This is a genomic window from Proteiniclasticum aestuarii (assembly GCF_017368455.1).
GTDB classification, from domain to species: domain Bacteria; phylum Bacillota; class Clostridia; order Clostridiales; family Clostridiaceae; genus Proteiniclasticum; species Proteiniclasticum aestuarii.
Genome location: NZ_JAFNJU010000002.1, coordinates 57,672 through 173,014 on the forward strand (window position 1 = coordinate 57,672; position 115,343 = coordinate 173,014).

The 115,343-nt window shown below is 47.7% G+C and carries 92 protein-coding genes and 2 tRNA genes (2 of these 94 cut by a window edge); 19 read left to right on the forward strand and 75 right to left on the reverse strand.

Annotated elements, in window-relative coordinates; all coding sequences use genetic code 11:
* The 18 genes from J3A84_RS03125 to J3A84_RS03210 form a co-directional block, all read right to left on the reverse strand.
* Positions 1-436, reverse strand: the beginning of a protein-coding gene (locus J3A84_RS03125) for a 4Fe-4S dicluster domain-containing protein (protein ID WP_207598557.1). Its footprint begins 905 nt before the window's first position; 436 of the gene's 1,341 nt are visible here — the first part of the coding sequence; its start codon is at positions 434-436; the stop codon falls past the left edge of the window.
* A gap of 27 nt (positions 437-463) precedes the next feature.
* Positions 464-1,879, reverse strand: a complete 1,416-nt coding sequence (locus tag J3A84_RS03130; RefSeq protein WP_207598558.1) for an aldehyde dehydrogenase family protein — start codon at positions 1,877-1,879, stop codon at positions 464-466.
* The gene (locus tag J3A84_RS03135; RefSeq protein WP_207598559.1) at positions 1,876-2,856 is read right to left on the reverse strand and encodes a cob(I)yrinic acid a,c-diamide adenosyltransferase; all 981 of its coding nucleotides are present in this window, start codon (positions 2,854-2,856) and stop codon (positions 1,876-1,878) included. Before J3A84_RS03135 ends, J3A84_RS03130 begins: the two co-directional genes overlap by 4 nt.
* Before the next feature lie 11 nt (positions 2,857-2,867).
* Positions 2,868-3,131, reverse strand: a complete 264-nt coding sequence (locus tag J3A84_RS03140; RefSeq protein WP_207598560.1) for a EutN/CcmL family microcompartment protein — start codon at positions 3,129-3,131, stop codon at positions 2,868-2,870.
* A 60-nt stretch (positions 3,132-3,191) separates the two neighbouring features.
* Complete coding sequence (locus J3A84_RS03145) at positions 3,192-3,941, reverse strand: hypothetical protein (RefSeq protein WP_207598561.1); 750 nt, start codon at positions 3,939-3,941, stop codon at positions 3,192-3,194.
* Positions 3,938-4,768: an ethanolamine utilization protein EutJ gene (gene eutJ, locus J3A84_RS03150; RefSeq protein WP_207598562.1), complete on the reverse strand. Its 831-nt coding sequence runs from the start codon at positions 4,766-4,768 to the stop codon at positions 3,938-3,940. Before eutJ ends, J3A84_RS03145 begins: the two co-directional genes overlap by 4 nt.
* Positions 4,769-4,778: 10 nt before the next feature.
* The gene (gene pduL / locus J3A84_RS03155) at positions 4,779-5,408 is read right to left on the reverse strand and encodes a phosphate propanoyltransferase (RefSeq protein ID WP_207598563.1); all 630 of its coding nucleotides are present in this window, start codon (positions 5,406-5,408) and stop codon (positions 4,779-4,781) included.
* A 4-nt stretch (positions 5,409-5,412) separates the two neighbouring features.
* Entirely contained in the window at positions 5,413-5,688 is a 276-nt protein-coding gene (gene pduA / locus J3A84_RS03160; RefSeq protein WP_207598564.1) for a propanediol utilization microcompartment protein PduA, read from the reverse strand.
* Positions 5,689-5,694: 6 nt separating this feature from the next.
* Positions 5,695-6,387 (reverse strand): BMC domain-containing protein, encoded by a 693-nt coding sequence (locus tag J3A84_RS03165; RefSeq protein ID WP_207598565.1) that lies wholly within the window; start codon positions 6,385-6,387, stop codon positions 5,695-5,697.
* Between the two features lies 1 nt (position 6,388).
* Positions 6,389-6,745: a glycerol dehydratase reactivase beta/small subunit family protein gene (locus tag J3A84_RS03170; RefSeq protein WP_207598566.1), complete on the reverse strand. Its 357-nt coding sequence runs from the start codon at positions 6,743-6,745 to the stop codon at positions 6,389-6,391.
* 12 nt (positions 6,746-6,757) lie between these two features.
* On the reverse strand, positions 6,758-8,560 hold the full coding sequence (locus J3A84_RS03175; RefSeq protein WP_207598567.1) for a diol dehydratase reactivase subunit alpha: 1,803 nt from the start codon (positions 8,558-8,560) through the stop codon (positions 6,758-6,760).
* 14 nt (positions 8,561-8,574) lie between these two features.
* Positions 8,575-9,081 (reverse strand): diol dehydratase small subunit, encoded by a 507-nt coding sequence (locus tag J3A84_RS03180; RefSeq protein ID WP_207598568.1) that lies wholly within the window; start codon positions 9,079-9,081, stop codon positions 8,575-8,577.
* Positions 9,082-9,093: 12 nt separating this feature from the next.
* Positions 9,094-9,732, reverse strand: a complete 639-nt coding sequence (locus J3A84_RS03185; RefSeq protein ID WP_207598569.1) for a propanediol/glycerol family dehydratase medium subunit — start codon at positions 9,730-9,732, stop codon at positions 9,094-9,096.
* A 12-nt stretch (positions 9,733-9,744) separates the two neighbouring features.
* A complete protein-coding gene (locus J3A84_RS03190) occupies positions 9,745-11,409 on the reverse strand; it encodes a propanediol/glycerol family dehydratase large subunit (protein WP_207598570.1) in 1,665 nt (554 codons plus the stop codon).
* Positions 11,410-11,425: 16 nt separating this feature from the next.
* Positions 11,426-12,211: a propanediol utilization microcompartment protein PduB gene (pduB, locus tag J3A84_RS03195; RefSeq protein ID WP_207598571.1), complete on the reverse strand. Its 786-nt coding sequence runs from the start codon at positions 12,209-12,211 to the stop codon at positions 11,426-11,428.
* A 17-nt stretch (positions 12,212-12,228) separates the two neighbouring features.
* A complete protein-coding gene (gene pduA / locus J3A84_RS03200) occupies positions 12,229-12,513 on the reverse strand; it encodes a propanediol utilization microcompartment protein PduA (RefSeq protein ID WP_207598572.1) in 285 nt (94 codons plus the stop codon).
* 273 nt (positions 12,514-12,786) lie between these two features.
* Positions 12,787-13,884, reverse strand: a complete 1,098-nt coding sequence (locus J3A84_RS15440) for a response regulator (RefSeq protein ID WP_207598573.1) — start codon at positions 13,882-13,884, stop codon at positions 12,787-12,789.
* Between the two features lie 3 nt (positions 13,885-13,887).
* Complete coding sequence (locus J3A84_RS03210) at positions 13,888-15,123, reverse strand: sensor histidine kinase (protein WP_207598574.1); 1,236 nt, start codon at positions 15,121-15,123, stop codon at positions 13,888-13,890.
* Between the two features lie 259 nt (positions 15,124-15,382).
* Here J3A84_RS03210 and J3A84_RS03215 point away from each other — a divergent pair, with 259 nt between their 5' ends.
* Positions 15,383-16,516 (forward strand): 1-propanol dehydrogenase PduQ, encoded by a 1,134-nt coding sequence (locus J3A84_RS03215; protein WP_207598575.1) that lies wholly within the window; start codon positions 15,383-15,385, stop codon positions 16,514-16,516.
* Between the two features lie 158 nt (positions 16,517-16,674).
* Positions 16,675-17,085, forward strand: coding sequence for a GNAT family N-acetyltransferase (locus J3A84_RS03220; protein ID WP_207598576.1), 411 nt, complete (start codon positions 16,675-16,677; stop codon positions 17,083-17,085).
* A gap of 120 nt (positions 17,086-17,205) precedes the next feature.
* On the opposite strand, the gene J3A84_RS03225 is transcribed toward J3A84_RS03220, so the two are convergent.
* From J3A84_RS03225 to J3A84_RS15260, 10 genes are all read right to left on the reverse strand, one after another.
* Complete coding sequence (locus tag J3A84_RS03225; protein ID WP_207598577.1) at positions 17,206-18,093, reverse strand: diacylglycerol/lipid kinase family protein; 888 nt, start codon at positions 18,091-18,093, stop codon at positions 17,206-17,208.
* 290 nt (positions 18,094-18,383) lie between these two features.
* The gene (locus J3A84_RS03230) at positions 18,384-23,066 is read right to left on the reverse strand and encodes an LPXTG cell wall anchor domain-containing protein (RefSeq protein WP_207598578.1); all 4,683 of its coding nucleotides are present in this window, start codon (positions 23,064-23,066) and stop codon (positions 18,384-18,386) included.
* 472 nt (positions 23,067-23,538) lie between these two features.
* Positions 23,539-29,940, reverse strand: a complete 6,402-nt coding sequence (locus J3A84_RS03235; protein WP_207598579.1) for a CehA/McbA family metallohydrolase — start codon at positions 29,938-29,940, stop codon at positions 23,539-23,541.
* A gap of 425 nt (positions 29,941-30,365) precedes the next feature.
* On the reverse strand, positions 30,366-31,559 hold the full coding sequence (nagA, locus tag J3A84_RS03240) for an N-acetylglucosamine-6-phosphate deacetylase (RefSeq protein ID WP_207598580.1): 1,194 nt from the start codon (positions 31,557-31,559) through the stop codon (positions 30,366-30,368).
* Positions 31,540-32,337, reverse strand: coding sequence for a MurR/RpiR family transcriptional regulator (locus J3A84_RS03245; protein ID WP_207598581.1), 798 nt, complete (start codon positions 32,335-32,337; stop codon positions 31,540-31,542). The genes nagA and J3A84_RS03245 overlap by 20 nt, the downstream gene beginning before the upstream one ends.
* Positions 32,338-32,435: 98 nt before the next feature.
* Positions 32,436-33,770 carry a family 4 glycosyl hydrolase gene (locus J3A84_RS03250; protein WP_207598582.1) on the reverse strand — a complete coding sequence of 445 codons (1,335 nt, stop codon included), beginning with the start codon at positions 33,768-33,770 and terminating at the stop codon, positions 32,436-32,438.
* A 10-nt stretch (positions 33,771-33,780) separates the two neighbouring features.
* Positions 33,781-35,349 (reverse strand): PTS transporter subunit EIIC, encoded by a 1,569-nt coding sequence (locus J3A84_RS03255; RefSeq protein ID WP_207598583.1) that lies wholly within the window; start codon positions 35,347-35,349, stop codon positions 33,781-33,783.
* Positions 35,350-35,622: 273 nt separating this feature from the next.
* On the reverse strand, positions 35,623-38,592 hold the full coding sequence (locus tag J3A84_RS03260; protein WP_207598584.1) for a DNA topoisomerase (ATP-hydrolyzing): 2,970 nt from the start codon (positions 38,590-38,592) through the stop codon (positions 35,623-35,625).
* 11 nt (positions 38,593-38,603) lie between these two features.
* A complete protein-coding gene (locus tag J3A84_RS03265; protein ID WP_207598585.1) occupies positions 38,604-40,544 on the reverse strand; it encodes a DNA gyrase/topoisomerase IV subunit B in 1,941 nt (646 codons plus the stop codon).
* A 26-nt stretch (positions 40,545-40,570) separates the two neighbouring features.
* The gene (locus J3A84_RS15260) at positions 40,571-41,419 is read right to left on the reverse strand and encodes a methyltransferase domain-containing protein (protein ID WP_207598586.1); all 849 of its coding nucleotides are present in this window, start codon (positions 41,417-41,419) and stop codon (positions 40,571-40,573) included.
* Between the two features lie 495 nt (positions 41,420-41,914).
* On the opposite strand from J3A84_RS15260, the gene J3A84_RS03275 reads away from it, so the two are divergent.
* Positions 41,915-45,751 carry a S8 family serine peptidase gene (locus tag J3A84_RS03275; protein ID WP_207598587.1) on the forward strand — a complete coding sequence of 1,279 codons (3,837 nt, stop codon included), beginning with the start codon at positions 41,915-41,917 and terminating at the stop codon, positions 45,749-45,751.
* Between the two features lie 202 nt (positions 45,752-45,953).
* Here J3A84_RS03275 and J3A84_RS03280 read toward each other — a convergent pair whose 3' ends face one another.
* From J3A84_RS03280 to J3A84_RS03295, 4 genes are all read right to left on the reverse strand, one after another.
* Positions 45,954-46,613 (reverse strand): transaldolase family protein, encoded by a 660-nt coding sequence (locus J3A84_RS03280; protein ID WP_207598588.1) that lies wholly within the window; start codon positions 46,611-46,613, stop codon positions 45,954-45,956.
* A gap of 68 nt (positions 46,614-46,681) precedes the next feature.
* Positions 46,682-47,260: a TetR/AcrR family transcriptional regulator gene (locus J3A84_RS03285; RefSeq protein WP_207598589.1), complete on the reverse strand. Its 579-nt coding sequence runs from the start codon at positions 47,258-47,260 to the stop codon at positions 46,682-46,684.
* A gap of 10 nt (positions 47,261-47,270) precedes the next feature.
* Positions 47,271-50,765 (reverse strand): FtsX-like permease family protein, encoded by a 3,495-nt coding sequence (locus J3A84_RS03290; protein ID WP_207598590.1) that lies wholly within the window; start codon positions 50,763-50,765, stop codon positions 47,271-47,273.
* Positions 50,765-51,466: an ABC transporter ATP-binding protein gene (locus tag J3A84_RS03295; protein ID WP_207598591.1), complete on the reverse strand. Its 702-nt coding sequence runs from the start codon at positions 51,464-51,466 to the stop codon at positions 50,765-50,767. Before J3A84_RS03295 ends, J3A84_RS03290 begins: the two co-directional genes overlap by 1 nt.
* Positions 51,467-51,766: 300 nt before the next feature.
* Here J3A84_RS03295 and J3A84_RS03300 point away from each other — a divergent pair, with 300 nt between their 5' ends.
* Entirely contained in the window at positions 51,767-52,687 is a 921-nt protein-coding gene (locus J3A84_RS03300; RefSeq protein ID WP_207598592.1) for a Gfo/Idh/MocA family protein, read from the forward strand.
* Between the two features lie 61 nt (positions 52,688-52,748).
* Here the strand turns inward: J3A84_RS03300 and J3A84_RS03305 are convergent, their stop codons facing one another.
* From J3A84_RS03305 to J3A84_RS03320, 4 genes are all read right to left on the reverse strand, one after another.
* A complete protein-coding gene (locus J3A84_RS03305; protein WP_207598593.1) occupies positions 52,749-53,627 on the reverse strand; it encodes an amidohydrolase family protein in 879 nt (292 codons plus the stop codon).
* Positions 53,628-53,642: 15 nt separating this feature from the next.
* A complete protein-coding gene (locus J3A84_RS03310; protein WP_207598594.1) occupies positions 53,643-54,941 on the reverse strand; it encodes a TRAP transporter large permease in 1,299 nt (432 codons plus the stop codon).
* Complete coding sequence (locus J3A84_RS03315; protein ID WP_207598595.1) at positions 54,941-55,429, reverse strand: TRAP transporter small permease; 489 nt, start codon at positions 55,427-55,429, stop codon at positions 54,941-54,943. The genes J3A84_RS03310 and J3A84_RS03315 overlap by 1 nt, the downstream gene beginning before the upstream one ends.
* A 65-nt stretch (positions 55,430-55,494) precedes the next feature.
* Complete coding sequence (locus J3A84_RS03320) at positions 55,495-56,568, reverse strand: TRAP transporter substrate-binding protein (RefSeq protein ID WP_207598596.1); 1,074 nt, start codon at positions 56,566-56,568, stop codon at positions 55,495-55,497.
* 188 nt (positions 56,569-56,756) lie between these two features.
* Between J3A84_RS03320 and J3A84_RS03325 the strand changes: the two genes are divergently transcribed.
* The gene (locus tag J3A84_RS03325; protein ID WP_207598597.1) at positions 56,757-57,620 is read left to right on the forward strand and encodes an AraC family transcriptional regulator; all 864 of its coding nucleotides are present in this window, start codon (positions 56,757-56,759) and stop codon (positions 57,618-57,620) included.
* A 168-nt stretch (positions 57,621-57,788) separates the two neighbouring features.
* Here the strand turns inward: J3A84_RS03325 and J3A84_RS03330 are convergent, their stop codons facing one another.
* The 12 genes from J3A84_RS03330 to J3A84_RS03385 all read right to left on the reverse strand — a co-directional run bounded on the left by J3A84_RS03330 (position 57,789) and on the right by J3A84_RS03385 (position 70,089).
* Positions 57,789-58,658, reverse strand: a complete 870-nt coding sequence (locus J3A84_RS03330) for a hypothetical protein (RefSeq protein ID WP_207598598.1) — start codon at positions 58,656-58,658, stop codon at positions 57,789-57,791.
* 182 nt (positions 58,659-58,840) lie between these two features.
* Positions 58,841-60,223, reverse strand: a complete 1,383-nt coding sequence (locus tag J3A84_RS03335) for a tryptophanase (RefSeq protein WP_207598599.1) — start codon at positions 60,221-60,223, stop codon at positions 58,841-58,843.
* A 71-nt stretch (positions 60,224-60,294) separates the two neighbouring features.
* Positions 60,295-60,672, reverse strand: coding sequence for a RidA family protein (locus tag J3A84_RS03340; RefSeq protein WP_207598600.1), 378 nt, complete (start codon positions 60,670-60,672; stop codon positions 60,295-60,297).
* Positions 60,673-60,804: 132 nt separating this feature from the next.
* Entirely contained in the window at positions 60,805-61,332 is a 528-nt protein-coding gene (locus J3A84_RS03345; protein WP_207598601.1) for a GNAT family N-acetyltransferase, read from the reverse strand.
* Positions 61,333-61,521: 189 nt separating this feature from the next.
* On the reverse strand, positions 61,522-62,466 hold the full coding sequence (locus J3A84_RS03350) for a PASTA domain-containing protein (protein WP_207598602.1): 945 nt from the start codon (positions 62,464-62,466) through the stop codon (positions 61,522-61,524).
* Between the two features lie 112 nt (positions 62,467-62,578).
* A complete protein-coding gene (locus tag J3A84_RS03355; RefSeq protein ID WP_207598603.1) occupies positions 62,579-63,223 on the reverse strand; it encodes a PASTA domain-containing protein in 645 nt (214 codons plus the stop codon).
* Between the two features lie 191 nt (positions 63,224-63,414).
* Positions 63,415-64,173, reverse strand: a complete 759-nt coding sequence (locus tag J3A84_RS03360) for a serine hydrolase (RefSeq protein WP_207598604.1) — start codon at positions 64,171-64,173, stop codon at positions 63,415-63,417.
* 64 nt (positions 64,174-64,237) lie between these two features.
* The gene (locus tag J3A84_RS03365) at positions 64,238-65,083 is read right to left on the reverse strand and encodes an undecaprenyl-diphosphate phosphatase (protein ID WP_207598800.1); all 846 of its coding nucleotides are present in this window, start codon (positions 65,081-65,083) and stop codon (positions 64,238-64,240) included.
* Positions 65,084-65,315: 232 nt separating this feature from the next.
* A complete protein-coding gene (gene pckA / locus J3A84_RS03370) occupies positions 65,316-66,869 on the reverse strand; it encodes a phosphoenolpyruvate carboxykinase (ATP) (protein ID WP_207598605.1) in 1,554 nt (517 codons plus the stop codon).
* Positions 66,870-67,377: 508 nt separating this feature from the next.
* A complete protein-coding gene (locus J3A84_RS03375) occupies positions 67,378-68,019 on the reverse strand; it encodes a deoxynucleoside kinase (protein WP_242693957.1) in 642 nt (213 codons plus the stop codon).
* A 308-nt stretch (positions 68,020-68,327) separates the two neighbouring features.
* A complete protein-coding gene (locus J3A84_RS03380; RefSeq protein WP_207598606.1) occupies positions 68,328-69,488 on the reverse strand; it encodes an iron-containing alcohol dehydrogenase in 1,161 nt (386 codons plus the stop codon).
* Entirely contained in the window at positions 69,475-70,089 is a 615-nt protein-coding gene (locus tag J3A84_RS03385; protein ID WP_425350718.1) for an NUDIX hydrolase, read from the reverse strand. Before J3A84_RS03385 ends, J3A84_RS03380 begins: the two co-directional genes overlap by 14 nt.
* Positions 70,090-70,269: 180 nt before the next feature.
* Here J3A84_RS03385 and J3A84_RS03390 point away from each other — a divergent pair, with 180 nt between their 5' ends.
* Together J3A84_RS03390 and J3A84_RS03395 are read left to right on the forward strand one after the other, a co-directional pair.
* Positions 70,270-71,583, forward strand: a complete 1,314-nt coding sequence (locus J3A84_RS03390; RefSeq protein ID WP_207598607.1) for a D-alanyl-D-alanine carboxypeptidase family protein — start codon at positions 70,270-70,272, stop codon at positions 71,581-71,583.
* 163 nt (positions 71,584-71,746) lie between these two features.
* Positions 71,747-73,567 carry a glycoside hydrolase family 10-like protein gene (locus J3A84_RS03395; RefSeq protein ID WP_207598608.1) on the forward strand — a complete coding sequence of 607 codons (1,821 nt, stop codon included), beginning with the start codon at positions 71,747-71,749 and terminating at the stop codon, positions 73,565-73,567.
* A gap of 157 nt (positions 73,568-73,724) precedes the next feature.
* Here the strand turns inward: J3A84_RS03395 and ppaX are convergent, their stop codons facing one another.
* The 3 genes from ppaX to J3A84_RS03410 all read right to left on the reverse strand — a co-directional run bounded on the left by ppaX (position 73,725) and on the right by J3A84_RS03410 (position 75,649).
* Positions 73,725-74,396, reverse strand: coding sequence for a pyrophosphatase PpaX (gene ppaX / locus J3A84_RS03400; RefSeq protein WP_207598609.1), 672 nt, complete (start codon positions 74,394-74,396; stop codon positions 73,725-73,727).
* Between the two features lie 97 nt (positions 74,397-74,493).
* Positions 74,494-74,871, reverse strand: a complete 378-nt coding sequence (locus tag J3A84_RS03405; RefSeq protein WP_207598610.1) for a DUF488 domain-containing protein — start codon at positions 74,869-74,871, stop codon at positions 74,494-74,496.
* Between the two features lie 19 nt (positions 74,872-74,890).
* Positions 74,891-75,649, reverse strand: coding sequence for a GTP pyrophosphokinase family protein (locus tag J3A84_RS03410; RefSeq protein ID WP_207598611.1), 759 nt, complete (start codon positions 75,647-75,649; stop codon positions 74,891-74,893).
* A 233-nt stretch (positions 75,650-75,882) separates the two neighbouring features.
* On the opposite strand from J3A84_RS03410, the gene J3A84_RS03415 reads away from it, so the two are divergent.
* On the forward strand, positions 75,883-76,839 hold the full coding sequence (locus J3A84_RS03415; RefSeq protein WP_207598612.1) for a tetratricopeptide repeat protein: 957 nt from the start codon (positions 75,883-75,885) through the stop codon (positions 76,837-76,839).
* Positions 76,840-76,930: 91 nt separating this feature from the next.
* Here J3A84_RS03415 and J3A84_RS03420 read toward each other — a convergent pair whose 3' ends face one another.
* From J3A84_RS03420 to J3A84_RS03445, 6 genes are all read right to left on the reverse strand, one after another.
* The gene (locus tag J3A84_RS03420; RefSeq protein ID WP_207598613.1) at positions 76,931-77,809 is read right to left on the reverse strand and encodes an MBL fold metallo-hydrolase; all 879 of its coding nucleotides are present in this window, start codon (positions 77,807-77,809) and stop codon (positions 76,931-76,933) included.
* A 93-nt stretch (positions 77,810-77,902) separates the two neighbouring features.
* Complete coding sequence (locus J3A84_RS03425) at positions 77,903-78,706, reverse strand: ABC transporter substrate-binding protein (RefSeq protein WP_207598614.1); 804 nt, start codon at positions 78,704-78,706, stop codon at positions 77,903-77,905.
* A gap of 82 nt (positions 78,707-78,788) precedes the next feature.
* A complete protein-coding gene (locus J3A84_RS03430; protein WP_207598615.1) occupies positions 78,789-79,544 on the reverse strand; it encodes an amino acid ABC transporter ATP-binding protein in 756 nt (251 codons plus the stop codon).
* 15 nt (positions 79,545-79,559) lie between these two features.
* Positions 79,560-80,219 carry an ABC transporter permease subunit gene (locus J3A84_RS03435; protein ID WP_207598616.1) on the reverse strand — a complete coding sequence of 220 codons (660 nt, stop codon included), beginning with the start codon at positions 80,217-80,219 and terminating at the stop codon, positions 79,560-79,562.
* Between the two features lie 25 nt (positions 80,220-80,244).
* Positions 80,245-81,063: an ABC transporter substrate-binding protein gene (locus tag J3A84_RS03440; protein ID WP_207598617.1), complete on the reverse strand. Its 819-nt coding sequence runs from the start codon at positions 81,061-81,063 to the stop codon at positions 80,245-80,247.
* A gap of 718 nt (positions 81,064-81,781) precedes the next feature.
* The gene (locus tag J3A84_RS03445; RefSeq protein ID WP_483434093.1) at positions 81,782-82,021 is read right to left on the reverse strand and encodes a glutaredoxin domain-containing protein; all 240 of its coding nucleotides are present in this window, start codon (positions 82,019-82,021) and stop codon (positions 81,782-81,784) included.
* A 217-nt stretch (positions 82,022-82,238) separates the two neighbouring features.
* Here J3A84_RS03445 and J3A84_RS03450 point away from each other — a divergent pair, with 217 nt between their 5' ends.
* On the forward strand, positions 82,239-83,216 hold the full coding sequence (locus J3A84_RS03450; RefSeq protein ID WP_207598619.1) for a biotin--[acetyl-CoA-carboxylase] ligase: 978 nt from the start codon (positions 82,239-82,241) through the stop codon (positions 83,214-83,216).
* The gene (locus J3A84_RS03455; protein ID WP_207598620.1) at positions 83,213-83,782 is read left to right on the forward strand and encodes a biotin transporter BioY; all 570 of its coding nucleotides are present in this window, start codon (positions 83,213-83,215) and stop codon (positions 83,780-83,782) included. The genes J3A84_RS03450 and J3A84_RS03455 overlap by 4 nt, the downstream gene beginning before the upstream one ends.
* A 227-nt stretch (positions 83,783-84,009) precedes the next feature.
* On the opposite strand, the gene J3A84_RS03460 is transcribed toward J3A84_RS03455, so the two are convergent.
* From J3A84_RS03460 to J3A84_RS03480, 5 genes are all read right to left on the reverse strand, one after another.
* Positions 84,010-84,297, reverse strand: a complete 288-nt coding sequence (locus J3A84_RS03460; RefSeq protein ID WP_207598621.1) for an ATP cone domain-containing protein — start codon at positions 84,295-84,297, stop codon at positions 84,010-84,012.
* Between the two features lie 181 nt (positions 84,298-84,478).
* Entirely contained in the window at positions 84,479-87,115 is a 2,637-nt protein-coding gene (locus J3A84_RS03465; protein WP_207598622.1) for a Cna B-type domain-containing protein, read from the reverse strand.
* A 664-nt stretch (positions 87,116-87,779) separates the two neighbouring features.
* Positions 87,780-90,167, reverse strand: coding sequence for a VIT and vWA domain-containing protein (locus tag J3A84_RS03470; protein ID WP_207598623.1), 2,388 nt, complete (start codon positions 90,165-90,167; stop codon positions 87,780-87,782).
* Between the two features lie 199 nt (positions 90,168-90,366).
* On the reverse strand, positions 90,367-91,890 hold the full coding sequence (locus J3A84_RS03475) for a sensor domain-containing diguanylate cyclase (protein ID WP_207598624.1): 1,524 nt from the start codon (positions 91,888-91,890) through the stop codon (positions 90,367-90,369).
* 417 nt (positions 91,891-92,307) lie between these two features.
* Positions 92,308-93,123, reverse strand: a complete 816-nt coding sequence (locus J3A84_RS03480) for a rhomboid family intramembrane serine protease (RefSeq protein ID WP_207598625.1) — start codon at positions 93,121-93,123, stop codon at positions 92,308-92,310.
* 215 nt (positions 93,124-93,338) lie between these two features.
* On the opposite strand from J3A84_RS03480, the gene J3A84_RS03485 reads away from it, so the two are divergent.
* Positions 93,339-93,545: a DUF6954 family protein gene (locus J3A84_RS03485; protein ID WP_207598626.1), complete on the forward strand. Its 207-nt coding sequence runs from the start codon at positions 93,339-93,341 to the stop codon at positions 93,543-93,545.
* Between the two features lie 253 nt (positions 93,546-93,798).
* Positions 93,799-94,308 (forward strand): hypothetical protein, encoded by a 510-nt coding sequence (locus J3A84_RS03490; RefSeq protein ID WP_207598627.1) that lies wholly within the window; start codon positions 93,799-93,801, stop codon positions 94,306-94,308.
* A gap of 70 nt (positions 94,309-94,378) precedes the next feature.
* On the opposite strand, the gene J3A84_RS03495 is transcribed toward J3A84_RS03490, so the two are convergent.
* The 6 genes from J3A84_RS03495 to J3A84_RS03520 form a co-directional block, all read right to left on the reverse strand.
* Positions 94,379-95,746 (reverse strand): sensor histidine kinase, encoded by a 1,368-nt coding sequence (locus J3A84_RS03495; protein ID WP_207598628.1) that lies wholly within the window; start codon positions 95,744-95,746, stop codon positions 94,379-94,381.
* A 9-nt stretch (positions 95,747-95,755) separates the two neighbouring features.
* Complete coding sequence (locus J3A84_RS03500; RefSeq protein WP_207598629.1) at positions 95,756-96,427, reverse strand: response regulator transcription factor; 672 nt, start codon at positions 96,425-96,427, stop codon at positions 95,756-95,758.
* Between the two features lie 50 nt (positions 96,428-96,477).
* A complete protein-coding gene (gene msrB / locus J3A84_RS03505) occupies positions 96,478-96,900 on the reverse strand; it encodes a peptide-methionine (R)-S-oxide reductase MsrB (protein WP_242693977.1) in 423 nt (140 codons plus the stop codon).
* Positions 96,901-96,904: 4 nt separating this feature from the next.
* On the reverse strand, positions 96,905-97,270 hold the full coding sequence (locus J3A84_RS03510) for a hypothetical protein (protein WP_207598630.1): 366 nt from the start codon (positions 97,268-97,270) through the stop codon (positions 96,905-96,907).
* Between the two features lie 70 nt (positions 97,271-97,340).
* Positions 97,341-97,985 carry a DNA alkylation repair protein gene (locus J3A84_RS03515; protein WP_207598631.1) on the reverse strand — a complete coding sequence of 215 codons (645 nt, stop codon included), beginning with the start codon at positions 97,983-97,985 and terminating at the stop codon, positions 97,341-97,343.
* Positions 97,986-98,000: 15 nt separating this feature from the next.
* Positions 98,001-98,723, reverse strand: coding sequence for a CPBP family intramembrane glutamic endopeptidase (locus tag J3A84_RS03520; protein WP_207598632.1), 723 nt, complete (start codon positions 98,721-98,723; stop codon positions 98,001-98,003).
* A gap of 266 nt (positions 98,724-98,989) precedes the next feature.
* Between J3A84_RS03520 and J3A84_RS03525 the strand changes: the two genes are divergently transcribed.
* Positions 98,990-99,613 (forward strand): DNA-3-methyladenine glycosylase family protein, encoded by a 624-nt coding sequence (locus J3A84_RS03525; protein WP_207598633.1) that lies wholly within the window; start codon positions 98,990-98,992, stop codon positions 99,611-99,613.
* 119 nt (positions 99,614-99,732) lie between these two features.
* Here the strand turns inward: J3A84_RS03525 and J3A84_RS03530 are convergent, their stop codons facing one another.
* The 5 genes from J3A84_RS03530 to J3A84_RS03550 form a co-directional block, all read right to left on the reverse strand.
* The gene (locus J3A84_RS03530; RefSeq protein WP_207598634.1) at positions 99,733-100,560 is read right to left on the reverse strand and encodes an MBL fold metallo-hydrolase; all 828 of its coding nucleotides are present in this window, start codon (positions 100,558-100,560) and stop codon (positions 99,733-99,735) included.
* 279 nt (positions 100,561-100,839) lie between these two features.
* On the reverse strand, positions 100,840-102,645 hold the full coding sequence (locus J3A84_RS03535) for an ABC transporter ATP-binding protein (RefSeq protein ID WP_207598635.1): 1,806 nt from the start codon (positions 102,643-102,645) through the stop codon (positions 100,840-100,842).
* Positions 102,646-102,679: 34 nt separating this feature from the next.
* Positions 102,680-104,422, reverse strand: a complete 1,743-nt coding sequence (locus tag J3A84_RS03540; protein WP_207598636.1) for an ABC transporter ATP-binding protein — start codon at positions 104,420-104,422, stop codon at positions 102,680-102,682.
* A 551-nt stretch (positions 104,423-104,973) separates the two neighbouring features.
* On the reverse strand, positions 104,974-105,672 hold the full coding sequence (locus J3A84_RS03545; RefSeq protein ID WP_207598637.1) for a DUF2161 family putative PD-(D/E)XK-type phosphodiesterase: 699 nt from the start codon (positions 105,670-105,672) through the stop codon (positions 104,974-104,976).
* Positions 105,673-105,831: 159 nt separating this feature from the next.
* Entirely contained in the window at positions 105,832-106,401 is a 570-nt protein-coding gene (locus J3A84_RS03550) for a DUF937 domain-containing protein (RefSeq protein WP_207598638.1), read from the reverse strand.
* 199 nt (positions 106,402-106,600) lie between these two features.
* Between J3A84_RS03550 and J3A84_RS03555 the strand changes: the two genes are divergently transcribed.
* Positions 106,601-107,170, forward strand: a complete 570-nt coding sequence (locus J3A84_RS03555) for a TetR/AcrR family transcriptional regulator (protein WP_207598639.1) — start codon at positions 106,601-106,603, stop codon at positions 107,168-107,170.
* Positions 107,171-107,298: 128 nt separating this feature from the next.
* Positions 107,299-108,213: a cation diffusion facilitator family transporter gene (locus tag J3A84_RS03560; RefSeq protein ID WP_207598640.1), complete on the forward strand. Its 915-nt coding sequence runs from the start codon at positions 107,299-107,301 to the stop codon at positions 108,211-108,213.
* Between the two features lie 142 nt (positions 108,214-108,355).
* Here the strand turns inward: J3A84_RS03560 and J3A84_RS03565 are convergent.
* Together J3A84_RS03565 and J3A84_RS03570 are read right to left on the reverse strand one after the other, a co-directional pair.
* Positions 108,356-108,440: transfer RNA gene (locus J3A84_RS03565), tRNA-Leu, on the reverse strand.
* Positions 108,441-108,463: 23 nt separating this feature from the next.
* A tRNA-Leu gene (locus J3A84_RS03570) sits at positions 108,464-108,549 on the reverse strand.
* A gap of 411 nt (positions 108,550-108,960) precedes the next feature.
* Here J3A84_RS03570 and pulA point away from each other — a divergent pair.
* From pulA to J3A84_RS03590, 4 genes are all read left to right on the forward strand, one after another.
* Positions 108,961-111,009 (forward strand): type I pullulanase, encoded by a 2,049-nt coding sequence (gene pulA / locus J3A84_RS03575; protein ID WP_207598641.1) that lies wholly within the window; start codon positions 108,961-108,963, stop codon positions 111,007-111,009.
* Positions 111,010-111,367: 358 nt separating this feature from the next.
* Positions 111,368-112,978, forward strand: coding sequence for a Na+/H+ antiporter NhaC family protein (locus J3A84_RS03580; RefSeq protein ID WP_207598642.1), 1,611 nt, complete (start codon positions 111,368-111,370; stop codon positions 112,976-112,978).
* Positions 112,979-113,007: 29 nt separating this feature from the next.
* The gene (argH, locus tag J3A84_RS03585) at positions 113,008-114,408 is read left to right on the forward strand and encodes an argininosuccinate lyase (RefSeq protein ID WP_207598643.1); all 1,401 of its coding nucleotides are present in this window, start codon (positions 113,008-113,010) and stop codon (positions 114,406-114,408) included.
* Between the two features lie 195 nt (positions 114,409-114,603).
* On the forward strand, positions 114,604-115,343 hold the 5' portion of the coding sequence (locus tag J3A84_RS03590; RefSeq protein WP_207598644.1) for an ABC transporter ATP-binding protein. It continues 169 nt past the right edge of the window; only the first 740 of its 909 coding nucleotides appear in the window; it begins with the start codon at positions 114,604-114,606; its stop codon lies beyond the right edge, outside the window.

Here is a 115,343-nt window from a genome sequence, read left to right on the forward strand (position 1 = left end):
TTTCCACATTGACCACCACGCATCCCACATTCAGTGGAATGCCTCCCTCGGGAACGATTCTGCCTGTCACATCATGGACGATGTAGTGCTCATCTCCCGCAGGATAGATGTTCTTCAAAAGATGGATTCTGAGATTGTCGTATTTTCCTATGCGTTCACTTAGTCTTCTGATGGCCTCCTTGTACTTTTCCTTCAGTGCAAGAACCCCTTCCTTTGCGCCCACCTCTTTCACCGCCAGGGAAAGAGCTTCCAGAATCTTGTCCGTTTCCTTTGCCAGAAGAATCTGGTCCACCCGTAATAGGGGCTCACATTCCGCTCCATTGACCAGCACATACTCCGCTTTGGCATTGAGCTTCACATGGGTGGGGAATCCGGCGCCACCGGCACCGACGATTCCCGCTTCCTCTATCTTTTTCAGAAATTCACTCAACCTCATCCACCTCCATACAAAATTGATCTTCCATTATCTGATGACAAATCCGCCGACCAGCGCACATCTTCTCTTTCTTGTGAAAGTGGAAGCGGATGTGAGCCCCTCACCGGTAGGTCCTGCGATGGTGAAGGTGGTATAGCCTTCTCCACCTACACCGATGCCCGCAAAGGATGGACCGTTCTTCACAAAGATGGTGGTCTGAATGCGATGGCCCATTTCCGTCAGCACATCAATGTCCTTGCTGTGACAGATGGCCGTATGACGGAATCCATGCTCCACCTTCACCGCCAGATCAATGCCTTCCTTGACGTCCTTCACCCTCACCATAGGCAGCACCGGCATCATGAGTTCTTCGATGACGAAGGGATGATCCTTCTCCACTTCCATGATGATGAGTCTGATGTGCTCCTCCGCTTCGATGCCGATGGCCTTCAGTATTTCCCTGGCATCTTTTCCGATGAACTTTCTGTTGGGCTTCCATTTTTCAGGAACCAGAAGGGCAACCAGTTTGTCCATGGTCTCTCTGTCCTTGATCTCATAGGCCCCATGACTCTTCATGTTGAATACGAGATAGTCAAAGACGCTGTCCACCACGATGGCTTCCTTCTCTGCGATGCAGGGAAGATTGTTGTCAAAGCTGGCTCCATCCACGATGTCCTTGGCCGCTTTTTCAATGTTGGCCGTGGCATCCACCAGCACCGGCGGATTACCCGCCCCCGCTCCGATGGCCTTCTTTCCGGAAGAGAGCACCGCTTTCACAAGCGCGGGGCCTCCCGTAGCGCAGAGCATGTTGATTTTCTTATGCTTCATGACCACTTCGGATTTGGCAAGACTTGGATTGTCGATGGTGACCACCAGGTTCTTGGGTCCATTTGCCATGCTGATGGCTTCATTGATGAGCTCCACACATCGGTTGGTGGCCTTATAGGCACCAGGATGGGGAGAAAACACCACTGCGTTTCCAGCCGCCACCATGCCGATGGTGTTGCAGATCACCGTTTCCGTGGGATTGGTGGACGGCGTGATGGCTCCGATGATCCCGAATGGAGACAGCTCCAGAAGGGTCAGTCCGTCATCTCCTGTGAAGACGCCTGCACGAAGATCCTCCGTGGATGGCGTCTTCTCGATGGCCAGCGTGTTCTTGATGATCTTATCCTTCACATTGCCCATGCCGGTTTCCTCAACCACCATCTCGGAAAGCTCCCGAACATACTTCAGGAGATGCTTCTTGATGGAATCGGTGATCCTCTTCCTGTCGGAAAGGCTCATCTCGAAAAGCTCCTTCTGGGCCACATAGGCCTTTTCTATGGCCTCCTCCGGATCCTCATAGATGCCTCTATTCTTCAGCTCCAGTGCCTCTTCATGAAATGCTGAGGCAGCCACGGGTTTCAGTTTCTCCATGACTTCCAGTACGATTTTATTGATGTCTACGTTTTCCATGCTCATGCTTCACCTCTATCTTCTACTATTTCGATTCCGGCAAGGCATATGGCCTTGTCTTCCTCTGTGCTTCCGCCGCTTATGCCCAGTCCACCGGCAATCCGCCCGTTCATGACGATGGGCATACCTCCTGGAAAGGTCACCACCTGCCCTCTGTTGGTGATCTCAATGCCGTAGAGATCTTTCCCGGGCACGCTGAGCTTTCCAAGCTCTTCCGTGGCTGTATGAAAGAAAGCCGCCGTGTAGGCCTTGTTCTTCGAAATATCGATGCTTCCTTTTATGGCGCCGTCCATTCTCATCATGGACTTCAGGTTTCCACCATCATCCACAATGGTGACCACCACAGGTTGACCGATCTCATAGGCTTTTGTGACACAGGCTTTCATGATGGCATGGGCCACCTGCTCCGTGAGCCCGCCTTCCTTTTGCCCCTCTTTGGCGTGAGGGTGCACTGCTTTTTCCTCGCCCAGCACTTCATCCTCATACCTGCTCATGGCGTAGAGCGTATCACTCAATCGGTTGATGTATCTCAGAATATCTTCACTGACGTCTTCTTCTTCCATAAGAGAGATGATCTCTCTTTCCGCAAATCTCACCTGGGTTCTTGCTACATGAAGGAAGGCGGACCCTTTGGTCTTTCCTGGAATCACGAAATAGTTCTTGTCATCCAGAGACTTTGTGATCTCGTCGATGACCTTTTCCAGAAACTCGATATCTTTCTTTCCCACTCTGATGTTCAGTTTTTCTATACCCTTCTGATCGGAGGCCAGTTCGCCACCCACCACAAAGAGCGTATCCTGCACCACGCGCAGCACATCCATGAGCGACTTTTCCCTCATGAAATTCACCGCAGCGCCGATGGCTGCATTGGACTGGTCCACCGCACCATAGGCATGGACTCTCCTGGAGGATTTCTTCACTCTGGAACCGCCAAAGAGCCCCGTTTCACCCTTGTCTCCGGTTTTCGTATAAATCTTACTCATATGTTTTACCTCTAATACATTTCAAGAGAATCGATGATGGCCACAATGGCTGCATCCACAGGTCTGTTCTCACCGATTGCGACTCTTGCGGAACCCCCGCTTGCCACAATGACCCTGTCTCTGAATCCAGCGCCCACGGTATCCACTGCGATGACGGGATTTCCATAGGGCTCAAAACCGGGACTCATGGGCTGAACGATGAGAAGCTTTGAGCCGATGAGCCGCTCATCCTTTGTTGTTGCCACAACGTTTCCTTTGACTTCCGCTAAATACATATCTTCACCCTGCTCTCTTTCATTCATTTCAGTCTTTTATTTCAATTTCATTCATTTCATTCATTTTCTTCTGATTCTGATTCCATTTCTTCGTGCATAATCCGATGCCTCCATGGTGAGCTTCGCCTCCGGGGAGATCCACATGGCCTCACTCGCCTTCAGTGTATTCACATCCGATAGCGTGATGAATCTGTGTGTACAGACCTTCTCTTCTCCCTGCTCCCTGAGTCCACCCGGATTCTTTCCTTTTTCCGTTTTCTGTTTTTCTTCCGCTGAAGTCTTTGACGCACCTTCCGGATGCCAATCCTCTGTGAACAGATGAAGCTTCATCTTACTCAGTTCTTCCTTCATGGAATTTGTTCTCTCTTTCAGGTATGGATTCTTCACCCCTGTCATTTCACTTGAGATTGCGTAGACAGGTTTGTTCTCCTTCACCGTTTCGAAGACGATTTTTCCGATGGTGTCCATGAATCTCAGATCCAGATACGCTCTGCATTCCTCAAAGTGAAGATCAGAGATCAGCACCCCGTGAAACCCTCTCAGAAATTCATCATAGCGCACTTCTTTGAAGATGGCGGCTCGGATGAATGCTCTGTTTCTGAAGGCCGGATCCTCCAGCACCTTCACATCCTTTAAAAGAAAGGAACAGACCACGATGGTATAGTCCGCCGCTTCAAGCAGCTGCACCAGATCCTTCACTCTGCTGAAATCCGAATCATCCCTCAACAGGAGAAGGACTCTTTTTTCAGCCATATAGCGTTTCAGACGCCTTACTACTTCCTCTACGATTTCATCCAGTCTTTCCATCATGGCCTTCTCTCCAGCGCACAGAGCGCGATGCCCATGGGCGTCACCAGCATGGGATTGTATGGCTTTACGGTGGGGGTCCCCAGGCTCGATTCAAAGTGCCTTTCAAATCCCTTGAGGGCGGAACCGCCACCCACGAGATAGACCTTCTCCACGTCCTGTCCGGTGATGAAATTCTTCACGATGTGCGCCATCTTGTCGATGACGGGAAGAACCACTCTGAAAATATCCTCTTCCTTCTCCTTCGTGCGCTTCATCTCCTCAGCAGCTTCATAGCTCACACCATAGCTTCCCGCAATGACGAGATTCATATGATGACCTCCGGTGGCCTCATCATAGGTGGATGTGACTTCCCCCTTCTTCAGGATGGAAATGCCGGTGGTGCCACCACCGATGTCCACCACCGCCCCTTCCGTGACCTTCAGCACCTCTGCCGCAGCCGTGGGTTCATCCACGATGGCGGTGACGGTGAACCCCGCCCCCTCCAGCACATTCTTCACGATCTTTTCGGATCCTTCCGTGACGCCTGGAGGTATGGCGCCTGAAGCCTTGTCAAGAGATACCCCGAGGATTTCCTCCACCTGCTTCTTCAGTCTTCTGACGATTTCACAGGCTCCGACAAAATCCACCACGATGCCGTCACGAACCACGCCGCAGCGCTCGAAGGCACCGCTCACAAGACTGCCCTTCTCATCCACCACGCAGAGGACGATGGAGGCTGTACCCAGGTCCACCCCTGTAAAGAGCTCCCCTTCATAGGGCTTTTTCTCTTTTTTCAGGATGATTTCCTCAAATTCCCTGATTTTTTCATTGACTTTGCCCATGTCCATACTACACTCCTCATGTTCGGATAATCTTAAGAAGGTCTCCTGACCGGATGCTTCCTGCATTGGCCTCATCCACGTCAATATGCATTTCCAGAGCATATTTCGGTGAGACTCTCAGCATCACATCCTGAAAGATGAGCCCTCTTTTTCCTTCCTTCTCCACGGAAACGATGTCTCCGTTTCTGAATCCGTATTTTTCTGCCATGTCCTTAGGCATATGGATATGCCTGTAGGCGGCGATGACGCCTTCCGTAAGGGTCACTTCTCCCTTGGGACCCACAAGGGTCACCCCTTCTGAGCCTTTGATGCTTCCGGATTCTCTTATGGGAACAGAAAGTCCCAGCCCATAGCTGTCAGAGAGCGACAGCTCCACCTGAGTGTTTCCTCTCACCGGTCCCAGAATTCTCACTTTCCCGAAGGATCCTTTTTTCGTCTTCACTTCCAGGGTCTCATTGGCTGCATATTCCCCCGGCTGTTTCAGATCTTTCATTTTCGTCAGCGCATAGCCTTTACCATAGAGAATATCCAGATCCTCTCTACTGACGTGGATGTGTCTGTTGGACACACCCACGGGTACATAGAGAGAACCGCTGAATTTCTGGATGGCATCCTCTATGAGCTTCTTCAGTTCCTCTCTTTCCATGATCTTAAACTAGCTTGGGCAGAAACACTTCCACGTCCTGATGCGGTCTTGGGATCACATGAGTGGAGACGACTTCGCCCACATTTCTTGCTGCTGCGACGCCCGCATCAACCGCCGCCTTCACCGCACCCACATCACCTCTGACCATGACGGTCACAAGACCGGAACCGATCTTCTCATATCCGATGAGTTCCACATTGGCTGACTTTGTCATGGCATCCGCTGCTTCAATGGCCCCTACAAGTCCTTTGGTTTCAATTAATCCTAATGCATTGTTCATTACCTTTTACTCCTTTTCCTTGTAGTGTATACATTTCACTCTGGGTTCACCCTTGACTCTCAGACACTTCGGATCCCCGCAGAGATTGCATGTCACTGTATTCTTTCTTTTCTTTTTTTCCGGTTTCTGTACCAGGGTATCTGTCACCCTTTCCTCCTGAGGTTCCTCTAGAGGGAGAATTTCCTCAGGTTCAGACAGAAGCTTTAAAGACTTCTCCTCTTTGGTTTCCTCTTCCATCTCCGCCTTCTGATCTTCAGAAGACTCCAGTCCGGAAGCCTCCTCAAAGGAAGAAGCTTCTTTCACTCCTAGAGGGTGCTCTTCTTCTCCGGCAGGTTCTTCCTTCGAAGAAAGTGCCTCTTTCGGTTCTTCCGCTTTTTTCTTCTCTCCCTGGTCCTTCTTCTGATCCTCTTTTCTTCTGAGATCATCCAGCCCTTCAATCATCATTTCCAGACCATCCGAAGGTCTGGCGATGACCGTGTGGGAAAAGACTTTGCCCGAAAGCTCTCTATTGCCCAGAATGGAACTGACCGCCGCATGCACCGAACTGACTTCGCCGTTGAACTTCAGTGTATGCATCCCCTGCCCCTTTGCAGGTTCCAGTCCCTCCATCTCTACATTCGCTGCCTTCAAGGCCGTATCCACAGCAACCACTGCAGAAGCCAGCCCCTTTATTTCAACAAATCCATATGCTTTTTTCATCCTATGCTCCTCCCATATTGAAAGGAATCCCTTTCACCAGTCTTGCCGCATTGATGCCCATGTTTCTCGCTTTCTCCTTCTCTTTGAGAAGATTCATGCGGAAAAGCAGGTGATCTTCAGGCAGCTTATCATAATAGATGCCGCCTGTGAGATGCTCATCCACTCCGATACCCACATCAAGCTGAGAATCCATGCTGGCGATTCTTGCCAGGTCCTCCAGTCTCTTTTCATCACTGGTCCGGATCAGGTAAGGAATCCCTTCCTCTTCCATGCCATAGGTGATTTCCATGATTTCCGGGCGGCTGCTCACATCCTCATTGATGCAGAGAACCACGCAGATGTTTCTGGTCTCATCCATTTTCATTTCCTCCTACAGCACAAGGCCGGTTGCCACGGCATTTCTTGGTCCCATACATCCTCGTATGTTCCCTCTGCCTGCCACGACACCATACTGGGACAGCGCATCGGTGACCATCTGGGGTATTTCAAAATCCAGAGCCGAACCGCCCACCAGAACCACATGTTCAATGCCTCTGATGTCTCCGGTGAGGCTTACCTGGGATAGCGCTCTCAGTGCATTGGTGACAAATACCTTTTCCTTGGCTTTTCGCCTTACGAATTTCACTTTCTCCATTGAAAGGTCCGCATGCAGGGGAACCATACCCTCGTCCTTGAGAATGATGATTCTTGCGAAAAGCTTCGGATCCAGCGGTTTGTCGAAAAACTCCACAGAGCCGTCTTCATGGCGGATGTGAAAGAGAGATTCGGCCTTGGCCAGAGAATACTTCTTGATGTCTTCCGCCAGTTCCAGACTATCCAGGCCCAGCTCCGTCTTGATGAGCAGCGTCACCATGTTCCCTGCCCCTGCCAGATGCACCAGGTCCACCTTTCCGTTTCTCGTCATGAGGGAAGAGTCCGTAGACCCGGCCCCCATGTCCAGGATGGCCACGGGAATGTCCGTTCCCGGTGTGGTCAGCGCTCCTTTAATGGCCATTTCGGCCTCCACGCCGCCCACTTCCACAGGTACACCCAGTTTTTCCTGCATCTCTCTGGCAATGACTTCCATCTGAAGCCTGTCAGCCTTCACCATGGCAGCCACCCCTACGGCGCTTTCCATGGAGAATTCTCCGGCAAGGCCTCCCGTCACTTTCTGGGGCGAAATGGTGTCCACTGCCAGCAGGTCCTGGATCTTGATGTCCCCATGATGCTGCCCGGTGAGCTCCGCCATCACGTGGCGGATCTTCTCCAGCATGCCGCCGGCATTGGTTCCCGGCTCCCCGACGATATCTTTCACAGGATGGCATTTCCCCATGGCATCCATGAGCACTTTGGCTCCATCATCCACATTGACCTTCAGTCTGTTCTTTTCACCAAGGATCTGGATTTCTCCGGCAGGAATGCTCCTCAGTTTCACATCCCCTTTCGGGGTTTTGATGACCACCGCAGAGCGGTTGCCAATGAGCGCTCTTGCAATGGGAACCACAAACCTGGTTTCCTCACTGCTCAGTGAGAAGAGTGTGGCAATCCCGTAAGGATTGGACAGCACTTCCACCACAGCACCCACATGGGCTACTTCGATGGCTGTGAGCATCCCCACAGGGATTTTCTCAAACAGCGTCACCTCATCCACGATGGGAATGTTCTCCTTCAGTCGATTCACGATGAGGACTCCGTCATCATTGGCCGCAATGGCCCCCTTTATGGATATGCCCTCTGAAAGAGCCCGGTTGATTCTCTCGGAAGATTCCCCGAATCCCATGTCTCTGGGAATGAGCACGATGACATCCGTCCCTTTTTCCACCTCGTGGAGATCCTCGATTCTTGTGCCGATACCGACGCCGATGCCTATGCCTCCGGGTGTCCTGGGATTATGCCCGATCATGGTGGATTCCGTGATGATGGTCTCAGTGATGGTTTCCATGGCCACATCCCCGATCACCGGCGCCGCTTCATTGATTCTGATCAGCGTCAGGTCTTTGAAATCAAGGCCTGCCTTTTCCATGGCCTTATTGAGAGAATTGAAGATTCCAGGTATGTTGTCGCTGGTTCCTTTGATTCCCGTGGTGGAGACGATGGCATCCGAGATGAAGTCGACCCTCCCGTCGTCAAGGACTCTCCCGATGGCCGTTTCGGTGGTGGCATTACCAATATCTATACCTGCTACGATTTTCATGTGAAGCCTCCAGTCTACTCTTTCAGCCTGCCTCTCTTCTCATAAAGAGCTGCCGCTTCGCGAACCAGTTTCCCGTTGATGACGGCGGAATACTTCTTTTCCAGCTCTTCCGCGATTTCAAGAAGTTCAGCTTTGGTGGAGCGGTAAGGCCTCAGAGCATTGTATATTTCAAGTATTCTTTCATCCGGCACTGCAATGAGTTCGGATGCGCGTCTCAGATTCTTCGCGAATGCATCTCTTCCTACGGATTCCGCAACCTGCGCCTGCATTTCCAGGGTTTCAGGTGCAATCTTCACATCGTTGGCCGTGACACTTCCGTTCACGACGCCACCGATGGTGATATCTTCCAGGGTCTTTCCTGTAGGGGCTTTGATGACGTCCGCCATCTTTTCACTGAGGGGATAGTCCGCTTCAGTGACTCTTCTTCCGCCGCTTGTCTTTTTGGGTTCTGTATAGCTTGTGTCTTTCATTCCAGACATGACCTCTTTGATCATCTGCTCCAGTACACTGTTATCAATCATTTTATTCCCTCCTTAGAATGTGATTTCAAGTTCATCAGACAGCTTCTTCGGTACCACATATTCCGTTTCCTTGATATGCAGCAGTGCCGCGATCGCCTGATACTTGGGTCTGGCCATCTGATCATTCATGGTAGGTACAGGATTGGGGGATTCTCCCTTGGCGTACTTGGCGGCATTTCTTCCAATGGCTCTGTATACCTTCAGATCCAGAAGTGGTGCCTGCGGGAACAGTTCCAGATTGGAAAGAGGTGCCAGGTCCTTGGAATGAATGACGGTTGTACCCTTGCTCTGAATACCGATGCCTATGCCGGAACCGGAAAGATTGGCTGCATGATGGGCGATGAACGCCACATCGGAAGTGTGATACACCTTGATCACTCTTGGCGTGAGACCTTCTTCCTCAATGCCGGCCATGACTTCTCGTATGACATCTTCATGCGGAACTTTGATGATGGTCTTGGTCTGATGGACTCCGAATGCCGGTCCCACACCGATGACCACTTCATCTTTTCTTCTGCCCTTCTCTGTGGTGCCCTTCACTTTCATGTCCAGAGGACCTTCCACCGGAAATTTCCTAGGCTTGTCCGCATTCTGGAGATTCTGCAGTACTTCTTCTATGATGCTTTTTAGTACTTTTTCGTTGATATCCATGTATTCATCCTCCTATTCAAAGTCTTCGGCAGAGAGGGCACTTTCTATGTTCATGACTTCCTGCCATCTTTCATCACTCATGGCATAGCCTGTGCATGGTCCCATGTAGTCATTCTTGTCGTTGACCGCACTTCTCACCTTGAAGTTGTTGTCCACGATGGCTGAGGTATGAAGATGGTCGCCGGAGATTCTCAGTTTCATCATGCCCAGCAGGGTGTCCGCCACATCGTCATACCCGGCTTTCTTAAGCGCCTTGATGATCTCCACTCCTGTGGTCTTTGTCTTCATCAGGTCTTCGCAGGCCTTGATGTCCTCCACCATGTTTCTGTCCGGCATATCCTTGGATCCATGGGCATAGGTGGCCGCTTCCACTTCTTCATCGGTGATCAGCGGGAAGTTCATTTCCTTGAAGAGCGCCTGCAGCACCTTGGCTGCCTTGTTTCTCGTCTTGACGACTTCTTCTTCCCTCACTGGTCTTAATCCGCCGTCCACCTTCAGGTCTCTCTGAAGGACGTTATAGTCATCAAAATCTTCCGCATCGAAGTTTGAACCCGCAAACATGTTGTCGTAGTTTGGCGTTGCGGAGTATCCGGAGAAGATGAAATCTGTTCCGGGAATCATCTGCATCAGCGTTCTGGCTGTTCTTCTGATATCGGAATGGGAGAAGGTCTGGTCATTACCGGAAGCCACTTCCAGATCCATCATGCAGGTCAGGACGTTTTCGGCAAGCACTGCACGGATGCCCGAAGGTACCGCTCCAGGAACACCGATGCAGGAGATGGATCCGTTCTGCAGGCCCTGTACACCTGCTCCTTTGGTGATGAACACACATCTGGCTTCCAGATACAGCATGGATTTCTTTTCGGCATTCCCCATGAGCACTTCAGAACCCGTACCGGAGGTGAATCTCATCTTGAGTCCTCTGGATGCATAGGCTGAAGCCAGGAATGCTTTGGACCAGGGTGTATCATCTCCGTCGATGAATACCTGCTCGGTGCCATATACAGATACGGTTTCAGCGTATGCTGTGAATCCCTTCATGCCCAGCTGAAGCTCCGTTGCTTCCTCCACGGCACATTGGGTGAGTATACCTGGTCTGCCTACGTTGGCCCCTACAAGCAGTGCGATGGCGTTGAAGGGCGCATATCTTGCCACAGCCACCGTGGTCTCCTGCTCATCGAAGCCACGAAGGGCTGCTTCTGCAGCTTCCGCTGCGATGAGGACCGGATTGTCCTTCACGTTGGTGACGTGACACTGATTGGAAGGTGTCTTTCTTGCTCTCATTTTCGTAAGCGCCATCATGAGCTCCAGGACGTTCATCTTGTTGAGAACTTCCACGGCCTTTGCGGGTGTCAGAGATTTTGTGATGGCGATCAGTTCTTTTCTTGGAACATTGATGTCCACCAGCATATGCGCGATTTCTCTGGAGTCCATGTTCATGACCTTTTCCGCATTGGTCAGATCAATGGAATTGTCCGCCACGAAGGTGTCGATGAGATCAAAATCTTCTCTCTTCTTGCCATCCAGTTCCACAACCGTTCCATTCTCGATCTTGATGCTGGGTTTTGGATCCAGTGGAGAGTTCATGGCGATGAGACCTACTTCAGGCCACTCCTTCAGGAATCCATCCTGGTTGACTGGTCGTGCTCTGAGAACTTCAAATCGTTTGGATTTCATATTCTTTTCCCCCTGTCTAAATGTATGGTGTGGTGCTGGATGGAGCCGGCTCCTGTCCAAGTGCTTCAAGAAGTCTGATGCCCAGATCTCTTGCAGCCACCACAGCCTGTCTCACTGCCCCTGAATCTCCGCTTATGAAGAGGATGGCCTCGTTGGTGTAGGACGTGGTGGATGGGGAAGCATAGGTGACGATGTCCACATTCGCAGATTTCACCGCCGCATCTGCGATCACAACACCGATGGCTGCTGGAGCGCCCACAATGAGACCAAAGGCTTTTCCTACTGGTGCACCCCAGGCTTTGTTGCAGGCGTAGCTGGCTCTAGCGGTGTACTGAAGCTCGATGTGTCCGGCATTGTTTCCGTAGACATCTCCGAAGGTTCTGTCCAGTTCTTTCAGAGACACTTCCACAGCGCGTCTTGCATCGGATACATCCTCCGCTCCGAAGAGAATCAGGCATCCATGACCTGCTCCACCCTTCGTATCTCTTGGCAGTTCGATGGAAATGATTTCCGTATTGGTGGCTTTCACCGCTTCATCCGCTGCCATGATGTGAGGGCCTGCTCCGGTTCTGGCACCGATGATTCCGATGGACTTGTACTTCGGATCGATCTTCATGAATCCGTGCAGATTGTGATCCACGTTTGCAATGACAAGTCCTATGGTATCCCCGATGGCTGTTCCCACAAATTCAGTGATGCCTGGATTGTAGCTGCTCTTTGGCGCTTCCTTCTTCACTTCCTTGGTATCACCCATTTTCTTCATGACCTCTTCCATTACTTTTTCCATTAAGTTATCATCCATTTTCTGATCCTCCTTGTTTATTCTTCAGCAGTTTTAGGCAGAATTTTTTCAACATCGGTATGGGGTCTTGGAATCACATGAACAGATACGACCTCGCCCACTTTGCCTGCTGCTGCTGAGCCTGCATCCGTGGCAGCCTTCACTGCACCCACATCGCCTCTGACCATCACCGTCACAAGACCTGAACCGATTTTCGTGTAGCCGACCAGTTCCACATTGGCTGATTTCACCATGGAATCCGCAGCTTCGATGGCACCAACCAGACCTTTCGTTTCGATCATTCCCAGTGCTTCTTTTTGCATGATTTCTCCTCCTTCAGGATAAAATTGATTTTTGGATACGTTTACTTGCCACCTCCATCATAAGAAAATACGGTCTTCTACCCCTAACAATTATCTTTGAAATTGGGGTAATTTTTTATGAGACTCTCAGCGCGATGAGACTTTTTTGTGATGATATGATAAAAAACTCAGAGAGCAGCTGATTGACCCCATAAAAAGAAGAGAAGCGCCAGGATGGTTTCATCCACCTGCTTGCTTCTCTTTCCTACCTGTTTTTTGACATCTTCGCTGCCGTTATATGATCCATTTTCCATTGGCGGCATAATTGCCTTTTCTGAAAAGATTCTTTTCTTCCGATTTCTTCTCCTCCGCTTCTCTGCGGTACTGGCTGGGTGTCATCCCGGCTCTCTTCTTGAATACTTTGCTGAAATAGTTGGCTTCATTAAAGCCCAGTTCGAAGGCCAGCACATTTAATGGAAGGTCCGTGTCCACGATGAGCTCTTTTGCTCGTTCCACTTTCTTATCCGTCACATAGTCGATGAAGTTTTCGCCCACTTCACTCTTGAACAGCTTGGAGAAATAATGGGTGGAGATGTTCATGTAACTGGCCGCACTCTCCAGGGTGAGATCATCGGTCAGATGCTTTTCAATGAAGTGAAGAGCATAGGTCATTTCTTCTTTGTAAGCCACCCTCTTCTCACTGATGATCACATCAAAGACTTCTTCGAAGATGATCTCCAGAATCTGGAAATACTGCTCTCTGGTCTTGCTGGTCATAAGCTTCTCCTGGACCTGCATCTTAAGATTCTTCTCCACATCGATGCCGAAGTACTCGGCCACCGTGAGAATGCTTTCCAGAAGAACTTTTGTGACTTCCTTTTCCTCATCATAGCTGTCAAAGTGCATCTTTTTCACCCTTCTCAGATACTTCTTTGCGCGGATGTAGTCACCGCTTCTGCAGAAAGTCATGAATGCGGTTTTCATATCCTCCCTGCCGCTTTTTCCAGGGTCCTTGTTCTGACGGATTTTCCCGACGGTACTTTCCAGGGCTTCAAAGATATGTTCCGGTCTGGACGGCTTCAGAAGATAATCATCCAGACTGTACTTGATTGCATGCTGTGCAAACTCGAAATCATTGTAGGCACTAACAATGATGATCCCGATCATTGGATTGTACTCCTTGATGAGCCTGGATGCCTCCAGTCCTGTCATCTTGGGCATCTTGATATCCATAATCACGATATCCACATCGTGTTCCTTCACAAACTTCACGGCTTCCAGCCCGTTTTCCGCTTCTCCCACCACCTGAAACTCACCGCCCCGGCTTCCTATGATCATCCTCAGAACATCTCTTTCCAGATATTCGTCATCCACAAGTAGTATCTTAATCACTTTTTACACCTGCCTTGGTATCTTAATGCTGATCTTTGTTCCCTGATTGACTTCGGATTCGATCTTCAGTCTGTACCCGCTGCCGAACTGGTGAATGAGTCTCTTGTCGGAATTCAGAAGCCCGATGCCGTTGGAACTTGTATTCTCACCGGAGTCGTACTTGCCACTTAGAATCTCCTCAATCTTTTTCTCCTCCATACCCACGCCATTGTCTTCAATGATCAGCAGGATGTCCTTCCCCATGTCCTCGGAATAGATCCTGATGATGCCATTGTCCACCGAATAGATGCCATGGTCTATGGCATTGTTCACTATGGGCTGCAGAATCATGAAAGGCATCTTGAGCTTGAGCAGCGAAGGATCTACATCAATGGAGAAATCCAGTTTATGTCCCATTCTGATCTGCTGGATTCTCAGATATTTTTTGACATAATCCAGCTCCTGCTCAATGGTCACCAGATTCTCTATTTCATGTCTGATGGTATAGCGGAGCATATCGGAAAGAAAATAGATCACTTCCGTGGTTTTATCCGCTTTCTCGATGATGGAAAGATTGCTGATGGTATTGAGCGCATTGAAAAGAAAGTGCGGGTTCACCTGAGATTTCAGCACTTTCAGCTCTGCATCGCTCAAGCTTTTTTCCAGAGACATTCGTACTTTCATTTCATTGATCAGCTTCTGGTTTTTCTCATTGAGTTCATTCTGTATGTATTCGGCAAACCCGTTCTTCACCACATAGTTGCCCATGATGGACAGAAGATTCGCTGAGTTCATCATATGCTCATCTGTGGTGACGAGAATGTCACTGAGCAGGTTCTTCGCCTCCTCAGTGGCCAGAAAGTCTTCCGCTTCCTTGCTGATGACACTGTCATTTCCTGGATAGCTCTCACTGCCTTCTTCCATATGGACCTGACCAGCCAGAATGGACCCCAGAAACTGACCTTCGAAAATGATTGGAACCGCCATATCATAGAGTCCTGCGTGACATCTGTAGATGGCCGGTTTTCCGCTTCTCGCCGCTTTGATTCCACCGAAGGCATCCGACTGGTAGCAGTGTTCCTTGCATGCGCCTATTTCGCGGAATCTTGTACAGAAGTTCGTGAAGTTGCTGTATTTTGTAATCGGCTCTCCCTTGAAGTCAACAGTCACCGCTGCAAGTTTTGTTACAGCTGAAAAATTGTCCTGTATTTTCTGCAGTGTTTCGACATCTATGATATCCTTCAGACTGATTCCTTTCATTTTCTCCCCTCCAAAATATCATCCTTTGCGATGAATACATTTTCATTGTACAATATTTTCGCATCTTTTCTAGAATAGCATTAAAACTTTACCATTTATTATCGTATGATGACAAAATATTGCCATGTTCCAAAATGGCTATTGGAAAGAAGTTATCACCATTCTATAATGTTTTGGGATTCCATTTCTTTTTCCTGCAGGAATCCTATAATGAGAGTACACGAAATGTGTCACAGCAAAGTAAAGAAGGAAGTGGAGCATGAAAGAGTACAGTGTAAAACCGGTCATCGTCTATGGGGAGAACGCTCTGGACAGACTGGATGAATTTAAATACCGAAAAGCCTGCATCGTCACCGATGCCATGATCATAAAACTGGGTCTGCTGAATCTATTGACGGATAAACTGGAACGGAATCAGATTGCCTACGAGGTGTTTGATGAAGTGGTTCCGGATACCACCTCCAAGGTGGTGGAAAGAGGTCTCATGCACATCATCCGATCCAAGCCGGATGTGGTCTTTGCCATTGGCGGGGGGTCCAGCATCGACACAGCGAAAGCTGTCATATTCTATTTCCAGAAACTGAAGGAGACCTTTATGAGTGACGATGTGATCGTTAAACCCATTCTAATAGCCATCCCCACAACAGCGGGGACAGGCTCTGAGGTGACTGAGTATGCCGTTGTCACCGATTCTGATTCCGGCGCAAAAATACCCATCACCAGTAAAGTCATGCTACCTGATATTGCGATTCTTGATCCGCGTATCACGAAAACCGCACCGGACTTCATCACAGCAGATACAGGAATCGATACCCTGACCCATGCCATCGAAGCCTATGTATCAAAAGGGGCCAATGAGTTTTCCGACTCCTATGCCCTGCAGGCCGTCCATCTGATCTTCGATCATCTTATTCCTGCATATCAGGATGGAAATGATCTGATGCACAGAGAAAAGCTACAGATTGCCTCATCCATGGCAGGCATCGCTTTCAACAACGCCTCCCTTGGTATCAATCACAGCATCGCTCATGCCATCGGGGCTAAATTTCATCTTTCTCACGGGAAATGCAACGGGATCCTTCTTCCCTACGTCATCGAATATAATGCAAGAGATGTTGACGCCATGAAGCGTTATGCGGAAATCGCCAGGCACATGGGATTCAACTTTCCCGGCGATCAGATGTCAGCCTTTGCGCTCATCGAAAGCATCGTACTGCTCAAAAAATCATTGAAGATTCCTGAGAATCTCATCGAAGCAGGCATCGATCGAAATGATGTGATCAATGCCCTGGATGAACTCACTTCCATGGCCATGAAGGACATCTGCACCAGCGGTAATCCCGTTGTACCCACAGAGCAGGACCTGAGAGGTATTATCCTGAAAATGATCTGATTGTAGAGTTTCACCCGGTGATTTCATAGAGCAATGCAGTTCTTATCTTCATCAAAGGAGAACATGGCTTCGTGCACTTTCTTTCACTTCTCTCTTTATGATAGAATGAACGAAAGAATTAGTTGAAAGCACCTGTCATGCCAAGGAGGATATGCATTATGGAGATCACCATTTCACGGGAGAAAAAAATCGATTCCGAAAAACTCATGAAGCTCTATCAGAATGTGGGCTGGTCCGCCTATACTGAAGATCTTGATCTTCTGAAGGAAGCCATCATGAGTTCACTGGACGTGATCACCGCCTGGGAAGATGGAGAACTCGTGGGCCTTATCAGGACCATCGGTGACGGACTCACCATTCTCTATATACAGGATATTCTGGTCCAGAAGGACTACCAGAAGAGAGGCATCGGCTCCCGTCTTCTTCAGGAGATTCTTGAAAAACACGCATCTGTAAGGCAGAAAGTTCTGCTCACCGAAGAGGCAGAAGATGTTCGGGCCTTCTATGAGAAGAACGGCTTCTCCTCCTGCGATCAAGGCACTCTTGTAGCCTTCGCGAAATTTCAGTAAACACAAATATACCTGGCAGGTAAGATGGTTTATTCTATCTTTCTTGCCAGGTGTTTTTTATGCTATTTATTTTTCATGTGCAATCCGAACTGCTGCGCTTTCTGCTTTTCACTGTTTTTCTTAAGGCACCAGAACCTGTAGATGGGCCTTCAGAACCTCCACCGTAAAGGGCAGATGGGGACCTTCTTCTCCGTCCACATCACTGACGTAGTCCTCTCCATGGAGTGCTTCCAGTGTCACTTTCTCTGTAGTGATGTAGGTCATGTTCTCCGACTCCGTGATCTGTCTTGAAAGAATCTCCGGCAGTATTTTTGCTGTCTCCGCCAGATCCATTTCATGGACCAGAAGGATATGGATCTTTCCATCCTGAAGCTTTGCCTCCGGAAAGACCTCCTTAATGCCACCCAGCTGTCCTGTAAGGCTCATGACCACTGCCGTGAGCTCCCCTTCAAACTCCCTTTCTTCCGATAGGACTTTCACGGCAATCTTCTCATTCTCCAGAAGCTTCTTGGCACCAGCCCAGATGTAGGCCAGTGGACCCAGTTTCGATTTTTCTTCTGCCGTGACTTCATGGATGCTTTCAGGAATCTTTCCTACCGCAAGTCCATTGGTAAAATAGGTGTCTGACGCCTTGGCCAGGTCTATGGTCACCAGATGCTCCTCTGAAAGGATTTCTATGGCTTCTTCCGGATCCAGCGGAATGCCCAGCACCCTGGCCAGATCATTCACGGTGCCAAGTGGAATGATGGCAAACTTCGGCCTCTTCTCATGAGAGGCGATGCCATTCACTGCCTCATTGACCGTACCATCTCCGCCCACCGCCACGATGAGATTCGCACCATCTCTGGTGCCCTCATCCGCAAAGCGTTTGGCATCTCCTGCTCCTTCCGTCTTTCTTATTTCCACTTCCTCATATCGTTTCTCCAGAATCTTTATAATAGGGTCTGCATAGTCCTCCGCTTTCCCTCTTCCTGAGGAAGGATTGATAATGACCTGTGCCTTCTTCATCTGCTTCCACTTCTCCTTTCATTCCTATCCATTTCCCATGCTAAGCAATATTTAAGGTAGTATACTCTTCATCTATGAAAGAATGATGAACGTATGGAAAACACCTTATTAAACTGGCTGGAATCCTATGAAGGGAAAATTTGTGACGTTTCAACAGAGCCGTGCATCTTCTTTGACTGTGCTGATGCATAGTATTCAACGTATCGTACTGTAAGATATGAGTCGTTGAACAGAAAAAGAGAGAAAAATCGATGATGAGTCGAAATCTCTCTCTAAGATCTTAATAGGCTTTATTGCTTAGCAATTTTATTGGCTGATTTCTTCTTCAGCATAAATACTCCCAGTAGGATAAAGGCCGCTCCTCCATAAAGGAACATGGACTGATCCGCTGCTCCTGCTTTTGGCAGGGATGAATCATCCGTGGAGGTCTTGTCGCTTTCATCTATATCGTTCTCGTCAGATTCATCTTCTTCAGATTCTTCCAGATTCGTCTCTTCATCAATTATCTCCTCCTGATCATTCTCAGGTATATCTGTTATATCTTCATCTGGCGTCTCCGGTGTCACTGGTGACTCTTCTTCTGGTGTTTCTGGCGTTACTGGCGTATCTTCTTCAGAATCTTCTGCAGCCGTAGTGATGATGCCATACATGGAAAAATGATCAGTCTGGAAGTAGAGATATCTTATACCGTTTTCTGTAATATCCTCTGCCTCGAGTTCTTCCATTTCACCATTTTCATTGACATAAATCACTTTTAAGTTCTGGCTTCCCATATAGGTGAGAGGCACAGCCATTCTCAGTGTGAGCAGTCCTTTAATGTCTTCGTTGGATATACTGTCACTGGATGAACTATTGTCGGTTCGTTCCACAACCTTGAAAAGTGACATGTCGTAAAGAGCAACTACACTCGTTCCAGCTTCCGCCTTTGATACGATTCTTTCAGCATCTTCTTTACTCATGGCTTCGGCCTTCAGTTCAATTTTCACTGATTTCACTTCTTCATCAAGAACTTCCGGCAGATGAAGTGCATTTAGATTGCTCACTGACATGTCCATTCCAGTTTCCTGTGACTCCTCCACGTCAGTATTTTCCACAACCTTGTCAACTTTAAGTACATTCTGAAGCAACTCATAATACTGTTCTTTCTTCTCCTGATTTTCAGGAGTATCTTCAAGCTGATCCATCGTCTCCTTCATATTGAGAAGAGTATCCTTCATCTGTATGATTTCAGCTTTATTCTCTGTCTGAACGACTGTCTCAGCAATATCATTGATCGCTTCTTCAATCTCCTTCTGCTGATCCTCTTTATAAAGCTCTATATCAAATCTTGAAAGATCTGTATAGATGATCCTATCATACTTATTGAGATACTCATCATTATGCCAGTAGGAAATAATGCATCTATTGTTCTGATAATCAATCAGCTCGATCTTATGGATATATAGATTATGCCTTGCAAACACATCAAAATTCTCTACGACTTTGTATGTATCTTCACCGATTTTCTTTGCCTTGAAGGTACTGTAATCATCACGACCACCACCTTCGTTTTCATAATAGACTATGACATCTTTTATGCCTGATTCACTATCCTTTGCTTTGATTGTGATTTCAAGAGGGGTGAAATTATTGATATGATTCGTTCTGATCTCTGCAGAAATGAATTCTGGGGCTGTAAGATCGGGAACGGTTTTTTCTGTAGTGAAGGAATTCGCTGAGAAATCCATCACATTCATACCTGTTGTCAGATTCAGGTTCTTGTTATAGGTTGTTCCCCTGTTTGTTCCCTTGTCTTCCAGGTTAACTTTTGTGAGGACCCACTGACCTGATACCTCTGTATCGCTTATGGTTGTCTTCCCTGTCATTGTAGTTTCCGAAGTTTTAATAAGCTCCACTTGTATTTTCTTATTGAATTCCTTGTTATAGAATTCCAGAGAACCACTATGAAGACCTAGTTTATTATCTTCTGCTACAACAGTTATAGTGATCACTTCACCAGGTACAGCGATATTCTTATCAAGCTTCACACTCTTTAAGACCGGTTCTTCATAGTCTTCAACGGTTCCCTTGATTTCATAATTTCCTCCTGAAAGATCCGCATAGTTCTTCCCTTCGGATGGATTTCCATGGATCATTTCGTAACGCGTCTCACCATGGAAGTAATCTATACTCACAAGAACATATTTACCTTCGGCTTCATTGGGCATAACTTCCATCTTCGCTGAAAATGATCCATCATTTTTCACATCAGCTGAAACATACCTCCAGTTTCCACTCTGATCTTCATATCGAAGGTCTAGCCTTCCTGTTCCGACATCTGTCAAGCCTAACATACCAGAGATGTTCACCGTATCATATGGTCCATAGGTTTCCTTATCCGTCTTGATGCTGAAATTTTCAAGATAAGCTGTCTTCATTTCAAAGGTATACTTTGAGAAATCGAGGGGACTGTTCTCCGAATTGTAGACAGCTTTATTGCCAGCCTTATCATATAGTGTAATGGACTGCAGTTCATAGATGCCTTCATCCATATACCAGGAATACATGGAGGCACTGATCTTATCACCATACGCGGAAATGCCACCATCAATGATGATGTCGGTTCCCTTACGCTTGTATTCAATATATCCACGATCGAATCCGGAACCATCTTCCAGAATTTCAAATCCAAGTTCAGGATTTTCCATGAAATAGAACACATTCTTATCCAGAGTAATATCCACCAGTTTTGGTGCAGTCTGGTCACCTGTTGCACCAGTTATACTGAATGATGAATTTTTGATGGCTTCTGCCAGTTTATTATCATCCTCTCTAGAGGAACCAACATAGTGAGCCATTCCTTCCAGTGAGATGTATTCAATCGTTACACTACCATTGTTCATATGGGTTTCAATAGGAATTTTGAGCTCAAAGACACCACTGCGAACTTCTTCAAGTGTATGATGACTCAGTTCGGAGTCATTTCCTATCACCATGGATAAGATAACAGAAAAGAAATCCACGTCAGTTTCATCTATTTCCGCTGTTATTGTCACAACGTCTCCTGGTTTTGCTTCTTTCTTATCTACCGTTATAGAAATTTCAGGAATATATCCCTCTCCCACAGTTCCATTAATAGTAAAAATCACCTCATTGTAATCAGATGAGAGCGGAACATCATTCTGATGATTTACCAGCGCTTTAAGGTCTGTCAGTGCATATGTTCCAGATGCAATTCTATTGTCTATCTTGGATATATAAACATACCTCATAAGTGTTTCATCATATCTGAAGTACACTGGATAGGTTGTCTCTTCATCTGACTGGTTCACAAGTAACCCTTCTATGTATTCAGGATAAAATCCTTCCACATCGAAATCCATTTCCAATATCAACGTATCAAAAAGGCTGTATTCCTTCTTAGATGGCGTAACACTTACCTGCGGGAATTTCTCATAGGCAGGATCATACACCGTAACCAGCCCACCTGAAAGATCCTCCATGTATTGTTCATGTTGATATCTATTGCTGTCATAGATGGACCTGACAGTTTTACCTTTCACCTGAAGGTTCATATAAGTCAGGTGATAATCACCCATCTTATCGAAAGAGGTTGAATCAAGTGCGCCTCTGTATACTCCTTCTGATTCACGAGTGAGTTCAACGGCGAAATTTTCGTAGTAGCTTTTATAAGAGTAATGCAATAGGATTGAATCTGGTGAATAGTTTTCATCCTCATGTAATACTATGATTTCTCCAGATTCACCGACCTTGATTTTCGATGGTTCAACTATACTGATTTTCGGGTCATATCCTGAGAAAGTTTCTGATATTTCTACAACGTACATGGACAGGTCAGAAACAGAATGCCACTCATTCTGAACATAACGGTGATCCCTATAATGGATATGATTACCAGCTTTATCGTTGATGGATACACTCATCATGTGGTATGTGCCTTCTTTTATTGAGCTATCCACATTCATAGTCGCTTTGAAATTATCAAATTCGCTGAAATACACTTCGAAAGTATCATAATCCTCATTTACAAAAGTAGCACTACCACTTTCTAATCCTGATACTTCGTCATGAGCAATCAGCTCCATTACTAATGGGGCATAGGCGGTTCCTTTACTATTGATCATATTGATATGATCAAACACTGGTGCTTCATTGTCAGCTACTGTGCCTTCCACAACAAAATCCAGATGTGAAAAATCCTGCATATACATATGAAGAATATCATCATATTCTGAGTTATGTATTGTAATCCATTCATCAATCGCAAGATTCACATAGACCAGTTGATATGTTCCTGGTGCCGTATAGTCGCTTATGGAGTATCTGATTCCCATTTCAGAATTCAGATCACCTCCTACATTAATCTCATTCCCATTTTCGTTAATGAAATAGAACTGAACATTATGCGCAGGAAGATTCGTTGTACTTAATGCGATTTCCAGCTGCTCACCTGCAGTGAGTATTGTATCAGGCATACTAGCATCTATCTGTAAATCATCATATAGCCTTGATATTTCGAAATCCATAGCAGAGAAATCATGAGTAAGATCCACCCCTGAAGTGCCCTCTTCGTATATATGATAAATATCATTATCATATGTTTCTACTTCCAATTTCTTCATCCGATAGGTACCTGAAAGTGATTCAGAAACATTATAGTCCTGTAAAGAAATACTGTAGCTAAATCCTTCATCCGGATTCTGATTAAGAGAATAAGAAATTTCCCCTTCATTCTTGCCTGTAATCTCGTAGTAGGCTGTTACTGACTGAACACTAACATCCCCTACAACTAGTACATCCAGATTTATCTGCTGATCCACTCTTAATGCAGTAGCTGCCTGAACTGTTATCGGATTCACTTCAACTGAATTTTCTTCCTCTAGCGGTATACCATAAGCCAGATTCTGAAAGAATATGGCAGATATAAACACAAAGAGGATTAGGCTGGTTAGACTTCTCTTGACATTTCTCATTTAAACACCCCTAATAATTAATTTTAAGTGATATCATATTGATTTGAGATAATATAATATAGTATCACTTATTTTAAAGTAAAAACATGAGATAATATTATAGATTTTATCTATGTGAAAGGTTAATTTCTATTTCGTTCTTTTTACCTTTTTTTTATGATAAGTTTAATCTCTGTTTCGACATCTATTTCACCCATAAATGTAAACTGCAATGAATTTACATTTTGCATTATCAAACTGATAATATAAATACATCTTATTTAGCCTGCTACATATATTTTTTTGCGTATTTCTCTATCATAATTCTTGAGTTTGGCACCACCATTTGTTAGCAACCGCGATCGTATTTCGAACAAGCTAAGAGAATCAATGAAGCTCTCCTACAGTATGCCTGAATAAAGAAGTACATGCTGAATAAAAGCCTGATTCTTTCGAATCAGGCTCCTATTTGTCTGTGTCTGACTATGAAGTTTTACTGAATATACTTCTGCTTTCTCTTGGAAAGGAGAACGACTCCACCTGCCAGCATCAAGATTCCCATGACCATCGGCATGGTGGTCTCCGTTTCGCCCGTTGCAGGATATTTCCCTGTTTTACTTGCCAGTACGAATACGGAGAAATCCTTTGTCTGAGTCTCCACAATCTTACCGGAAAGCTTGTAGCTCAGCTTTTCAAGTTTCTTGTCTGATTTTTCATGGAACAGAAGCAGTCCCTTGGTGGAAAGCTTATCTAAGGGCAGATGAAGCGTTACAGCAACCTTCGGCTGCACTTTGACTCCATCTACTGTGAAGTGGATCTCATAGGCACTGGTGGTGTAACCAGACAGTTCATAGTCCACAGGTTTCACAACGAGAACAGGTTTTTCGTCAAAAGCTCCTACTGGAACCGTGACCATGACCCCCGTCTTATTGTCTTTCAGCACATATGCTGTCTCGCCAGTGCCTGGTTCTTCTACAGGCTCCAGAGCTTCTATGGCTGCAAGCAGCGCTTCAGAAGCATCGTCCACTTCTTCCTGGGTGGCAAATTCATCTTCCAGAATCGCCTTTGCGGCTGCAATAGCTTCCTGTAGTGCTTCTGCACTTTCTTCTGTCATATCTTCCAGTGAGATCAGTTCAGCAGTTTCCAGAATTTCTTCCAGTTCAGCCTTATCTGTTGCCTTGGCTGCCAGCGTAACCTCACTTCTGTCTCTGACACGGATTCTTGTTCCGTGTGGATCTATAGATGAAAGTCCTATGGCATTGACGAAGTCGCCTTCTTCTATGTCAGGCATGACAACATCCGTACCAATGTAACCATCTATAAACACCCTGACTGGAACGCCGCTCTCATCTTCCACGTGGATGGCTTCAATAATGCCCTCCACCATTTCAATCTCTCTTACAATACCTTCCACCTGAACCAGAAGTCCGAGGTTGTAGGATACTTCAGAGGTCTGCATCATCTTAGGCTGAACCTTTACTACTGGTTCATCCATGACCTTCATGCTGCTGATGTTCAGCTGGTGTTCTCCCTGATAGGAAGAAGTGATACCCGTGATTTCCAGCATGGTTCCCGCTTCGTAGTTTCCATCGATGGGGAAGATATTGATACCGCCAGTCTCGTCCTGGATGTAAGCACTGTCAAAGAAAGCCGTGCTCTTATCAAAACCGCTGACGTTACTTGTAAGTCTGCCCCTTATGGTGAACTGCAGGCCTTCTTCTGCTTTCTGCACTTCAGCAATCGGTGTGATTACAGGTTCTGGTTTGATTTCATCGATGACATTGTTCAGAATCATGAAGTTCGCATTTCTTACGGATTCTTCAATGAGCATTTCCACTGTCACTTCGAAATTGGAGAAGAATGTCACACCGGCTGTCACAAGGAAGCCTCCACCAGGAAGCATTTCTTCTGCAACCAAGGTCACATCGCCTTTTTCCACGACTACAAGGTCTTTCTCATAGTTCGGTACATAGGCTGAACCTGTGAAGTTCTCTGTATAGTTTGCACCCCATGTGGTCTCATATCCTGAGACGATCGGTGTTGCGCCATTTAGGATAACCGGTGCGGAATTGTATGCGTTGAAAGTCTTCGTCGTCTGTGTGAGGATTCCCTTACCGAACATGCTGTCTTCATTGAAGTTCGCATCTTCCGTGAACTGGATACGATAGGCTTCATTGGACTTTCTTTCGTTATCCACTACAATACCATCTGCAATTCTGGCTTTCGCTCCGATGGCTTCCAGAATACTGTTGGAGATTACGGCTGCATTAAATTCGCCACCTGGATTTCCTCTGTCTGATTTGGAAGTCAGGATGATGTTACCACCATTTTCAGCATAGTTTCTGATGGCTACTATTTCAGCATCTGTATAGCTCTTGGGGATCTGTCCGAATCCCTTGTAGGGAACGGTGAGCATGAGCAGTTCGATGCCTTCCAGAGATTCCTCTGTGATGACATCATTGACACGTTTCACTCTTGCACCCTTCTGTCCGGCCACAGCCGTGAAGTACGTATCATTGTCTGCATAGTCTCCGGAGATATAGAAGTTGTCATGGGCAGCATCTACCAGAATATCCACAACGCTGTCGTTGTTATAGACATTCAGCGTGATGGACTTGGTGAATGCCATGGAAACACCATTGAGGTTTCCTTCCACATGGACTGTGATGGTCTGTTTGCCCACTTTTTCCGGTACATAATCAAATGTGAGATCCGCTTCTGTCCCCTTCAGGATGACAGGAAGATTCTCTGTAACGGATGCGAGAAGTTCTCCATCAAGAAGATAGTCCACATTTGTGACGGTGAAATCTACTGTTTCCCCGTTGTACATATGGGTCGTGATCTTTGTGGTTTCACCCATGACATCCATGGAAGTGTCTTTTGTCATGTCGTTGATGCCCACCTGAGTGACTTCTCCTGTCCATACAGGTGCAGTGACAGCGATGTCACCATCGGCCTGCTCTGCCATGATGTAGTAGTAGGAATAGTCATTGGGCAGAGAGACTTCAAGTTTTCCTGAGTTGGAATTGATCTGCTCTGAATGAGCCACAATACCACCATTAACGATGACGCTTACTTTTCCGATGACGTCTGTGGCATCCGGATCATTGAAATCCACCAGAATATCCAGTTTGTCGGGGGAATCCGTAAGGATCGTACCCATTGGCTGATTGTTCGCTGTATAGAAGACTTCAAAGTTGTTGTCTTCTGTGGAGTAAACAGTCATGTCACTGATGGCTCCATAAATGGAGGATTTATCCAGACGGTCTGCCACCACAACGGTTCTGGCTGTGTTGGCGTCTCCCCATTTACCTTTGTGGTTGTCCTGCCCGTTACTAGGAGCAAGATGCCATCCCTTATCCAGTGCCTGGGTATAATACTGATAACTTGGCCAGTATCCGGAACCGCCTACAGCCCCTTCTCCATTTCCGACTTCAATGAGATTGATCTTTTCGTCTATGAGTTTGTCATAGCGTCCGAAGTCTTCAAAGGTACCGAATGTGGACCCTGGATGATTGAACTGGGAGAAGGTCCCCTCCTGCTCCTTCAGTAGATCGTAATAAGCCTGAAGCCCGGATCCGCCTTTGGCATTAAGAACAGGATTGTTTCTGGATACGAATCCGTCGGAGTTGAAGGTGTTGATGTGTCCATAGGATCCGCTCCAGGTCATCTCGAATCCGTAGATTGCCAGGAAATCCTCCGTGGTGTATTTGTCAAAATAGGTCTTGTATTCTGCCCATTTGCTCATGGCCGCATTTACACTGGAAGCAAGTCCTGAATTTTCATTCTCGAAAGTGCCCAGATTTCCCGTGGAGTCAAAATAGTTGCTGTGGTCCGTCAGGGCCAGGAAGTCAATCTGCTCTGCATTACTTGCATAAGTCAGCGCCTGGTCCGGTGTACCGGAACCATCCGAGTAATTGGTATGAGCGTGAAGCTGCCCGAAATAGAAATTGTACAGCGGTTCTCCGATATAGAAGCTCCACGCGTATTCATCGGACGTCACTTCGTCTGCTCTTGTAATGAGAACACTGGCATCGACTTTTCCATCTTCCATGGCTTCAGTCATGATATAGGTCGCCTTATTACCATCGACGATCATTTCCACCGGCGCATCCTCATTCAGTGTCAGCATCACCACGGGATCTGTTCCCGCATTTTCAAATTCCACTGTGATGACCGGTTTCTTCTCTTCTCCAGTGGCCGCATTGGCCGATGGAGTAACAGAGAGAATCTGTGGTTTGTCTTCCACTGCGATCTCAGCTGTTTCGATAGTCTTGTTCTCATTGACGTCTACAGCCGTGAAGGTCACCTTCACTATAGCTGTATCGGTCAGTTCTGTTCCAGGAATCACGGCCTGGTATTTTCCTGTCGTATCGTTCTTCACCATTGAAACTGGTTCTGATGATGTTCCATTGATTTCATAGACCATTTCCACGGTTTTTACGCCTACGTTGTCGATTACATCGATGGCTACGCTGTAGTCCTTCAGCGCTTTGGCTGGAAGGAACGTAGGCAGGGAGATCACAGGTCCATCTGTATCGTTGGATACCACATAGTCTGTGCTTGCGCCTACACGCAGCTGTCTGGTGGTATTGTATTTGGATGCGGCTGCATAGACATGAACCGTATCACCTTCCACCACACCCACAGGGAATGCTGCTCCACGGAAAATACCGATGGTTCCAGTGGTATCTGAAATCATTGTGGAACCACTTTCACTATATGCACCTAGAACCGCATCTCTGACGACAACGAATTCAGACAGATACTGATCGCCACCGTCCAGAATATCCTTAGCTGTCAGTTCCTGTGCCTTGAAAGGCTCTTCTGCGCCCAATACAATGATATTTTCAGCTGCAACGGAACCCAGCTGCCTGACACCACCGTATTCACTGGTCTTACCAGTGACCTTCACGACTTCGCCGATGACATACTTATCGATGTTCGGATAGTCATAAATCTGAAGGCCTACAATTTCTCCATCGATGACATCCTGAAGGATGACACTGTTTCCACCATAGATATAGGCTACCTGTCCCACAGTTGTGACAACATCGCCTGCTGTGGCTGCATAGACTTCCTTCAGTGATAAAAGTCCAGTAAGCATCTCATCTGTGACAGGATCCGGCACTTCTTCATGAAGAACCACATGATCTGCATCTGCGACGCGTAGCTGATAGGTTGTCCAATATTGTGACATGATAGCAGTAACGTCTACTGTATCTCCTTCTGACACTTCGGTCAGAGTAGGCATTCTGTATACATTGATGGTAAGTCCATCTTTGGAAAGAGGTGTGTTGTCTCCAGATACAGGATCCAGCGTTACCCCTTTAACGAGTAATCTTATGGATTCTAGTTCTTCCGCTCTAGTAGGACTCGTCAACTCTTCCATTGTAACTACTACTGGTGCAGGCATGGACTTGACTGCACCCTTCTCATACGTGGTGACTGTAATCTGCTCCACGTTATTGAAGCTTTTACGTGTACCCTCTACAGTAAGTTCCATCCCCAGAACAATCTCCGCATCTGATGCCGGAAGGAAGTTGTTGATAGCTCCAGTCGCGTCCTGAATGGTCACGTTTCTGCCATCGATGAAAGTAACGATTCCTCTGGTTGTGACTATTTCATCCTTAACTTTTGCTCTTGCTTCCGCTATGGTGATTCTGTCCACATCACCCGAAAGCGTCACATCCGAGGCTTCTGCAACCCGAAGCTGATAGCTGTAGTACTGACTTAAGACAGCGACCACATCCACAACTTCACCAGCAGAAATACCGGTAAGCGCAGGAATCTTGTATATATTGAATGTCATGGCATCTTTTGAGATGACCGAATTTCCTCCAGTATTGATGGAGTCCAGTGTCACTTCCTCAATAAGTACTCTCTGGGATTCCATGGACTCAGCTTTTGCTGCATCATTGAGATCCGCCATGGTAACCAGCTTCGGTGCAGGAAGCGTCTTGATTTCACCCTTGATGACGTCTTCTGCAGAAGCTACACTGATCTGTTCCAGATTATTGTGAGCCCCTCTTTCACCCGTGACAGTAAGTTCCATACCGATGCTGATTTCAGCATCTGCTTCAGGTAAAAAACTGTTGATGGCAGCAGTCGCATCCTGTATGACTACATTTCTTCCATCTATGAAGGTTACAACACCTTTTGTTTTCACTTCACCTGTGGCAGCTCTTGCTGCTTCAATGGTGACAAGTGCTGGTTCAGGATCTGGATCCGTTGTTTCTCCATCTCCTGGTTCAGTGGTTCCATCAAGATAACTTAGATCCGGTGTATGGACTTCAAAATCCGCACTATTGTCCCCAGTATATGGATTATCTATGTCCTTTCTTATTAGTGATGTAGCACTGGAGATAACTGGTGCTGAGCCAGTACCAAGATAAGCTGATGCATCTGGCCCAACTCCCACGTAATCAATAATGTTACTATGAGTGGTCGAGGTTGAGTCAGGAATGATCGTCATATCATTAGTAAGAGCTACTCTGAATGAAGAACTAGACATAGTAATATAATGATACACATCTGATGGTGGGATAGCAGGTTGAGTTGTATCATTTCCCTCAGCTGCTTCAATCAGATAATACCCCCCGGCCACAATCGATCCGTTCAGCTCATATGCTGAAAAAGCACCACCTTTCGATGCATACTGGATGGCCCATCCAGTAAGATCTACATCCTGATCCGAAATGTTCTTCAGAACAATGAAATCGGATTTATAGACACCTCCACTGTTCCCTCCACCACCATAAGCCTCATAGATGACTACGGGTCCTGTACCTACAGGGTCTGGTGCCGCCATGATCTTCTGACCTGGAATCAGTGTCAGAACGAACAGCCACGCCAGAAGCCAGACTGCAATTTTTCTGGTTAGAAGTTTCTTCATTTTTCGCCTCCTGAAAATAATTAGATCCGTTCTCAGAAAATCAGTGCATCATTTTTTGGGTGAAAAAAACTTCAACCGGATGAATCAAGTTGAAGTCCTCAGGTATTCTCTGTAAACGTTATCCATTTCTATCTTACTAAATAGATTTCACAATATCAATCAATTTTGATAATTAATAAACAGAATATTCAATATTATATTTTGATTGCCAAAACATATGAGCCTCAATGTTTAATCAGATTAACAGAATCATCCCACTACTAAATAACCTCACCAGCTATCCATTTTGATGATATCACCTACCTTGTTCATTTTCTTGAAAAAGCGAATAATAATTAAGCTTATCCCAATAATAATTTCAGTTGTGAAAAGTGTATTTTCTCATAAAAAAAGATGAGCCATGCTCATCTTTTTCAAATGGAATCTTACTTTATTCGATGTTGTACACCCTGAACATATATATCCTGAATCTTGAAGTCATCCTCCACAATCAGAAGATCCCCGTACTTCCCTTCTTCTAATGAACCGACCTTGTCGTAGATGCCAATATACTTGGCTGGATTCACAGATGCCATGGTGATGATTTCTTCAAACGTGAAGCCATGTTCACGTTGAATATTTCTGACAGACTCCACATAACTGAGCTCCAGTCCGTCCACTTCCTCAAAATTCTTCCTGTTGATTCTCTTTTCCGTGCCCCCATCGGATTTCACTATGACGTGATCTCCATCTGGTATATACGTCTCTTTTCTGATGTAGTGATGGAACGGTCTTTCCACATGGGCAAGACCCGTACAGTCCGTGCAGAGCATGATCTTCTCTTTTCCTTTGACTTTATAGGCGATGCTGAAGGCTTCATGACTTACCGTCATGCCGGTCTGCTTGGCAAACTCGCAGTACAGATCGTCAAAGTAGAGCGCTGCACCCACAACGCCAGGTCTGCGATGATGGAACCCCCGCATACCGCTGTACATATGGGTCACGCCACCTAGTCCAAACCCCTTCAGCCTGGCAATATCCTTAAGGTCCGCAGCACTGTGACCGACGGATACCTGAATGCCCTGCTCATGGAGATGCTTTATGACCTCTTCCGCTCCTGGCAGTTCCGGTGCCAGGGTCATGAGATAGACATTACCTTCCCCTGCTGCATGAAGTAGCTCCTTCGTCACCATGACATCAGGGTCCATACAGTATTCCTCTCTCTGCATGCCCTTGAACTCCTTATTGATGAAGGGACCCTCCAGATGCACGCCGAGAATCCTTGACCCTCGTGATGGTGTCCAGTTCTTGATGGCAGACTGCGCTTCCACAAGGCTTTCTATGATGACCTCCACCGCATCGGTGCCTGTGGTGCCCAGAAAGGTGGTGACCCCTGCCTGAATCATGCTTTCAGCCATTCGGTTCAAAGAATCTTCCGTCTTTTCATACCAGAAGGATCCGGTGCTGAACCCATGAACATGAAGATCAATGAATCCGGGAATCACATGAAGATCTCCGTACTCTTTCACCTCCCCTTCCGGTTTCACCTCTGAAATGGACAGGATTCTGCCGTCCTTCATGGTCAGATATCCTGAGACTGTTCCTTCCGGTGTATGGATCTTATTTGAATGAAGTATCATTTTCCTCTCTCCTCTTCTCAACAACGTGCTGTGTATACGAAAGAATGATCTGAATGAGAAGATGGATGCCGACTCTTGAAATCAGGTCGTTGTATTCCGTCTCTGAGGTCTTTGCATAGCAGTACATGCTGATGTCCGCATTCTGCTGCACCTTGGAGTCGGAAAACGACGTAAGGGAAATGACTTTAGACCCTCTGATGTGGGCCGCCCTGGAAATATCCAGAATTCTCTTCGTGTTTCCAGAGAGGGAAATCACAAGAACGGCTTCGTCCGTCTCGATGTTGTGGGACAGATTGTCGATGAGATTGAAATCATCCACAAAGATGCACCGGATCTTCAGCATGGCCAGTCTCGAACTGAGATAGCTGCCAAAGGGCTTTGATGCACCTCTTGATACCACATAGACTGTTTTGGATGTGGTCAGTATCTCCGCGATTTCTTTGACCGTTTCCTCCTGCTGGATGCTTAGCGTCTTGGACACCTCTTCCTCCAGCGCATCCAAGACATTTCTGAAGACAAATTTCTCGCTTTTCCCTGCGGCTTCTTCCAGTTCACCCACATGGTTCTTCAGATAGTACTTCAGTTCCGTGTACCCGTCAAACCCGAGTTTCTTCGCCAGATTGATCACGGTGGTTTTCGATATATACAGTTTTTCAGCCAGTTCTCTAGTGGTCATCCTGATGACCTCTTCTGGGTAGTTCGTCAGATACTCCACCACTTTCTTCTCCAGGCTGCTTAATTCATTATAGGTACTTGTCAGTCTTTCCAGTTTCATCATTGCGGCACCTCCTTTCTCATTATATCAAATCGGTTATGAGGAAACCCCCTTAAATCGGGGGTTTCCTCCATTTATTTCCTTCATTTCTGAAGTGTTTTCTATTTCTTCTCAAGGCTCCAGTACTCTTCACTGTGCGCCATGAGATCATCCAGAACCAGCTTCGCCTTCACAGGGTTCACGATGGATCTGTTCAGCGTCAGTGCCTGAAGCGCTTTGGTATAATCCTTTTCCAGGTATGCTTCCACCGTCAGCTTTTCATAGGCATACTGTCCCTCAATGAGCCCTTTGTAGAATGTCTTGATCTCTCCGTAAGGGATCATCTTGGCGCCGTCTCTGCCCAGTGTGGCTGCAAGCTCCACCATGGCATCCTGGGGCAGATTGGGTATGTATCCTCTGTTTCTTCCGATGACCACAAAGGTTCTGTTTTCATCATTATGGATGGACTGTACCACTTCCACCATGAGATTCCCGAACACTTCGCCCTGCATCAGCGGAATATTCTCCAGGTTCCCTTGTCTTTCCGCCTGCTCCAGAATATCCAGCACCTTTCTTTCGCGGCCTACCTTGGCTTCATCCACTCGGGTGAAGTTCGGATCAGATTCCTCCACCAGCTCTTCAGCGAAGAAGTAGTACTGCAGATAGGTATTGGGCACATACTCCGGGAAGAACTGCATGAGCTTATTGACGTTCTTGTAGGTCTTCAGCCAGGATGGTGCTCTCTGCTCCGCATTAAAGGGCTTGAACTCATTGCCTGTGAGATAGTCCTTCAGCTGAGGCAGAAGATCTTCCCCGGTCTTCGTGTTCTTAAGTTCCGTGAACCATCCGAAATGATTGAGGCCGAAATACCGGGGCTCAATGTCATACATGTCCACATCCAGAATCTTCGCGAAGGACTTGATCATGGAATAGGGCTGATCACAGATGTTCATGATGCGCTGATCCTCCGGAAACACCTTGTCCAGTGCCACAGCCACAATGGCTGCAGGATTGGTGTAGTTTAATATCCAGGTATCCTTGGAATAGGATCTTATCTTCTCCACCATTTCAATCATGGCACCGATGCTCCTCATGCCATAGGAGAAGCCTCCTGGTCCACAGGTCTCCTGACCGACCAGACCATACTTCAGCGGAATCTTCTCATCGATACTTCTCATGGTGTCGACGCCGACGCGCATATTGCACAGCACATAATCCGTATGCCCATAGGCTGTATCCTCATCGGTGGTGAACACCACCTCCGTTTCAGCATAATACTTCTTTAACGTCATATCGATATAGGCTCGCACACGATGAAGTCTTTTTTCATCAATATCAAACAGAATGATCTTCTCTACAGGGAAGGTCTCCTTATAGTAGATCAGACTGCCAATGAGGGCAGGAATCCGAAGACTTCCCGCACCTGCTATGGTTATTACCGCATTTTTCTTGTTCATATCAAACTCCTTAGCTAATCATCTTTAGTTCTTCCGTTACCGCATTTCTCACAAATTCAACATTCGGTCCGAATACAATATGGATGTGGTTCTTCATGGGGAAGAAGATGCCTGATGTACCCGAATCCTTGAGTCTGTCCTTATCCACCAGATTCATATCCTTCAGGTCCACTCTCAGTCTTGTGACACAGTTCTCCACATTCACAATGTTGGAAGGACCACCGATGGCTTCAATGACGATCTTCGCCACTTCATCGTATCTCTTTTCCTTGATGAGGTTGTTGTATTCATATTCATCACTCTCACGCCCTGGTGTAGCGATGTTATACTTCTCGATGGCATATTTGAAGATAAAGTAGGTGGCGATAGCCAGTGGAATACCTACAATGAGCAGGTTATACCATCTGGTGTTCTCATACATGAGTCCGAAGATGGCAAAGTCAAAGATGGTTCCTCTGATGTATCCGACGCCTGTTCCCAGAAGATACAGCGCGACAGCACCTGCACCAGCCAGTAGAACATATACCAGGAAGAGCAGTGGTGCAATGAACAGGAAGGAGAACTCCATAGGTTCTGTGATGTTACCAAGGAAAGGTGTGATCACCATGGTGATAATGATACCCTTCACGAATGGTCTGTTCTTTGCATAGGCGCTCTTGTACATGGCCAGCCCGATGGCAGGAATCATGAATAGGGTCACAAGCATCTGGTTCTGAGCCATGAACTTTGTCAGTTCCGGAAGCATTTCCCAGGCTTCGCTGTTGGGTCCCTGATTAAAGAGGACTTCATTCAGAGTAGGAAGAATTCCGGTGAAGGTTTCCCCATCGATGGTATAGGTACCACCGGCAGGTGTGAAACGGATCAGTGCACTCCATACATGATGAAGGCCCAGTGGAATGAGTGCACGTACCATGACCACATTGATGAACGGTCCGATGGCACCCTGAAGAATGACCTGGGATAAGGCAATGAGCCCTTTGGTCAGATAACTCCAGAAAAACGGAATGATCAGTCCTGCGACCGTCGCCCAGACTATGGATACCATTGGAACAAACTTCTTTCCTGAGAAGAAGGCAAATGCGACGGGAAGCTCTTTGTTGTAGTATTTATCCGCTGCAATGGAACCGATGAGTCCACTGATGATACCACCCAGCACATCCAGTCTCAGACTCTGGATTCCCAGAACCATTCCCTGTCCCACCTGTGACATGGTCTCGGCATCCGCCAGGGTGCCTGTGGCTTTCAGGTACACATTGATGGTGATGTTCAGAATCAGATAAGCGATCATGGATGAGAATACCGCGATTCCCTTTTCCTTCCTCGACATTCCATAGGCAACGCCCATGGCAAACAGTACGGGAATGTTGGAGAAGATGACATCGGCGACGGATCTCAGACTGACCAGAATCATCTGGAGTGTTTCGTTGGCCAGGAATGGTACTCTCTCTACCATGTATCCCTGAACAAGTGCTCCTGTAATACCTAAAATCATACCCATAGGAGCCATAATTGCGATTGGCAGCAGCAGGGATCGTCCAAATCTCTGGATGCCCTCACTGAAACGTTCTTTTCTTGTCATTGCTACACCTCTTTTTCATTATTTTGTCTTCATCATAATAATTTAAATTCTGGGATTGTAACAGGGTTTTCCAAGGTATATGACTACGTTTTCACGTTTTGAGTTTGGTCACACAGGCTGACCAAAGTGTGAAGCCCTCGTGATTCAATAGTTTAAGCGGATACTATCAGAATCCTACCACTTATAAAGAATGATAACGCAATATGCTTTTCATCTCTTGTCCAGAACATGAAAGAAGGTGAGCTTTCGCTCACCTCCCATACACTTATTCTCTTAACTCACTTCCACCTTATTGACATGGTCCCCCAGTACAAGCATCATGATGCTCTTTCCTCGGGTGGCCCGGTTCTGAAGCTTGATGTCCTCGATTTTCATGGTCTCATCGTCATTGGCCTTGGAACCTACAAGAAGCTCCTTCTCCTCTGTGATGACCTTGGCGAAGAAGACCCGGTCTTCATCCTTCAGATTCATACCCACAACACCGGAGGCGTTTCTGGAAAGAAGGGAAATGCTTGAGGTTTCAAACCGGATGGCCATACCCTTCTCGGATACAAGGAGAATGTCCTCATCCAGCTCACCGCTGAAGGCTTCCGCATAGACCAGTCTGTCCGTGGCCTTCTTGAACTTGATGACGTGTGAGGTGGTCCCCTCTCCTCTGAAGTCCTCCACCGAGGTTCTCTTGACGATGCCCTCTTCCGTGACGAAGTATACTTCCTGATTGTCCGCTGCATCCTCTTCCAGGGTGAATACGCCCACGACCCTCTCGCTCTTGTCGATGTCGTCGTAGAGATCCGAAAGAATGACACTGCCTTCCAGGTTCTCGAACATGTACATGGGCAGCTTGTAGTAAGCACCAAGACTTGTGACGATCACAAGGCTCAGGTAGGATTCCCCGCTGACCTTATAGAGGTTCTTGGCTCTGCTGGCTCTCTGCACCACCTTGATTTCTCCTCGGTCGGAAATGGTGAGATTAAACGCCTTGGCCTCATAATCCATCTCATAGTGGACTCTGTAGACCTCATCCTTGTCCGGCAGGCTCAGGAAGCTGTCCGGAATGGACATTCTTTCCTTCACTTCCACATCGGCTTCCGGCACGGTGAAGTCCAGTCCGTTCTTGGTGAGGATTCTCACGAAGAGCGGCACCTGGGGCAGCTCCACCATGTGCAGCTGATCCTTGTTTTCATAGATGTAGTCCTTGTACACTCTTGGAAGCAGTTCTCCCAGGGTGTTCTCATAGAGCACTCGGCTCTTCTCCAGGATCACCGACACAAGCTTCTCATCCTTTCTCAGCTTCAGGGCGATGATCTTGGAGTAATTGGTCTTGAAGCTCTCAAGATCCGTTCTCTTCAGAGACCCTCTGGAGGTGATGAACTTGAAGCTTCCCTCCTCCTGTCCGTCCATGGTGAAAGCCCCGATGATGGACTCTTCGTTGAAGTCGATGCCCTTGATGTAGTTGTCCATGCGGACGCCCTTATCCTTCCACTTGTGCTCCGGCACATCCATGGTCTTCAGCTGATAGAGCATGCCTGAATCCGAGAAGATGTAGAGCACATCCTTGGTGTTGCTCTCCAGAAGCACAGCCAGCTCATCCCCTTCTCTGAAGTCGATGGAGGACTCGTCTGTTGTGACCCTCTGGTAGTTCTTCAGTGGCATGCGCTTGATGAAGCCTTCTCTGGAAATGGTCACCACCACATCTTCCTGAACAATGATGTCCATGGCGTCGATGACAGCTTCCTCCTCATCCTTGATGATCTCGGTTCTTCTTTCGTCCCCGAAGTCCTCGGATACTTCCAGAAGCTCCTTCTTCACCAGGTTGTCCAGGGCTTTCTGGCTGTTTATGACCTTTTCCAGGGACTTGATGAGCTTGGAAAGCTCATTGTGCTCCTTGACATAGGCCTTCAGCTCCAGTCCTGTCAGTCTGTAGAGCATGAGCTCAAGTATTGCCGTGGCCTGTTCTTCACTGAAGCCGTATTCCTTCACCAGGTTCTCCCTGGCATTGGTCTTGGAACTGGACTCCCGGATGGTCCTTATGACCTGATCCATGATGTCGATGGCCTTCATGAAGCCTTCCACGATGTGGAACCGCTTCAGGGCCAGATCCAGTTCCTTTTTCGTTCTTCGAAGAACCACTTCTCTCTGGTGCTCCACATAGTAGCGGATGATATCCTTCAGACCCATGGTGGAGGGTTTGCCCTTATAGAGCGCCACCATATTGAAGTTGATGTTGATCTGAAGATCGCATCTCTTGTAGAGATAAAGAAGAATCTTCTCCGCCGTCTCCAGATCGATCTGCTTCTTGAACTCGATGACCGCGCGGACACCGTTTCTGTCGGACTCGTCCCGGATGTCCATGATGCCGTCCAGCGCCTTCTGATGCTTCTTGTCCGCCGTCATGGCGGAGATCTGCTGCAGAAGCTTGGCCTTATTCTTTCTGTAAGGGAACTCCGTCACCACGATGGCGAATCGGCCCGTGGTGAGCTTCTCCACCTTGGCATTGGCGCGAAGGACCACTTTTCCTTCTCCCTTTTCATAGGCTTCCTTTAAAGAGTCTCCTCCGATGAGGACCCCTCCTGTGGGAAAGTCCGGTCCTTTGATGTGCTGCATGAGTCCGGACACATCCATATCCGGATCATCGATGTAGGCGCAGACCGCACTGATGCTTTCTCTCATGTTGTGCGGCGGAATGTTCGTCGCAAGACCCACGGCAATACCGAAGGCCCCGTTGACCAGTAGGTTCGGATAGCGGGACGGCAGCACCTTGGGCTCCAGCTCCGTATCCGAATAGTTGTAGACGAACTCCACCGTGTCCTTGTCGATGTCACGAAGCATCTCTTCCGCCCCGCGGGAAAGTCTGGCCTCCGTGTATCGCATGGCCGCCGCACTGTCTCCGTCGATGGACCCCCAGTTCCCGTGGCCGTCGATCAGCGGCATTCTGGTGCTGAAGTCCTGGGCCAGAATCACCATGGCATCGTAGACCGATGAATCTCCATGGGGATGGTACTTACCCAGAATGTCTCCGACGATTCGCGCGGATTTATAGTAGGGCTTATCATGAAAAGCCTTCAGCTGATAAGCACCATATAGAATTCTTCTATGAACGGGTTTCAGACCGTCTCTGACATCCGGAAGGGCTCTGTCCTTGGCCACTTCCACCGCATAGGGCAGGAAATTGTCCGGCATGGCCTCTTCCAGAGGGACATTCAGGATGTTGTTGTCTGTTGGAATCTGATTTTTACTCGCCAAAATGTCACCTCCTAAAATTCTGCGTGTTTATAGATGTATTTCTTACGCGGTTCCACCACGTCGCCCATGAGAAGCGATACCATACGCTCCGCTCTGGCCGCGTCATCAATGGTGACCCTCAGTAGCGTCCTCGTCTCAGGGTTTAAAGTCGTTTCCCACAGCTGGTCCGGATTCATCTCGCCCAGACCTTTGAACCGCTGGATGTTGAATCCGGAGCCGATCTCCTTCTTGGCCGCATCCAGCTCCTCATCGGAGTAGGCATATCTCTGCACAGTGCCCTTCTTACCGGTCTTGTAGACCTTGTAGAGGGGCGGCTGGGCAAGATAGAGCATGCCGTTTGTGATGAGGGGCCTCATGTACCTGTAGATGTAGGTGAGCCAGAGGGTCCGGATGTGGTAGCCATCCACGTCCGCATCGGACATGATGATGATCTTTCCGTACTTCACATCCTCCAGCTTGAAGCTGGTGAGGGTTCCAGTACCGATGGCGGTGTTGAAGAGCCTCAGCTCTTCCGAGCCCAGGACATTCTCCAGCTTCTGCTTCTCCGTGTTCATGATCTTTCCCTTGGAGGGCATGATGGCCTGGAATCTTCGATCCCTTGCTTGCTTGGCGGACCCTCCCGCCGAGTCTCCCTCCACCACGATGAATTCCAGAACGTCCTTATCTCTGGAGGTGGCCACGGCGACCTTTCCTGCCAGAGGAGAGGTTCCCTTCCCCACCTTTTTACGCTCCGCATCACTGATCTTCTTGATCTTCTCTCTTCGCTTCGCCGCTTCCAGGGCGTTGTTGATGAGATTGGTGGCGATGTCCTTGTGGTCTTCGATCCACTCATAGAACTTGGTGTAGCTCAGGTCATTCATCAGCGTATAGGCTTCGGAGTTTCCAAGCTTGTTCTTGGTCTGTCCTTCGAAGATGGGATTGGTGAGCCGGATCTTCACGATGGCCGTCATGCCCTCCCGAAGATCGTCTCCTTCAAAGTTCTTGTCCTTGGCCAGATTGAGCTTCTTTGCCCACTCCTTGAAGGCTCTCGTCATGCCGGTCTTGAAGCCCGTCTCATGGGTGCCTGCTTCACTGGTGGGAATGTTGTTGACATAGCTTGCAATGTTCTCCAGAGAGGAGTCCGTGAACTGGACGCAGACCTCCCCTTCCAGGGAAATGTTCCCGATGCTGCGCTCTCCTTCGAAAAGGATGGGCTCCTGATGGATGACGGTCTTACTCTCATTGAGGTATTCGATGAAGTCCAGAAGACCCCTTTCACTGTGATAGGTCTTCTCCACTTCCTCTTCGCCTCTTCTGTCTCGAAGGATCAGGGTGATGCCCTTGTTCTGGAAGGAAAGCTCCATCATTCTCATATCGATGATCTCGAAACGGTAGTCGATGGTGCTGAACACTTCCGGATCCAGCATGAAGGTCACCTTGGTGCCCTGCCGGTTGGTCTTTCCCAGGATCTCCAGCTTCGTCACCGGCGTTCCGGGCATGATTCTTCCGTATTTCTCGTCGTAGGCATGTTCAAAGCGCTGCCTGTAGATTCTGCCGTCCTTGTGCACTTCCACCTCCAGCCACTTGCTCAAGGCATTGACCACGGAAGCCCCCACGCCATGAAGTCCCCCTGAGGTCTTGTAGTTTTCATGATTGAATTTACCGCCGGTATGGAGCTCCGTATAGACCATCTCCACACCGGAGATCTTCTTCGTGGGGTGAATCCCCACGGGAATGCCTCGTCCGTTGTCAATGATGGTGACGCTCTTGTCCTTGTTCAGGATCACATACGCCGTGTCTCCGTATCCGTTGGTGATCTCATCTATGGCATTGTCCAGAATCTCCCACACGCAGTGGTGCACGCCCTTGGGTCCTGTACTCCCGATGTACATGCCGGGACGAACCCGCACGGGTTCCAGTTTCTCCAGGGATGTGAGATCCGTGACACTGTAATTCCCTCTTTTTTCTTCCATGCTTCCCTCCAAGTATCTGTTTTTTCCTAAAATCCGAAGGTGAACAGCTCCACATCGATGGTGATCTTTGTGAGCTTCGCTCCGGGGTCTGTGATCTCCCTGTCCCATAACATGGGGGTCATGAGCAGGAGATCATCCGCATAGGCTTCCACATTTTCTATAGCCCTTATTTTTCTTTCACTTCGTACCTTCGCATGCTCTCTGAGATGCGCTACGATCTCGTGATTCTTGTATTCCGGCATTCCGTAGAGCCTGCGAAGCTCCTTGAGATAGCCGGAATCCGGAATGACCTTCACGCAGAACCCGTCTTCCTTCAGGACTCTTCTGAAGTCCTTGTAGTTCACCGGAGACAGGATGTTCACGATGACATCGAAGGTGTGCTCCTGGAACGGCAGACGGGCAAGATCAGCCACGAAGTAGAGCACTTCGTTGTCTTTTCTTCCGGCGATGCTGATGCCGTCCTTGCTGAGATCCACCCCGATGAGCTCCGTATCGATTCCTTTATCGGTGAAATATCTTCCGATCATCTCGATATGGCTGCCGTCGCCGCATCCGGCGTCCAGGATCCGGAGGGTTTCTCCTTCTTTTCCGCTGGCAAGATAATGCGCATAAATTTCTTCGCAGACACCTTTTATGATCTCATTGAAGAACCCATAGGCGATGACTCTTTCTCTCGCCTCCAGCATATTCATGTTGTAGTTCTCTTCTCCATAGCCCAGCACAAAGTTGACGGTTCCCTTTTTCGAGATGTCGTAGCTATGACCGGATTCGCACTTCAGGCTCTTTCCTTCCACTGTGAAAGTGCTGCCGCATTTGGGGCAGTGAAGGACATCTAACTTTTTCATCTGGATGATTTTCTTATCGATTTTCTTCACGCTTGCTCTCTCCTATCTTCAGGTGGAAATGCTTCTTCCCCTTGTTTCCTGAGCAGATTCTTCTTATTCATTCTTTAAGGTTCAGATCCTCCATCTCTTCTGAGTGCCTGAATTGACGGCATCACAAAGGATACGGAATCTGACTCCAACATTAAAATTATAGCAGAAAAACGACCATACTAGAAATGATATCTCATAACCGGGATTTTATTGGCAGAATCAACGAACTTCCAGAAAATCTGAATCTGAAATATTTTGTTTTGGTTGTCAAAGAAGATTTTCAGTTTCCTCTCAATTTTTTATTAAACCATTTAACAAAACAGCGCATAATTCTCAAACCGTTACCATATTTGTAAACTTATTGTCACATTTGTTGTTGCAGCTTAGCTCCAGTGCTATAATTATCCCAGATGTATTTTCAATATTGGATGTTTTCACAATTTCGTGATAATTCGGAATTGAAATGCAAATATTGTTTATAGGAGGGCCAATCACTTGAAGAGACTATCATCAAGAATCGCAACGCTACTACTGTTTCTGTTCCTGTTCACATCCAGCGGTTTCATGGCGAAAGCTGATGTCGTGAAGAAATTGGATCTGCCGCAGCGCAATACTGTCAGCCTGAAGGATGACAACCTACGAAGCGTGTCCCTCTCCGGCGCCGCCTCCACCTACAAAGATGATGACCTGGTCAGAGTCATCGTGGAAGTCACCGGAAATCCGGTGATCGCCTATGCCACAGAACGCGGCATCAAGGTCAGCGAAATCGACAAAGCCAAGAAGCAGAGTCTGATCAAAGAGAATCAGGCCAGGCAGAAGGCGGTCAAGGCGCTGATCAAAGCAGCCGGAATCAGCATGAAGGAACTGAATTCCTTCACGAATGTTCTCAACGGATTCAGTATTGAAACACAGTACAGGAACATCAAGGATATTGAGAATCTCAGCGGTGTCACCCATGTATCCATTGCCAACACCTTCTCAAGACCCGATCCAGACATGGAAAACAGCAAAGACATCGTCAATGCTGTAGAGACCTGGGCTCTTGGTTACAATGGAGAAGGTATGGTGGTTGCCATCATCGATACAGGCATCGACCCATCCCATAAGGATATGATCCTTACAGATGAAAGCACAGCAGCCATCACAGAAGAGGATCTTAGTGGTCTTCCTGGTACCTACAGAACAGCAAAAGTCCCTTATGGCTACAACTATATGGACAACAACCAGGAAATCCTGGATCTGGGACCTGAAGCTTCCGAACACGGCATGCATGTAGCCGGAACCGTCGGTGCCAACGGTGATCCAGATAATGGTGGTATCCGAGGCGTGGCTCCAGAAGCGCAGCTTCTGGCCATGAAGGTCTTTGGTAACAATCCTGCCATGGCATCCACCTTCGGTGATGTCATCGTGAAAGCCATCGATGATTCCGTGGAACTTGGCGCAGACGTCATCAATATGAGTCTGGGCTCCACCGCAGCCTATGTGCAGGAAGATGATCTGGAGCAGGTTGCAGTAAGAAACGCCATGGAAAATGGTGTGATTTCTGCCATTTCAGCAGGAAACTCCGCTTATTTCGGAAACGGATGGGACCTGCCATATGATAGCAATCCGGATATCGGCGTTGTCGGAGCACCTGGTATTGCCAATGAATCCATTCAGGTGGCTTCCATCGAGAATACTGTTATTTCTGCATTGGCTCTGGAATTCATCTACGATGGAGATACAGTCTTTGCTCCCTATACATCTTCTGGTCCCAAGGATCCCAAAGATGTATTCTCTGGTGAAATGGAATATCTTTATGCCGGACTTGGTGCTCCGGATGAATTTGTGGGTCAAGATTTTTCCGGAAAGATTGCCCTCATCATGCGTGGATCTTATAACTTCACTGATAAAATCACCAACGCTTACAATGCAGGTGCTGCAGGAGTTATCGTCTATAACCATGAAACAGGAGGAGAAGAACTGATCAACATGGCCTATCCTTCTGGATTGAATTTACCAGCTGTTTTTATCGGAAACAGCTATGGGGAAATGATGAGAGAGCTCATTGCATCAGGTGGAAACATGGTCTCCTTTAATGGAAATACATCGAGTTCGCCCAATCCGAAGGCTGGAAATATGTCCGACTTCTCATCCTGGGGAACTACACCAGACCTCGATTTCAAACCTGAAATTACTGCTCCTGGTGGAAACATATGGTCTACAGCACAGAATAATGAATATCAGACCATGAGCGGTACGTCCATGGCAGCACCTCATGTTGCAGGTGGCTCCGCACTTGTGCTTCAGAGAGTTGATGAAGAATTTGGTCTTTTGGACGGAGAAAGAGTTCAGATGGCCAAGAATCTGCTTTTAAGCACAGCAGTCCCTCATGATATCACAATAAATCTTAATATGGCTCCTCCAGATGAAGAACCGGTTATAAGGTCATATACAACATATACCTCACCTAGAAGACAAGGTGCTGGTGTGATGGATCTTAAGGCTGCTACCACAACCCCCGCTGTGGCTTATGATAATACTTCAGGTATAAGCAAAGTATCCTTATTGGAAATGGATAATATCAATACATTCACCTTGGAATTGAAGAATTTCAGCGATGAAGAACTTACCTATATTCCTGATGGAACCGTTCAGACCGACCTCAGCGATTCGTTTTATAATTATACTGAATCGCAGGGAGTTTTCAAACCTGGAACCATCGGTGATGATGGTATGGGTGACTATCCCATTACTTTTGACAAAGACTCCTATACTGTTCCAGCAAACGGAACTGTAGACGTAGAGGTGACTGTGAATCTCACCGGTGCAGTGGAATGGCTTAATAACAAACCACTACTAGCTGTTTTCGAAAACGGAACCTTCATCGAAGGATTTGTCACTTTTGAAGAATCTACAGATACCCATCCAGCTCTCAGTATCCCATACATGGGCTTCTATGGAGAATGGGATACACCACCAGTTGTAGATGGCAGCATCTACGATGATACTACATTCTATGGATACACATCCCTTGCAACATACGATAGTGCAACTGATGGCCTGAATTTCCTTGGTATGGATCTGGTAGGAAACGCTTCTAATGATTACATCGCCTTCTCTCCAAATAAGGACGGAAACCAGGATAACGCCATCCCAGTACTATCCTTCCTGAGAAACGCAAAGGACTTTGAAGCAAACATCCTGGATGCCGATGAAAATGTTGTTCGTAAACTGTACATGGAAAACTTCCTGAGGAAGAATTACTTTGACGGTGGTCTGAACAGTCCATACAGCGTGAACCTCTCCTGGTTATGGGATGGCAGCGTAAACGGCAAGACCGTGCCAGATGGAGAATACTTCTACGAAGTGAAGACAAGAATCGATTATGATGGCGCCGAGTGGCAGAGCGTAAAGTTCCCTGTAAAGGTTGATACCGTACGACCATCATTCGATGGTGGAGCATATAACGAAGATACTAAACAGCTGACGATCAATGCCAGTGATGACTTCAGTGGAATCTACTATATCGGTATCTTCACGAAAAACAGGGATCCATACATCACATCTGATGGTGTCTTTGATCTTCTTGAAAACCCTGTCGCATCAGATTCCTACCTCGTCATCACGGACTTTGCAGGCAACCAGATCGTCATGAGCCTGAAGAATGTTCTGAAGGATCTCAACAAAGGAAACAGTCAGGGTAAACCAACCCAGAATGAACCCACTCAGAATCAGCCTGCCTCTCCAGTGAAGGAACCTAAAAAGATTCTTGATGGAGATACAACGGCTCCTGTAGTAATGGTTACCTACCCTGAATTCTTCGAAATATACAATTCAGGAAATATCACCATGCAGGGTCTCGTCACTGATGAATCCGCACTGGATTATCTCAAGATCAATGGTGAATCCGTTGAGTTCTACTGGGATAATCATCAGGGAGGATGGCTCTTCACTCACACACTCACATTAGAGGATGGTTACCATTCCATTGACGTGGATGCAGGAGATAAGGCTGGAAATTCCCTAGCCTTTGCCCATAAAATATTTGTGGACAGTGAGAAGCCGGTAATTGACGTGAGCGCTCTTCCAGAAACAACCGATCAGGAAACCATCACACTGAAAGCGCTTATTACAGACAATCTTCCAAGTCTCGAAATAAGACTGAATTCAGATATGATCACGAAGATTGCGCCAGACTGGTCCTACTTTGATACTCTGGAACCAGCTTCCTATGACTTGAATGAAGAAATGCCACTTGAACCTGGTATCAACACATTCACCATAGAAGCACTGGATGATGCTGGAAACAAGACAGTAGAGACCGTCACAATCGAAAGAGTAACTCCATAATAATCTAAAGCCGATAAACAGAATCAGGCTTCAGTAAGTACACGCAAAGCATCGTATACCGCACTGGTATACGGTGCTTTTTCATCATCAGAAATATGGTCTCGTTTATGACCAGAACATCCTGATTCAAAGAGAAAGAAGGAGCTATTGTATCAACATACAGTAGCTCCTTCAAGGATTCATTGAATATTTTGTTCTCTTCTTATCTGCTCAGTTTCTCGAGCTCTTCTCCATGCTGGTTGAAAACCCTGATGGCCTTTCCAGCCACATCCTTGTTGATCATCTGAAGAAAGAGATCATATGGAATGGTCGCGGTGTGTGCACCTGAAGTCAGTGCCCCCACAATCTGGTTGGTGTTCTTAAAGCTGGCCGCCACGATGGTGCATGAAAGGCCGCGATCATCAAAGAACATTCTCATCTTCTCGATGGCTTCAAAGGGATTGACCCCATTGTTTTCCATACGGTTCACATAGGGTGCCACACTGTCGCATCCTGCCAGAGCACCCAGGATCGCCTGATCTGCTGAGTAGATGGCCGTGCCGAGGATCTCGGCATCCGGATCTTCTTCCTTGATCCTTTTCACCGCTTCCAGTCCATGGACATCCATGGATACCTTATAGGCGATTCTGTTCTCCGTATTCACGGATTTCACTCGTCTGTAATCCTCTACCAGTGCATCGGCAGAGTCTCCCAGAACCTGAACATAGAGCTTTGAAACTCCTAAATCCAGAATACCTCTGATCTGCTTCATCCTTTCCGTCTTTTCCTTCAGAAGGATGGTCGGATTGGTGGTGACCCCCTGAAATACACCGGTCTTTATCGCTTCAGCGATTTCCATGAGATTGGCTGTATCTAGATACATGTTTTCATCCACTTCCTTTATTGTTCTATCTTACAAAATAACTCGCATCTTAACTAATGCATCTTCATTTAAGCTTTCAGCACAATTTTTCCTTCCGGAATGCCCAGCGCCTCTTCAATCAGTACCCTATGGATACTCGGGTCCGTGACCCCTTCCATATAGAGATCGGCGATGCCGGAGATGAGAATCTTCAGCATGTAGCCCGGATACTTGTTTTCGATGAAGCCCGCCTTCTTTCCCTCTTCAATAAGGACCCCGGCATGGGTGATGGCGATCTCTGATAGTCGGGTCTTGATGTATTCGAACATCCCGGAATTACCCGGTGTGATGTTCATGAGGCTCGGGTGTTCCCGGATGGCGGAGAAGAAGAGATTCAGGATGGCACCAAGCTTTCCGTAGAAGTCCAGCCCTTCATTTTTCATGATTTTTCCGATTTCCTCATCCACCACCATGGAGAAGGATTCGATGACATAGGAAATGAGCTCCTCCTTTGACCTGAAATAGTAGTAGATGAGCCCCTTGGCCACATTAAGCTTTTTCGCGATGTCGCTCATGGAGGTCTTCTGTATCCCTTTCTCCTCGAAAAGCACCATGGCCATCTCAATGATCTCCTGTTTTCTCTCTTCCGGATCCTTTGATATTCTCATCTTTTTCCTCCTATTCCACAGACTTCAGCGATGATGCCATATCCACATTCTGCAGTTTCCTGAACATGAACAGATTCACAAACACGGCAAAGAGCATGGTGAGCACCGCAGACACCCCATAGGAGAACAGTTTGATGATTCTTCCGAACATCATGTTGTCCAGCTCCATGGTATCGATGACAAACCGGTGCAGCACAAATCCCAGGAAAAGTCCCAGAAGGGTTCCGATGATGGTGAGAAAGATGTTTTCCCGATACACATAGGCGGAAACCTCCTTGTCCCGGAAGCCCAGCACCTTGATGGTGGCGATCTCTCTGATTCTCTCCGTGATGTTGATGTTGGTCAGGTTGTACAGCACCACAAAGGCCAGGGCTCCTGCTGCAAGGATCAGAATCAGCACCACGAAATCCAGCATCTCCAGAGTCTTTCCGAATTCATCCCGGATGCTCTGCACCATCATGGACCCTAAAACCCCTTCATTGTCCATAAGGTTCTCACTGAAAGCGGATTCCTCGATGCCTTCGGGGTCTTCCAGATTGAAAAGTCCCGCGTTGATCTCCGGCTCTCTCAGGGTGATGGCATTGAAGTAGTCCTTATCCATATAGACATAGTGAGACAGGTAATTCTCCGCAATGCCGGAGACGGTGAATTCATAGGTTCTCGTATCCGTGTCTCTGTAGGTCAGGGTATCCCCCACGGAAACATCCAGAAGCTTTGCGATCTTTTCCGTGATCACAGCGCCGCCCTTGGATAGCTCCAGTTTCTCCTGGGATGTCCTTTCCCGGAGATCAAAGAAGTCTTCCACATCTCTTGTCTCCCCGGGCACCATGAGATTCACTTCATACTCTCTGCTGGAACCGTTTCTGTAAAGAGTAACGCTTTCGTTATGGACGGAAAGATAGCTCTCCACATCCTCATTCTCTCCCAGGATCACATCCAGGTCCCGCAGGGATTCTTCCTTGTCGGTGTTCATGAAGACCATACCGTCGTAGAGAGAGATGTCGTCAAACTGACTGCCCATGATGGCATTGACGGAGTCCCGGATGCCAAACCCCGTGACCAGCAGCGCCGTGCATCCGGAGATGCCCAGCACCGTCATGAGGAATCTCTTCTTGTAGCGGAAGATGTTTCTGAAGGTCACCTTGTAGGAGAAGCTGAAGCGTTTCCAGAGGGGCGTGATCCGCTCCAGAAGAATACGCTTGCCCGGTTTCGGTGCCTTGGGCTGCATGAGGTTCGCCGGCGTCTCCTTCAGCTCACTGAGGGTGGCGAAAAGACTGGCTGAAACGGTGGTGACCACCGATATGGCGGTGGAGAGAAGCGCCAGGTCCCAGTGGAAGGGTGCCAGAATGTACGGCGTCGAGTACATGTTTCCGTAGATGCCGATGACCACTCTTGGAAACAGCTGAAAGCCCACAAGAAAGCCGATGACGCTTCCTATGAGACTGGCCAGAAGCGCATAGAGGATGTACTTCATGGAAATGGTGGAGGTCTTGTAGCCCAGGGCCTTCAAGGTCCCGATCAGGATCCTCTCCTCTTCCACCATACGGGTCATGGTGGTCAGACACACCAGTGCCGCCACCAGAAAGAAGAACAGGGGAAAGATGGTGGCCAGAGACCCCAGTCTGTGGGCATCGTCCCCAAGACTCGCATAGCCCGGGAATCCGTCCCGGTCGTAGACAAACCACTCGTCGGGAATCTCCAGAATCTTTCTTTCCGCATCGAGGATCTCCTCTTCGGCTTCCGCGATCTTCTCCAGGGCATCGGCCTTCTCTTCTTCAAAGGTTCGCCTTCCGTCGGCAAGCTCGATCCTGGCATCCTTCAGCTCTCTACGGCCATCGATGAGGGACTGCTGAAATTCTTCTTCCGCCTCATCCAGCTGTCTTTCTCCGTCTGCAAGCTTTCTTTCGTTTTCATCCAGAGTGGCCTTGGCCGCATCCAGTTCCCGCTTTCCTGCATCAATTTCCGCCTTGGCAGATTGAAGCTCCGCTGCGCCCGCTTCGTATTCGGCAAGTCCTTCTTCGTATAAGGCTCTGCTTTCGGCAAGCTGCATAACCCCTTCTTCATAGGCAATGACGCCTTCTTCATACTGGCTGATGCTGGAAGTCAGCGTGTCTTCCAGCTGCACCAGGGTGGAGTCCAGGGCATTTCGCAGGGAGTTTAAAAGGTTCGGGTCGTTATAAGGCACATTCTCTTCAAGAAAGGCTGCCAGATCCGGTGCATAGACCCTGATGTCGTTAAGAAGGGCATCATACTCCTCCTGGGTCAAGTCCGACCCTTCCGGAAGATTCGCTCTGATTTCCCGAAGGCCTGCCAGGGCTTCCTGAAGGAGCGCAATCTGCTCTTTTCCGCTGTCCAGCTGAGCCTTGGCAGATTCCAGCTCTCTTTCTCCCTGCAGGATCTGATTTCTCGCATCATCCAGCTGAGCCTTGGCGGAGGCCAGCTCCGCTGCGCCGTCCTGATAGTCGTTGTATCCTTCCAGCCAGGCCGCATAGCCTTCAAAATATTCTTCTCTTCCTTCAGCAAGAGCTGCCTTGCCCTCTTCGATTTCTTCGCGGCGGTCGGCAAATTCCTGGGTGTACTTCTCCTCGCTTTCCCTGAGCTCCTGTTCTCCATTACGGATCTCTTCTTCTGCATCCTGAAGCTCCTTTTCCCCATCGGCGATCTTCTCCAGGGCTTCCGCTTTCTCCTTCTGGAGGGTTTCCTTCCCCTCATTCAGATCGTTTCTCAGCTCCTCAGTATCTCTTTCCATGGCATAGATGCCATAGGTTTCCATCTCTTCCTTCATGGGTGCATGATAGCTCTTGTATGCTTCGGAGTAGGCCATGAGATTCTGGGATTCTTTCGTTTCAATGAAGAGGTCCGTCACCTGGTCCAGCTTGAAGTCCGTATCGCTGACATAGCCGTAAAGGTCGATGGAGCCGTCTCCGATGCTGGTCTGTCCTCTTTCAATGCTGATGTAGAGGGGGGAAATGACGAAACCTACGACCTTAAAAGACCCCCTTTTCAGCTTGTCTCTGATTTCACTGTCCTCTGGAAGAGATAACGTCACCTCATCCCCAATGGATACGCCCAGGGACTCCTTTGCCCCTTCCTCCAGAATGATCTCCGCCTGATTCTCCGGCAGTCTTCCCTCCATGACCATGGGACGGTTTAAAGGCGCCTCTTCTCCCAGAGGAAAGCTGTACACCTTGATGATAGCGGTCTGATCGCTGGAGGTGATGAAGGCATCCAGGCTGTAGCTCTCCTTGACGATGTAGGCTTCCGGCAGGGATTTCACCATCTCCAGGTCTTCCTCTGTGAAGCCTAAGGGGGACATGATCCGAAAGTCCGCCAGATCGTAGTCCTTGTAGTAGGTATCTGCGGAAAGAATCATGTCCGGCTCAGCCGCCTTGATGCCCGCAAAGAATCCTACCCCCAGCGTGATCATGGCCATGATGGAGAGGAACCTGGATTTGCTGTTGTATACGGACCGCTTCAGGTCCTTGAAAAATGATTTCTGCTTCATTACCACTCAATCCTTTCCACGGGAACCGGATTTTCGTTGACATACAGGTCCCTGACCTTCCCGTTCTTCATGCGGATCACCTTGTCCGCCATGGCTGTGAGGGCGGCATTATGGGTGATGACCACAACGGTGACGCCTCTTTCCCGGGAGGTGTCATGAAGAAGCTTCAGGATGTTCTTTCCTGTCTGATAATCCAGTGCGCCTGTGGGCTCGTCGCAGAGCAGAAGCTTCGGATTCTTGGCGATGGCTCTGGCGATGGCCACTCTCTGCTGCTCCCCACCGGAAAGCTGGGAAGGGAAATTATTGGCGCGCTCGGTAAGCCCCACCATCTCCAGCACCTCATAGGCATCCAGAGGATTCTTAGAGATCTGGGAAGCCAGCTCCACATTCTCCACGGCGGTGAGGTTCTGAACCAGATTGTAGAACTGGAACACGAATCCGATGTCGAATCTTCTGTATTCCGTCAGCATCTTCCGGTTGTACTTGCTGATGTCTTTTCCATCCACCAGGATATGACCTCCATCGGAGGAGTCCATGCCGCCCAGAAGGTTTAATACTGTGGTCTTGCCGGCACCGGAAGCGCCCACCACCACAGCGAAATCGCCCTGTTCTATATTGAAATCCACGCCGTCCACGGCGGTGATGGTCACTTCGCCCATCTGATATCTTTTCTGCACATTTTTCAGTTCTATAAATGACATACTATTCACCTGTACCTTTTCCTTTACTCTTAAGTTTTCAGACTGACTGACCGTAAGTCAGTATGTTCCATGGCCCTACTATACGCTTCCGACCTTAAAAAAACAATATGGGAGAAGGAACTTTCACAGATATTTTTCATCCCCTCACTGGGGTCACTCCAGACGCTCACGTTCTCCTTCTCTGTATTGTAAAGTGCTGATTTACCAGTTATAATTTAGATATATATTGAAATATCAGAATTCTTTGCAGAAATCAGAAGATGCAGTATAAAGCATGCCTTATGATAAGGAGGAAATAGTATGGATGGAAAAGTGAAACTGGGTCTCATCGGACTGGGATCCATTGCAAGAAAAGCATATATGCCTGTTCTCGCCAGAGAACGGGACTGGGAACTGGCTGGCTGCTACAGCAGAACACCCGAGAAGAGAAAAGCCTTTGCGGAAGAATACCGCATCAGGGACTATGACAGTCTGGAAGCGCTGGCGGAAAATGTGGATGCGGTGATCATCAACTCCTCCACGGAAAGCCACTTTGAACTGGCCAAGTTCTTCCTCGAGAAAGGCATTCATGTACTCATCGATAAGCCCCTGGCTTCCAGTGTGGACGAATGCGAAAAACTCGTGTTCGCCTCCGTGCACAACAAGGCGAAACTCATGGTGACCTTCAACAGAAGATTTGCACCGCTCTACAAGATGCTGAAGGACAGCATCACCTCCACTTCCCTCATAAGGATTGTGAAGAACCGTTCCAGCCGCATCGGTCCTCAGTCTTCCGAGTTCACCATAAACGATGACTATATCCACCTGGTGGATACCGCAAGATGGTTCTTCGACGGAAAGCTCATCATGGTGGACGGCAGCATCGCCGTGAATTCCGATGATCATCTCATCTATGCCAACCACTACTACAGCAGTCCCGAAGGATGCAAGATCGAGACGCTTCTGCACAGAGATGCGGGGAAGACCGTGGAGATCATTGAGGTCATCACCGAAGGAAAGACCCTTCGCGTTACAGACCTGGCGACCCTCGAAATTGAAGAGAACAATAAAAAGACCATCCTCTCTCCTTCCCAGTGGGATACGGTGGAAAAGACCAAAGGATTCGAAGATGCCATTTTGCACTTCGTCTCTTCCGTCATCACAGACCAGGAACCGGAATCCTCCGGTATGGATGCTCTGGCCACTCAGAGAGTCATCGAGTCCATCGTGAGAAGCAACTAATTTGTCTAACGAAGAAATCCACGTTCAACCTGTCTTAAGGTTGAACGTGGATTTTCTGATGCTAATTTATATTCTGAAGTCCGAATACATGGATTGCATTACTGAAACAGATTTTCTCATAAGCTTCTTTCGAAATCTTATTTTCTTTTACTGCTTCTTTAAGAAAATCGAGTAACGGAAAATACATTTCGACATTGACCATATCCGTTGCAAAAATAAGCTGATCCTGAAACTTCTCGAGAAACTGATATCCGAATTCCGGATCTCTCATAATGGCGTTCCCTGCACTATTTGCAGACAGATCGCAATAAAAGTTTTTATATTTATTGAGTAGTTCTGGTAGTCTTCCTCCAGGCTTCACCGGCCCTTCAGGATACTCGTTTCTTTTATCGTAATCACTTGGCATATCCCCTCCAATCTCATACCATACAGGCTGAGAATGACCTACAAGTCTGAGATTCGGATACTTTTTCAGAGCATCTTCCAGAAGGGGTAATCCAAATTCATCAATAATGCCATAGTTGAATCCCTCTTTCGGGCTCATGTGAAATAGAAATGCCATGTCCTGTTTCTCACATGCTGCAAGCAGTGCCTGAACTCTGGAATCGTCTAACCTGTAGTTCATGACAAATTCGCCGACTCCTTTTGCTCCAAGAGCCTTGTAATGGGCAAGTCTTTCTTCCAGATTCTCCTGATTCGTGATATCAACATTACACAGCCATGAGAATTTATCCGGATACTTATGAGCCAAAGCGCATACATCTATGTTTGGACCAATTGTCCCTTCATATTCGCCACCAGATAAGATGATTCCATGGGCTACATTATTTCTGTTCATGTATTCTACGAAGGCTTCACCGTCTGATACCTTAAACATTTCGGTCAGCCCGCCAAGTCCGTCATAAGCCATATGAAGATGTGTATCGATTATTTTCTCCATACTTCCTCCTTTACTCTATTGTGATAACAAGTTTGGTAGCGTCATTGTGATTGATGGAACAAATGTGATGATCAGTAGTGTGATTCCCATGATTATGAAGAACGGAATCAGTGTCACATACAATCTTTCCATTTTGACGCCTGATATGAGATGCCCCATCATCAATGCTCCACCAACCGGTGGTGTCATCATGCCCAGTGCAAGATTGAAGATCATAATGATTCCGAAGTGAACCGGATCCACCCCAATCCCCATTGCGATAGGAAGGAAAATCGGCGTTGAAATAATCAGAATAGACCCCATATCCATGATCATTCCTAAAAGGATAAGAATCAGATTGATGATCAGCATGATGACTATCGGATTATCTGTAACTCCGTAAATCATATTGGACAAAGTTTCAGGTACTCTTAAATATGCGATGACAAACCCGAAACTTGCTGAGATGCTCATAACGATAAGTATTCTTGATACCGTGACGATGCATCTGCCCAGTAAATCCCATAATCTTTTTGGGGTCATATCTCTGTATATGAATGTTGTCACAAATAAAGCCCAGAGAATTGCAATTGCAGCAGATTCAGTTGCAGTGAATACACCCGTTGTCGAGCCGACAATGATGATCACCAGGGTCATCAGCCCCCAGAATGAAGTGAAGAACGTTTTGATTAGTCTTACAAAATTGAATGGTTCTCCCTTCGGGTAGCCTTTCTTTACTGCCTGATAAAAGGAGTAGATCATGAGCACCAGTGCCAGAAGCAGTCCTGGAACGATTCCAGCAAGGAATAGTTTACTCACTGATGCAACACCGCCTGCAGCCATGGCATAAATAATCATATTATGACTAGGCGGAATCAGGAGTCCCTGCTGCGCACTGGTAATGGTGATATTCGTCGCAAACTCTTCGTCATAGCCCTGTTTTTTCATCATAGGGATAAGAACGGTACCCAGTGACGAGATATCAGCCAGTGGCGATCCAGAGATCCCTCCAAAGAATGTACTGGCCGCAACATTGACAAGGGCCATGCCACCTCTGATCCAACCAACCAGGGATTCAACAAATTCTATGATCTTATCCGACAGACTCCCATCCGACAGCACTTCTCCTGCTATGATAAACAGCGGTATGGCCAGCATGCCATAGGAACGCAGTATCGTCAGCCCCCTGGTCACAACCAGTGTCAAAGGCAGTTCCAGATAGAGCATTGTGCAGACGGAAGCTGTCAGAATCGCAAACATGATCTCCATCTTCATAAACAATAAGAACAGAAATATGCCCAAAAGCATCAAAATGCCGATTGTATTTCTTTCCATCACTCTGCCTCCCTTGCAATTTCAGTTTTTCTGAATTTTCTATAGTATTTTTCAACCTTCACGATGATGAACAGTGCATACCCCACTGGCATGGCGGCATATGCGAAAGCTTCAGATATCTTCAGCCCCATATAGCTGATATCGACGTTCTGAATCGTCAGCTGCACACCATGATAAAGCAGTGCAGAGCAGATGACAATGATGATGATATCATATATGATTTCAAGGATGTTTTTCACCTTATCGGACAGATGCCGATCCATCACGGTGATTTTAATATGCAGATCGTTTCTCAGTGCCTCTGCCGCACTCAGCATACCTACCCACAACATGGAGAATAGAACCAGTTCCTCTCCCCATACCGGAGTCTTGCTCAGAAAATATCGTCCGAAAATTACGATCCACATGATGACGAATATGGTGACCAGTAGCAGACGATTGATAATATTGATGACGTGAAACATTCTATCCAATGCTTTTTCGACCATGACTTTCCTCCTATGCTGATTTATGATGAATGCCTTGTATCAGATTACAAGGCATTCATTCATTCCTATTTCAGATTCTGAATTTCCTCAATGAGATCCAGGTAGTCTGGCGCAAACTCCTGATACATCGGTTTCACCAGCGCTTTGATTTCTTCTCGTTCCTCATCTGTCAATTCAACAATCTTGACACCATTTTCCAGCAGCTGTGTCTTGATAGCAGACTCATCTGTCTGATTTTCTTCCTTGTTGTATGCACTTGCAGTTTTTGCCGCTTCTTCGAAAATCGCTTTTTCTGTCTCGCTGAGATCATTCCACAGCTGATCACTTACTGCAAGGAATCCACCAGCAAAGATATGCCCATCTTCCAGAATATAAGGAGCAACTTCATCCAGAAGACTTGCCTTATACCCGGAATACGGATTCTCTGCACCATCAACAACCCCCGTCGAAAGCGCTGTATATACTTCAGGCCAAGCAATCGGTGTGGCCGATCCACCCAGAGTCTCCACCAGACCTACGTAGATATCAGAAGACTGTACTCTGATTTTTCTACCTGCCAGATCCTTGTAGGAATCCAGGTCTTTCACCGTGAAGAAGTGTCTCGCACCTTCTTCGATGTAGCTCAGAGCATGCATTCCCCATCCCTGGCTGTTGATGTCTTCCAGCACCTCCACACCGAGTTCTGATTCAGCGAATTTCCAGAAATGATCTCTGTCAGCAATCACATAGGGTAGTCCGAATACACTTCCTTTTTCATAGCCGTAATAACCCAGCAGCTCCAGTTGTCCTCTCGCTGCATCAATTATTCCAGTGGAGTACATGTCTCTGATGTGATTTCCACCTGGCTCGATTTCACCACTGAGATATTTGACATACTCGATTTTTCCACCACTTAACTCTTTCACCGTTTCAGCAAACTTGATCTGGGTTCTGCCCATTATGTGAGCTTCCCCCATACGATCCGCAATTGCGATTTCGCGCTCTTTCACATCACTTAAGTCATAGCTTCCCGTGTATGCGGATTCATTTTCGGTACCCGCATTTTCAGATGGTGCCTCTTTGCTGCTGCACCCCGCCATCAGCCCTAGAAACATAGAAACAGTCAACCCCAATACCAATGCTCTTTTTCTTAATTTCATTTTTTTCTCCCCTTTCTTGGAAACGAATTCACAAACTCATTGTATAATCTGTGTAATCGATAATCATTGCAAATGTCAGAGTAAATGTTGCAAATCTTGACATTTCACTTTTTTCTCTCTATCATCTAAGAAAACGACTTCCTCGGATTCACTCAGGAATCAGCATATTTCAGCAAAAGAGGTGCATTATGCTTAAGCCCCAGGAATTTACACTCTACAACAGACCTTTTCCCGAAATCATGATTGAAAAGGGAATCGAAATTCTCTATTTCTCCGACCAGAAGCCAGGATACTTTCTTCTGCATTCACACGACTTCATCGAAGTCATTCTTGTCCTGGAAGGAGATGTGGCGATTCTTGCAGAAGGTACCCGATACAATATGAACAAGGGCAATATTGCCATCATGCCAAACGGTATTCTCCATCGGACCGTGGCAGACAGCAAGATCAGATACGAAAGGTATGTTCTGCATGTTGAACTGGATTATATCAAGCGATTAACGGAAATTTTCGACATCGAGATCGATCGATTGAGCTTTCTCTATGAGCCAAACATCCTGGAATGCAATCAGGAAAGCATCTGGCGTCTGATCAGCATTCTCAGTAAAATAGCGAATACGGAGGAGAGAAGCGGCAATGTAGGTAGCGCTTTACTGCAGTGCTATACCTTCGAACTTCTGATCACTTTTTTAGATATCATGAACAAAGGTATGAAAATCAAAACAACAAGCAAAAACTCTGTGGTTGATCAGGTTGTCCATTTCATCAATGACAACTTTACTGATCCCAGTCTCGATATGGAGGCCATTACGTCTGAAGCGTTCTTCAGTTCAGGATATCTTTCAAGACTCTTCAAATCTTATACAGGCACCTCTATCTATAATTTTCTGATCCAGAAAAGACTGGACTATTCCAGAGAACTGATCCGGGAAGGAAAGCTGATTACTGAAGCTTATCTGGAAGCAGGCTTCAGCGACTATACCTCCTACCTGAAGTCCTTCAAGAAGACATACAAGGAAACGCCTAAGGCCTATCAGGATAGTCTCATCTGACCCCCACCTATCTATACTGCGTAACAAGTGGAAGCATTCCTTTGGCTCCAAAAAAAAGATGCCCACTGAGCGGTCTTGAAAGACCACCAGTGGGCATCTTTTTTCAGGAAATTCATTCTTTCATTCGGGAACTTTTCATAGGTAGTTCCTGGAAAGGTTATCCATGGTTTAGTTGTCATAGAAGATCTGGAATCCGCTACCGCCGACCCCTTCCAGTGCGGAACCATCCTTGCTGAAGCTGAAGATCTCATCGGAGACCATGGTGATGCCGTAGTTCTTAAGGACGGCCTTCACATTGAAGTACTCCATGTCAAATAGCTCATCCGGAAGGTTCACTTCAAATGCGCTGTACTTGAATCCAAAATCCTCTTCTTTCAGTGAATTGTTGGGGTCCTTTTCTTCTAAAGGGATTTCCATGATTTCCTTTCCGATGCGGTCATAGACTCTGACCTTTGCCTCATCCAGTTCTTCCAGAAAAGCGCTGGACTCTTCCATGGCTGCAGACAGTTCCAGCTGTAGCGTTCTTTCCTCATGGATGCTGCTGCTCCAGAGATTGACGCTGAGAAACTGTTCCAGATAGACCTCAGGAAGTTTCTCCTGGATGGTTCCTTCCTGAGTCTCCGTGACCACGTAGAGCTCCATGGGCTTTTTCGTGTTCATGGCAAGACTTGCCACAAAAGTGACTTCATCGATCTTTCTGGCTTCCACTTTCTCATATCCGGACACCACATAGAAGGTGTCCCCTTCATTTAGCACCTTGGGCACCAGAGAGACCTTCACCTGCAGCTTGTTGTTTCGAAACGCCAGAGCCGTTTCACTGGATTCCAGAATACTGGCTTCCTTTCTGATCTCCTCCATGATTCTCTGTTCCATCCCATAGGTGTCATTGCCGAAGGAGATGCTCGAAATGCTGTTTCTGACATTTAATAGTTCATTCTCCAGATGCTCCATCTTGCTCCAGAGAATGACCGTATTCCCCAGAAGTAGAAGGATGATGCCTATGGCCATGAGCGCTGAGGGTTTCTTTCCATTTTCCACGATACTATTCCTCCCGATCTATCTATTCTTTCTATATAATACATCCATGATACCATAGTATCACTTCTTTCTGGACGTCAAATGACAAATTTGTATCAGAATGTGAGAAGACCTATGGAAAAGACATGAGAACAGTGGCGCAATGCTTCTGTTCTCATGTCTTTCATCTTTCTTATACTATTCTATCTGATCGGTTCCAGCTTTGCTGTGAAGTGTCTCAGAATCTTCGGTTCCCAGGTGATTCTGTAGCCCTTCAGGGTATCCTTGCGCTCCTTGATCTCCTTCAGCGCTTCCACGATCACATCCAGATGGGACTGGGTATACACTCTTCTAGGCACTGCCAGTCTTGTGAATTCAAATTCGGACTGCAGCTGCTCCCCTGTATCCGGATCGTTTCCGAGCATATAGGACCCGATGTCGCAGCTTCTGATCCCCGCTTCGATATAGAGCTCTATGGCCAGCGCCTGCGCCGGGAACTCATGATAGGGAATATGCGGAAGAAGCTTCTTGGCATCCAGGAACACCGCATGGCCGCCTACGGGACTCTGATAGGGAATCCCCGCTTCTTCCAGCTTTCCAGCCAGATATTCCATCTGACCGATCCGGTACTTCAGGAAGTCTTCGTCCACGCCCTCCTGAAGGCCCACTGCTAAAGCTTCCAGGTCTCTTCCTGCCAGTCCGCCGTAGGAGATGAATCCTTCCATGGGAATGGTGTTGGCCTTGACCTTTTCGAAAAGCTCCGCATCGTTTTTCACGCCCACAAGACCACCGATGTTCACGATGGCATCCTTCTTGGAACTCATGGTGAAGATGTCTCCATAGCTGAAGATCTCCCTGGCGATTTCACGGATGCTTTTTTCTCCATAGCCTTCTTCTCTTCTCTTGATGAAGTGGCAGTTCTCCGCGTAACGGGCCGCATCGATGACCACGGTGATGCCGTTCTCTTTCGCGATTCTCGATGTTTCCCGGATGTTTGCAATGGAGACAGGCTGCCCGCCGGCGCTGTTGTTGGTCACCGTGATGATGATGGCTCCGACATTTTCCTTTCCGTATTCTTCGATGAGCCTTACAAGGCGCTCATTGTCCATGTTACCCTTGAAGGGCGCATAGGACTCCGTATCCAGCGCTTCCGGCACCACGCAGTCCACAGCCCTTGCTCCGGCAATCTCCACGTGGGCTCTGGTGGTGTCAAAGTGCATGTTGGAAATGGACACCTTTCCTTCTCCAAGAAGAATCGGCATCACCACTTTCTCCGCTGCTCTGCCCTGATGCACAGGCTGAATGAACTCATATCCGAAGATGTCTTTTGCTGACTCCTGCAGCTTGTAGAAGCTCTTGGACCCTGAGTAGGATTCATCCCCCAGCATGATTCCTGCCCACTGGTCTGCACTCATGGCACCTGTTCCGCTGTCTGTCAGAAGATCGATGTAGCAGTCCTCAGCCGCCAGGCTGAACACATTGTAATTGGCCGCTCTGATCTTCTCTATTCTCTCTTCCCTCGTCAGAATCCTGATGGGTTCCACCATCTTGATCTTGAAAGGCTCCGCAAAGTACTTCACGCTCATTAATTAATCCCCCGTTTAAATATATTAGCCCCTACCATGCTCTCTGTGCTGCCGCTTTCTGAGTTTCTTTCCTACACGATGGCTACGACTTCGATTTCCACTAAAGCATCCTTGGGCAGTCTTGCCACCTGGAAAGCGCTTCTTGCTGGATAGTCTCCTGAGAAGAATTCCTTGTAGACTTCATTCATTTTGCCAAAGTTTGCCATGTCACTGAGATAGACCGTGGTCTTCACGATCTTGTCCATGCTTGAGCCCGCTTCTTCAAGAATTGCCTTGACGTTCTTCAGAGACATTCTTGTCTGAAGTACGATGTCGTTTCCGACCATTTCTCCTGTTTCAGGATCTATAGGCAGCTGGCCTGATGTATAGATGAGATTCCCCGCCATGATGGCCTGAGAATAGGGTCCGATGGCACCTGGTGCCTTGCTTGTTGCGATGACTTTTTTCATGATGAACCTCCATTTTTCTGTAAATGTTTACACAATTATTATAGTACATATCCATCTTATCACACAAGGACCTGAATCCGTGAAATCAATGAAAAAACCCATCCGAAAAGGACGGGTTGCTTGTTTTCTGATTTAGTCTATGCTTCTTCCGAATAGAAGCGTGGAATAGAACATTCCGTTGAGACACACATCCCGGGCAAGACTGCCCTCTTCATAGAATCCCAGGGATTTATAGATCTCCTGGATCTTGAAGAGATCTTCTCTTACTCTGAGATTCACCTTTCTGATGACGCCTTTCCCCTTGCAGGTGAGAATCATTCTGGAAATCAGTTCCTTCCCCAGGCTGCCGATGAGATCATCCGACAGAAGACTGAGGGTCAGATTTCCCACATGTCTGAACTTCTCCGTATTCTTCTGGGTCAGCACAACAATGCCTGACAATATGCCATCCAGAAAGCCCAAAAGGATATTTCCGGCACCGAATCTTTCCATCATCTCCTCGTAGGTTCCCTCTTCCAGTGGTGTTTCATTCCAGTCATGTTCCCCGTAAGTGTTTCTCGTGTTTTCACAGGTCTTCCGTACAAAATCCTTGATTTCTGTAAAGTCGTCAGCACTCGGTCTCCTGATGACAATACTCGAGTTTACTTCAATCGCAGTCATAATTTACCCCACACACATAGTTTCTATCTACTTTTGTAAGTGATATTAATAGTTATTATACTTTTTTGTCATCAAATTGTAAACCATTTCCATGTCATAGTGTTATATGTTCACAGAAACTGTAGTTCTTTCGACAATCCATACAAGGAATAAGAGCGGAGAAATCCGCTCTTTTAAACTATCTTTCACTTAACCGTTGATCGGCGTTCCTGGATCTTCAGGATCCGCTGGATCCGCTGGCTCTTCAGGTTCCTCAAGATCCGGCTCGGACTCTTTTCCTTTGCTGATGGTGAGATTCACCGTGGTGCCAGGCTCCACCAGAACTGCCCCCGGATTCTGGGCCATCACCATGCCTTCCGGAACTGTATCCGAATAGGCTTCCGTTATGCGCACAGTGAGACCTGCACTTTCCAGGAGGCTTACCGCCTCGGATCTTGCGCGTCCTGTCACATCCGGGACCATGACCTTTTCCACAGGCTCCTTTCCGAGGCTTACCGTAATGATCACCGTACTGCCTTTCCTTACTTCCTTTCCGGCAGCAGTGTCTGAAGAAATCACATTCCCCTTGACCACCTCACTGGAATAGCTTTCCCTGATCTTCACCAGAAGACCGGTTTCAACCAGCACTTTCTCCGCCTGCGCCCGGGTCTTTCCCATGACGATAGGCATCATGACCTTCGTTTCAGTATCCGAGCTTCCATAGGGACCCCTGCTCACACTGAAGCTCACTGTGGTTCCTGCCGGAACCTCCTGGTTTCTTGGAGGTCTCTGATAGAACACATACTCTTTCTCGACACCCTCCACATATTCCAGATGGATTTCTGGCACAAGGTTTCTATCTTCCAACGCTTTCACCGCATCCTCTTTATGAAGTCCGATGATGTAGGGAATGACCACTAGCTCCGATGTCTCCTCTTCTTCCTCCTCCGTCTCTTCCGTGTCCTGCTCGCTTATAGGAGGCGTTTCCGTCACCGGCGGTTGAGGCTTTTCGGTTTCATCGGGCATCACCACCACCTGGGGACTGATCTCTTTATCCAGCATTTCGCGAAGCTGCCGGTTATAGGTGACAAACCCATAGAGAAATCCTATGGTGACCACTATGAATACTATGACTGCAATAGATTTCTTCCCCATGAAATAGCCCCCTCACTTCATACATATTTATTATGTATCATTATACCATAGGATACCCCTGAACCCTAAGAAAAAAAGGTGCAGACTGTTTCATCTGACACCTTTTTGCCTGTTATTCATTTCCGGTGCTGATTCTGATTTTCACCGTGGTCCCCAGATCCACCTCAGCTCCTACTTTGTAATTCTGACTGTAGACATAACCTTCGTCGTAATGCTCCGAAGGATTGTATTCATACTCCACAAGAAATCCCAGTTCCCTCAGCTCCCTTTCGGCAGCCTCTTTGGTGTATCCGATGAGATTCGGTACGATGATCTGCGCCACTTCGGCTTCTTCCTCACTGCCAAGGCTCACCGTGAACCGGACTATGCTTCCAGGCGCTGCAGGAGACTCCGGCAAGGGATCCTGAGAAAGAACTTTTCCTTCCGGCGTCTCCTCGTCGTGGGCCTCTTCCCGATCTGCAGTCAGGCCCCGTTCCAAGAGCTTGGCAATGGCTTCATTCTCCGACAGACCCAGGAGAGATGGAACGATGACATCCTCTATCTCTTCCACCTGATTCTGAGGCTCTTCAGGACTCCCCTCTTCCACTGGGGGGGTCGAATCCTCCTTCGTGTCTGAAAACTTGAAATCCGCTGCGGTGGCCTGTACAATCTCCTTGCCCAGCATTTCATCCATTTTTCTGTTGTAGCTTAATAGTCCGGCAATGAATCCCACTGTCACCACAGTGAATAAGACTACCGTCAGTCCTTTATACTTCATATGCACCCTCCATCTGTCTTTCATCTGATCTTCTGTTAAGACCTGTTCTATTCACTTTGCAGCAACTGACTACAAAGATGTTAATCTATATAAGTATACCATAGTTTATAGCAGATGAACCATGGAATTCATGGCATGAAAAAATACCGGCAATGGTCACTGCCGATATCTTTCATAGTGTTCCGCTAGTATTATTTCCAGTTGTAGGTGATGCCGTCCCAGATCATCTTCCCGGACTTGGCTAAAGATACCAGACCATAGACGCTGTTTGGAATCTCCGCACTCATGATGGTGAAGATGAAATCCCCCTTCTGAAGCTCGATGAGGGTGGTGTCATTCTCCACACCCTGCATGTCTCCAGCTTTGCTGGCGATCTTATGCTTCAGGGACTCATCCAGATAGAAGGCGGTCTTCTTTTTCTTGTTCTCGCTTTTCAGAAGCTCGATGATGTATCTGGAATGCTCTTTGGAAAGATAGCTCTCGTCCTTCAGAAGTTTCCAGCAGAGGGAAAGATCAAAGCTCGTTGTGAGATTGATGGGCGAACCCGGCATATCGTTCATGGTGGTGTCCTGCAGTCCCATCTCCTCGAATTTCGCCTTCAGCTCCTCAAAGCCGATGAGGCTGACCAGTTTCTGGGTAGCCGTGTTGTCGCTTTCCACCAGCATCACGATGACCAGCTCATTCACCGTATATTCTCTGGAATTCAGATGCTTCAGAATCCCGGAACCTTCCACACGGTCTCTGCTCTCCAGAAGCACAAGATCATCCAGTGAAAGCTTGCCTTCTTCCACATCCTTAATGACAGCCATGGCCACAGGCAGCTTCATGCACCCTGCAGAAGTCATTTTGACGTGTTCATTGTATCCGTAGATGAACCCGGACTTCAGATCTTCAAAATAAAAACTGTATTTTCCAAGACGGTCTTCAAGATATCTTCTAACTTCTTTCATTTACAATCACTCCAATTTGTTACTAAGCTCATTTTACCATAAAAGGAAAAAGAAAGGAAAACCTTTAGAGACTGATCGTCTGCGTGAGCAGAAGCACAGCGAAGATTGCTGAAATGGCGATTCTGTAGTAGGCGAAGATCTTCATGGGCTTTCTCTGGATATAGCTGATGAAGGCCTTCACGCAGAGCAGCGCCACGATGAACGCCACCACAAAGCCCAGAGCGAAGGAGACCCATTCCGTTGTGCCTAAGGAATCGAATCCCACATCAGACTGGAACTTCACCATCTTCAGAAGGGATGCTCCGATCATGACAGGAATAGCCAGGAAGAAGGAGTACTCCGATGCGATCCTGGAATCCAGCCCGCTGATCCATCCACCCATGATGGTGGAAGAGGACCTGGACATGCCGGGCCACATGGCCAGGCACTGGAAGAATCCGATCTTCAGCGCAGAGCGCTTCGAGATGTCCTCCACTTCATGGATGTGGGCTTTTCCGCGATATCTGTTCTCCACGAATATCAGGAGAATGGCACCCACAAAGAGGCCGATGATCACCGGCAGGGGCTTGAAAAGATAGGCATCAATGAAGTCTTCGAACAGAAAGCCCAGAACCGCTGCGGGAAGCACACCGATGATCAGGGCAATGCCGAAATTCAGCCCCTTCTTCTCCCCTTTGAAAAAGGACTTCGCCATGGTGAAAAGCTTGTCCCAGTAGAGGACGACGATGGCAAGGATTGCCCCCAGCTGAATCACCACGTTGAACATTCTGGTGAACTCGTTCTCCGGAAACCCGATGAGGTCCCCCGTCAGAATCATATGTCCTGTGGACGACACCGGTACGAATTCCGTGAGGCCTTCCACGATGGCGACCACGATGGCCTTAAATATAAAGTAAATATCCAAAATAATTTCCTCCGTATTTCTCATTTATCATTCCTCATCTATTTTACACAAATTCTGCTGAGAATACTTGAAATTAGTCTTAAAACTTCAGAAAAAGAACAGTTTGAGACTTCTTGAGTTGTCATAACTTCTCCTATGTCAATAGAAAGCAAAAGAAAGACCCAGTGCTGTCTGCTTCCTCCTACGAAAACTTTTTCTGACAGCACTGAATCTTTACAGCTATGAAATGGGCATGCTATTAATAGGGTCCTGCCTCTGTGATGTTTAGAGAGACCTCCCTGAAGCGATGGAAGTTCTCTTTGAACTTACCGGAAAGCTCCATGGCCACCTTCTCATACTCCGCGGAATCCTTCCACAGGTTCTTCGGAATGAGGATTTCATCCGGCACCCCTGGCACCTTCACTGGAATATCCAGATTGAAGATCTCATCATGGACAAATTCCACATCCCTGAAATCTCCGTTTAAAGCCGCATCCACCATGAGCCTTGTATACTTCAGCGGTGTTCTCTGACCCACTCCGTATACACCGCCGCTCCATCCGGTATTGATGAGATAGACCTCTGTATCATGGGCATCGATCATCTCTCCCAGAAGCTGGGCATAGGTTTCGATCTCCCTTGGCATGAAGGGTTCCCCGAAGAGGGCACTGAAGGTGGTTTCCGGATGGACGATGCCTCTTTCCGTTCCGGCAAGCTTGGAGGTGTAGCCGGACATGAAATGGTACATGGCTCCTTCTCTTGTAAGCTTGGATACCGGTGGGATGACACCGAAGGCATCCGCCGTGAGAAACAGGATGGTGCTGGGGTGTCCCCCCTTCTTTTCATCCACTCTGTGCTCGATGTAGTCCAGAGGATAGGTGCAGCGGGTGTTCTCCGTCAGTATATTGTCGCAGTAATCCGCTTCTCCCTTGTCGTTGACCACCACATTTTCAAGGACCGTTCCGAAACGGATGGCCTCATAGATCTCCTTCTCCTTCTCCGCATCCAGGTTGATGCACTTGGCATAGCATCCACCCTCGAAGTTGAAGACGCCCTCTTCCGACCAGCCGTGTTCGTCATCCCCGATGAGGAGTCTCTTGGGGTCCGCCGATAAGGTGGTCTTTCCTGTTCCGGAAAGTCCGAAGAACAGTGCTGTTTTTCCGTCTTTACCCATATTGGCGGAGCAGTGCATGGGAAGAACCCCTTCTTCCGGAAGCAGATAATTCATCACGGAGAACACGGATTTCTTGATTTCTCCGGAGTACTTGGTTCCGCCTATGAGCACCAGACGGTCTCTGAAACTGATGATGATGAAGGCTTCCGAATGGATGCCGTCCTTTTCTCCTTCCGCCTTCAGGTTCGGCAGCGCCACGACGGTGAAGTCCGCATCCACGCCTTCTCTTTCATTGTCCTTGATGAAGATCTGACTGGAGAAGGCTGCCTGGGCCGCATCCTCGCAGAGCACATTGATCTTCAGTGCATGCTTTTCGGATGAGCCCGCCAGTGCCTTCACCAGATACAGCTCCTTATCTCTCATATATTCTTTCGTCTTCTGAAGAAGGTTCTGATAGACCTCTTCATCCATGGGCAAATTGGTTTTGCCGTAAGCCACAGTCTCTTTCGTGACTTCATCTCTCACAATAAAACGGTCCTTGGGCGAACGCCCTGTATACTGTCCCGTTTCAATGAGCAGAGCTCCTTCTCTGGTCAGTCTGCCTTCCCCTCTGGCCACCGCTTCATTGATCAGCCTGCATACAGAATACCCTTCCTTTAACTGTTCTCTTCTGAGCCCCAGTAAATCCATAGTTGACATTGATTTCCTCCTTAGACATTTCCTTTTTTCATTTAAAAATAACCTATCCGATCCGTTTCTGATTCATCTTGAAGCACTCCCTCCCAGGGTTCGCTTAGGAGAGGAAGTACTCTTGTTAGTTCATGATAAATCTCTTTCGTCGACAAACCTAGACCTATGGATGAAGAAGTACAGCTAAAGTACAGAATTGACAGGTTTCGTACTTCTCGGCAAAATTATAACATAATAAATCACGAAACTTTCTTTTCCGATTTTTTATATGATTTCTTCAGTTTTTCGAAAAATTATTGATTTTAAGAAGAAAAATCTTCAGGAATGTAAACGGTTTTACGTTATTCCTGTGTTTCCTTTAAGAAAATGATTCATTATCAAAATTTTAACATTTCATATTGCGCATTTTTCCATGTCCTTGTACTGCAAGGCATATGCATTTGTCCGCCACCGGAAAATTGACACAGAAAAAGACTGAAGCTTTTCTTTTAACTGCTCCAGTCTTTCCGGATTCTTCCTATTTTCTTTCCGTTTCCGCCAAGGCCTCTTTGACCAGCTGCACCACTTTCTTTCTGTCTTCCTCCGAGTCTCTGATGTCATAGTCCTTTGCTTCAATGATGAGAAGCTTGGACAGATTGTAGGCGGAGAAATAGGCCTCGTACTCTCTGTTTAGTCTCTCCCAGTAGTCCCTTTCCACAATCTGCTCGTAGTCCCGTCCTCTCTTTTCGATGCGATCGATGGCGGTATCCACATCCGCCCTCAGATAGATCATGAGCTTCGGTGCTTCGATATGGTCCAGCATGTTGGTCAGAAGGTCCTGATAGAGATCAAACTCATCCTTCTCCATATCTCCTCCATCATGAAGAAGCTTGGCGAAGATCACATCGCCGTAGATGCTGCGGTCCATGACACTGGATACCTTCTTCGCCTGGGCCTCCTTCAGCATACGGAATCTTCTGTTCAGGAAAAAGATCTGAAGCGGGAAGGCATAGCGCTTCCTGTCATGATAGAACTTTCCCAGAATGGGATTGTCCGTCACCGGTTCTTCAAATCCTGATACCCCCAGCTCCTCTTTCAGTATATTCATCAGGGTGGTCTTACCTGAGCCCACCACGCCATCCACTACGATCATTTCATTGGGGGCATTCTTCTTTACCATGGCAAAAAACTCCTTATACATCCGTCATCACTTTCCTTTTTCTCTTACTTCTGGTCTTAAGGTTTCATTTCGGATTCTTCACTCGACTCTTGATTTCTTCTCTTTATAGTATCAGGATTTTCACTCCATTGCTTTACCATCATCGAAAATTATCTCCTTGACTTTTCAGAATCCTCTCCCACCGCTGAAAATGAAAAGAAGGAGAAATGCCCCTTTCTTCAGGTATTTTCTCCTTCTCCTGAATGGACTTTCATCCATCCTTTATGATTAAGTTCTACTCTTCCAATTTCTTATATGGAAGGGATCGCCTACAGAGCCAGCTTCAGAATCTCATAGACATCCTCTTCATGAAGCTTCTTCAGTCCGCCGATGGGACCTCTCAGCATGGCATTTTTCGCCATGGCGCGCAGATGCTCATCGCCGATGTTTCTCTCGGACAGTGATACCGGTGCGCCGATTTCCTGAAGAAAACGCTTATAGGCTTCAATGGCCATGACAGCCGCCTTTTCCTTGTCCTCTTCCATGATGCCGAAGATCTTCTCTCCGAAACGGGCGAACTTGTCCACATCCTCCTTATACACATGCTTCATCCAGGCAGGCATGACCATGGCCAGACCTTCTGCATGGGCTATGTCGTAATACGCGGACACGGAATGCTCGATGCCGTGGGATGCCCAGTCTCCTCTGCGTCCCAGGCCGTTCAGTCCATTGAGGGCCAGGGTGGCTGCCCAGGCAAGGTTCGCTCGGGCTTCATAATCCTCCGGATCTTCAATGAGCTTTTTCACCGAAACCATGGTGGTTCGGATGATGCCCTCGGAGAACTCATCCTGCATGAGCGTCCCCTTGGTTCCGTCGAAATACTCCTCCAGCACGTGGGTGATGGTATCCACTGCACCGTTCACCGTCTGATTCTTCGGCAGGGTTTTCTGCACAGAAGGATCTACAATGGACAGCCTTGGGTAGGTGTATTTAGACCCCCATCCCCATTTCTTCTTTTCTTCCTCATTGGTGATGACGCCGCCGGAATTCATCTCTGACCCCGTGGCGGATATAGTCAGAACGCCATAGATGGGCAGCGCTCTTTCCGGTTTCACCTTCTTCTCATAGAAATCCCATGGATCTCCATCATAATAATAGGCCGCTGCACTGATCTTGGAGGTGTCCAGAACCGATCCGCCCCCTACTGCAACGATGGCATCCACCTTCTCCTTCTTCATGAGCAATACGGTCTCTCTGACCTTGGACAGGACGGGATTGGGCTTGACTCCGCTCATTTCCACGTAGTCGATGCCTGCTTCCTTCAGGGATTTCACCACGGTATCATAGACACCATTTCTCTTGATGGATCCTTTTCCGTAGAGCAGCAGCACCTTTTTGTCTCCGTATTCCTTCACGTACTGACCGATATTCTCGATGGTTCCCTCACCGAAGACCAGTCTAGTGGGATTGTGAAAATCAAAATTCTTCATGTTCTTCCTCCTTCAATAAATCGATAAAGCTCTTGACAATCTGGGCGGTAAAGCCCCATATGACGATATCCCCGTACTTGTAGAAGTACTGCTTGTTGGTGGCCTTTCGGAAAGGATAATCCTTTCCGTTCTCGATGAGATGGTAGGGAAAGTCCTCTCCCATCTTGGCGGTCATGTCGATTTCGTAGATCAGCGGACTATTCTTCTCAAAAAAAGACAGCGGCACCAGAATCAGTCTGTCCACCTCGTCGGGGTTGGGCTGAAAATCCGCGTGAGAAATCCTGGCCACAAAAGGATACATGGTCTGTCCGTAAGGACTGATGAAGTAATCCATGGGACCAATGAGCTCGATCTCCTCCTTGTTGACCCCCAGCTCCTCCATGGTTTCCCTCAGCGATGCTTCCACAGGAGACTCTCCCGGATCGATGGACCCTCCAGGAAGACAGATGTCTCCAGGCTGACTTTTCAGGGTGCTCGCTCTCTTCTCCAGCACCAGATGTTCTTCTCCCTCTATTTCCGTGATGAGGAGCATCACCGAATATTCTCTCCGCTTGCCCAGGACCTTGGGTTTTCTGCTTTTAAACATGTCTATGGATTTCAAATTGCTCACCTTATTCTTTACTTTACTCGTATCCTTATTATAACAGATATAATGTTACGATTTTGATGAAAAATCTGTCACTTTTAGGTTATAATATTCATAGTGTATTCAAATATCATCGTAAATAGATGAATAATTATCCCATTGACATAGAATGACCTGAACCAAGAGGAGGATCCCATGAGAAAAACACTGAAGAAACTGCCAGCGCTATTCATCATCATCATACTGCTGCTTCCCGCCACCACAGTCAAGGCGGAAATGCCCCAAATCAGCGGGTCTGCAGCCATCGCCTTCGATATGGACACCGATGAACTGATTCTCACCAAAGACATCGACAAGAAGGTCTATCCGGCATCCATCACGAAGCTTCTCACCGCTCTGGTGTTCTCGGATCATTATTCCTCCAGAAAAACAGAATATCTGGTCTACCCGCAGGAGGGAAAGCTTGTAACCCCTTTTGCCATCTACTGGAATCTCAAGAACATTCCCGTAGGTACGGAGATTTCCGCAGATGACATCATGCATGCTCTGCTTCTGGCTTCCTTAAATGACGCTTCCACCGTCATCGCCCTGAACATATCAGAAACCGAGGAAGACTTCGTGCAGCTCATGAATGAAAAGGCCAAAGAGCTCGGCATGCTAAATTCCAACTTCGTCACCACCAGCGGCCTCCATGATGACAATCACTACACCACCGCCTATGATCTCATGCTCCTTCTGAAAGCGGCCTACAATGACCCCTGGATCCGGGAGGTCTCCATGAAGCAGAGCTATGAGATGAAGAGCAAAAGTGAGACCCTGGGCCTCCTTGAAAACAGAAACAAGCACATCGGTCTTCTTGGAAACATCATGGGTAAGACCGGCTATACAGGAGAAGCAGGCAGATGCTTCGCCGGTGTCTATGAAAGAGACGGAAAGACCATCGGAAACATCATCCTGAACAGCACAAACGATGGGGTGAATCTTCTGGTCTTCGAAGAGACGGAAAGCATGGTCAATGCGGCCTTTGAGGAAGAAAAAGTCATCAAGCTGTCCAAATCCGAAGAAGTGGGCGTCATCACCGTTTCCTACAGACCTTATAAGTTCATCGGCCCCACCAGGGAAATCGAAGTGCCCGTGAAATCCGCCGACACCATTTCCGTCTACGGCAATGATGTGAACCTCAGTGAAGCGGACATCGAGATCTCCTACCTGGACCTTTCCGCTGGTGAGATCAAGGAGAACTCCGTGGTCGGAACCGCAAGCATAAAGGAAAGACGGGTCACGAAGAACGTGGATCTTCTGTCCACCCTGGATGTGGAAGACAAGATCCTGAAGACCCATCTTCTCAGCTACATCCTCATCGTCTTCTTCACCGTCACCTTCGTGGTTCTTCTCCTTGTCGTCACCATCAGCAAGAGAAGAAAGAAGGCGGCCAGAAGAAGAAGAATCGAAGCGGCCAGAAGATCCAATAAGTATGTGGATGATTCAAAGAGAAACCGCTTCAAATAGCAATACCGGTTTGCTGGGAAGGGACTGATTGGAATCGGTCCCTTTCTTTTCACTGAAATGTAACTCTTCCTTAAGATTATTGTGCCATACTAACCACAACCATAGGGTTCCGCTTTTCAAGCAGAACCTATAGAACGCTTGATGTAGTGAGGTGACAGTCTATATGCCTGAAAACAGCAATCATCAGAAAGAAAAGAAAGAAGAAATACTGGTGTATCCCAAAGAAGTGAACATACCACAGAGAAAGAAGAAGAGCACCCTCATCGGAGCCCTCCTTCTCCTTCTGATCAGCCTGGTCCTTCTGTGGGCCTGCGGCATTTTCGGAAATGGAGAGGACGTGCCTGCCCCCATCCTTGAAGAAGGGGTGGAAACGCCAGATAACGAGCCTTCTGAAGATCCTATACCGGCCGTCACCTATCTGGAACAGGAAAAGAATCCGGAGTCAGGCAAATACGAATTCCGCGCAGCGTGGCTTCCCTCCGTGCGAAACCTGGACTATCCGGAGAGACCCGGCATGTCCACCAGCCAGCTGAAGGAATCCTTCCGCAAAATACTGGATGTCTATGAACTGTACAATCTCAATGCGGTGATCATGCAGGTACGGCCAGCAGAGGATGCCCTCTATCTGTCCGCACTGAATCCTCCTTCCATCTATGTCACAGGAGACCTTTCAAAAGATCTCCCCTTCAATCTTCTGCAGTTCGCCATAGAAGAGACCCATAAAAGAGGCATGGAATTTCATGCGTGGTTTAACCCCTTCCGGGTCACCGTGGACAAAAGCGAGAAGGAGACCAGCGAAATCCTTGCAGCGCTTCATGAAGACAGCTATGCAAGAGCCCATCCCTCTCAGGTCCTGAGATTCGATGACAGGCTGTTTCTGGACCCGGGTAATCCTTCAGCAAGGGAACATGTGATTCATAGCATCATGGAAGTGGTGAGAACCTACGACATCGATGCCGTGCATCTGGATGATTACTTCTACCCTTACCGCAGCACAAAGCTAAACGAGAATGGCGAAACCGTGCCCTATCTCTTCGGAGACGAGGAAGAAGACGCCATGACCTTTCTGGCCAACAAAGGCGACTTCACCGACATCAAAGCCTGGAGAAGAAACAACACCTACCTCTTCATCAGAGAACTCAGTGAAAGCATCCATGATCTGAAACCCTACGTGAAGCTGGGCGTAAGCCCCTTCGGCATCTGGGGTCACGCCGAGGAGACAGAAGGGGCAGGTTCCGATACGCCTCTGGAAAGCTCGGAAACCTATCAGCATCAGGTCTTCACCGACACCAGGAAATGGATCCAGGAAGAACTGGTGGATTATGTCATCCCTCAGATCTACTGGAACTTCGGAGAAGCGGCAGCTCCCTACTCGGTTCTTGCCAGATGGTGGAACGACCAGGTGGAAGGAACGGACGTGGACCTCTACATCGGCCATGCCAACTACAAAGTTTATGAGCAGACAGACAATCCCTACTGGCAGGGAGACAGCCTCATAAAAGACCAGATCTCCTTTAACCATTCCTTAGGCAATATCCGAGGCAGCAGCTTCTTCCGCTTCGGCTATCTGACCCCAGGCCACAGCGCCTTCACCGGGGAAGGAAAAGAAGCACTGGTGAAAAACAACGAAGCGATCCGAACGCTCTATGAGGACATGGCAGTGATCCCGAAAAATGAGAACCTGCCCCATGCCAAGGCCACTGCGCCTTTGGACGTCCTCATAAAGAACCAGATTCTTTCCTTCCGGGATGGCTATGAAGGTTTCGATGAAAGCGAGAAGACAAGATACTTCCTCATATATCGGTTCCCCAAGTCTGACCTGGACCCGGAAAACCCCGCATACATCCACAGAAGGATCCCCGTGGACAGCAGCATCAGCCGCTATGAGATGAATCACCTGGACACGGAAAACTACACCTACGCGGTATCCGCCTTCAACAGGCTCCATGTGGAGAGTCAGATCGTACTGCCAGGAGAAGAGTAACATCTATAAGAAAGAAAACCCCATACCTGAACCATAAAAATGCAGGAAGACTTCACCTATGATCGGTGATTTCTCCCTGCATCTTCTATTTTCTGACGATCCTAGGATAAAGCTTCTTTTCCCGGGACCCACGACCTTCTTCTTATTACAGTCATCCTCAGCGGAAACTTTCTTCTTTGCTTCTCTCTGTATTGAGCCTATGGATGAGCTCCACAAGTTCTCTCAGATCATCCACCATATAGTGGGGCTTCGCAAGCTTTATGGTCTCCGGATGAATCATGCTGTAGGACACCGCAACGGATGTGGCACCGGCTCTGTTTCCGCAGAGAATGTCATAGGACGCATCCCCCACCATAACGGTGTTTTCCGGATCGATGCCGCCTAAAAGCTCACAGGCCTTATAGATCGGTTCCGGCTCAGGCTTGTGCTTCTCGGTGGATTCCGGCGTGATCACCACTTCGAAATACTCTGTAAGGCCCAGGGCCTCGAGGCTTCTTCTGGCCATGCCTTCCCTTTTGCTGGTGACGATGCCAAGCTTCAGTCCCTTTTCTCTCAGCTTTATCAGTGCTTCTTCCACCCCTTCGAAGGGACGGATCATCTGATCATGATTGGATTCATTGAAAGCCCGGAAAAAAAGCATCAGTTCACTGGTGTCCTCCGCATACTTCTTCAGACTGTTTTCCAGCGGTTCGCCGAAGAGGCTGTAGATTTCCTCATCGGCCACCTCCATCTTCATCTTGTCGTAGAAAAGTCTGCGGAACGACTCGTAGATCAGTTCATTGGTATTGGCCACGGTGCCATCCAGATCAAATAATACCGCTTCTATCATATTTCATCACCTTATCCTTCGTTTTTTCAATGTTTTCATTATATCAGAGAACCGCGCAGTTTCTGAAACTCCTTTCTGATTCCAGGAAAGGTTCCTCTCATCTGCCATTCTTTTTCATCCGTTTCTCCTCCAGGAATTCCTTCAAAACAGGCACATGGCTATCGGAGAGCTCTTTCACGGAGGAAAGAAGAACCACATCCTGTTCCTTCAGCCTATCCTCCACATAGGTCAGAAAGGTTTCCATCGCTTCATTTTCAGCCATTTCCTTTCTGTAGTGCTCCTGAAACTGCTCTTTCTCAAGCTTTCCGTCATGATAGGCCTGCCTCAGGGCATCACTGGGCGTGATGTCCTTCGCCCAGTGGTCAAGGTCCGCCTTCTCTTTGGAGACGCCTCTTGGCCAGAGCCTGTCCACCAGGATTCTCGTCTCCTTCTCCTTCTTCTCTTCGTAGATTCTTCTCAAAAGAATTTCACCCATGATTAAGGACTCCTTTCGTTTACTGGTGCTTGCGATGCTTCTCCATAAGAAGGGGTTTTCCGCCCTCCACCGCGCTCAGATGACGTTCGCTGTGCTGCTCTTCCACGCCTTTTCTCAGATTGTCCATCCGAAGATCCAGATCCGCACTGATTCTGGCACATTCACTGAGCTCATGGGCCATCTCTTTTGTGAACAGCACTTCCTTCTTGTAGCGAAGCTGATGCTCGAGACTTGCCCAGAAATCCATGGCGATGGTGCGCAGCTGAATCTCCACCTTCATCATCTTCTTCTCATGGGCAAGGTAGATGGGAATGCTCATGATGAGATGAAGACTTCTGTACCCGTTGGGTTTGGGATTTTTCACATAGTCCTTTTCCTCCAGCAGCGTCAGATCGTCCTGGGTCAGGAGAGCATCCCGTATGGCATAGACATCCTCCGGAAAGGAGCAGATGACCCTCACCCCGGCCACATCATTGAGATTCTCTTCAATGGAATCGATGGATACGGGAAATCCTCTCCGGTCCAGCTTCTCCCGGATGGAGGGGAGTGATTTCAGCCTTTTCCTGATGCTGGAGATGGGATTGTGGTCCTTCTCCCAGGAAAACTCTTCATTTAGCACATTCAGCTTCGTCTCAATCTCCATCATGGCGCATCGGTAATAAGACATGAGTCTTGATAATTCTCTGGACTTTTTCTGAGCCCACTCCATGGCTTCCCCATCCAGAATATTCATCATCTTATTCTTGTTTCGTTCATCTTCACTGGTCCAAACTGTCATTTCACTGCTCCTTCATATCACGTATTCCCTTCATCATATCCCATCTTCCTGAAAATATCTTAAAAGGCACTTTTCCTTTTGCCTGAACTTCAGCCGAGAATAATGAATTCTTAAGCAAAGACTGGTATCATGGATGGATAAAGTGCCAAGTTCCCTAAAAACCATACAAAGATCACGGATTTCATGGTATGATTTTTAATGATAAAAAGACACAGGAAGTTGAGGAATGAAGAATGAAACTGAAGAATTTACCGATTTATGATCTCATCGCCATAGCAGGCATCTTTATCCTGATCTACGCAGGATTTTCCACCATCGCCAATATCCTGATCGGTGCCTATCTGATCTTCACGGTTTACCGTAACTACCCCACCATACAGGCCACCAAAGGAAGCCGAGCCTATAATGCGGGAAATACGGACATCGCCATGACCTATTTCGAGAAAGCGGTGAAGCACCCCTTCGCCAAGCCCTACATCAAATCCAGCTTCGGGTATGTGCTTTTAAGAGAAGGAAGACTGGAAGAGGCAGAGCCCTATCTTCTGGAAGCGGCCCAGATGAAGACCAGAGATGAGCGGTTCAAGTACAACAACATTCTGAATCTCGCCATCCTGAACTGGAAGAAGGGCGACATCGATGAAGCCATCGACATCGTGGAGAACATCCGTGACGACTATCAGAGTTCCATCATGTATGAGATTCTGGGCTACCTCTACATCGCCAAAGGCGACTACGAAAAGGCGCTGGCATTCAACAAGGAAGCCTATGACTACAACAAGGACGACAATGTCATCACAGACAATCTGGCCCAGTCCTACTACTTCCTGGGAGACTTCGACAAAGCCGAAGCCCTCTACGAGGACACCATCGACTACATCAAGTTCCCGGAGGCCCATTACTACTACGGCATCATCAAATGGAGGAAAGGCGACTATCTGGCTGCTTACCAGGCTCTTTCAACTTCCGTGAGACTGAAGGTATCCTTCCTGTCCATTGTGAACAAGGACATGCTCACTGAAAAATTTGAAGCGCTGAAAAAGGAAATGGCTGAAAAGGGCCTGGATGTGGAGACGCTGAAAGCAGAGAAGAAAAGACAGGAAGAAGAGAGAGAAGCGCAGGAAAAGCAAAGAAAAGATGAGGAAGCGGAAACCTTCACCGACGACAGGAAAAACGAGTACAAGGTGGACTAGTGCACCTCTCCCCATGAGAAAGGCCATGAACTCTGCAGGTGAATAACTGCAGGCTTCATGGCCTTTCTCTGTACTCGAGGGTTATCCATCCCTACACTTCATAGGTTCCTAGAATCTCAGAGATCTCCGTATCCCCATGGATGGCTTTCGCCTCCTGAAGGAGCTGCTCCAGGTGCGTCTCCGGCAGATGGGTCAGAAGAAGCTTTTTCACTCCGCACTTCCTGGCGATCTCCCCTGCCTCTTTTCCATGCAGATGATGCTTCATTCTGTAGGGCTCATAAGAGCCGTAGCTGGCTTCGCAGAGGAAAAGGTCCGCATCCCTGGCAGCCTCATGGATGCCATCGCAGACGCCCGTATCCGCCGAGTAGGTGAAGACTTTTCCATCATAGGTGCATCGCACAGCGTAGGTCTCCAGAAGATGAAGGACCTCAATGAACTCCGCCGATAGGTTTCCTATGGATACCCTGGTATTTTCCATGATGACATGCAGCCTGAACAGATCATTCTTCATGAGGGATTCATGCAGCCACTTCGGCATCTCCGGTGTATAGAGATCCATGGGGGCAACCTCTTCGCCCATATACTTCTGCCCTTCTCTTTCATAGCGGAAGAGAAAAAGGTCCGACAGATGATCAAAGTGATGATGGGTGAGAATGATGGCATCAATCTCCGAAAGCTTCACCCGCTTCTTGAGATTGAAGATGCTACCGTTTCCCATATCCAGTAGAATCTTTCTGCCCTCCACTTCCAGCAGATAGGACGAGCAGGCTCCTCCCTGGGTCACTGTGGTGGAGTTGTTGCCAAGTACCGTGATTTTCATCGGTTCCACTTCCTTTTCTGATCTATTCTTTAGTTTCATCATAACGGGAATCTCTTCCAGACGCAAAAGAATATTCTCCACTTTAAAAGAAAAGCCCCAGGTCTGCATATCATCGTGATATGCTCCCTGGGACTTTTCCATTTCATTCATTTTTCTTCTGTTTACTTGGTAGGATCCTCTTCTGTTTCTTTCTTTTCTCTTTTGTTTCTGCCAGTGATGCTTCCGCTTCTCTTTTAGAAGCCTCTATTCCACCACATTCAGTTCTGTATCGATGTTGGAGGTGTAGTCATCTCCCAGCCATTTCACGGAAAGATCCTTGAGGGTTCCATCTTCTCGTAAGGCATCTAGTGCGCCGTTCAGCGTATCTCTCAGATCCGTATCGTCTTTACGGATGGTGATGGCGATGGGTTCATTGGTCAGCATGACTTCCGTCAGCTGGTAGGACTCGTGGTCCTTGGCCGCATAATCAATGGCTACGGCATAATCCGCAACGATGACGTCCACATGTCCCGCCTTCATGGCGGAGAAGGTCTGAATGACTTCATCAAATCGCAGCATTTCAAAATCTACGGTCTCGTTGTACTTGGTCGCTGCGATATCCGCGGTGGTCTCCAGCTGTACCCCTACTTTTAGCCCTTCAAGCTCTTCCGGTTTCGTGATGGAACCTTCTCCGGCTCTTGTGACGATGACCTGACCGTTGGTCATGTGCGGATCCGTGAAGATATAGGACTCCAGTCTTTTCGGTGTGATGCTGGTGGCGGACATGATGACATCATAGCTCTCTGAATTCAGTCCGTTGAAGATTCCTGCCCAGCTGGTGGAGATGAACTCCACTTCCATGCCCAGCTCTTCTCCGATTTCTCTGGCCAGGTCCACTTCGAATCCCACCAGTTTGTTGGCTTCATCTCTGAACTCGAACGGCGGATAGGTATCATCCGTTCCGATCTTCAGCACCTTCGTGCTTTCCTCTTCCTTTGCGCATCCTGACAAGAGTGCTGCCCCTGCCAGTGCTACCGTGAATACCATCCCCCATGTCTTTTTCATCATCTACGATCTCCCCTTTTACTATTTCTATTCAGACATTTGCGACCAATCTCGTTCATTATGCTAACCGCTGAATGGTTTTTCTCTATTTCAGTATTTTATTCAGGAACACATTGGTACGCTCCATCTTCGGTGCGTCGAAGATCTCCTCCGGTGTTCCTTCTTCCACAATCTGGCCTTCATCCATGAAGATCACTCTCGTGCCCACTTCCCTGGCAAAGCCCATCTCATGGGTTACCACCACCATGGTCATGCCCTCTTCCGCCAGCTTCTTCATGACCTCCAGCACTTCTCCCACCAGCTCCGGGTCCAGCGCCGATGTGGGTTCGTCAAAGAGCATGATGGACGGATTCATGGCCAGAGCTCTTGCAATGGCCACTCTCTGCTGCTGTCCGCCGGACAGCTTGGAAGGAAACTCGTCCTTCTTGTCCAGAAGACCCACGCTCTTTAAAAGGCTCATGGCTTTTCCTGTAATGTTCTCCTTCTTTTCCCCTTTGACCAGTTCCGGTGCGATGGTCAGGTTCTCCAGCACCGTCAGGTGCGGGAAGAGATTGAATCGCTGAAACACCATACCGAGAGACGTTCTCAGCTTGGATGCTTCCTTTTCCGGAAGATTCAGAAGGTCTTTGCCCTCATCAATGTGACTGACCAGGTTTCCATCAATGAGGATTTTCCCGGAGGTGATGGTTTCCAGCTGATTCATGCAGCGAAGCATGGTGCTCTTTCCGGAACCCGATGGTCCGATGATGCAGACCACTTCTCCTTCCGCAACTTCCAGATTGATTCCCTTCAGGACCAGTAGGTCTCCGAAGGACTTATATACATTTTCCAGTTTGATCATCTCTTAAACACTCCTTTACTCATAGACGGAATACTTCTTCTCCAGCTTGTCGAAGGCAACCTGGATGATGGAAGTAAACAGAAGGTAAAGGGCGCCGGCATAGAGGAAATAGATCCATTCGCCTGAAGAGTTGTTCATGACCTGTACGGTTCGTAAAAGGTCAAAGAGGGAAATGGATGCCACAAGAGAGGTATCCTTCACCAGTGTGATGAGTTCATTTCCCAGGGGCGGAATCAGTCTTCTGTAGCTCTGTGGGATGATGATTCTGAACATGGCCTGATAATAGCTCATGCCAAGAGCCTTGGCCGCTTCCATCTGTCCTTTGTCGATACTCTGAATGGCGCCTCTGAAGATCTCAGAAAGATACGCCGCAGAGTTCAGGGAGAACGCGATGAAGGCTGCCGTCAGTGCCGGTATCCTGAGGGTTACCCCCAGAACATCCGCTGTGAAGAGCGGCATGGCGTAATAGAACACAAACAGCTGCATCAGCATCGGCGTTCCTCTGAACACCCAGACATAGAACCAGGACAGACCGTTCAGCACCTTGCTTCTCGAAATCTTCATCAGTGCGATGATGACACCCAGAAGGATACCGAAAACGATGGCTACTCCTGCTATGAGCAGCGTTCTCTGGGTTCCTTCCAGTATTGCGAATAATTGTTCTTGTGTGATCACAAAGCTAGCTCCTTCCTACGGTTTATTATTCCACCACGTTCAGTTCTGTATCGATGTCGGATGTGTAGTCGCCACCAAGCCATTCTTCTGAAATGCTCTTTAGTGTTCCATCCGCTCTGATTTCTTCCATGGCGGTGTTGATCTTCTCCTGAAGTTCCGTATTGTCTTCCTTGATGGCGATGGCAATGGGTTCATTGGTCAGCATCACATCAGAGATCTGATAGCTTTCCGGATCCAGCTGCACATACTCGATGGCTACGGCATAGTCCACTGCTATGGCATCCACATGCCCCGCCTTCATGGCCGAGAAGGTCTGAAGAATCTCATCATACTTGCTCACTTCGAAGCCGTATTCCTGCGCATACTTTTCCGCTGCAGTGTCGGCTGTGGTCCCCAGCTGAACGCCAACCTTCATTCCGGTCAGTTCTTCCTGGGAAGTGATGTTCTTGTCCCCGCTGTTCGTCACAATGACCTGACCATTGGAGAGATAAGGCTCACTGAAGAGCATGGTTTCCAGTCTCTTGGGGGTCATGCTGACGGCAGCGATGATCACATCGTAGTTTCCGGCATTAAGGCCAGTGAAGATGCCGTCAAAGGATGTGGTGACAATCTCCACTTCCATGTCCATCTTTTCCGCCAGGGCATTGGCCAGATCAATATCGAAACCGATGATCTCATTGGCATCGTTGGTGAATTCAAAAGGCGGATAGGTGGGTTCTGTTCCTACTTTAAGAATGACTTTTCCTTCATCAGAGAGTGCTTCTCCGCTATCTGCGCATCCAGCTAAAACACCCATGACCAGGACCAGGGATAAGATCAGGGCGGTGAATTTCATTTTCTTCATATTCATTACTTCCTTTCTGCTTTGGTTCTACTTCATTTTCCGTTCATATTTTTCCTGAACATGTTTGATTATAGCATGAACATTTAAATAAATATACACACTCTTGAATTTTAATTCATTTCGAACAATTCGCACGATTCTCTTCACATTTTCGATTTTTGAAGCGTTTACAGTTAATATACTTGCAACAATCGGGCAGATTTTATGAATAAGGCAATTTTGATCACTGCGATAATTCACCCTCAAAATGAATATTCACTCTTTTATGCATTTTTCATGCATGTATTCATTGCATATCCGGCTCGTTCCTCAAAACTGAAGCAAAAAAAATAAAGCATCAGAACAATCCGACACCTTAGATTGTTTTGATGCTTTATTCGAACAAGGAAGAAAGAATCCATGAAGCCTCTGCTTCAAAGATGATGATTCTTAACAAAGCTGGTGCTACTGACTCAAGGACGTGCGATAGTCGACTGTTCCGGTTGGACCTTGAACAGGTCTCTTCAGGTTAGGTTACGCCAGTCGGATGCAGGACCACAGGGTTCACACCATGCATTGTTAATTTTTTATCCATAACCGATATTACACGAGGTCCCACCTGATGTCAAGTTCTATTGCTATATTTTTAACATTTTCTTCCATGGAATTTCTCGTAAGATCTCCCTCCAGAAAAAGTCGAAGGACATCCGGTTACCCGAATGTCCTCTCATTGCTTTACCTATAGACCCAGCAGTCTGTTGATTCCATGCTGGTCAAACCCGATGATGACGTTCCCGTTGATGTCCAGCACCGGTACACCCATCTGGTTGGTCTTGCGGATCATTTCCGTGGCAGCTTCTCTGTCTCTGGAAACATCCTTCTCCACAAAGGAAATGTTCTGTTCTCTCAGATAGGACTTTGCACGATTACACCAGATGCAGGTTGGGGTAGTGTAGATTGTTACCTGATTCATTATTATATTCACCTTCCGAATTGAAATGTTTGGAATAGAGTTATACCCTATAGGGGTATATTAACAGATTTCCGTTTTTCTGTCAATACGCCTGAGTCAACCCTGTTTAAATTTCAGGTTGACTCAAGGAAGCAAAGTCATTATACTGAAGGGAGTGAAAATCCGTCCCAGATCAAAGTTTAGATCTATAGCGGAAATCTACGAATCATCAGGAGTGTCTATTGTGAGTAAAGATAAGATACTGGCTCTACTGGAAGAACATAAAGGAACCATTCTCTCAGGAAACGACCTGTCAGAAAAGCTTGGCATCTCCAGAAACGCCATCTGGAAATCAATCAATGCACTGCGCAAAGATGGACATGAAATCACCTCTGTGAAGAACAAGGGGTATGTCCTGGAGATGGGCAGCGACCATCTTTCGGAAAGTGAAATCCGGCTGCATCTGGAAGAGTACGCTTCCTCCTATCACATGCTCATTCTGGATGAGATTCCCTCCACCAACACCTATGTCAAGGAGCACAAGGACCTACCTGACCACACCGTGGTTCTGGCAAAGACCCAGACCAGCGGCCGTGGTCGAATGGGAAAGACCTTCCATTCCAAAGATCAGGGGGGCCTCTATCTTTCTCTGCTGCTGACAAAGGATCTGACAAGATACAACACGGACCTTGCCACCCTTGCCGCCGCTCTGGCCGCAGCAGAAACACTGGATACAAAGTGCGGTGTGCACACCCGTATCAAATGGGTCAATGATCTGTATCTCAGCGGACTAAAAGTCTGCGGAATCCTCACGGAGGGAAGCCTGGAATTCGAATCCGGTACTTTAAACAGCCTCATCATCGGTGTCGGCATCAATGTCAACACGGAAAGCTTTCCGGAAGAACTGAAGGACATCGCCACGTCTCTCCATGAGGTGACGGGAAAGAAATTTCTGCGCAGCGCGCTCATCGCGGATCTTCTCATAAACCTGGAGAAGCATCTCCTCATGACTCGGGAGAATCCGGAGGAGCTGCTGCGAAGATATAAGGAGAAGATGCTTTATCTGGGCGAAGACATCACCATCCATCGCGGAAATGAAATCACCAGCGGAAAGCTTCTGGACCTCAGCCCCCAGGGACATCTGATCATAGAGTCCCAGGGAAAGACCCTGACCTTAAATTCAGGAGAAATCAGCATACGAAAGAGAGTGTATAAAAAATGAGCGAAACCGTAAAGCGAAAAATCAGCACCAAAGACCTGGCCATTCTCCCGGTCTTTTCTGTCCTCACCGCCGTGGGGGCATTTATCAGAATCCCCATCGGCGTTGTACCTGTATCCCTTCAGACCGTATTTGTGGTGATTTCCGCACTGCTCCTGGGAAAAAAGGCATTCTATGCCCAGCTCATCTACGTCCTTCTGGGCCTTCTGGGATTGCCGGTGTTCACCGGCGGTGGCGGCATCGGATATGTCTTCACCCCCACCTTCGGTTATCTCCTTGGCTTCATGGCGGCGGCGTACCTCATGGGCGCTCTCCGGGAAAAACTCGTGACCCTCTCCTTTATGAGACTGGCACTGATTGCCCTTCTGGGACTTCTGGTGATCTACGGCCTGGGCGTATCCCATCTGTATCTTCTGAAGAACCTGATTCTTCCCGGAACCCCCATGGGACTCTATGACGCCATCCGCTACGGAGCCCTTCTCTTTCTGCCCATGGATACCCTCTGGTGTCTCTTCGGTGCACTGCTCTCAGCGAGGCTGCTGAAACATCCCTCTTTCCAGGTACGATGATTCTTTTGCTCAAGATAAATCCGATGAACTGAAACCCGCAAGGCTTCCCTGTAGAGATCTTCTCTGCCACGGAAGCCTTGCGGGTTTTCAGCATACTGTTTCCAGAATAAGTTGCACTTTCCACTTGAGTCCGTCCTGGAACGACCCAGTACGAACTCAAGTGGAATGCGTTAATGGCGGACATGAAAAAAGAACACCATCTTCTAGTGTTCCCTCCGTCCAAGTTTCTATCTGGATGCATCCTTCTTTCTTTGCTTGTAGAGAAGCGCTGCTTCCTCATGACCGTTCTCTTCCAGGATATCAATGACCGCATAATGGATATCTTCTCCATAGAGCTCATTTCCTATGGTCTGAAGCTTTCGGACCACCTCTTCTGTCAGCATTGCAATCTCTTCATGCGTTCTCTCTTTACCGGAAAGCGAAAAAGCCTCCCTGACTGATTCCTCCAGGATGTTCTGATTAAATGCTTCTACGCTCTTGTCTTTCTTCATCACGATTACCTGTTCCATCCCCATGCTGATCTTTCACCACCCACTATATATTGTGCTCTTACACTATCAATCATACAACATATAGGCCTTATTGTAAACAACATCTCATACTCCGAAAGAGAGCAAAGATGAAAGCCAGCCCATTCCAGGAAGGAATGCCGCCGGCTTTCATCTTATTTATAAGGTGAGCTTTCAATTCATCAAATCAGATTTTACTCTTCTTCTTCAGGGTCAGCATACCTGCCGCCATGGAGGTGAGTCCCAGGAAGTAGAATCCCATGACACTTCCACCACCGGTTTTGGGCAGAATCGGATAATTCGGGATCGGTTTAGGAGAAACATCATCAAATTCATCGAATTCATTGACTACTTCCACTGTCATCACTTCTCCCTCTCTGAAGAGTACCACCAGTCTTGGCACGGTGTTCTTCGCATACCCTGCAGGAGGTGATACTTCCACCAGTCTGTACATGCCAAGAGGCAGTTCCATGGCAAATGTTCCGTCTGCTCCCGTGGTGAAGGTCTTCAGCACTTTACCTGCAAGATCGCGGATCTCAAAGACAGCACCCGCCAGCGGTTTATCCGCTTCGTTGACTTTCAGCACCTTCATGGTGGCTCTCATCTGCACATTCTCAATGTCGAATCCGTCCACCACAGCCTTGTAGCCCAGCACATATTTCTCACTGACCGTAAAGACGTATGGTTTGCCTTCATCATCAAACTGTTCTGTCTCTTCAAAGCTGTAGAGCCATTTTCCCTCTTCATCGGCTTTTACGACAGCTTCTTCGATCTGCTCGCCGTTTCTATTCAGGTACACGGTGATGGATTCCGGTCTGTTCATCAGATCGTCCCAGGTCTTCTCCCCTGAGATGGTGATCTTTCCGACTCTTCTGTTGATGAGATCATACCCTTCTGATGGAACCATCTCGTATCCTTCCACAGCCTCTTCTGAAACGGTATAGACGATTTCTTCCATCTCTTCATCATACACAGGAAGCATTCCGAAATCATAGAACCAGTTGCCCTCTTCATCCGGCATGACTTTCATGGTGGTTAAGAGCATATCATCAGCAAGAAGCTTCACCATGATGAAATCCGGTCTACCGGTTCCATCATCCATCCAGGTCTTCTCCCCTTCAATAGGAACAGCTTTCCAGTTCACAAGATCAAAGCCTTCTCCCGGTGTGGAGACATATCCTTCCACCGCCTCTTCCTCAACCACATAGTCAATGGGTTCATGCTCCTCATCATATTTGGGCAGTTCACCGAAACTGTAAATCCATTTGCCTTCTTCGTCTGGCATGACCTTCTTTGTTTCCAGCAGCTCACCATTGGCCATGAGCATCACATTGATATACTCCGGTCTCACATCTTCTTCTCCGTCCATCCAGGTTTTTTCACCCTCTATGAGCATGGTCTCCAGTTCCATCCTGCTGTTTGTGATGGTGAATCCCTCTATGGATTTCTCATATCCTTCAGGAACTTCTTTCTCATCCACTGCATAGTCATATGGAATCCAGTTTTCGTCCACCATTTCCACGGTGACTTCCTTCTCCCATCCCATGACGGATGTCACAGGAATTTCAAGGAAGGTTCCATCACTCTTGTCCAGAATGAAGGTCAGCTCTTCCGGTCTGTCTTCAGGATCATCATCGATCCACTTCTTCATGAGCGTAATCTTCTTTTCATTGGTGAAGGTATTGATGATGGTGAAGTCCGGACAAGGGTCTTCACAGCCGCAATGCTTGTCGGCAGCCTCCATGGTGAGGCATTCTTCGGTCACTTCCGAGTCATAACCAGCTACAGCAGCTTCCTTGATGCTGTAGTCTATTTCTCCATATTCATCATAGGCCGGCACATCATAAATGACATCCTTCCAGCCGTCTGCGCTGGAAAGCGTTCTTTCTCCACCAACAGGAGCATCTCCTCTCATGAGCCAATAGCTGACTGAATCCGGTCTCACCGACTCATGATCCTCTTTCCAGAGTTTCTCCACTTCAATATCCCTCAATAGAGTATTGGTGATCTTCAGTCCGGATACTGTGCTCAGATAATTCTTCAGGTCCGGATGCGCAACTTCCTTCACCGCATAGCTGATTTCCTTACCCAGGACTGTTTTGGGCACCAGAATTTTTATCTTCCAGTGATCCGTTCCATCGGACAGGATCGGAAATACAGCTACCTTGATTCCGTTGGCATAGAGATCCACCATGACGATGCATGGTCTGTATCTCGAACCACCATCCTGCCAGATCTTTTCCACGGTGATGCACTGCACCTCATGCTTTGGCAGAAATCGGATATGCATGCCAAGGATCTTTTCAATGCCGCTCCATCTTACCGGTCCACCCTCGCAGTCACAGTCTTCTCCCCAGATGAAATCACAGTCAAAAGAGGAAAGGTCCAGCTCCGGCAGCTTCTGCTCTTCATCCTCCTTGAGCGGAAGTTCTTCCAGTTCCAGAGGCGCCTCAGAAGGTGCAGCCATGGTCTTCATTCCGGAAGCCTCTTCACCTTCTTTCGATGGCTCCTCACTCTCCGGATTCTCTGTGTCAGGAATCTCCTCCTCCGCTTCTGGCGGCAGTTCCGTCAGTAATGGATCCTCCGTTTCCGCTGGCAGTTCCGTCAGTAATGGATCCTCCGCTTCCAGTGGCAGTTCCGTAAGTAACGGATCCTCCGTTTCCAGCTCTTGTACCACTTCTTCTTCCGGCACAACCTGAACCTCCTGAGAAGAGTCTTCCAAAGGGGCTGTCTCCTCAGCCTTGATTCTCATTCCTCCGGGGAACAGCAGGAGAGCCCCGAGAAGGAATCCCAGCACTATTCTTGTCTGTCTTTTCTGTTTCATTTTTTCTCACCCTCCAGATTATTTCATTCATGAATGGACATACCATATAAAATTCAGACCGCACTCCGACTATGAGAGATTCATTTTCACCAAAACCAGCAGTTTGCCTATTTTCAAACCATCTACTTACCATCATTCTATTTTATTCGACAATGATTATCAACGCTTCCAATATCAATCTTCTATTTTTCATTATTACATTCGTAAACTTCTTCAATTCTGAAGCATTTATGTTTTGCAAGATGAATTTTTCATAAAAATATCTTCTTCACTTTAATTCAGCATTATAATCTTTGAAACAACCGAGTCCTACTTTGTCAATAAACTGAAGAAGTCTGAAAAAAACCGCGTGAACTCAACTGGTGACTTAATCTATTCCATACGTAAATTATTTATAAACACCCCCGTCTTAGGCCTATGAGGACACGTTCCATCACTGCACTCATGGCTTGAAAGCGTTCCAGCACATAGGTTTCAGAGAATATTAATCTAACGGCAATTACTCCTTATGATCTGCACTTTTATAAGTCTGATAATATTCATGGTATTTTTTCAGATTCTGATAAATTAATCACATCTCATCAGGTGGCACCAACTGCTTTCCACGCAAAAAACCTGGAATGCGTTCTTAAAAGAACGTTCCAGGTTTTATCTGTCAAGTATTCTATAACGCCTTGGCGATGGCGATGTTGGCGATGGTTGTGATGTTGGAACGGATGTCCATTTCAAAGATCTCATGGGCATTCTCCACATAGGACTTGGAAATGTTCAGCGTTCCTGCCGTAATGAATTTCTTCTGGACAGGAGATGCCTTGGTTACCAGATCTCCCACCTCCTCCAGGGATTCCTTGTATTTCAGGTCTGAAATCTTCTCCACCAGGTCCACCTGGATGTCTCTTGTCTTGCCCTTGATGAGATTCTTCTTCTCCGCCAGATCATAGGCCACACGCAGAAGCATGTAGTTTCTTTCCGTGATGAGCTTCTCATCCTCTTTCAGAGTATTCATGACGTAGCGCAGTGCTTTGGACACATTGTTCAGATAGATGGCGGTGACCTCTGTACCCACCAGGAAGGCTAGAAGACTGCGGAGCGTTGTCTCCAGAATCTCTTCTTCCGTCTCTTCACCCAGATCCAGGAAGGATCCGTCCGCCTGCTGGTTCTTGGCCAGAACCCTCAGAAGGTTGTCACGATCGTACTTGATGGCCATCTTCGCTTCCTTATGGGTCAGGCCGGATGTGGCCATCTTTTCTCTGATGTTCACATCAAAGCTGTAGGCCGCTTCATCCAGGAAGTATCCTCTTGCCAGATTCTTCATGGTGGATTCCGTCATATCCATGGGCACGATCCTGTTGAGACCGATGCCTATGACCGGGTCTTCAATGGTTTCCAGCATCATGAAGCTGGTCTCGGAGGAGATGATGGAGTTCTCCTTGGACAGGTCAAGGATTTCCTCCTTGATCTGCTCCCGTTCCACGCCTCTTGCGAACCGTTCCTTCTCCACCAGGGATTCGATTCTCTTTCTTGCCCACACCTTCTGTATGAGTTTGGAGTTCTCTTCGATTTCCAGCTTGTCCAGGTCGATGTGCATGGTATAATCCACATCATCCACCACACCTCTGATGTCGATGCTGCCGCTGATGCTTCCATCCACCAGTGCGAAGATGGTGAAAGGTTCTCTGTCGTAAAGATAGGTGATGGTTCCAGGATAGGTCTTTTCAACGACCATGTCCCCGAAATCGATCTCCGTCACATCCAGCTGCGGATTATGAATTCTGTTGAACTGTCGTAGAATGATGTCATCGATTCTTTCCCCTTCATCGATGAATTCCGGTCTGCCATTGCCCACTTCAGCCAGCTTGTTGATGAAGAAGCTGTTCACTTCCGTATCCATGCCGATGGGGAAGATTCGGTTGTTTTCGATGTTGGTTCTCACATATTCCAGCACTTCATCCTCATCCACCACATTGTCGTCCGTGAAGAGGAAAATGGTGCACTCTTCGCCATCCTCGTCTGCTTCTCTTATGGCATCCTTCACCGCTTCAAAGGTGCAGTCACCTTCTCTTGTGGTGAGCCCTTCGATCCACTCTGTGGCTGCGGCAAGGTTTTCCTTGGTGAATTTCACCTTTCCGCCTGCGGAGAACTTGTACACTTCTTCATTATAAGCGAGAAGATTGAAGGTATCTCCCTCATCCAGGCTTCTCAGCGCGATGAGCACGGCATTTTTCGCCTCTTCCAGCTTGAATCCCTCCATGGATACGGACGTATCCAGAATAAAGGAGTAATTGGTGGTATATTCCACTGGAATGTCCGGCAGAACTGGTGCCAGCTTCAGCATGAGGATGGATTTTTCCATCTCATCTTCATAATAGCTGTAGCCCATGCCCGCAGCCGTCTGGGGTGTAACTTCTCTCATGGTGAGAATGAAGTCATGGTCCAGGGTCTGAGCCTTGGTCACGGTGATTTTGGATAAGGTGTCGTCTTCTCTCTCCACTTTGATTCTGTGGCTCGGTGATTTGAATTCCATTCTTGAATAGGACTCCACCAGAAGAGACAGATAGAAATCCATTTCCTCCGCTTCCTCTTCCTCCTCATCCTCCGTGTAGTAGATGGGGTCCACCACAGAGGGGATGTACAGGGAAAGGGTGTCATCTTCATAGGTCAGCTGGTCCATGTAGCTGATGCGCAGATTCACTTTCTCATTGGGTAGAATGTTCCCGATGGTTACGGTGAAATAGTCATCTTCCTTCTGTTCCAGTGTCAGGGTATTGATGCCTTCTTCCCTGCTTTCCTCCAGCATGGTGAGAACCGCTCCGCGTTCCTCCACCATGGCTTTGAGGTTTCTTCCACCCAGATTCACTTCAATTCCCGTGATCAGGGAAGTGGTGGGCACCGGGAAACTGTAGACTCCTTCGATGTTGTCTCCAGTGGTGTTCTTGTAATCCTGGGAAATGGTGTATTCTATATACTCTCCACAGATATTCCCCGTGACTTCAAGACGGTTCAGTTTCACCTTCTTGTTGTCTCTTGTAGAAAGACCGTATTTTTTCAGCATGTTTGTACCTCCTTGAAAGGCAATCTATTATTTCTATTATAAGCTATTGGGGTATCAGGTTTAAAGGGAAAACGCAATTTATTCTCCGAGAAATCCTCTCCTCCCTGCCTGTAATCAAAAAAGGAGGCTGATTCCAAGGAATCAGCCCCCCCCTTATTCAGATGAACAGGCATCAGCATGACCCGCCCGTGTACTGCCCTTATTTCTTCAGACAGGTCCACATGGATTTCCCCTGGCGCTTGGACTGATACATGGCCTGGTCCGCTCTTTTTACGGTATCCATATACCCCGTATCTTCTGCACTGAATCTGGTGGTTCCGATGGAAATGGTGGCACCGATGGTCACCGCGTCTGTATCGATGGAAATCTCTCGAATCTTCTCCTGAATCTTCCGGACTCTGGATGCGATCCCCTCTTCCGTCGTCTCATGAATCAGGCAGATGAATTCATCCCCACCCCATCTTATGATGGAGTCATGAGGATCCAGTGCAGCCTTGACCTTAGCCGTCACCGCCACGAGAACTCGATCTCCGATTTCATGACCCAGTTCATCATTGACACGCTTGAAGTTATCGATGTCAAACATCAGCACCACCGGCGTCGTGCCGCTGATCTGGTATTTATCGAAGTAGATGGACATCATCTTTTCACCAGAACGGCGGCTGCCGACTCCGGTGAGAAGATCCAGATTCAGCTCGCTTTCGAGCTTTTCCATGGATTTCCTGAAATAGCGCTCATTGACCACATAGAGCACCAGAAATCCCATGGCGATGGCCAGAATGGAATAGAGGAGAAACATCAGGATATTACCCGACAGGCTCGCATCACTCTGGGCAGTGACAGAATCCACAATGGATTTCACATCATCCAGGTGAACCCCCATGGCAACAATCCAGTCATAGGGTTCATAGAGCTTGGCATAGGTGATCTTCTCAGAAATGATGTCCGAATTCAGTTTCTTGAAGTGATAGGTGAAGAAAATCTCCCCGGAAGACCGGATTCCTTCCAGTTCCATGAGATAGGGCAAATTCCCCTCCGCATCCTGTGTATCGGTGGACAGAAAGTCTCCTTCCGTATCCTTGAGATTGGGATGGATTCTTCGGATGGCATAATTCTCACCACCTTCGTAATGAAGCACCTCATTCACCCACATGTAGGAATCATTGGAGAATTCCTGCTGATGAATCACTTCCCGGATTTCCTCCTTCACCACATGATCGATGTAATCCTCATGGACACCGAATATGCCGACGAGGTTCCCGTGCTCCACCCTCTCAGACGCGGCAAGACAGGACCCGATCTTATCCAGTACGGGACCCTCCTCTGTCTCTTCTGGCAGATTCTCATAGAGGATCTCTCCTGTATCCTTTCTATAGAGAACGGAAGCCCATGACCCCGCATCATTCTCTTCCTCAAATCTTCTGATGTAGAAAGACGTGAATTCTTCCTCAGTCAAGTCCTTCTCATCCTGAAATCTGCGCAGTCTCTGCTCCGTACTCAGCTGATACATCTTGGTTTTGGCTATCTTCAGAGTCTCCAGTTCCAGAATCAGATTGTTCACGGTATCCTTCAGGTAATCCTTCTTCAGCTGGATGGCCATCTCTCCGATCTGTTTTGTATAGATTTCCTTGTTTTTCTCATGGGAAGCATTATTTATGAAAATCATGGCCAGTATCATCAGCCCTGATATCATGAGTGCGATTAGGCGATATCTGTTTCTCAATTCCTCTTATTCCCCTCTTGTATTTCTGTATTAGTCTTTTCTGCGATTTCTCTGAAAACCACACGTATAAGATTCATTATATCATTCTTTCATCTTTTCTCTATCGATGCCTTCCTTCAGGCTATTGAAATCTTTATAAAAAAAATAAGCGCTTCTGCGCTTATTTTACGGCCTGGCATAGGCCAGGCTCGTAATTTGAGACTACTTTGGCAATGGAGTGACTCACCCAGATCTTCCAATCCGGCAAGGAGCCCCATCCCGCTTCATCTCATGGATACCGTTGCCGATATCATATATTCATTGTATTAAAATTGGCAAACAAAATCAATAATCCGCAAGAAAATTAGCATATTATCAATATACTCTTAACACAGAAATTACTTTGATATCCTGTGTATTTCCACAAACGACTAAACTTTATCTTCTGTCTTCCATTTTGATGATCTTCGTCTTGTGCTCATGATTTCTGATATGCTTTTCGCAATACTCATAGTTTCCCTCACACTTGGAGCAGAACCGAAATTCCATGTTGGGATCGTCCTTCTCCGTGATGCCGCATACGGTGCACTTGTGAATGGTGCTCACTCTGGTGGTCAGTTTGGCGGATTCGATGTTTCTTCTCATCTGCTGGGTCTTGCTTTTCCTTCGCCTGTCCTTCATGAATCCAGGACCGAAGAAGATGAAGAAGTTCAGCAGTGATATGAGGATGATGATTCTCACAACCCAACCGGATGTGATGAACTGGAACAGCACGGTGGCTCCATAGATGTATCCCAGATACTTCACCTTCACCGGAAGAATGAAGTAGATGTTCACAAGACTGTCCGGGAATGTGCTGGCGTAAGCCAGAAACAGCGTCATATTCAGATACATGGTGGTGGTGTATCCGATGGCGAAGCCCACGAGAATCGTGAAAAACAGTCCCATGAAGTAATAGGTGTTGAACCTGGTGGTTCCCCAGGCCATCTCCAGTATTCTACCGATGTAGTAGTAGAAGAACAGGCTGATGATCACCAGAAAACTGCCGGAACCCGGTATGAAGATGAAGGTGATGACCCGCCAGATCTGTCCCTGCAGAATCAGTTCTCTGTTGAAATAGAGCATCTGCGTGAGCAGTCCGTTGGAAGCCATATCCACGATGAAAACCAGAAACGATGCCATCATGATATACTTCATTAAATCACGTATGGCGAATCTGGCTACGAATCTATCCAGTTTGTCTAAAAATCTCATGTCTTACATTCCCTTCCTTTGGCATTTACGCCATTGCTATAGTTTATTGTATATACATTTCTTTAAATTCCTCTTAAGACATAGTCATTTTACCATATTCCAGAGGTCTACACGAATAATTCACGGCTAAAAATTTAAATGCCATAAAAATTTAAATTCAATGGAATCTGTACTATAATGAAAGAAAGGATTCTAGTAAGAAAGCGGTGAAGTCTATGAAATCGGTAAAGGTCATTGTGGATATACTCTTTGTGGCCCTGTTTCTTCTGATCACCTTCTTCGGTATCGGTCCGGTGCTTTTTGCTGACGGAAGCGACCGCGAGCGGCTGATCACATTCCTGGTGGTGCTTTTCATATACACCATCTGGTTCATTTTACTGACACTGTGGCGCAGAAAAAGCAGAAAGATGTTCTCGAAATAACGATAGATCATCAGGCCAGCTTCTCAGAAGCCGGCCTATTTCAATGAAATTTCATTAAATTAAGGATATCTTCAAAGAATAATCATGGTAAAACCATGATTATTAGTCTATAATCTTCTAGAATATGAGGATCCGTAAGGATCTGCCCATGGAATAAAGGGATATTCTCTCATTCCCTGGGTCACGCACCTTTAACCCGGCTTTTTCCCATGATATAATGAATGATAGACATGAATTTTTTTGGAGGATAATAATGAAATATATTTGGAAAACAATCTGGTTCATCCAGGCATTTCTGGCTAGGCTGATTCCCATGATCCTGTTCTTCATCGTCCACGCGGTGGGCGAGGTCTACACCTACACCTGGGATCCCCTGCGTCTTCTGGATTTCAAGCAGATACCAGTCCTATTCGACAGCTATCTGTTCCTCTACGGAGCACTGGGACTCATCATCGTGATTCTTTTCTTCATGAATCTTCCCATCATCGCAAGAGTCATGACCGTCGGAATCATCGGATCGCAGATTCTCTTCTTCTTTCAGAAATGGGATATTTATATCTATGACCTGACGGATGTGGATCCTTACTACGATTTCTACATGAGGATTCTTTTATCCATCATTGCAGGTTTCGTGCTGCAGGTCATGTGGAGAGTCATCAAGTCTTCTACGAGAAAACTCATCTACTACGTGACTGTGAAAACCGCAACGAAAAAGAGAGGCGTGAAAAATACAAAGACGCCTGTCAGAAAGTCTCCTAATTAATCAGGCAGGAAATCAGAAGCCCCTATCATGACGATAGAGGCTTTTTCATTTGCGCAGAGATTCCGTAATATCAGGAAGAACCGCTCTTTTCTGCACGCTTTGGAAATGAGGCTGTCATGGTGGTCCCTTCCCCCAGTCTGCTCGAAGCTTCAAGCGTTCCGCCATGGGTCTCCACGATCCACTTTGCGATGGAAAGACCCAGCCCTGACCCCGCCTTGTTCTTGGTTCTGGCTTTATCCGCCACATAGAACCGCTCGAAGATCCGTTTCAGGTCTTCCTCCGCAATGCCTTCTCCATCGTCCATGACATGCAGCCTGTAGACGTCCCCCGCTTCCTCCGCCTTCAGCGTGATCGTTGCATCGGCTTTCGTGAACTTCACACTGTTCTCGATGAAGATCCGAAGCAGCTGCTTGATCATTCGCCGATCCTGAAAGACGGTGAAATCATCCGACAGCACCAAAAAGTCGCGGTCCGGTACACTGAGCTCCGAATCCTTGGCTGTCTCCTCCAAGAGGTCCTTCACGCTGAAGGTGGTGAGGTCCAGCTTCATCTTTTTGTTCTCCCCCTTGGCGATGAAGAGCAGATTCTCCACCAGCATGCTCATGTTGTCCGTTTCCGCACGGATGGCCTGGATGGCCTCCTCCAGAATCTCCGGATCCTCTTTCCCCCATCTCCTGAGCAGATCATTATATCCTTTGATCACAGTCAGTGGGGTTCTCAGTTCATGGGAGGCATCCGATACAAACTTCGCCTGCTTGGAGTAGGCATCATCCAGTCGATCCAGCAGTCCGTTGAAGGTCTGGGAAAGCTCCTTCAGTTCATCCTGGACATCAGGCTCTTCCAGACGGTCATGAATATTCCCGGGACCGATGGCCGCTGCGGACTTCGTCATAGAAAGGATGGGCGTGAAGCTCTGCCTGGAGATGAAATACCCCACCACATAGCTCACAAATATGCCCAGTACGGAGGCGATGATGAGGGTCACAAGGGTCACGGAGTTCATGAAGGAAAAGACCGACAGGTCTTTCAGCACCAGGAGCTCCACCACGCCGGAGGGACCTGCCACTCTGCTTCTCGACAAGATGATCTTATCCGTTTCCACCGGTCCCTTCTCAAAATCCTTCACGAGAATCACATCCCCTTCTCTTTCCTCCAATCGAAACTGTTCCTGAGAAGAGGTGATGCCGCTGCCATCTTCCATAGAAGCAAAGAAGGGAGAAACCGCCCCAAGGCTTCTCAGCTTCTCCCCTGTGATGTCCGCTCCGTCCAGAATTTCATCCTCAATGGATGCGAGCAGCGCATCCACTTCATTCCCCGCACTGAGTCTGTTGTAGAACTGGGTGCTCAGAAAGACGGCCAGATTGATGATCAGAAGAATACTGGTGAAGATGAGGGCATAATTCCAGGTGATCTTTGTTGATAGTTTCAGTCTCTTCATTTCTCTCTCCTACCTGATGATATATCCCGCACCTCTGACGGTATGAATGAGCTTCTCCTCATACCCGTCATCCAGCTTGCTTCGAAGGAACCTGATATAGACATCCACCACATTGGTCTCCCCTTCGAAATCAAATCCCCACACGTTGTTCAGGATCTTCTCCCTAGTGAGTACAATCCCCTGGTTTTCCAGGAGGTAGGCGAGAAGATCAAACTCTTTCTTCGTCAGCTCCTTCTTGACGCCATCCCGATGGACCTCATAGGTGTCTCTGCTCAGCGTCAGCCCTTTGAACTGGAGAAGCCTTGCTTCTTCCGGTTTCTTTTCGCTCTTTCTAAAGAGCGCACGAAGCCGGGCGAGAAGTTCTTCCATCTCGAAGGGCTTGGTCATGTATTCGTCCGCGCCGATGTCAAAGCCCTTCACCTTGTCCTCCAGCCCGTCTCTTGCGGTAAGCATGATGATTGGTATGTCCGTAAAGGTTCGCGCGCGCTTGGTGACCTCGATGCCATCCACGATGGGAATCATCAGATCCAGAAGCATCACATCATAATCTTTGTTCATAAGATTCATCAGGGCCGTCTGACCATCGGATACAATGTCCACATTATACCCTTCATGGGTCAGTTCCAGTTCCATGAACCTTGCAAGTCTTCTCTCATCTTCCACAATGAGTATGTTCCTCATTCTCTCCACCTCACTTAGTTTCAGTCTCTTCCAGGAACCAGGATCTCTTCTTACTTTTCCCCATCTTCAAAAAGACTCAGGTACTCCTCATATCCTTCTTCCTTCAGCTTCTCTTTGGGAATGAAATGCATGGCCGCGGAATTGATGCAGTAGCGCAGTCCACCCTTCTCACTGGGTCCATCTGTGAACACATGGCCCAGATGGGAATCCGAGGATTTGGAGCGCACTTCGATCCGATGCATGCCGAACTCGAAATCCGCTTTCTCCTGAATGATCCGTTTCTCTATGGGCTTTGTGAAGCTTGGCCATCCGCAGCCCGCATCGTACTTGTCCAGGCTTGAGAAAAGTGGCTCTCCCGTATACAGGTCCACATAGATGCCCTCTTCGAAGTTCTGGTCGTATTCATTTCTGTAGGGCATTTCCGTCGCATTCTCTTTGGTCACTTTTTTCTGAAGGTCCGAAAGCTCCTTCATGATTTCACTTTCGTCCCGGGTAATATACTCCCTTCTTTTCACGTTTTTTTACAACTCCCATCAGCTCAAGAATGAGCCTCATATTTTTATCGTTTTTTCCCCAGTCGTGAACCGTCTTTTCCACCTTGGAACGGGATGCCATGGAAATCTTCGTTCCGTTATCTTCTGTCTTCTGCAGATCTATGGACAGGTATTCTCCGTTGGAGAGTATACTTCTTTTGAAGAAGATCCGGAACGTTCCGGTTTCCTCCAGAAGCTCCCTTTCCTCCATGATGGTTTCCGTCTTCTTTCTGAACTCATTTTCAATGAGTCCAAACACTTCTCCGATTTCCTTGTCCACTATAATCTCTTTTTCCCTGCTTACCGCCATAACTTCCTCCATCATAAATATAATCAACGCTTGCGAACCGTTTTCATTACGCTACTCTTATTTTACCACACTATAGGTATTTACTGCATTCTCTCACGCTGAGAGAAGATAGCCTGTGCGCCACGAGAAATTCTCTCACAAACTCCGGCCTGGTTTTGGAATATTCTCTTAGCGCCCACCCTATGGCCTTGTCCACAAAGAATTCCCGGGTATCCGCATTGTGCACAATGGCTTCCGTGAGAAGGGCCTCGTCCGTCTGCTTCTTGTATTTAAGCTGGAAAAGAATCGAAATTCTTTTCAGCCAGATGTTCTCCTCATAAATGAGGCCTTGCAGGGTCCTTTTCACCCTTTCATCCTGAAGGGCCATGGGTCCCAGCACCGATGGCGCAATGCCGTCGATGGTGTCCCACCAGGGCTCCGTCAGAGCCAGGGCAAGAATCCTCTTTGTATCCTCATGCCCCAGCTCCTTCACATACTTTGTCATGAGATGGATGGCGCAGTACTTGAACTCTCTTTCCCTCTCCCCATAGAGCTTCTCCGCATCCTCCAGCTGAAAGGTCTCATAGGTTTTCAGAAATTCCTTCATGACATCCTTTCTTTCCGGGGTCTTGACTCCCAGGAAGGAAAACTGGTTGCGCATGTATTTCTCCATCGGAAGTCGATTCTTTTCAGTGCCGATCTCTTTAAGTCTTTCTTTCAGTTCTTCCAAAGTCATGACTGCTTACCTCCTCTAGGTGAGAAATGGAAGGTTTATGATACCGAACATCTGCAGCCCGATGGTGTTGATGGCGAAATTGGCAAACATATGCACCATGTAGCTGTTCCAGATGTTCTCGTTCTTCTCATTGATGAAATTGAAGAACATGCCACTGGCGAAAAGTCCCACGAGCCCCAGCACCGTCAGAAGTGGACTGACCCATCCGTCGATGATGGAGAAATGGTAGATGGAAAACGCCAGGGAGCTGATGCCATAGGCCGTAAGTCTTCCTGTCTTTCTCTTCAGCTTGAGAAAGGCGAAGCCCCTGAAGAAGAACTCCTCCAGAAAGGAGTTGATGAAAGAGATATAAAGCGCCACCGCAATGAAATTATCCCTGGTGATCATCATATTCTCCGCCATGGAGGCCTCAATGGTGCCCAGATCAATGAAGTCCTTCAGAAGAACATAAAGAACCAGAAGGCCACCATAGACCAGAAGACCCAGAATCAGGGATTTTTTCAGCCCTCCGGTTCTTTCCTTCTGCCTGAAAATGGAAAACAGGTCCGTTCTCGGCATGAACCAGACATAGATGAGGGGAACCACAAGAAAAAGAAGGATCTTCACGCCCGCTCTCTCCCAGTAGGTGAAATTCGTCTGCACATCGATGAAATAAACCACCAGGCAGCCCAGTCCTATTATGAGCAGATGAATCCACTTGAACCTTCTGCTTATGTCCGCGATAAAAATTTCTCTCATAGTCTCCTCCAGATGCTTCTCTTACCTTCAGCAATACTTCTCTATATTCTTTATTCCTTGCAGGCTGCTCAAACCCTTTAATTCCAGGCTATATTTATATGAGATTTTTATATATGCTTCTTTCATTCAGTAGATTTTCCTTTCCATACCCACACCCCTACCCTCTGCAGATCCATCCGCCTTTTCTATTCCACGGTTTTTCTTTTCCCGCTGTAAAAAACGCTTTATAATGAAATCAGAAGTAACCAGAGAGAAAGGAGTCCATTATGGCGACATTGACATTCACCCCGGAAGAATACGAAGGTCTTAAAAAGAAAGACAGACTCCTTGGCAAAGCCATGGAGAAGCTGCCCCTCTATGAAAGAGAAGTGGATGAGAATCTTTTCAGAAGCCTCATGAATAACATCGTTGGTCAGCAGATTTCCATGAAAGCCGCAGAAACGGTCTGGAAGAGATTTCTGGCCCATTTCGGAGAAATCACGCCGGAGAAGATTCATGCAGCCAGTCTGGAAGAAATTCAGGCCCTGGGCATCAGCATGCGAAAAGCCACCTACATCAGGAAAACCACTGAAAAGATCCATGAGCACATCGTGGACCTGGAGGCCCTCTGGCAGATGGCGGATCAGGAAGTGGCCGACACCCTGGTCACCTTAAACGGCATCGGACCCTGGACGGCGGAAATGATCATGATCTTCTCCATGGGAAGAAAGGACATCATGAGCTATGGGGATCTTGCCATCCGCCGGGGGCTCATGCTTCTTTACGGTCATGAGGAGATCACGAAGGAACTTTTCCGTGATTACCAGAAGAAATTCTCTCCTTACGGCACCCTGGCTTCTCTCTATTTATGGGAGATCTCCACCGGAAAGTATGACCTGTCTGACCTGTGATCTGAATACTGAGCACAACGATAGAGTAATAGAAGCTCCGGACTCCTGTCTTCACCATAGACAGAAGTCCGGAGCTTTCTCTTTTCTTTTCTACGGAGTTACCCCTATTAGACTTGCTTTTACAGCAGGATATCTTCTCCTGTGACAAGATAGCTCACCTGGGCACCCATGGTCTCCTGAAGCTTCCTGAACATCTTCTGTCCTGTGCAGTGACAGGTATGATAGAGCGTTCCCGTTTCCTTCAGCCTTTCCCCGAGCCTTGGCACGAAAGTCTCGTCAGGATGGATCTTGCTGGGCTTCTTGATGTGGAATCCGCCGATGATGTGGTCCGGATATCTGCCCTTCATCTTTCTGACCGTCTCCACCAGATTCACCACGCCCCTGTGTCCGCATCCGCTGAAAAGATAAAGCTTGCCTTCCTCTTCCAGAAGAAGGTTCATCTCATGCCGGAAGTCATCACGAAGGTACTCTTCCCCTTCCTTCTTATAGAGCGTCTCATTGCCTGGGGGCATCATTTCCGCACCGTATATCTCTGAAATCAGCGTGAGATTCCCATCGATTCTCGTGACACCATCCACCAGAATAAAGCGGCTGTTTCCGATGACTTCCTCCGGCGTGCTGATGTCCTTCATGGCTGCGTTTTCCTGACGGGAAAAATGCTTCTCCATGGCTTTGGGATGCGCATAAATGGGCGCCTTGCTGTTCACTCTGAGAAATGCGGCAATGCCTCCAGCATGGTCCAGATGACCATGGGATAGAAATGCCAGGTCCACCTCTTCGATCGAAATGTTCATGGTTCCGGCATTCTCCAGAAACCGCTCATCGGGTCCGAAATCAAAAAGCATCTTTCTGCCCATGCTTTCAATATAGAAGCTTAGTCCGTGGGCAGAATGAAGTTCATCCCGGTCTTTCACCTTGTCGTTCTCAAGCAGTACTGCAATACGCATTGCCATCCCTCCCTTGTTTTTCTGATTCTCTTTCACTGCTGGCTGAATTTTCTGATTCTCTCTGATAACATTGTACCCCAGTTTTACCGATAAATAAAACTGGGGTACGGATTCTTAATTCTCTTCACAATCAAAGGATTGTCTATCTATCCATGCTGAAGCATTATCCTGCTTCACTTAACCCTTTGCAGGGATCTGTGCTGGTGCCTTGAGAATGCATCCATTCTTCACTTACTGCCACAAAGGATCCCATTCTCGTTCCTTCTGATTTCAGTGTCATCAGCTTACATTCTTCTTTTTCTTCAGCACATCCATACCCACTTCTTCCATGAACTGGTTGGTATAGAGCTCATAGTAATGTCCTCTTCTCTTGAGAAGCTCCTCATGAGTACCTTGCTCCAGAATCTCTCCCTTGTCTATGACAAGGATTCTATCGGCACTTCTGATGGTGGACAGTCTATGGGCCACGATGAAGCTGGTTCTGCCCTGCAGCACCTCTTCAATGGCCTTCTGGATCTTCGCTTCGGATTCCGTGTCGATGGATGAGGTGGCCTCATCCAGGAAGAACAGCCTTGGCTTTCCGATGATGGCTCTGGCAAATGAGACCAGCTGCTTTTCACCGGTGGAAAGCATGCCTCCCCCTTCTCCGACTTCCGTGTCGTATCCATGCTCCAGCTTCATGATGAAGTCATGGGCACGTACCACCTTGGCCGCCTCGACGATTTCCTCGTCGGTGGCGTCAAGCTTTCCGTAACGGATGTTCTCCTTGATGGTTCCGCTGAAAAGATGCGGTGCCTGGAGCACATAGCCGATGTTGGAATGAAGCCATTTCTGAGGCTTCTTCTTGTAGTCTTCCCCATCGATCAAGATTCTTCCGCCTGTGGGTTCATAGAATCTGCAGGCCAGGTTCACGATGGTGCTTTTCCCGGAGCCCGTCTCGCCCACAAGGGCGATGGTCTCTCCGGCTTTCACGCTGAGGTTGAAGTCCTTCAGAATGTATTCTCCTTCCTTATAGTAGAAGTTCACATTCTCGAAGGTCACGTCTCCTTTGATGGTTCCGTAGTCTTCTTTTTCCTCCACCATGTCGTCCACAATCTCTTCCTTCTCGTTGAGAAGGCCCATGACTCTTTCCGCTGCCGCCTGTGCACTGATCATTTCAGTGTAGATTCGGGCAAGTTCCAGAACCGGGTCAAAGAACTGTCTGGCATAGGTGATGAAAAGGACCAGGGTACCATAGGTCAGTGCCCCGCCCATGAGCATGTTGCTTCCGAAGAACAGTGTCAGAACCGTTCCCACTGCGGAAATGAACAGCGTCATAGGCAGATATCCGGCAGACAGCGTCGCTGCCCGGATGGAGGTCTTCTTCATGTTATGAGTTTCTTCGCTGAACTCTTCGATGTTGAGCTCTTCTCGCACCAGGGTCTTGGTGGTCTTCGCGCCGACGATGCCGTCATTGAAAAGCCCTGTGATCCTGGAGTTTATTTTTCTTACATTTCTGTAGGATACCAGCATCTTCTTTTCGAAGAAGACACTGATGAAGGCCAGAATCGGGATGGTTAGCAGCGTCACCAGAGCCAGCTTCCAGTTGATCACAAGCATGACCACGGAAACACCCAGCATCATGGTTCCACCCCATACCAGATCCACAACACCCCAGGCTACGGTTTCCGCAATCTTCTGGGCGTCGGAGGTGGTTCTTGCGATCATCCATCCTACGGCATTCTTGTCGTAATAGCTGAAGGACAGACGCTGCAGTTTCCTGAAGGCGTCCTTTCTCAGTTTATACTGGATCTCCACTTCCAGCTTACCCGCACGGCGGATAAACAGAAGCACGATGAGTGCCAGTGCGATGGCCAGCCCCACATAGAGGAAAGCCACTCTGGTCAGACCCGCATAATCCCCATCCGCAACAAAATTGTCAATGGCATATCTTGTCAAGAGCGGAAAGGTGATGTCTGTTGCCGCCAGGGCAACCATGAAACTGACCAGGATCATAAAGTCTTTTTTGAACACCTTAAAGTAGTGAAACATCTCTTTCCAGATCTTCTTATCCACTTTAAGTTTCATTTCTTTTTGTTCTTCCATAACGGTTCCCCTCCTAATAGGTGCCGTCTGATTCTTATACAGCCATCTGCTGCAGGTCCCAGATTCTCTTGTAGAGTCCTTCTTCCTGGATGAGCTCCTCGTGGGTGCCCATCTGCACAATTCTTCCCTCATCCAGAACAATGATGTTGTCCGCTTCGGCAAGGGTTGCGATTCTGTGGCTGATGATCAGCGTCGTGATGTCTTTGCTTCTTGATTTCAGCGCATTTCTGATGCGCATATCCGTTTCCGTATCCACCGCACTCAGGCTGTCATCAAAGATCAGGATTCTCTTATCCGAATCGATGATGGTTCTGGCAATGGCGATACGCTGTTTCTGTCCACCGGACAGGGATACACCCTTTTCTCCGATGATGGTGTCGTATCCTTCCTTGAAGGTCAGGATATTGCTGTGAATCGATGCCGCTTTGGCTGCATCAAAGATCTCTTTTTCCTTATAATTTCTCTTGGTGATTCCGATGTTCTCCTTCACGGTCTTGGCATAGAGATGCGGTTCCTGTAGAACCAGACCGATCTTTTTACGGATCCAGCCTCTTCTGATGTCCTTCAGTTCATGACCGTCAATCTGGATGCTTCCCTCATAGTCGTAAAGCCTCTGAAGAAGATGCACCAGGGTGGATTTACCGGAACCTGTTGAGCCCAGTATGCCGAGGGTGGAGCCCACCGGAAGCTCGAAGCTCACATTCTCAAGGACTCTCTGATGCTCGTCGTAGCCGAAGGAGACGTTTCTGAAACTGATGTTTCCGTAGATTTCAGGTTCCCCTTCATTGGGCTGGTCCACTTCGATGTCCTCACTGAGAATTTCCTCGATTCGTCCGATGGACACGGTGGTCTTACCGAACTCGGAGAGGAGTCTGCCCAGCTGCTTCACGGGCCAGAGGAGCATGGACACATAGGTGATGAAGGCTGTCAGCGTTCCGATGGTAAGCTCGCCTCGGATGACCATTCCCGCACCCACCACCAGAACGATTCCGTTCTGAAGCAGCGTCAGAAAATCTGAGGATGCCCAGAAAACCGCCAGGGTTTCAATGAGCTTGTAGGTGATGTTTCTGTGACTTGCATTCACGTCCTCGAAACGATCGATTTCATGTTCTTCCCGCCCGAAGGCTCTCACCACACGCACACCAGAGAGATTCTCCTGCAGGACGGTGGTCAGTTTCCCTTCCGCTTCGTCGGACTTCTTGAAGGTCTTCTGGATCTTCGTGAAGAAGATGTAGCTGAAGAAAAAGAGTACTGGAATCATGATCATGGAGTAGAGCGTCAGCTCCGCGTTCAGGGTGGACATGATGACCAGGGTGAAGCCCAGCATGAAGATGATTCTGCCCAGGTCCACCACCTGAACTCCCAGGAATCTTCGGATGGTTTCCACATCCGAGGTGCATCTTTGCACCATATCTCCGGTCTCTTTTCTGGTATGTCTTTCAAAGGTCATATACTGGATCTGCGTGTAGAGCTTCTCTCTGATGTCCTTGGCAATGTTCTCCGCCGCATAGCTTGAAAGATATCCTTTCAGGAACATGAACACGCCTCTCAGCAGGCTCATGACCACGATGATGAGCACGACCCCACCAAGGCTTTTCCCGAAGGCATCCATGAGAAACTGCAGCCTTCCCGGTTCCACGTCTCCGATGATGGAGTCGATGGCATACTTTATGAGAATGGGGACAGACAGCTGCATCACCGTTGCCAGTATGATTGCAATGATGGCCAGGGAGAACGGTCCTCCATAGCCCTTTAAATATCCGAATAATTTCTTCATGTGTATAAACACCTCACTTTTTTTCTGTCGATTCTAACAAGCAGCAGAAGTTTCATAAAATAGAAAAAACACGCAGTACCTGCGTGTTTTGCTCAAAGACAAGGGATCCACTTGTCCTTCATTTCATTTTCAGAAATGCATGAAACCATAAAAAATATAGTTTCATACAACAAAACCACAGGTCGCAACCTGTGGTTTCTCTAATTCTATACGCTTTTGTCATGCAAAGGCTATAGGGTGAGACTCCTATTCAGGTCACAAACTTTTTCTATTATCATATCCTTAAAAATAGGCGCAGAGATAGCGTCTACGAGATAAAGTGCACTCATTCTTGTAAATACTGTATTGTTCATCATTTTCGTGACCTCCTTTGCTAAATTAAATTACATACAAATCGTCTGTAACCTATTTCATAATAAACGAACTCTTTTCGGATTACAACCCCCTGAAAAGAATTTTCTAACTTTTCTTTCAATATTCTCCGGTTTTCCTTTTTTTCTTAAGCTGAGCAGGTGTTCCTATCCACCTGACACCCTGTATATATTAATATATTAAAGTTCTTCCAGTTTCCTATATTCATTTACGAAGTGCTCAATAAGCTCCCCATAGGTTTCATGGTCCGGATGCGCTCCATTCAGGCTGTATTTGCCGTGGTCCACCTTCAGGAACCAGTCATAGTAGTTCTTCGAAAGCAGGGTATGATTGATGCCCAGTTCTTTCAGCTCCTTGGGGGATATGATGCCCTTCACCCGGATCAGCGCAACAGCGCGCAGAGAATCCTCTCTATAAGCCGTCAGAAGCTTCTTCCCTCTGCTGCCTCCCTTGTTGCCATCCACACTGCGCTTTTTCATCTCCTTCAGAATACGCAGCTTCTCCTTCATCTTCGCCCGTCGTCCACGGTCCAGATCATAAAAAGAAGGCTCCAGCACTTCCAGGACCGTATTCTTCTCCACATCCACATAGAGCAGTCCCAGTTCCATCCTTTTCAGCAGATACAGAAGATTGTTCATGCTTTTGTTCTTCACGATGCGTTTGGGTTTCGGCACAGCCATATAGACCAGGTCGCAGGTCTTCTGACGGAGAGATGCCTGGGTGAGAAGCTCCATGGTGAGTCCCTTCTTCATCTCGATGCCCACAAGAAGGTCCTTCTTCTGCGCCACCACATCAATGTCTCTCACTTCGCTTCGCACCTTGAATCCCTGATCTTCAAAATATTTCTTTATGGCTTCATACAGATCTGTTTCCTTCATGTTCCCACCTCATCTTCTATTATAAACACAAATGGAAGAATTTTTCTCTCTCTTCGTGTACCAGCTGCAAAAAAATCAGGCATAGTTCAGATTCTCTCTGAACCATGCCGTGAATATCTGTTCCATTTTCTTATTCTTTTCTTTTTAGGTGAAGCAAATCTATTTCTTGCCGAAAAGTCCGCCCATGAGATCATCCATGAAGCTGCCGTCTTTGTCCTTGTCCAGCATGTTCTTCGCGATATCCATGATGCCGCCCCCACCGAGCAGTCCGCCTAAGGACCCGGTAAGATCACTGATGTTGCCGCTGGATACATTCTCTTCCTTCTTCTTTCTGCCCAGCATACCGATGAGAATCGGTGCCAGCATGGACATGAGACCTGAAACCTGCCCGATGCCAAGACCTGAACTGCTTGCGATGTTGTCCTCCACTTTTATTTTCTTCTCTCCGAGAATATGGTCCAGCATCCGATTGCCTTCATTGGCATCCACACGATTGAGGAATCCTTCCAGATCGTCCACATCGTCATCCTTATGGTCTTCCAGCGCTCTGGCTAAGGATTCTCTGCTCTGGGGCTCTCTGGCATTTCGATCCAGCGCCTCCACCAGGGTCGGCACACCCAGTTTAGCAGCCTTTCTTACTTCATCTGGGCTCGCCTGGACCTTCCTGCCCAGCTCTTCCATAATCTTCTCGTTTCCCATGACGGAATTCAGTAGACTTGATAAATCCATTTCATTCATCTCCTTTCCACCAGTATAGCATCTGAACATTCTGAGAACTACTGTATCCGAAAGACTTCAAAGAAATGTTAGACTTGGTTCACATATAGAAAACCCCTTGATATTTGACACTTTTCGGAATCCATGGTATTCTTAGATGAAAAATGACTGACAGTCATTCATTTTATATGGAAAGGAGATCTGATGACCATTGAACAAGAGAGAAGCCATACTATGGGCTGCCGTGGACCTCATGGGGGAATACGGATTTTCCAAAACCTCCGTTTCCCAGATCGTGAAGAAAGCGGGGGTGGCCCAGGGAACCTTCTACCTCTATTTCCAGTCCAAAAGCGAACTGGTTTTGGGCATCGCATCTCATATCCTAGAGGACTTCCTGAAGGAAGCTGAGGCACTGCCGCTGAAGGAAGAGACTCCCCTTCAGGATTTCATCTCCCTCTTCACGGATCTCATTTATGATCTGACTCTGAAGCACAGAAAGCTCATCGGATTCATCTACTCCGGTACGGCCTACTATTCCTCCTTCAAGGAGTGGGAAACCCTGTATATTCCCTTCTATGACTGGCTTGCGAAGAAGCTTTCCTTCTACAGAGACAAGAATCAGATCCCATCCTCCTATGACCTCTCCTACCTGTCCAACTTCATCATCGGTCTTCTGGAACATGGTGCAGAGCAGGTTTACCTCATGGAGACGGAGAACTTTCAGGAAACAAGGTCGAAAGAGCAGCTGAAGACTTTCATTTATGAAGCCATCACTGCCTGAATAGAAACTGAATAAACCAAGACACAAAAACACGAAATCCCATCACATTATGAAAGGAGTGCTGACCGCGGTCTTCCAAGGGGTGCGGAACCTCACAAGAAATCAGTTTGGAAACCGCAAAAAGTATCATGTCGACGCTAAAAATCGAAAAGAAATTATTGATTCATTCTGTTATCCTCTCCATCGCTTTCTCTATTGTAGGGGTGAGCGCGGGACTTCTGGCGAAATCCCAGATGATCATGTTTGACGGACTCTATTCCCTTGTCAGTGTGATTCTGTCCTACCTGTCCCTGGCATCCGCCAGATTCATGGCACAGAGCGACTGGAAGAAATTCCCCTTTGGAAAATCCATTGTGGAACCGCTGGTGGTCATTGTGAAATACTCCGCCATTCTTCTCATTCTCTCCGTTTCGGTGATCAACGCCACCTATACCATTTTCCAGGGCGGCATCACCGTTGATACCGACACGGCGCTTCTGTATTCTCTGTTCTCTTCTCTTGCATGCCTACTCATGTATCTGCATCTGAAGAGAAAATCGAAGAAGCATAGCTCCATGCTCCTCACCGCAGAATCCTCCCAGTGGCTCTTTGACACCTATGCAAGCTTTGGTGTGCTCATCACCTTCGCTCTGGTGTTTTTCATGGAGCGCTATCAGGTGCTTACAGGGCTTCTTCCCTACATCGACCCGCTGATTGTGATCCTCATGGCCGCAAGCTTTGCGAAGGTGCCTTTCGTCTCCATCAAGATGGCATTAAGAGATGTCCTTGGCATGTCTCCGGAGGGAGAACTGGCCAATAGACTCAGCGATCTGATCACGGAAATCGAAGAGAAGTACCGCATGAAGGAATCTTTCCTGCGCGTCACCAAGAGAAGAAAGCTCCTTAGAATGGAGATTGATTTCATCGTGGATGAACACTCCCTGGTCCAGACCATCAAAGAGCAGGATAAGATCCGGGAAGAACTGGAGAGAAGGCTGACCCCCATCAAGACAGACAAGTGGATCACCGTTTCTTTCACCTCCAACAGAAAATGGGCTGTATAGTCTTCCATATAGAGTAAATACAAAAGGATAGGGACGGATCATGAAAATGATCCGTCTCTATCCTTTTATGTTTCCGGCTTTTGCAATAAAATCATTCAGAAAAACAAAAAAACTCGTTGCTTTCACAAAGAGTTCATTCCACTGGTGCAGATGAAGGGAGTCGAACCCCCACGCCTCTCGGCGCTAGATCCTAAGTCTAGTGCGTCTGCCAATTTCGCCACATCTGCCTATTCAGTTGAAAGAGATTAAATGGTGCAGATGATGGGACTTGAACCCATACGAGCTGTTGCCCGCTACCCCCTCAAGATAGTGCGTCTGCCATTCCGCCACATCTGCCTGTTTTTAATCACATATATTATTCTAACTTCAGATAAGGTAATAGTCAAGGAAAAAATTCCAAAATATGACGGAAGAAAATCCTTGAAAATACTATTCTCGAGTTCCTGTGATCCAAGTCCGTCCTGTTTCCACCACCCCCATTTTCGTTCTCCGGCTACCCGCAAGGGAATACGCCCCTTCCTCTAATCTGTTAATGAATATACTACTCCATTACGAAAGTTTAGTTGTACATATCTCAGAGAAGAAAATTCATAATTTATTTATTTTTATCGTTTTTTTCCTTGTATCAAAAAACTGAATCAGTTATCATGAACCTAGAATTTGGATTGTGATATTTTGACAATTAATATACAGACTGTAAAACGCAGCCATTCAGATTCAATGACTTATAAAGGAACGATTAAATAGATGGAAAACAACACGCAGAATGAACTGGACGTTCTCCAGAGAGAAGCCGTCCAGATTCCACAGCTCCTGCCTGATTTCAGAAAACTTACGGAGTTCTATGACTCCGATTATTTTAAAGAGAACCTGATCTACGATGGCGATGATCTGGGTCTTACTTATGGTGTCGAAGGCATCCGACTGAAATTCTGGGCACCTGTAGCCAGCTCCGTGAATCTTCTTCTTTATCAGAATGCCCAGGACCAGGAGCCTCTCTTTGTCTATCCCATGGAGAAGGATGTGAAGGGAACCTACAGCCTGTCCATTCCGGCTCTGGCCGATGGGCTCTACTATCTCCTGGAAGTGGACCACCAGGGTGAAAAGACCTACACACCGGGACCTTACGTCACCTCCGTCAGCATCAACGGAGAAAAGGGATGTATCCTGGATCTTCGAACCACAGACCCGGAAGGCTTCCGGTATCATGACGCACCGAAACTGGAAAACCCTGTGGATGCGGTGGTCTATGAAGTGCACGTACGCGATATGACCATCCACCATGATTCAGGCGTCGCAGCAAAGGGGAAGTATCTGGGCTTCGTGGAAGAAGGGACGAAGAACGAGAAGGGTCATGCCACAGGCATCGATCATCTGAAAGAGCTGGGGGTCACCCATGTGCAGCTCCTGCCCATCTTCGATTACAACTGTCTGGATGAGTCTAAAGACGAAGGGCAGTACAACTGGGGATATGACCCGCTGAACTACAACGTACCGGAAGGCTCCTATTCCAGTGATGCGAAAAATCCCAAAGCAAGAATCACCGAGCTGAAGAGCCTCATCATGGGGCTTCATAAAAACGGCATGGGCGTCATCATGGACGTGGTCTACAACCACACCTCCGACAGCCTGCTGTCCAATTTCCACAAGTCCACTCCGCTCTACTACCATAGAAGCACCGACGGAAACTTCACCGATGCTTCCGCCTGCGGAAACGAGACCGCATCGGAGCGACCTATGATGAAGAAGTTCATGATCGACTCCCTTCTCCACTGGGTGAAGGAATATAAAATCGACGGTTTCCGGTTCGATCTCATGGGTATCCATGATATCGAGACCATGCTGGAGATCGAAACCGCTTTAAGAAAAGTCAAACCGGACATCATTCTCTACGGAGAAGGCTGGACCGGCGGAGCCTCTCCTCTCCCGGAGGAAAAAAGACTGGTGAAGAGGAACATCGGTATGACCCCAGGCATCGGAGCATTCAATGATGATTTCAGAGATGGCGTCAAAGGTCACGTGTTCTTCAATGAGCGAGGCGGATTCGTCAGCGGAGGCGGTCTTGAAGAATCCGTGAAGTTCGGCATCACCGGTGCCGTACGGCATAAGGATCACAACTACCGAGACATCCTGTATACAGACTTCCCCTGGGCACAGAATCCAGGCCAGAGCATCAATTATGTGTCCGCCCATGACAATCTCACCCTCTACGACAAGCTGGTGGACGTGAACAAGGGAAAAAGCGCTGAAACCATCCGAGACATGGCAAAACTTGCCAACGCCATGGTGCTTACCAGTCAGGGCGTTCCCTTCATCCATGCCGGTGCAGAGTTTCTGAGAACCAAGTTCGGCGACCACAACTCCTATCGTTCTCCGGATTCCATCAATGCACTGCACTGGGACATGAAGAGCAGAAACATCGATGTGGTGAACTATTACAAGGGTCTCATCTCCCTGCGAAAGACCTACAAGGCTTTCAGAATGAGAACCCAGAAAGAGATTGAAGAGAACATCCTCTTCTATACAAAAGAGAGAAAAGCACCTCTGAAGCTGAAAGCGTCCAATGTGATCAGCTACATCCTGAAGGATCCCGTGGAGAAGATCACCTTCCTTGTGGCCTTCAATGGAAGTGGCCAAGACCAGCAGATCACTCTTCCCAGAGCATCCTGGGATGTGCTGGTGGACAAGTTCCAGGCGGGAACAGACTGTCTCTGGCGCACCGAGCAGAAGAAAGTCTCTCTCAAACCCCATTCCGCCCTGGTCATGAAAACAGACGGACTTCTCCCTCTGGCTTAAGACTGAAACAAGATAAACCTTTAGACAGCCCTTTACGAAGAACACGGCGTTTCTTCGAAAAGGGCTGTTTTTTTTTGGCAAAAACTTCCTTTTAAGAAACATGAATGCTGATCCTTTCCCTTCTCATGATTCACTGCACCCTTTCACCTCCCTTCCGACCTCTTTCCTTCTGATAGACCCTTGAACCTCATCCTTATATATCCTTCCTTGTTTTTGCATATTCATGACAGAATATATTTTGATAATGAAAACGTATAACAGCAAATTACTGCAATTAAAGGGGTTGACATTCCTCCTAAAGCTTACTATCATGAATAAATAGTGCATTTTATGCATAAATATGTATTCATAGGAGGACATGGAGAATGATGAATTATTTCTCCTTCTGCAGAGGGATTACGAAGAATCGGACGAAAGAATAAACTTATGGAGGAAATATATTATGACAGACTATGGCTTTTTATCCGTTATTCCAGTGATTCTGGCTGTAACCATTGCAATCAAATACAAAAATGTGGTTCTTGCACTCTTTGCCAGTGTGCTTACAGGGGTAATGATTCTTGTGAACTACAATCCCATCAAAGCCGTCACCGAAACCATTCAGACCTATCTTTTCGGACAGCTTCAGGATTCCTATAACGCCGGTGTCCTGGTGCTTCTGGTCTTCATCGGAGGTTTCATCGCTCTCATGGAAAAATCCGGCGGTGCTCTGGCCTTCGCCAGCAAGGCCTCCAAGGTCATCAAGTCCCGTGCCAAAGTGCAGCTGGCGGCCTGGATCGGCGGAATCATCATTTTTTTCTCAGATCTTGGTACTCCGCTGATCATCGGACCCATCTTCGAGCCTCTCTTCGACAAGCTCAAGGTGTCCAAGGAAAAACTGGCCTACATCATCGATTCCACTGCTTCTCCCGTGGCCGTCCTTGTGCCCTTCATCGGATGGGGGGTCTACATCATGGGACTCATCCAGAAGGAGTACGAGCTCCTTGGCATTACTGAATCCGACTGGACCGCATTCATCAAGTCCATTCCATTCAACATCTATTCCATTCTGGCTGTGCTCTTCGTTCCACTCATCGCCTTTGCCGGATATGAGTTCAGCGCCATGGCCAAAGCGGAGAAGAGAGTGCAGGAAACCGGAGAGAAATACTGGAAGACCTCCAGACCTATGAGAAAGACCGATACAGAAGGTGCGGTGGAAAGCAAATCTTCCCTGATCTTCGTCCCTCTATTTGTTCTCTTTATCACCCTCTTCGGGATTCTGGCTCCTCTGGGCTTTCCTTTCACCCAGGTGCCCGGAAGCGCATTTAGAGGCGCCTTAAGCACCGGATACCTTCTGGCAGCCGCTGTCCTCATCGCCATGATGGTCTACTACAAGGTGAAGTCCTTTGAGGAAACCTTCAGCATCTATCTGGGTGGTATGGCCAAGATGATGAATGTGGCCATCATACTGGTTCTTGCCTGGTCCTTGAGTGCGGTGAGCAAAGAGCTTGGCACCTCCGCCTACATCATCAGCATCACCGACGGCAATCTGCCGGCTTTCCTGATTCCTGCTGTGACGTTCCTTATCGGTGCGGTGTTATCCTTCGCCACAGGAAGCTCCTGGGGAACCTATGCGATTCTGATGCCTCTGGTCATTCCCATGTCCGTGGCTTTAGGCGCACCCCTCTATGCCTCCATCGGGGCAGTCCTTGCAGGAGGAATGTTTGGTGACCACTGCTCCCCGATATCGGATACGACGATTCTCGCCTCCTCCGGTGCAGGCTGCGATCATGTGGACCATGTGAAGACCCAGCTGCCTTATGCGCTCATGAATGGAGGAGCTTCCTTCATCGGCTATCTCCTGGCAGGCATCACAGGAAGCGCCCTGTCTGTTGTGGTCTCCTTTGCGCTCCTGGTGACTCTGTATCTTGTCACCTCCAAATACAAAGGCGTGAAGATCAGTGATGCAGACTACAGCGAAGCTGCATAGGGAAAAAGAAATTCAAGGAGGAAAATCAATTGAAAAATCTATGGGGTTCCAGATTCCAGAAACAGATGGATCAGATGGTGGAAGAATTCAACGCTTCCATCACCTTTGACATCGCCCTGTACAAGCAGGACATCCGAGGAAGCATCGCCCATGCAAAGATGCTCTCGAAGATGAACCATCTCACGGAGGAAGAACTGGAACAGATCCTAACCGGACTTAAGAAGATCGAAAAGAAAATCGAAGAAGGTGTTCTTACCTTCACCTATGAGGATGAGGACATCCACATGGCCGTTGAAAGCCAGCTGATCAAAGAAATCGGGGATGTGGGCAGAAAGCTTCACACAGCCAGAAGCCGAAACGATCAGGTGATTCTGGATGTGCGGCTCTATCTGAAAGAAGAGATGGAAGAGCTCTTTTCCATCATCCAGGTGCTTCTGAAGACCCTGATGGAAAAAGCGGAAAGCCACAAGGAAATGCTCATGCCCGGTTTTACCCATCTTCAGCATGCGCAGCCTGTCACCGTGGGATTTCATCTCATGGCCTACTTCCAGCAGTTTAAAAGAGATCTGGAAAGACTGATGGACTGCTACAAAAGAACGGACTATAACCCGCTGGGCGCCTGCGCTCTGGCCGGCACCACCATCCCCATCGACCGTGCCTATACGGCGGATCTTCTGGGCTTTCAGGCGGTGACGGAAAACGCCATGGATACGGTGGCCGACCGGGACTTCATTGTGGAGTTCATGAGCGTCTCTTCCCTCTTCATGGCCCATCTGAGCAGACTTTCTGAAGAATTCATTCTCTGGAATGCGCAGGAATTCAGCTTCATCGAAATCGATGACGGATTCTGTACGGGCAGCAGCATCATGCCTCAGAAGAAGAATCCGGACATTCCTGAACTCATCCGTGGCAAGACCGGCCGTGTCTATGGACACCTTCTGGGACTGCTTACGGTGCTGAAGGGTCTGCCCATGGCCTTCAACAAGGATTTTCAGGAAGACAAGGAGGCGCTCTTTGATACGGTGAAGACCGTGAAGACCAGTGCCGTGATCTTCTCCCAGATGCTGGAGAACACCACGTTCAAAGAAGAACACATAAAGAAACATATGGACAAAGGCTTCCTGGCCGCCACGGATCTTGCCGAATATCTGGTGACCCAGGGCGTTCCCTTCCGCACTTCCCATGAACTGGTGGGTGCCATTGTCAAGTATTGTGAAAAGACCGGTGAAACACTGATGACGCTGAAAGATGAGGTCCTTCCGGACATCGATTCACGCCTTCAGGGCATTGTCCTTCCGGATCTTAGTAGCAGTGCCTGCATTCATAGAAGAAGCTCTTTCGGAGGAACTTCTCCCGCAGACGTCATGAGACAGATCGAAAAAGGGAAAGAAGTGCTGGAGTGGTCCATAGGAAATAACGAAGTTCTGTAGTAACAGGCTATGAAAGAAGAGGTTTGACCTCTTCTTTTCTTTTGCAGAAAAGACTGATCTGAGATGCACACTTCTCTCCTTTGCAGTATACTGAAGCTGACTGGTCTTCAGAGGACAAGCAGTTGACAATCCTATAGCAATAAGATATATTGTTACGTAAGTAACAAGTTAATTTGGTCAAACAAGGAGAAGAAAATGAAACTGGAAGTGAAAAACATACACAAGAGTTTTTCCGACGTGAAGATTCTCAAGGACATCTCCTTTGAGGTGGAAAGCGGAAAAGCCATGGGTTTTCTCGGTAGAAACGGTGCCGGAAAAACCACCACTCTGCGTGCGCTCATGGGCGTTTTCAGGCAGAATCAGGGGGAATTCATTCTGGACGGAAAGATCTTCCGTCCGGAAGACTACAAGGTAGGCTACCTGCCCGAAGAACGAGGCATGTATCCCAAAGAGGAGATTGCCCATCAGCTGGAGTATTTCGGAAAACTCCGAGGCGGGGACAAGAACGAGCTCCGAAGAAACATCGACTACTGGCTGGACCGGGTGGACCTCTCCGCCTACAAGAAGAAAAAACTCGAGACCCTGTCCAAGGGAAACCAGCAGAAGATCCAGATTGTGCAGTCTCTGGTGAACAATCCTGACATTGTCATACTGGATGAGCCCTTCAGCGGACTGGACCCGGTGAATTCCATGGTCCTCAAGGATATCATTGTGGAACTCATCTCAGACAACAAGCTGGTGATCTTCTCCAGTCATCAGATGTCCTATGTGGAGGAATTCTGTGACGAGATCACCCTCATCAACCAGGGCGAAATCGTTCTGACGGGAAACCTCAGCAGAATCAAGACGGAGCGAGGAAAAAACCGCATTCGTCTGTCCGCAGCCAAGTCGGATGAGAACATGCTGAGAAAAGCGCTCTCCTCTTTTGGAGAAAC

What these genes read in the sequence shown, in the direction of transcription:
- nagA (WP_207598580.1), bottom strand. Translation starts at nt 31,559, where the DNA reads ATGATACTTCATTCAAATAAGATCCATACACCGGAAGGAACAGTCTCA.
- J3A84_RS03175 (WP_207598567.1), bottom strand. Translation starts at nt 8,560, where the DNA reads ATGAAAATCGTAGCAGGTATAGATATTGGTAATGCCACCACCGAAACG.
- J3A84_RS03320 (WP_207598596.1), bottom strand. Translation starts at nt 56,568, where the DNA reads ATGAAATTAAGAAAAAGAGCATTGGTATTGGGGTTGACTGTTTCTATG.
- J3A84_RS03300 (WP_207598592.1), top strand. Translation starts at nt 51,767, where the DNA reads ATGGATGGAAAAGTGAAACTGGGTCTCATCGGACTGGGATCCATTGCA.
- J3A84_RS03495 (WP_207598628.1), bottom strand. Translation starts at nt 95,746, where the DNA reads ATGAAGAGACTGAAACTATCAACAAAGATCACCTGGAATTATGCCCTC.
- J3A84_RS03315 (WP_207598595.1), bottom strand. Translation starts at nt 55,429, where the DNA reads ATGGTCGAAAAAGCATTGGATAGAATGTTTCACGTCATCAATATTATC.
- pulA (WP_207598641.1), top strand. Translation starts at nt 108,961, where the DNA reads ATGGAAAACAACACGCAGAATGAACTGGACGTTCTCCAGAGAGAAGCC.
- J3A84_RS03170 (WP_207598566.1), bottom strand. Translation starts at nt 6,745, where the DNA reads ATGGATGAGACCAGAAACATCTGCGTGGTTCTCTGCATCAATGAGGAT.
- J3A84_RS03405 (WP_207598610.1), bottom strand. Translation starts at nt 74,871, where the DNA reads ATGGGTGAAATTCTTTTGAGAAGAATCTACGAAGAGAAGAAGGAGAAG.
- J3A84_RS03165 (WP_207598565.1), bottom strand. Translation starts at nt 6,387, where the DNA reads ATGAAAAAAGCATATGGATTTGTTGAAATAAAGGGGCTGGCTTCTGCA.
- J3A84_RS03225 (WP_207598577.1), bottom strand. Translation starts at nt 18,093, where the DNA reads ATGAAGAAGGCACAGGTCATTATCAATCCTTCCTCAGGAAGAGGGAAA.
- pduB (WP_207598571.1), bottom strand. Translation starts at nt 12,211, where the DNA reads ATGGATGATAACTTAATGGAAAAAGTAATGGAAGAGGTCATGAAGAAA.
- J3A84_RS03325 (WP_207598597.1), top strand. Translation starts at nt 56,757, where the DNA reads ATGCTTAAGCCCCAGGAATTTACACTCTACAACAGACCTTTTCCCGAA.
- J3A84_RS03380 (WP_207598606.1), bottom strand. Translation starts at nt 69,488, where the DNA reads ATGAAGAATTTTGATTTTCACAATCCCACTAGACTGGTCTTCGGTGAG.
- J3A84_RS03135 (WP_207598559.1), bottom strand. Translation starts at nt 2,856, where the DNA reads ATGAGTAAGATTTATACGAAAACCGGAGACAAGGGTGAAACGGGGCTC.
- J3A84_RS03220 (WP_207598576.1), top strand. Translation starts at nt 16,675, where the DNA reads ATGGAGATCACCATTTCACGGGAGAAAAAAATCGATTCCGAAAAACTC.
- J3A84_RS03500 (WP_207598629.1), bottom strand. Translation starts at nt 96,427, where the DNA reads ATGAGGAACATACTCATTGTGGAAGATGAGAGAAGACTTGCAAGGTTC.
- ppaX (WP_207598609.1), bottom strand. Translation starts at nt 74,396, where the DNA reads ATGATAGAAGCGGTATTATTTGATCTGGATGGCACCGTGGCCAATACC.
- J3A84_RS03455 (WP_207598620.1), top strand. Translation starts at nt 83,213, where the DNA reads ATGAGCGAAACCGTAAAGCGAAAAATCAGCACCAAAGACCTGGCCATT.
- J3A84_RS03210 (WP_207598574.1), bottom strand. Translation starts at nt 15,123, where the DNA reads ATGAAAGGAATCAGTCTGAAGGATATCATAGATGTCGAAACACTGCAG.
- J3A84_RS03460 (WP_207598621.1), bottom strand. Translation starts at nt 84,297, where the DNA reads ATGGGGATGGAACAGGTAATCGTGATGAAGAAAGACAAGAGCGTAGAA.
- J3A84_RS03280 (WP_207598588.1), bottom strand. Translation starts at nt 46,613, where the DNA reads ATGTATCTAGATACAGCCAATCTCATGGAAATCGCTGAAGCGATAAAG.
- J3A84_RS03255 (WP_207598583.1), bottom strand. Translation starts at nt 35,349, where the DNA reads ATGACAAGAAAAGAACGTTTCAGTGAGGGCATCCAGAGATTTGGACGA.
- J3A84_RS03250 (WP_207598582.1), bottom strand. Translation starts at nt 33,770, where the DNA reads ATGAACAAGAAAAATGCGGTAATAACCATAGCAGGTGCGGGAAGTCTT.
- J3A84_RS03360 (WP_207598604.1), bottom strand. Translation starts at nt 64,173, where the DNA reads ATGAAAGAAGTTAGAAGATATCTTGAAGACCGTCTTGGAAAATACAGT.
- J3A84_RS03140 (WP_207598560.1), bottom strand. Translation starts at nt 3,131, where the DNA reads ATGTATTTAGCGGAAGTCAAAGGAAACGTTGTGGCAACAACAAAGGAT.
- J3A84_RS03535 (WP_207598635.1), bottom strand. Translation starts at nt 102,645, where the DNA reads ATGGAAGAACAAAAAGAAATGAAACTTAAAGTGGATAAGAAGATCTGG.
- J3A84_RS03440 (WP_207598617.1), bottom strand. Translation starts at nt 81,063, where the DNA reads ATGAAGAAAATGAAATTCACCGCCCTGATCTTATCCCTGGTCCTGGTC.
- J3A84_RS03340 (WP_207598600.1), bottom strand. Translation starts at nt 60,672, where the DNA reads ATGAAAAAAGTCATCGCAACAAGCAAGGCACCAGGTGCCATCGGACCC.
- J3A84_RS03390 (WP_207598607.1), top strand. Translation starts at nt 70,270, where the DNA reads ATGAGAAAAACACTGAAGAAACTGCCAGCGCTATTCATCATCATCATA.
- J3A84_RS03480 (WP_207598625.1), bottom strand. Translation starts at nt 93,123, where the DNA reads ATGAGATTTTTAGACAAACTGGATAGATTCGTAGCCAGATTCGCCATA.
- pduA (WP_207598572.1), bottom strand. Translation starts at nt 12,513, where the DNA reads ATGCAAAAAGAAGCACTGGGAATGATCGAAACGAAAGGTCTGGTTGGT.
- J3A84_RS03130 (WP_207598558.1), bottom strand. Translation starts at nt 1,879, where the DNA reads ATGAGCATGGAAAACGTAGACATCAATAAAATCGTACTGGAAGTCATG.
- J3A84_RS03510 (WP_207598630.1), bottom strand. Translation starts at nt 97,270, where the DNA reads ATGGCGGTAAGCAGGGAAAAAGAGATTATAGTGGACAAGGAAATCGGA.
- pduA (WP_207598564.1), bottom strand. Translation starts at nt 5,688, where the DNA reads ATGAACAATGCATTAGGATTAATTGAAACCAAAGGACTTGTAGGGGCC.
- J3A84_RS03425 (WP_207598614.1), bottom strand. Translation starts at nt 78,706, where the DNA reads ATGATGAAAAAGACATGGGGGATGGTATTCACGGTAGCACTGGCAGGG.
- J3A84_RS03485 (WP_207598626.1), top strand. Translation starts at nt 93,339, where the DNA reads ATGAAATCGGTAAAGGTCATTGTGGATATACTCTTTGTGGCCCTGTTT.
- J3A84_RS03420 (WP_207598613.1), bottom strand. Translation starts at nt 77,809, where the DNA reads ATGAATGAAATGGAAAAGTCCCAGGGAGCATATCACGATGATATGCAG.
- J3A84_RS03410 (WP_207598611.1), bottom strand. Translation starts at nt 75,649, where the DNA reads ATGACAGTTTGGACCAGTGAAGATGAACGAAACAAGAATAAGATGATG.
- J3A84_RS03520 (WP_207598632.1), bottom strand. Translation starts at nt 98,723, where the DNA reads ATGAGAGAAATTTTTATCGCGGACATAAGCAGAAGGTTCAAGTGGATT.
- J3A84_RS03285 (WP_207598589.1), bottom strand. Translation starts at nt 47,260, where the DNA reads ATGAGAATATCAAAGGATCCGGAAGAGAGAAAACAGGAGATCATTGAG.
- J3A84_RS03490 (WP_207598627.1), top strand. Translation starts at nt 93,799, where the DNA reads ATGAAATATATTTGGAAAACAATCTGGTTCATCCAGGCATTTCTGGCT.
- J3A84_RS03560 (WP_207598640.1), top strand. Translation starts at nt 107,299, where the DNA reads ATGTCGACGCTAAAAATCGAAAAGAAATTATTGATTCATTCTGTTATC.
- J3A84_RS03295 (WP_207598591.1), bottom strand. Translation starts at nt 51,466, where the DNA reads ATGTCATTTATAGAACTGAAAAATGTGCAGAAAAGATATCAGATGGGC.
- J3A84_RS03395 (WP_207598608.1), top strand. Translation starts at nt 71,747, where the DNA reads ATGCCTGAAAACAGCAATCATCAGAAAGAAAAGAAAGAAGAAATACTG.
- J3A84_RS03245 (WP_207598581.1), bottom strand. Translation starts at nt 32,337, where the DNA reads ATGATGAAACTGGAAAGACTGACAAGTACCTATAATGAATTAAGCAGC.
- J3A84_RS03530 (WP_207598634.1), bottom strand. Translation starts at nt 100,560, where the DNA reads ATGCGTATTGCAGTACTGCTTGAGAACGACAAGGTGAAAGACCGGGAT.
- J3A84_RS03355 (WP_207598603.1), bottom strand. Translation starts at nt 63,223, where the DNA reads ATGAAGTATAAAGGACTGACGGTAGTCTTATTCACTGTGGTGACAGTG.
- J3A84_RS03145 (WP_207598561.1), bottom strand. Translation starts at nt 3,941, where the DNA reads ATGATGGAAAGACTGGATGAAATCGTAGAGGAAGTAGTAAGGCGTCTG.
- J3A84_RS03345 (WP_207598601.1), bottom strand. Translation starts at nt 61,332, where the DNA reads ATGACTGCGATTGAAGTAAACTCGAGTATTGTCATCAGGAGACCGAGT.
- J3A84_RS03190 (WP_207598570.1), bottom strand. Translation starts at nt 11,409, where the DNA reads ATGAAATCCAAACGATTTGAAGTTCTCAGAGCACGACCAGTCAACCAG.
- J3A84_RS03180 (WP_207598568.1), bottom strand. Translation starts at nt 9,081, where the DNA reads ATGATTGATAACAGTGTACTGGAGCAGATGATCAAAGAGGTCATGTCT.
- eutJ (WP_207598562.1), bottom strand. Translation starts at nt 4,768, where the DNA reads ATGGACATGGGCAAAGTCAATGAAAAAATCAGGGAATTTGAGGAAATC.
- J3A84_RS03290 (WP_207598590.1), bottom strand. Translation starts at nt 50,765, where the DNA reads ATGAAGCAGAAATCATTTTTCAAGGACCTGAAGCGGTCCGTATACAAC.
- J3A84_RS03545 (WP_207598637.1), bottom strand. Translation starts at nt 105,672, where the DNA reads ATGAAGGAAACAGATCTGTATGAAGCCATAAAGAAATATTTTGAAGAT.
- msrB (WP_242693977.1), bottom strand. Translation starts at nt 96,900, where the DNA reads ATGAAGGAGCTTTCGGACCTTCAGAAAAAAGTGACCAAAGAGAATGCG.
- J3A84_RS03470 (WP_207598623.1), bottom strand. Translation starts at nt 90,167, where the DNA reads ATGCTGAAAAAATACGGTCTTTCTACAAGAGACAACAAGAAGGTGAAA.
- J3A84_RS03310 (WP_207598594.1), bottom strand. Translation starts at nt 54,941, where the DNA reads ATGGAAAGAAATACAATCGGCATTTTGATGCTTTTGGGCATATTTCTG.
- J3A84_RS03305 (WP_207598593.1), bottom strand. Translation starts at nt 53,627, where the DNA reads ATGGAGAAAATAATCGATACACATCTTCATATGGCTTATGACGGACTT.
- J3A84_RS03550 (WP_207598638.1), bottom strand. Translation starts at nt 106,401, where the DNA reads ATGGATTTATCAAGTCTACTGAATTCCGTCATGGGAAACGAGAAGATT.
- J3A84_RS03235 (WP_207598579.1), bottom strand. Translation starts at nt 29,940, where the DNA reads ATGAAGAAACTTCTAACCAGAAAAATTGCAGTCTGGCTTCTGGCGTGG.
- J3A84_RS03430 (WP_207598615.1), bottom strand. Translation starts at nt 79,544, where the DNA reads ATGATCAAACTGGAAAATGTATATAAGTCCTTCGGAGACCTACTGGTC.
- J3A84_RS03350 (WP_207598602.1), bottom strand. Translation starts at nt 62,466, where the DNA reads ATGGGGAAGAAATCTATTGCAGTCATAGTATTCATAGTGGTCACCATA.
- J3A84_RS03515 (WP_207598631.1), bottom strand. Translation starts at nt 97,985, where the DNA reads ATGACTTTGGAAGAACTGAAAGAAAGACTTAAAGAGATCGGCACTGAA.
- J3A84_RS03580 (WP_207598642.1), top strand. Translation starts at nt 111,368, where the DNA reads ATGGAGAATGATGAATTATTTCTCCTTCTGCAGAGGGATTACGAAGAA.
- J3A84_RS03540 (WP_207598636.1), bottom strand. Translation starts at nt 104,422, where the DNA reads ATGAAGAAATTATTCGGATATTTAAAGGGCTATGGAGGACCGTTCTCC.
- J3A84_RS03335 (WP_207598599.1), bottom strand. Translation starts at nt 60,223, where the DNA reads ATGAGCGTGAAGTACTTTGCGGAGCCTTTCAAGATCAAGATGGTGGAA.
- pduL (WP_207598563.1), bottom strand. Translation starts at nt 5,408, where the DNA reads ATGGAAAGAGAGGAACTGAAGAAGCTCATAGAGGATGCCATCCAGAAA.
- J3A84_RS03465 (WP_207598622.1), bottom strand. Translation starts at nt 87,115, where the DNA reads ATGAAACAGAAAAGACAGACAAGAATAGTGCTGGGATTCCTTCTCGGG.
- J3A84_RS03525 (WP_207598633.1), top strand. Translation starts at nt 98,990, where the DNA reads ATGGCGACATTGACATTCACCCCGGAAGAATACGAAGGTCTTAAAAAG.
- J3A84_RS03375 (WP_242693957.1), bottom strand. Translation starts at nt 68,019, where the DNA reads ATGGTAAAGAAGAATGCCCCCAATGAAATGATCGTAGTGGATGGCGTG.
- pckA (WP_207598605.1), bottom strand. Translation starts at nt 66,869, where the DNA reads ATGTCAACTATGGATTTACTGGGGCTCAGAAGAGAACAGTTAAAGGAA.
- J3A84_RS03185 (WP_207598569.1), bottom strand. Translation starts at nt 9,732, where the DNA reads ATGGATATCAACGAAAAAGTACTAAAAAGCATCATAGAAGAAGTACTG.
- J3A84_RS03415 (WP_207598612.1), top strand. Translation starts at nt 75,883, where the DNA reads ATGAAACTGAAGAATTTACCGATTTATGATCTCATCGCCATAGCAGGC.
- J3A84_RS03215 (WP_207598575.1), top strand. Translation starts at nt 15,383, where the DNA reads ATGAAAGAGTACAGTGTAAAACCGGTCATCGTCTATGGGGAGAACGCT.
- J3A84_RS03230 (WP_207598578.1), bottom strand. Translation starts at nt 23,066, where the DNA reads ATGAGAAATGTCAAGAGAAGTCTAACCAGCCTAATCCTCTTTGTGTTT.
- J3A84_RS03265 (WP_207598585.1), bottom strand. Translation starts at nt 40,544, where the DNA reads ATGGAAGAAAAAAGAGGGAATTACAGTGTCACGGATCTCACATCCCTG.